Below are 113,025 nucleotides of genomic sequence, written 5' to 3'. Positions count from 1 at the left end.
TCACAGCAGACGAGCGATTCTCACGGTCTTTCGGTCTGTCGGCGGAGCGTTGCAAAGCAGGGATACCGATCGCCGAAGCGTTTTCGTCTATTCATCCTGAGGATGTTGATCGTGTAGCCGAAGACATCAGAGAGGCGATGACTCGTGGTGGGCCTTATCGGTGCGAATACCGGGTTCGCCAGGACGATGGAGCCTACAGGTGGGTTGAGGCAAACGGGCGGGCCGAGCTGGACGCTAATGGTGAGGCCATTCGCTTTCCCGGCGTACTCATGGATATCGAGTCCCGCCGGGCTGCTGAAGCGGAGCGGGACAGAATGTCTGCGCTGCTACGAACGTTTACTGCCGCCGTGCCCGGGGTGGTTTATGCCAAGGATTTGGACGGCAGGATGTTGGTAGCCAACCATGGCACGACGAAGCTGATTGGAAAGCCGCCAGAGTTTTATCTAGGAAAAACGGATTTAGAGTTCCTGGAAGACAAGGATCAAGCGCGTCGAGTGATGGAGACTGATCGCAGCGTCATGCGCAGCGGCACCGCTGTGCAGATCGAGGAGCAGGTCGATATGCCCGATGGTTCGGCAACCATGTGGCTGTCGGCAAAGGCTCCATTGCTCAACGAAGTGGACGAGGTCATTGGTCTGATTGGTTCTTCAATAGATGTTACTGCGCGCAAGCAAGCTGAAACGGCGCTTCTGGAGCTCAATCGCACGTTAGAAATTCGCATCAGTGAAGCAGTGGCTGAACGTGAGATTGCCCAGGCAGCACTCCGACAATCACAGAAGATGGATGCGATTGGGCAGCTCACTGGAGGCATCGCTCATGATTTCAATAACCTGCTTGCCGGTATCACAGGCAGCCTGGATCTGATCAAAATGCGGCTCAATCAAGGCCGCATCGCAGATGTAGAGCGCTACGTCGCAGTGGCCTACGGTGCAGCACTCAGGGCTGCAGCCTTGACTCACCGATTGCTCGCATTTTCACGTCGGCAGACGCTCCTCCCCGAACATACCGATGTCCATGTGCTTATCGCCGAGATGGAGGAACTCATTCGTCGAACGGTGGGGCCGTCTATAGATTTGAACGTCGATCTGGCAGCGGCATCAAGCACATGTCTCGTCGATCCTGCGCAGGTGGAAAACTCTCTGCTCAACCTGTGCATCAACTCCCGCGACGCGTTGGTGGAGGGAGGAAAAATTTCGATCAAGACCTACAACCAGATACTTGAGCAAGGGCCTGAGCTCGACGCGGAACTGGCTCCCGGAGCATATCTGACCATCTGCGTTGGCGATGACGGCGCGGGAATGAGTCCAGAAATCCTCTCCAAGGTATTCGAACCCTTTTTCACCACCAAGCCGCTAGGTGCAGGAACAGGACTGGGCTTGTCTATGGTCTACGGCTTTGCAAAACAATCTGGCGGGCAGATCAAGATTGACTCAGAAAAGGGCAGCGGAACTCGCGTCTATCTGCAGTTACCCCTTCATACCGATCAGATTGATGCTGTCGTTCAGACTGAGGTAAAAATTGAAGCAGATTTGATCCCGTCGGGCGAGACGGTGCTTGTTGTCGATGACGAGCCGTCAGTCCGGATGTTTGTCAGTGAGACACTCGGTGCCCTCGGCTATAGGGTCATCGAAGCCGCCGATGGGCTGGCGGGGCTTGCGCTTCTCCAATCAGATACCCCCATTGACCTGCTCGTCACCGACATAGGCCTTCCTGGCGGAATAGATGGGCGTCGTATGGCTAATGCCGCGCGTAAGTGCAGGCCACGCTTGCCCGTGTTGTTTATGACCGGGTATGCCGAGCCGGCGATCGTGGGAACTCAACTGCTGGACTCTGCGACTGCGATTATCACTAAACCCTTTGCACTGGATGTGTTGGCTTCGAATGTGAGCGCGCTGCTGGGCAAGGCTTAAACGAGACCTGAGCGCAATCTTCCCATCACTCTCTGCATTTGAAGCGTCGCCTCGCCCACCTTCAGCGTGCGGTTTAGCCGACCCTTTGCCGCATTCACCGCTTTGTACGCAGTCGTGGGCGCCCCTCAGAGGATGATCAGTCCTCAGCATTGGACCGTAGGGCGATAGGTTCGGTAAGCGCCGCCCCTGGTTGGGCACATTCCCAATGCCTTTCCCTATCGGGTACCAGTCAAAGTCTTCAGTCGGTCGGCCTTACAAAACTGCACGGCCATTGTTCATGCATGTCAGTGTCGCTTTGCTCCGATGACACTCACCATGGGCAAGTCGTTCCAGACGACCCCTTTATCAGCGACTGAGGAGTCATGCATGTCAGGTAAATTCAGCAATCAGGTTGCCGTCGTGACCGGCGGGTCCACGGGGATCGGATTTTCCATCGCGCAAGCCTTGATCGCCGAGGGCGCCCAACGCGTGTACATCACGGGGCGTTCAGCGCACACGTTGGAGGCGGCAGTTGCCCGGCTTGGTGGTAAGGCCGTTGCGGTGGTTTCCGATGTCTCGCGCCAGACGGATCTGGACGCTCTCAAGGCGACAATCGAGATGCGGGACGACCGGCTGGACGCCATGTTCGCGAATGCCGGGATCTGTGAGAACAATCCAGTCGGGGAGACTAGTGAGGCCGCTTACTACTCAATGTTCGACGTGAACGTCAAAGGCGTTTTTTTCAGTGTTCAAACGCTTCTGCCCTTGATGAAAGACGCTTCGTCTATCGTGTTGACGGCTTCGATCTGTTCCAGCAACGGCATGGAAGGGCTGAGCCTGTACAACGCCTCCAAGGCGGCGGTGCGATCTTTCGCACGCACGTGGGCCAATGAGCTCAAAGGCCGAAAAATTCGCGCGAACGTTTTGAGCCCTGGCTTCACCCGCACGCCGCTGATGGATAACGGACTGAAAATGAGCGAGAGCGACATCGCCGCACTGCGCCAATACGTCGAGCAAGTCACGCCACTGGGCTACATGGCACAACCTGAAGAAATCGCCAGTGCAGCGCTGTTTTTGGCCTCCGACGACGCCAGGTATGTGAACGGCGTGGAGTTGATGGTCGACGGTGGTTTATCGCAAATCTGAAGTGTCATCGGATTCTGCGCGAACCCACTCTGAGACTGCTCGGGCTTGGACTGGCGGCAAATTAACCATTGCGGGCATTGAGTCGTTTTCGGCGTTCCAGCCCCCAGCCGCCGAGGGTTAAACGCAGCATGTTGGATATGAAGAGCCGCTGCGCGCAAGTACCTTGTACATACTGGCCGAGTCCTGCCTGTCGCTACCGGCATCACAAGTGGCTTTCAGTCCGAAGCCGGAATTCGACCGTCGCGCCCAAAGCTTCAAGTTGGTCCTTCAACGGCCGAAGTTGCAGTTTCATACCGCTTCCTGCTTCGAATTGAGGCATTGCGGCGAGCGCCAGTGTCTCCTTCAGCGGCAATCCGCGACATGTACTGATGATCTGAACAACTTTGAGCTTATGAGGGCCTGGGTCAATTACGATCAGGCTGCCTGTTTCATAGTCGGTCAAATCGTAGTCAACGATATCAGACGGCGGCTGCTCCGACATTGCGGCATTCTGACGTTCGTCGAGAACCTCGCGCCAGTATTCGTTCTCAGGATCGGTCTCGGCAATGATCAAACATTTAAATTGGGAAATATCCTCCTTCACCTCTGCCAATGCTTCTAACAGGCGGCCCAAAGCCGCTAGGCCAGGTGCTATCTGTATCGCGTCCCATCGTCCGGCGCCATGGGCTGCGGTATAGACTGGATAACCGTCTTCGGCCTCGCCTGCGGCAATAAAAATGGGGTCATCCAGCCCCGTCATTGCGATGACATACCATTCGCAATGCCAACCGCCGTCAGTGTCCGAAATCAGGTTTTCGCCGGTGTGACCATGCGTGCGGAAGCCAACCTGAAAATCATCGAGGCGATCGAATTTGGCATAGTGCGTGGGCAAAAGAGGATCACCCACGACAATACCTTTGTTCAGGAAATCTCGAATGGCTTCGTGGAACGACTGCATATGCCGATGGATTCTCACATAGGGTCTCTAAGATCCCCGTAGAGATTGCAGTGCCCATCCCGCAATGTCCAATCCTGACCGGAAGTTGCCGATCGCTTGATCGCCAGGCCGGGATGTAGGCGGGGGGCCACGTATACGCTGCCATGGGCCAGATCGATCCGCAGCGTTTCTTCTATCACGAGAAATGTTTCATCGGTTTCCAGGTGTGAGTGCCAAATAAACTCCCCTCAGCCGCTGTATAGCGTGCGATAGATACCAGGGGCACCCGCTGCGGCTCGAAAGCGGTGCGGCAGCGGTGCCCTTGACTCTCGCAGGCTCTATGACTCGGGACGACGTCTGATCTGAACGGATTTCAAAGCTTGAATCGGCCGACCATTTGATTCAGCTCGACAGCCAGGCGTGACAGCTCATGGCTGGCAGAGTTGGTCTGGTCAGCCCCTTGCGAAGATTGCAGCGACAGATCCCGGATGTTAACCAGATTACGATCAACTTCCCGTGATACTTGCGCTTGCTCTTCAGCCGCGCTGGCGATGACCAGGTTTCGATCGGATATCAGATTAACGCTCTGAGTGATCTCCTCCAACGCATCACCGGCACTTCTGGCTGCATCCAATGTGGCCTGGGCGCGGACACTGCTGTTTTGCATGGACGCCACGGCCTGACTGCTGCCTTGCTGAATGCCAGTCACCATCGCTTCAATCTCTTGGGTTGATTGCTGAGTGCGGTGGGCGAGGGCGCGGACTTCGTCGGCAACCACGGCGAAGCCTCGTCCGGCTTCCCCCGCTCGTGCAGCCTCAATAGCTGCGTTCAGGGCCAGCAGATTGGTTTGCTCGGCAATCGCACGGATCACATCCAGCACCTTGCCGATATCACGGGTTTGTTCTGCCAGGCGACGAATCTGCTCAGCCGTGCTCCCAACGTCTTGATTCATCTGCTCAATTGCAGTGACTGTTTCCTGCACGCGCTGGCGGCCATGCATGGCTGAGGTACTGGATTGTTGTGAGGCGGTCGACGTGCTGACGGCATTGCTGGCCACTTCCTCGACTGCAGCGGTCATCTCGTTAACGGCAGTGGCGGCTTGCTCGATTTCATTATTTTGTTGCTGAAGTGACCGTGACCCTTCCTCGGTCACAGCGTTGAGCTCTTCCGCGGCAGAAGCAACTTGCGTCGCAGACCCTGAGATTTGCTGCAGCGTATCGCGCAGATTGATTTGCATCTTCTGCAAGGCTTTTTGCAAGCGCGATACTTCATCACGGCCTTGTGGTTCAACGGTCTGGGTCAGGTCACCACTGGCCACAGTTTCCGCAGCCTGCACTGCTTCATCCAGAGGACGAACAATGCTGCGCGTTAGAATCACTGCGAGCAGGAATGTTATGATCGCCGTGAGCACCAGCACCGCGATGATGATATTGCGTGCAGATACGTATTCGCTGGAGGAGTCTGAAACAGCGGTATCGGAGTCCTTGCGATTAACGTCCAGAAGCCATTGAAGCAATGGCGCCATCTGATCCGAGTAACGCTTGAGGTCGCCATTGATCAGGCCAAGAAGCTCTGTATCCCGTTTCGCGAGCGATGCCTGGCGCAGCTTGTCCTGGGCACCGACGTAATTAGCCAGTGCTTCTTTGAACTGTCGAAACTTTTCAGCCTCTTCCGCACTGCCGACGAGGGGAGCATATTCCGCTACGCTCGCGTTGACTTTTTTGGTCAGTACCTCAAGGCGTGCTTCGCCCTTTTCTATATCCGCCTGCGTGCGACCCACGGTGATGACATACGAGACGGTACGCAACCGCGTCGTCGTGTCCGCTAACTCTCCCAGTATGCGCGTTGATGCCAGGCTGTCCTCGGCAATGTTCATGGTCGCACTATGAAGCCCCTCCATTTTCTTGAGGCTCATGAGTCCCAGGAACAGTACGAGTAGCGCCATGATGCCGAAGCAGACTGACGCGCGGAGGGCTATACCGAGGTTACGTAAATTCATCAGCGCTGATCTCGACGATTGATATTGAAATGCTATCGGCGGCGTGCCGATTCATTTGAGAATTGAGTGAATCGATTCAGCGATGCGTCGACTGGCTGTGCTTCATCTCCAGCAGCGGCTGGCTAAAGGTGTGTGCCTTAAGCCTGTAAGGCGCAGGTCGCGAACAGGCCCGCAACAGGTCAGGTGCGCGCCGACCTGGTTGTATTCTTGTGTTGAGTGGCGACAATGAGTTTCCAAAGTACGTCGAGTAAGACAATTAACAGATAGGCTCCGGTGTTGTAACGGGAGGCGCCCCATGTTCCATGAGCAGCGAGCAGTGTTACTTTTCAGAGTCACCCCTTGTGGCCAAATGACTGCGAGCGATCGGTATATCCGCGCTCCTACACCCGAGAGGCTTTCATGACGCTGTTCTTGCCGTTTTCCGGTGCCAAGATCGCCTTGCTTCAAGACGGTCATGTGCTGATCTATCAGCGTGATGACAAGCCCGGTATTCCATGGCCCGGACTGTGGGATCTGCCTGGGGGAGGGCGTGAGGATGACGAAACACCTCTGGCCTGTGCCGTGCGCGAGAGCCAGGAAGAATTTGGCATAACGCCGCAAGCCGCCTGGGTCGTCTGGGAAAAAGTGTATCCGGGGCAGGCAAGCAATGGCCTCGATACCTGGTTCTTTGTCGCCGAAGTGCCCGCCGGGACCTTTGAGCAAGTGGTGTTCGGCGATGAGGGTCAACGCTGGGAAATATCCACTGTCACCGCGTTCCTGGCCCGCAAGGATGCCATCGGACACCTGCAGAGACGTCTGCAGGAATATCTGGATCATAAAAAGCAATAACCCGTGCAGTGGCGTTATTCAGGCTTGGGCCGTCCTACGAGTCGTTGCGACTGAACTCATTTCGCATCGCTTGTGGCGGCTTTCCAAATGCCCGCAAGAACGCCTGGCGCATGCGTTCTCTGTCGCCGAACCCCGTTTCTTTTGCGACAACTTCGACAGGATGTCGGCCTGACTCCATCATCAGTCGTGCCGCTTCCAGGCGCAGGCTCTCAATCGCTTTTGCAGGCGTTTTACCGGTCTCCTCGCGAAAGACTCGGCTGAACTGGCGCGGACTAAGCCTGGCAACAGCAGCAAGCGCCTCCACAGACAAATCTTCACGCAGATTCTCTCTGGCATAGCCAAGCGCCAGCTGAATGCGGTCAGACTTGGGATCCAGCTCCAGAAGAGCGGACAGTTGCGAATGTTCACTGCCTCGACGCTCTGACATCACCAGCTTGCGTGCCACCCGGCGTGCCAGGTCTCTGCCAAAGTCCTCCTCAACCATTGCCAGCGCCAGATCGATACCGGCGTTCATCCCAGCGCCTGTCCAGATCTGGCCGTCAACGACGAAGAGTTTGTCTTCCTCCAAGGCTATATCGGGATAGCGTTTTCTGAATGCGGGTGCATGCAACCAATGTGTCGTTACGCGTCTTTTTTCCAACAAGCCTGCTTCAGCCAGGACAAAAATGCCCATGCACAGTGACGCTAAACGTCTGGACTGAGCAGAAGCTGCTTTCACCAGATCCTGAAGGCTGCTCTCTGGCAGACGAAAATCCAGATAGCCGCTGATGATCAGTGTGTCGTAGCCCTCTGCGCGAATGGGCGTGGTGTGCACTGAAAACCCCAGAGACGATGGCACTGGCCCTCCGCTCTCTGAGACGAGATGAAACTCGTACAGCGCTTCTCCCTGCAACAGGTTGGCACATTCAAACACTGAGCCGAGGGACAGACTCAGCGACTGAAATTGAGGATATGCAACCAAAGCAATGCTGTGCATGGACTCTACCGCAGGCGAAGGGGGCGTTGATTGTTAGCGCAGTTGCGCAAAACGGCAACGAGGAAATCGTTTTTGAGGTGAATGTCCGGAATCCTTGCACATTCGTCATTGTCAGTCTGCCAAGACCTCAATAACATCCACCACAACAGCTAGACGACTGGTCTATTCGGTGGTGAATGTAATGGAAAAAGTCAAAAGCGGATTTGCCAGGCAACACATCCTTGATACGGCGCAAAAGATTATTGGCGACAAAGGTTTTTCCGCTGTGGGATTGAATGAGCTGCTCAAGGCGGCGGATGTGCCGAAGGGCTCGTTCTATCACTACTTCAGCTCGAAAGAGGCGTTCGGCGAGGCGCTGCTGGAGAATTACTTCCGAAGTTATCTGACTGAGATGCAGAAGATATTCAACGGCGATGCCTTGGAAAGTCGCAACTTGTTCAGGTATCTGGATCGTTGGGTGGATAACCAGACCGCGCCGGTCGATGCCACCAAATGCCTGGCGGTAAAGCTCGGCGCTGAAGTTGCCGATCTGTCGGAGCCCATGCGGCAAAAGCTGCTGCAGGGCACCGCGCAAATCATTGAATGCTTGAACGCAGCACTGGCACGAGGGCAGAAACAGGGGTCGATGAAGCTGGATGAGACACCTGAACAACTGGCAGCGCAATTGTATGCGTTGTGGTTGGGAGCCAGTGTCATGGCGAAGATTACCCATACCACCGAGCCATTTGAGCAAGCCTTATTGATGACCCGGCGTGCGGTGGGGAACGAGGAAAAGTTGCAACGACATACGTAATGATCGAGCTACGAAGTGCCTGCAAACCTTGAGTAAAGCAGCGCTGACGATTCACCTTTTACCTTAATTAAATCGCTCGGTAGATCAGCAATCAGACAGCGTTTTTGTCTGATCGAAGGATCTCTGCGCGCAAAAATTGTGTAATACCAGGAGTATCAAATCATGGCCGCAGTGATTGACAGTACAACTTCAAGCCGTCTCTTCGATGGTCCTTACTTTCTCAGCATCGCCGGTAAACTGGTGCAGACCCAGGCGTCGTTTGATGTCATGAATCCTGCCACTGGTCAGGTCCTCGCCAAGGCCCCGGCAGGCAGCGCGGAACAACTGGATGAGGCGGTCGCCGCAGCCAAGTCTGCTTTTAAAACGTGGTCCAAGCTCAGCTACGACGAGCGTGAGCAGTATCTGCTGGCTTACGCCGATGCGCTGCAAACCCATCGCGACGAACTTGCTTTGCTACTGACCCTTGAGCAAGGCAAGCCCCTGAAAACCATGGCCGAGCCGGAAGTCGATCAGTCGATTTCATGGATCCGGCAGATCGCCGCACGACGTATTCCTGTGGAAATAGTCGAGGAAAACGACAGCCATATCGTTGAACTGCACCATACGCCGCTGGGCGTGGTGGGGGCGATCACCCCCTGGAATTTCCCGGTGCTGTTGGCGCTCTGGAAAGTCGCCCCGGCATTGATGACCGGCAACACCATGGTCATCAAGCCTTCGCCTTTCACACCCCTGACTACTTTGCGTTTCGGCCAGATCGCGCAGTCGGTATTTCCTGCCGGCGTACTGTCGGTGGTGTCTGGCGGCAATGAGTTGGGGCCGCAAATGACGGCTCATCCGGACATCGCCAAGATCAGCTTCACGGGCTCTACGGAAACCGGTAAACACGTGATTCGTTCCGCTGCCGGCACGGTCAAGCGCCTGACCCTGGAAATGGGTGGCAACGACGCGGCCATTGTCCTGCCGGATGCCGACTGGAAATCGATCATCCCGCAGTTGTTCTGGGGGGCGATTGGCAACTCGGGTCAATGGTGTGTGGGTATCAAGCGCCTGTACATCCATCGCTCGTTCCATCAGCCGTTCGTTTCGGCGTTCGTGGAATACGCCCGGCAGCAGAAGCTCGGTGATGGTCTTGATCCCGAAGTCACCGTGGGCCCGGTGCAAAACAAGATGCAGTTCGACAAGGTCCGCGAGTTTCTCGACGACATCAAGGCTAATGGCCAAAAAGTGGTGTTGGGCGGTGAGGTCGACGAAAGCCGTGCCGGTTACTTCATTCCTGTCACGGTCGTGGATAACCCGCCGGAAAACGCCCGGATCGTCCAGCAAGAACAATTCGGGCCGATCGTTCCGATCATTGTGTACGACGAGGTCGACGACGTGGTGGAACGTGCCAATGACAGCCCGTTCGGTTTGGGCGGCTCCGTCTGGGGGCGCGATACCAAGGCGGCCGTGGCGGTCGCCAATCGCCTTGAAACCGGCATGGTCTGGGTCAATGAAATGCATACCCAGGGCGTGGACATCCCGTTTGGCGGTCACAAGCAATCCGGCGTCGGGACTGAGGGCGGGCATGAAGGCCGCTTGTTGTTCACCAACCCGAAAACCGTACTGATCAAGAAGTAAGTCAGGCGCGGCCCCTTGGTTTTTCAGGAGCAGGGGCCCGCATGCCTTGCAACCGATACACGACGTCTTTGCCGAAACAATCGAATGCCTCGGCCGCGTGCCACGGCCGTGGTCTTTCTACTGAATTATCCGGAGTTAAACCCATGCAACATGAATCCCTGTTTACACCCGTACAACTGGGCGGTCGCACCCTGAAAAATCGCATCGTATTTCCGCCATTGACCCGGCAAAGAAGTGCGCAGCCCGGTGATACCGCTTCGGACTTGATGGCCGAGTATTATCGTCAGCGCGCTTCGGCCGGGTTCATGGTCAGTGAAGGTACACAGATCGAACCACGGGGCCAGGGATACGCCTGGACGCCGGGTATTTACACCCCCGCGCAGGTTGACGGCTGGCGCAAAGTCACCGATGCCGTACATGCCGATGGCGGTGTGATTTTCGCCCAGCTCTGGCACGTTGGCCGCGTCTCCCATCATGCGTTGCAGCCTGATGGCAGCGCGCCGATTGCGCCTTCCGCAATCCAGGCGACCAGTGCCAAGGCTTTCATCGAGACTGGCACAGGCACCGGCGAACTGGTGCTGCCATCGATGCCCCGGGCTCTAAGCGTTGCTGAAATCAAGGATCTGGTCGGGCTTTACGCAACAGCGGCGAGTAATGCCATTGCTGCCGGGTTTGATGGTGTCGAGATTCACGCGGCCAATGGCTACCTGGTCAATCAGTTCATCTCCGAACATTCAAATCAGCGCGATGACCAATACGGCGGCTCGCTGGAAAACCGTTTGCGCTTTCTGCGCGAAATCGTCCAAGCGGTTGCCAAGACCATTGGTCCTGACCGCCTGGGTGTACGTTTCACGCCACTGTTCACCACCACCGATCAGGATCGGGTGTATATCGGTATGGTCGAGAAGGACCCGGATCAGACCTACATCGAGGCGATCAAGGTGCTGGAAGAGGCCGGCGTCGCCTATGTGTCCATCGCCGAGGCCGACTGGGACAATGCGCCCGATCTGCCGGAGCAATTCCGCCGTAATGTGCGCGCTGCCTTCAGCGGCCGGATCATTTACGCTGGTCGTTATACGGCAGAGCGGGGCGCGCGTCTGGTCGAGGCGGGGCTGGCTGATCTGATCGCCTTTGGTCGTCCTTTCATCGCCAACCCGGACCTGCCTGCGCGGATCAGCAATGGCTGGCCCCTCAATTCCGTCAATCCCGCCACACTCTATGGCGGCACAGCCGCAGGCTTCACCGATTACCCTGCGTACGTTGCCTGATCGCTGACCTTGCGGCCGGGCAAACGTCAGTGAGCCCGGCGGACTTTTGAAGGCATAATCGACGCATGGTCTCATCGGCGACGATGGGAGTCGGTCAGTGAAACTTCGAACAGGGGACATTTATGGCAACGAGACCGTCAGTAGAGCAGCGGCGGGAGTTCGGAAAGTTCCTCTCCAGCCGCCGCGCCCGTCTTGATCCAAAGGATTTCGGCCTGCCTGAGGGCAACCGACGCACGCCAGGCTTGCGTCGCGAGGAAGTGGCGGTGCTGGCCGGGGTCAGCGTCAGTTGGTACACCTGGCTCGAACAGGGACGCGACATCCAACCTTCTCCCGATGCGCTGCAACGCATATCCAAAGTTCTTAAACTTGACCGCGTGGAATCAACGCATCTGTATGCGTTGTCTGCGCTTGAGGCACCGAGCGCCGTGACCGGTGGCGCCGTCACCGCAGGGCTCGAAATGCTGGTGCGGGCCATCAACCCCATTCCTGCCTATGTGCGTAACACTCGCCTCGACATCCTGGCCTGGAATGACGCTATCGCGGACTTGTTCGTCGATTACGGTTCGTTGAAGCCTCACGAGCGCAATACGTTGCGCCTGCTGTTTCTCTACGTGCCTTATCGAACCGTGATCCTGGATTGGGAGCAGATGGCGCGCGGCATGATCAGCGCGTTTCGTGCTTCTCGTGCGCTGGCGCAGGACAAGGCGCCCTTCGACAGTCTGGTAGAGGAACTGTCAGCGCTGAGTCCCGAGTTTCGCGAGTGGTGGCAAGACACCGAAGTCAAAGGCTTCGAAGAGGGGCGCAAGCGCATGTTGCATCCCATCAACGGTTATGTCGATTTCACCTATGTAGCGCTGACACCCGAGGGGCGGCCGGACCTGTCCCTGGTCACCTACATCCCTCGACACACTGCCTATGACCCACAGTCATAGGATAACAAGACGCCTTACTGGCCTGCCCGGGCTTACCTAAAGTGACGGTCATCGCAGCGCAAAACGCTGCAACAACCGTCAACGAGGTAATACCGATGTCCAGCCTGAGCACAAACCCGAGCACCCCTGCAGTCGCGACTTCACGCAACCCCGCCACCGGTGAATTGATCGCCACCTACCCGTACCAGACCCAGAGCGAAGTTGAATGCCTGCTGGATATGAACGCCGCAGCGTTTCGTCTATGGCGTGGCACACCGATGCGTGAACGGGTGACGGCCTATCGTCGCCTGGCGGCCATCATGCGTGAGCGTTCGGAGCTTTTTGCCGGGCTGATCACCGCTGAAATGGGCAAGACGCTGATTGCCGCTCGCGCTGAAGTAGAAAAATGCGCAGCCACCCTCGAATGGATTGCCGAGAACGGTCCGGCGATCCTCGCTGACGAACCGGTCAATGTGCAGGGTGAGGATCAGGTTCACGTATCCTTCCTGCCTATCGGCACCATTCTGGCGGTCATGCCCTGGAACTTCCCGCTGTGGCAGGTGATTCGCGCATCCGGGCCGATCATGCTGTCCGGCAACGGCTTCATGCTCAAGCACGCGCCGAATGTCATGGGCTCGGCCTATGCGTTGCAAGACGCCTATGAGGCCGCCGGCTTTCCAAAAGGGCTGTTCGTCAATCTGGTCGCCGACAACGACACCGTCGCCCGCACCATCGAAGATCCACGCATCGCGGCAGTGACCCTGACCGGCAGCATGCGTGCAGGTTCTGCCGTAGCGGCTACCGCAGGCAGGGCGCTGAAGAAGAGCCTGCTGGAACTGGGTGGCGCCGACGCTTTCATTGTGCTGGCCGACGCCAATATCGACCTGGCGGTCAAGGCGGCTGTTGAAGCGCGGTTTCAGAACTCCGGTCAGGTCTGCCTGGCGGCCAAGCGTTTCATCATCGAGCAACCGATTGCCGAGGAATTTACCCGCAAGTTTGTCGCGGCGGTCAAACAACTGAAGGTCGGTAACCCGCTGGACAGCGGCAACAACCTTGGCCCCATGGCGCGCGGCGATTTGCGCGATGAGTTGCATGGTCAGGTTCAGCGGACCCTTGCCGCAGGCGCGAAATTGCTGCTTGGCGGCAACAAAATCGACGGCCCGGGCAGTTTCTACGAGCCGACTGTACTGGCTGATGTCGCACCAGGCATGGCCGCGTTTGACGAGGAAACGTTCGGGCCAGTGGCGGCCATCACCGTCGCCGACAGTGCCGAACATGCCATCGTTCTGGCCAACACCAGTGACTACGGCCTGGGCGGCAGCCTGTGGACTCAGGATATCGAACGCGCGCAACGCATCGCCCGTCGCCTGGAAACCGGCGGAGTATTTATCAACGGTTTCCCTGCCACCAATGCCCGCATTCCGGTGGGCGGCGTGAAGAAGAGTGGCTACGGCCGTGAACTGTCGCATTTCGGGCTGCGTGAATTCACCAATGCGCAGGCCGTCTGGGCCAAAAGCATTGACTGAGACGCCGCGAAAACACTTCCTGAATTGCCGAGAGAAAAAATCATGAACGATCGATTCGCAAGCCCTGTCCTGCAACCTGTCACCCTGGGTGGGCTGCTATTGAAGAACCGTATTGTCATGGCACCGATGACGCGCAGCCGCGCCGACGATGCCGGTGTTCAACCCGACTATGCCGCCGCGTATTACGCGCAACGTGCCAGTGCAGGACTGATCGTCACCGAAGCCACCAACATCTCCGCCCAGGCACGCGGTTACACCCGCACACCGGGGATCTGGACCGAGGCGCAGATCATCGCGTGGAAGCGGGTAACCGATGCCGTGCACCGTGAAGACGGCAAAATCTTTCTGCAACTCTGGCATACCGGGCGCATGTCTCACCCCGACATGCACAACGGGGCACTGCCCGTCGCGCCGTCAGCGATCAAGCCGGCAGGTCAGATCCGCGTGCACGAAGGCATGAAAGATTTTGTCACCCCGCGCGCGCTGGACACCGGCGAGATTGCCGCGATCATCGAAGATTATCGACGTGCTGCCGAGAACGCTAAAATCGCCGGGTTCGATGGTGTGGAGGTGCATTCGGCCAATAACTACCTGCTGGAGCAGTTCGTTCGTGACAGCACCAATATCAGAACGGACCAGTATGGCGGCACCCTGGAAAATCGCTTGCGATTCCCCCTTGAAGTGGTCAGGACTGTTGTCGATGTCTGGGGCGCCGAGCGGGTTGGCATTCGAATTTCACCGGTGACCACCACACCCGGTGAAACGCCGCTCGACAGCAATACCATGCAAACCTTCGGTGCCTATGTGGATGCGCTGTCGCAGCTGGGACTGCTGTATATCCATGAGATCCAGGGCGTCACCCAGCAAAACCGCGATGAGGTCGATGGCATCAGTTTCGCTGCATTGCGCCAGCGTTTCAGCGGCGCCTATATTGCCAACAACCAGTTAACCCTGGACCTGGCGGAGCAGACGCTCGCAGCGGGCGATGCTGACTTGTTCAGTATCGGACGACCCTTCATTGCCAACCCGGACCTGATCTATCGCATGGCCAGCGGAGCGCCGTTGGCCGAAGCGCCGAAGGCGTATTGGTACGGTGGCGACGGAACAGGTTATTCAGACTGGCCGACCATGGACTGACAGGCCTGCTCAATACCTGAACGCGTTTTAGCCAAGGCCGTCGCCACTGCGACGGCTTTTTCATCTGCGCGATCTTTACCTGGGCGGTAAACAACGTGGCCGGAATCCTTGCGGATTTGTCATTGTGGCTCACCGGCATGACTCCTAGTATTCGATCCCGAACAAACGCACCTCTTATTATCGAATACAGACTTACGTAATTATTGATGTGTAGAGATTCGGCTAACAATCAGGACCATCTTCACGGCAAAACAGACTTGAACCCTCCCGTTCGCTTGACCTATGTTCCAGGCAAACTTGCCCCATGGAAGCTTGAAAAAGCCAAGGCGTTCATGACCCAGCGCATGGCTCGAAAATGTCTTATAGAAGACGTCGCCAAAGCGTGTTCCATGTCCAGAAACCACTTTTCCCGCGCCTTCAAAAACGCAACGGGGCTCACGCCTCAAGACTGGCTTCGCGACGCCAGGCTGCGAAAGGCAGAGCAGATGCTTGAGAACACCAGTATCACTATCTGCCAGGTGGCACACGAATGCGGCTTTGACGACCATTCCTACTTTTCGCGTGTATTCAAGGCCGTGAATGGCGTCAGCCCCAAAGCCTGGCGATTAAAAAGCGCTACGACGGCTTAGTTCACCTGCCGTGTATTCCAGGTTAACGCTCTGTCTCCACTGACCTCGCAGAACGAAAAAGCCCGACATTGAGTCGGGCTGAGGGCGGATGGATTCAGTTCATTACCAGTTCATGGGTTGATCTCCGTAAGAAAGAAAGTGGGGGAGAGGTGTAACACCTGCGTGCCAGCCTCAATTCAAGCCTGCTGTTTCTTCAGTTCATTAATCAGGACTTTCGCTGCCGTAGCGCCGAACAGGCCCGGTTGATGTGGGTGTACTTTAAAACGGAATAGACCAGTCGTCTACAATTATTTTAAGATTTATTTACTGTGGGGTCCGGCCGGTGAGGCGCGGTGTCATCGCGGCCCATTCGCTGATGCCATGCAGTCATGTACATCGCAGAGAAAATAATTTCATAAATCTGATGAGGTAAACGACGGGCTGGCACGTGTAGTAAGGATGAAACGCATTCTCGTTTATACATCCCCTACGGAGTCACGCTTGTGGTCAAGCTGCTAAATCGGACAAATGCATCAGTCCTTCTGTGTTCTGCTATCCCTTGCCTGGCGATGGCCGCGCAGACGGTTACCGAGTTGCCTGCCAGTGTCATCCAGTCCACCAGCGAAGCGGGCGATGCCTCTGATAGCTACACGCTTGCCCACGGTACGACCGCCAGCAAGAGTTCCACTCAGAACCGCGATGAAGCGCAAACCGTGAACGCCGTCGCGGCTCAGACCCTGGACGACTACCAGGTCAAGGACCTCAACGATGCGATGCGCTTCGTCAGTGGTATCACCCAGACCAACACCCTGGGTGGCACCAAGGACGCGTTGATCAAGCGTGGTTTTGGCAGCAACGATGACAACTCGATTCTGCGAGACGGAATCCGCTCGGCCATTGGCCGTAACCTGGGAGCCACCACGGATCATGTGGAAGTGCTCAAGGGGCCTGCTTCGTTGATGTATGGCGCGCTGGAGCCGGGCGGGGTGATCAACGTGGTCAGCAAACAGCCACAATTCACCCGCAGCACGACGCTGACCGGGTCCGGCTTCAGTGAGGGGGGCGGTTCGTTCGGCCTGGACACCACCGGGCCTCTGGGGGATACCAATCTGGCTTACCGCCTGGTCGCCGAGCGCAGTCATGAAGACTACTGGCGTAACTATGGGGTCGACGAACACACCCTTATTGCGCCTTCGATTGCCTGGGTGGGTGAGCGCGCCAGCTTCTCGCTCGCCTATACCTACAACGACTACGCGAGCCCGTTTGACCGTGGCACCTTATTCGTCAATGGTCATCCGGCCGACATCAGCTACCGCGACCGTCTGGATGAGCGTTGGGCCAAAACCGTGGGTATCAGCCAGAGCACCACTGCCAAGTTCGAGTATCAGCTCAACGATGCGTGGCGCAGCCGCCTGACCTACGGCTGGACAGAGGATCGCTACAGCCTGGCGATTGCCCAGCCGAGCACGCTGAACGGCAATACCCTGCGACGCATCGCCAACGGCGGGCACTACGACTATGAAAGTCGCTATACGGCTCTGGACCTGATGGGTGACCAGCAGTTGTTCGGTCAGCGACATGAGATTGTGGTGGGCGTCGATAATGAGTCGCTGGATAAATACCGCGGTAAAACCTACCGCAACGCCAGTAGCAGCGCCGGGAACCTGAACATCCAGAACCCGATCTACGGCAATCTGGCAGAGCCTGCGACCGTCAGCGCTGCCCAGAGCAATGCCGAAAACAACCAGGTCACCACCTCGGTGTATTTCAAGGATAACTGGCACCTCAATGATCGCTGGATCCTGGTGTTCGGCGGTCGTCAGGAGCACTGGGACCAATATAGCGATCAGGGCCTGGGCAGCTCCTATGCTCCGGGCGCCGACTCCAACGGGGATAAATTCATACCTTTTGGCGGGATCGTTTATCAGCCAACGGACACTGTGGCGCTGTACGCCAACTACAGTCGCTCGTTCGTGCCCAATGATGCCGATGATGCGGGTAACAGCTTCAAGCCTACCGAAGGCCGTAGTTACGAAGCCGGTATCAAATACACCCCCGTCCAGGCCCTCAATGTGAATCTGGCGGTGTATGACATCGTCAAGAAAAACCTGGTCAACAGTGTGTTGCAAAGCAATGGCGAGAGCATCGACGAAGCCGTTGGCAAGGCACGTTCACGTGGGGTCGAACTGGACGTGACCGGTGAGATCGCTCGCAACTGGAGTGTTATCGGCACTTATGCCTATGACCATACCGAGGTGCTGAAAAACGACGAGTCGCCCGCGCAGGAAGGCAATCGTCTGCCCAATGCACCGATGCACACGGCCAGTCTCTACGTGACCCATCACCTCACGCTGCCCGCCGAAACCGGCCAGTGGCATGTCGGCGCAGGTGCACGCTACGTGGGCCAGCGGCCGGGTGATGATGCCAACAGCTTCTGGCTCGACAGCTACACCCTGGCCGATGCATTTGTACGTTGGGATCTGCCGACCCACGACTACAAGACCAGCCTGCAACTGAACATCGACAACCTGTTCAACAAGCAATACTACCCGTCTACCACCGGTAGCAGCACGCTTCAGGTTGAAGAAGGAACGCTTAGAACCGCGCGGCTGACGGCCAGCGTGAAGTTCTGATGGATCAGGCTGGCACCCTGGAGTCGGGTGCTGGCCATTCCAGATGTCATGGGGTTCAGTGCAGGGGCGAGCAGGGTTCTGGAATGCATATCATCGTCGTCGCCCTGGCAATTTGCTCAGGTGCGCCCTTTGGCGGCCACAGGCCATTTGCATAATGACGCGCCCGTAACTCAGCACGCTCTTGCAGACTGGAAAACCCCCAGATATGGGTGATGCGCGGCGGCCCATCGAGGGCATACATATTGAGCACCAGATGGGAGGTGTATTCACTTGCTGGCCCAATCGCATCCTTCCAGGCAGCCAGCGTCGGTGCAAGGCCGCCGGGCTTGAGAAAGTAGGTCCTGAATTCATAAAAATGCCCGAACGTGGAGGATGATATATCCGCAAGGAACGCGAAGCGTTGGTAGCTTTCCGTTTGCCACACCATGGTCGGGTCAGTAATACCGAAGGGCGTTCGCGCCATCAGCGCTCGGCGACGCTCATCCTCGAGAGCCGCCATACTGTCAAAGCTGCGCAGGAGTTTGACCTGGAACAGATCGCCGATCTCGGAGCGCCAGACGCCCCGTAACTGGCCAGGTCCTTGCGCCATCCATTCACAGGCAGCGGTCGCGACGATACCTTCGGTGAGTGGGGGACAGCTGAGTGTGGTGAGTTCGTAAAGCATGGGATATCTCGACTATACAAAGCAGCAAATCCCGGCTTATGACTCATCCGGTTCGAGAGTGAAGATAATTGCGTCTGGGTTATCGATAAATGGCTGCGCATGAGTTTGTTAAACAATGAGTGGTTGTGAATACCCGGTTGAGTGGGGGCACGATTTCTTCGTTTGACGTCGCGCCACGCGCTGACCCTCTATATTGACCTGCACTGAAATCGATAAAGCCGAGGCGAGGGTTTACATGCAAAAGCAATCCGCAGCGCATCAGGACATTACCCGGCTGTTGGCCGCCATCGACCTGTGCTTGCCCCAGCAGGTTTTGACGACACTGCGACCTGCGGCGAGCACAGAGTCGGTTTCGCTGATAGAACAGTTGCTTGGGGTTCCTCTGCCTGACGGCGTGAGACAGCTGTTGGCGTGGCATGACGGTCAGGAGTGGAATGCTGCACTTCGTGACAGTGATAACCGACGCTTGCTTAGCGCCGGTGAAATCATCGAAGCGCTTAAGTTTTTTCACGATCCCGAGGAGGAATTTCTCGAACCCTGGGGGCGTTATTGGCTGCCATTTCTGACCAATGATTCGGGGGATTATGTGGTCGTCGATGCTTCGCCTGCCGGTAGCGGTGAGCTGATTGCCTACTGGCATGATTGGGATGACCGCAGCGTTGAGCATAAATCCATGGCGGCATGGGCGCAGGGTTTGATCAAGGAGTTGGATAGGCTTTAGTGCTCTTTTTTGGGGGGGACAAAAAACCGGCCGGAGCCGGTTTTTTATTGCTGCAACCGCAGAACCAGTCGCTGCAACTCGCCAGAAAATCAAGCGTTGAACGCCTCCCGATGCAGGGTCACGAATTCCTGCACGGTCATCGGCGCTTCGCCGGTGACTTGACGAATGATCGAGTCTTCCCCGGCGAACACGCCGTGCTGATAGTCCTGCGCCACTTCGTTCAAGTGCTGAATGAGGAACGGTGGTAACCCGGCGTCAGCCAGCTCCTGGCGATACTGCTCCAAAGTGATAGGCACGTATTTGATCGGCCTGCCGAGGACTTCGCCCACCGCATCCGCCACGCCTTGCTGGGAGAGTTCGATCGGGCCATGCAACGGATAAGTCTTGCCCCGGTGCGGGCTTGGGTTTTGCAGGATTTCGGCGATCAGTCGCGCCTGGTCCTCAGCGGCAATCGGGGCATGGCGACCATCGCCGAACGGCAGGCGAATCTCGCCTTTTTCCACGATGTGTTTGCGCCAGTGCGGATAAATCAGCCACTGCGAGAAATAGGTCGGGCGCAGGTGGGTCATGGCCAGGCCTGACCAGTCGAATACCCGTTCAGCGGTGTAGTGATCCAACGCCGCATTGCTCAAGGCCACACGGCGTGCAGAGATCTGCGACATATTCACTACAGATTTGACCCCGGCTTCCGTCGCAGCCAGTGCGAAACGGGCGGTGGCGTCGATCAGGCCTGGCGCGATGGGGTAGACAAAGTAGGCCGTTTGAATGCCTTCCAGTGCCGCACGGGTAGCGTTGAGATCGAGCAGGTCGCTAACGACCACCTCTGCACCCAGCGCTCGCAACTCCGCTGCGCGATCATCTTCCTTGCGCACCAGTGCGCGCACCGCGATGTCTTTGGCACGCAGGATTTCCACGGTTTTCTTGCCGGTGAAGCCGGTAGCGCCGGACACCAGAATGGATGCTTTGCTCATGAGTCGTTCCTCGGGAAGTGCCGTTTTCGCGGCAGAAATGTTTATATGTTGGTTGACATATTAATAGATGGTGATCACCATCTAAGTCAATCTTTTTTATTCGGAGCATCTGATGCGCAAGAGCCGAGAGGAAACCGCGACAACGCGGCGCAGGATCATCGAATCCTCGGCCAGGGAGTTGCGCCGACTGGGCATCGATGGCAGTGGTCTGACGGGGCTCATGGCCGCGGCGGGGCTGTCCCAGGGCGGGTTTTACAAGCACTTCACCTCCAAGGCTCAGTTGGTCGCCGAGTCAGTGGAGGTCGGGGTGGAGGGCCTGATCGGTGGTCTTCAAAGGCTGTTGGCCGATTCTGACAAGGGCAGGGGATTCGCAACCCTGGTCAGTGGATACCTGTCCCAGGCGCACCGTGACGGCGACGCCGGCTGTCCTTATGCCGGGTTAGGCAGCGAATTGGCGCGGGCCGATGAGCCGGTACGCGGTGCTGCCATAGAAGGGTTCGAGCGCATGGTGGGGCTGCTTGCTGAGCAGCTTGATGAGCAGGGCGATAAGGGCGCCCGTGAACAGGCCCTGTTCGCCATGTGCGCAATGATGGGCGCAGTGACTGTCTCGCGAATGGCTGAAGGCCGGACGCTTGCCGATGAAGTACTGGACGTTGTGGGCAGTCGGTTGCGGGGCGACTGATCGCCAATCCTCGACTGACGGCTACGGAATAAGCCCTGCCGCCCGGTAGGCCTCAATGGTGCGGTCGAACACGCTGATATCGGCCCGGCCCCGGGATACCAACTGGGCGCCTTCCACTGCCGCGTAGATGGCGAGGGCCTGTTGCTGTCGCGCTTCAAGGCTTTGCGTTGGCCGACAGACTGACAGCACCTCCGTCAGCCAGCGCACGTTCGCTTCGGTGAAGCCGTCGACTTGCGCACGCACCTCTTGCGGAAGGTCGTCGTATTCGGCCGACATGATGCCGCACAGGCACATGCGGTTATCGTCGACCAGAGCCATACGAAACACGTCCGTGTAGCCCTTGATCCATACCTCCAGATCGTCGGATTTTTCCCGCAAGTCAGTGAGGTATTTGACGCCGTCCTCCGTATAACGCTTCGCAAGTGCCGCTCCCAGATCACCCTTGGTGGGGAAGTGATAATGAATACTCGCGCTCTTGATACCGACCTCCTTGGCCAGCTCGCGGAAGCTCAGGCCGTTGTAGCCACGGGTCTGCACCATTTTCCGGGCGGTCACCATGATGGTTTCTCGGGTATCTGTTGTCATGATTTACCATTCTACCGATAGATAGGCATTGACGAGTTCAAATTTCCAATTCATTGTATATCTATCACTAGGTAGATAGCTATGGAGCTCGCAATGAAAGTGTTTGATATTCCCGGTTTCCCCAACCCGCTGCGCATTCGCATTGTCCTGGCAGAAAAAGGCCTGGCCTCCCAAGTCGAGTTCATCAAGATCGACTTGCCAGCCGCTGAGCACAAGCAGCCGGCATTTCTTGACATAAACCCGTTGGGCACTGTGCCGGTGTTGCAACTCGATGATGGCACCAACATTTCCGAGTGCACCGCGATTACCGAATACCTCGACAATCTGGAGGGCAGTCCCACCCTGACCGGTTCGACGCCGAAGGAAAAAGCCATCATCCACATGATGCAGAAACGCGCCGAGTCAGAGTTGGCCGATCCGGTGGGCTTTTACTTTCACCATGCCACGCCGGGTCTGGGCGCCGCTTTGCAGGCCTATAAGAGCCCGGAGTGGGAAGGACGCGTGGACTGGGGTAACCGCCAGCGCGAAAAAGCCGTTGCCGGGATGAAGTACTTCGACAAGGTGTTGCGCAATCAGTCCTACATCGCCGGTGAGCAGTTCTCCATGGCCGACATCACGGTGTATGCGGGGCTGATCTTTGCCGGTTTCGCCAGCATTGCCATTCCGGATGAATGCACGGCGCTGGTCGCCTGGCAAGGCCTGGTCCAGCAGCGTCCAAGCGTGAAAAACCCGGCCTGATCCGAATCTGCTCCGGCCGCGTCTGGCCGGGGCATACCACTTCGCCCCCCCATTTCCAGGTACACCTACATGATCGTTTTCAACACCGCACGCGCTCTGCGCCATACTTTTGCTATCGCCATATTGGCCGCTGCCTGCGGGACACTGACCGCCCAGGCCAGCACCGCGCCTGCAACCTCCAATGTTGCTCATAGCTACACCCATCAGACGGCGCCGACCCGGTTTGTCGAGGTCGATGGCGCGCGCCTGGCCTATCGCCGGTTCGGCAAGCCCAGTGGCGTGCCTTTGGTGTTCCTGCAGCACTTCGTCGGCAACCTCGACAGCTGGGACCCGCAAGTCATCGACGGTTTCGCTCATGATCGCGAAGTCATCCTCTTCGATAACGCCGGCGTCGCCAGCTCCAGCGGTGAAGTGCCGAACAATATCGAAGACATGGCCCAATACGCTGCCGGTCTGCTCAAGGCGTTGAATGTGAAGAAAGCCGATCTGCTCGGCTTTTCCATGGGCAGCCTGATCGCCCAACAAGTGACCCTGGATCACCCCGATCTGGTGCGTCGTTTGATCCTGGTCGGTTCGTCACCTCGCGGCGGCGTCGGCATGGCTGCGCTGACCCCGGAATTCCAGGGCTATCTGGCCAAAAAGCGCGAGGTGCCGGATGAGCTGCTGCTGGATGTGTTCTTTACCCAGACGCCGGAAAGCCAGGCCTCGGGCCATGAATTCCTCAACCGCCTGCGCGCGCGCAAGGTCGATCGCGATGTCGACGTCAACGGCAAGACCGCGCCCGCCCAGGCTGCAGCGATTGCCGGGTGGGGCGCCTCCGCCGAGCATGCCAACGACTATCTGAAAGCCATCAAGCAACCGACCCTGGTCGTAGCCGGTAGCAACGATATTGTCTTCTACACCGCCAACGACGTGACCCTGCAACAGAACCTGCCAAATGCCCAGTTGGTGATCTACCCGGACTCCAACCACGGCGCGATCTATCAATACCCGGACCTGTTCGTCAAACACGCGACGCTGTTCCTCAACGCCGTGAAATAAACCAGAAGCATCGCTGTTGATTCGAACATACATCGTTTTTGCAGCTATTAAATTATGGTTGAAATGTTACGATTGTCCGGCATTTCAGCCATATCGATCCACGTCGTCTATTCGAGGAAGCGCGCCATGGGGCTTCATAGGATCACCATCAGGGCAGTGTGCATGACGCTGGTCGCACTGATGCTCGGCTGGGCGGGTCTGGCGATGGCCGATACCCGCTATCGGTATGCGACCGTCGACGGCAGAAAACTGTTTTATCGGGAGGCGGGTGATGCCAGCAAGCCGACCATTTTGCTCCTTCACGGATTCCCTTCTTCCTCGCATATGTTCCGTGATCTGATCCCGGAGCTTGAAGCGGATTTTCATGTGCTCGCCCCGGACTATCCGGGCATGGGCAACAGTGAGGCCCCACCAGAAGGAGGGGCGGCGCTGACCTTTGATGCGGTGGCCCGATCGATAGAGCAGTTTGTTCAACAACTCGGGGTCAACCGCGCGGTGATCTATATGCAGGACTTCGGCGGGCCGGTGGGGATGCGCCTGGCTGTTCTGCATCCTCAATGGGTACGCGGGCTGGTCATTCAAAATACGCCAATCTCTGTGGACGGATGGGAACCGTCGCGACTGCTGGCTGTTCAGGCATCAGTTGGCCCGGCAACAGCAGAAAAGCGCAAGGCAGCCGAGGCGCGCGTCGTTGTGGCAACGGATCTGTTTCTGTATCGGCACGGCGCCCGCGCCCCGGACAAGCTGAATCCGGATGCCTGGACCAATGATGCGTTCGCCCTTGGCGATCCCGATAAACGCCGCGTCATGACCGATCTGCAACTGGACATCGCTTGCAACCTTGCCCTCTACCCGCAGTGGCAGGCCTACCTGCAAAAAAACCATCCCCCGACGCTGGTCGTGTGGGGCGACGGTGATCCGATTTTCGTACCGCGCGGTGCAGACGCCATCAAGGTGTTCTTGCCCACGGCGCAGATCCAGCATTACGCCACCGGGCATTTCGCGCTGGAAGAAGAACACGGCGATATTGCTCGACGCATCGTTCAGGCCTTTGCCCGGCGGTAAGGCATCAGGAGATTGATATGTCCGACTCAAGCAGCAAAGCAGGCCGTTTCGCTTTCCCGCTCTTGGCCGTGGTGCTGTTCGCGTTTTTCTTTGCGGCCAGTACCCCTTCACCCCTGTTCGTGGTGTTTCAACAGCATTGGGGGTTTTCCTCCGGGATGCTGACCCTCGCGTTTTCGGCCTACGCCATCATGCTGCTGGTTGCGCTGCTCAGCGCGGGGGCGCTGTCGGATCACATAGGTCGACGCCCGGTGATCATTGGCGCCTTGATCCTGCAGACGTTGGCGATGGTGATGTTTGCCTGGGCCGCAGACATCAACCAATTGATTGTGGCGCGCTGTCTCCAAGGCCTGGCCACCGGCATTGCCAGCGGTGCCTTGTCGGCGGCAGTGGTCGAGGCGGCGCCAGCCACCCGTAAAAAGGCCGGGGCCTTGTTCAGCAGCATTGCGCCGTTGTCCGGGCTGGCTACCGGCTCGTTGATCACCGGGCTCTCGGTGTATTGGATTGCGCAGCCCGAGGTGATGGTGTTCGCCATTCTGGCCTTTATCTTCCCCCTGGCAGCGCTGGGCGTTGTGGCCGTACCGGAAACGGCCACCCGGCGCCGGGGTGCCTGGGGTTCGTTGAAACCGCGAGTTTCGGTGAGTGCGAAAGCCCGAAGCCCTTACTTTCGCGCCGTGCCGTTGCTGTTGGCGATATGGGCGTTATGCGGGCTGTACATGGCGCTGGCGCCGTCCATTCTTACCTCGGTATTCAAAGTCGAGAGCGCCGGGCTCAATGGCCTGACGGTCGCTGCGCTCTGCGGTCCCGCAGCCATTGCTGCAGCGTTCATGGCCCGGGCACTTTCAGCGCCAGCGTGCGCGGTGCTGGGAGGCGTCGCCATTGCGGCAGGCCTGGTTATCTTGCTGATCGCTCTGAGTTCAGGAGGCGTCGTGTTGTTCTTTATCGGCACTTTGATCGCCGGTATCGGTTCGGGTGCCGGATTCTCTGCCGTGCTGCAAACCCTGGCGCCGCTGGCCGACGAGCATGAGCGCGCCGAGCTGTTTGCGGCCATATTCGTTGCCTGTTATCTGTCGTTGAGCCTGCCGCCGATCATGGCCGGTTTTGCCGTGGGGCATTTCGGCCTGCTCGACACCAGCCGGGTCTATCTCAGTGCACTATTGTTGGTGGCACTGGTCACAAGTTGGGTGCATTGGCGGGCCTGGGGTGAACGCCAACTGGCCGTACCGGGCGCTTGTTCATGAATATTTCTGTGATACGAGGGAGACTGACGTGACTCAATCAGTAACGAACCAGACCGCAAAGATGGTTACCTTCAAACGCCCGGACGGTAAGGACCTCAGTGGTTACCTGGCCACGCCCGCCAAGCGCGAAGGCGCGCCGGGGATTGTGGTCATTCAGGAATGGTGGGGGCTGAACGAACAGATTCGCGGCGTTGCTGATCGCCTGGCTGCCTCGGGCTATGTGGTGCTGGTTCCGGACCTGTATCGCGGCTCGATGACCGTAGAAGAAGAGGAAGCCCATCACCTGATGGAACAGCTCGACTTTGCCGATGCGGCCGGTCAGGACATTCGCGGTGCCGTGCAATACCTCAAGGGCCACACGCAAAAGGTCGGCGTCACCGGTTTCTGCATGGGCGGGGCGCTGACGCTGTTGGCGTTGAATGCCATTCCCGAGCTGGCGGCGGGCGTGGTGTTCTATGGCATGCCGCCACTGGAGTATCTTGATCCGCGGGCCATCAAGGTGCCCGTACAGGCACACTGGGCGACACAGGACGAGTTCTTTCCGGCAGAAGGTGTCGACAAACTGGAGGAAAAGCTCGCCAGCGCAGGCGTTGATTTCGAGTTTCACCGCTACCTGGCCCATCATGCGTTCGCCAATGAAACGGCGGTCGGCAGCGGGCGTATACCCGGTACTCAATATGATCCGGTCTGGGCGCAATTGGCCTGGGATCGTGCCCTGACCTTTTTCGGGCGAACCCTGTGGAGCTGAAAAGGACACGGTCCCGCATCTGCTCCCTATCGCCATACCCTGAACGGAGATTGAGCCGTTCGGGGAACAGACAACGCAATTCTCAACCATTGAAATAGCGGGCAAGCAGCGCCAGTCCGCTGGCCAGTACCAGCCAGGTCACCAGCCGCACAAAGGTTTCGCGAGACAGCTTCAGGGTCAGGCTTCGGCCGATCCACAGTCCGGCGAACATCATGGGCAGCAGACACACGGCAAGCACCAGCAGGGACGTATCGGCATAAACCCCTGCGAGCAGAAACAACCCGAGGCGAACCACCGTGCTGCAACTGATCAGCGCACTCTGGGTGGCCCGGGCCTGTTCCTTGGAGGTCAGCCGGGCGTTGAGGTAGAGCGCGTAGAGAAAACCGCCGCTGCCGAACAACGCACCAAACAAGCCTCCGACCATACCGGCAGGCAACGCCCATAGCTTGTTCAGGCGCGCGGGCCGGACCTTCACCGCCAGGCTATACAGCGCATAAGCGCTGATGAACAGGCCCATCAGCAGCATCAGCAAGTCGGACTTGAGCTGCAGGAGAAACAAGACTCCCAGGCTGCAACCCACGGCCATGCACGGCAGCAGCCGCAGCAGTTCCTCCCGTACTACGGCCTTGCGTGTCGGCAGCCAGTTGCCGAATGCAGCGACAAAATCCAGCAGCACCAGCAGCGGGATGATCTGCGACAGGGGCATGAAACGGATCAGTATGGGGCCCGCCACCAGTGCTGTACCGAAACCGGCGATGCCGAACACGATGTAGGCCGCGCCGATACTCGCCAATATGATCAACCAATCCAATGAGGTGAACGGCACAAGTGCGAAGAGGGAACTGAGCATGACGGGTCCTTGCCGCGAGAGATAAGGTGAAGTTAGCCACGACCAAGCTATGCCGACTAATATGTAATTTTGCCATTAGCCATCTCATTACGGCATATCAAGCATGACCTCTATTCGCCAACTGCGTTATTTCGTGGAAATCGCCGAGCAAGGCAGTTTCAGCAGCGCCGCCGAGCGCCTGTTCGTTGCGCAATCGGCCCTCAGTCGGCAAATCAAGGAGCTTGAGCAGCAATTGGGTACGCTGCTGTTCGAGCGGACCGCCCGCCAGCCGCGGCTGACCGGCGCAGGGCGGGTTTTCCTGGGGCGCGCGCGACAACTGTTGGCCGACCTGGACAAGGCCGAACGCCTGGCCCGGGAAGTCGGCGAAGGCTTGCTCGGCAGCCTGCAATTGAATCACTCAAGCACCGTGCCCTTGAGCGGGCTTTTACTGGAGCGCCTTGGCGTCTATTTGCAGGGCAATCCGGGGGTCTCCATCGAGATCGCCCAACAATCGTCGGAGGCCCAGTTGGCTGATATTGCTGAAGGGCATCTGGATATCGGTCTGCTACGCCTTCCCGTCTTGCGCCAGCACGAAGCTGTGGAGATTCACACGCTGTTCAGCGAACCCCTGTTGTTGGCAGTCGCTGCGCAACACCCGCTGGCTGAGGAAGCCCGTGTGACGCTGGCGCAGTTGCGCGAGGAGCACTTTATCTCCGTGCCTCACCGTCAGCGCGGCGGGCTGAGTTATCTGTGTGCGTCGTTGTGCATGGAGGCCGGTTTCTTTCCTCGCGCCGCCCAGGTGGTGTCGCGCAAGACCACTCAGTTGCAGTTGATCCAGGCCAACTTCGGCGTGGCGCTGTTGCCCGAGTGCATGCGCGCCATTGCCCCGCCATCGATACGCTTCGTGCCGTTGGCGGAGCCAGGCTGTGTCAGCACGGTCTCATTGGCGTGTCGGCGTGATGCCGGGGAGATGGTGAGGCAATTCGTCGAGGTGATACGCGGGTAGGGCACCAATAAATCCCAGTACATACCGTAGGACCGGCTTTAGCCGGGTGAGCGCCCTTGCAGCTAAAGCTGTTCCTACGGAAAAACCGCGTCAACGCTTACTGGCGCGACTCTGCCACCATGCCCTGCGGCATTGTCGAGTCATCGACCGTTTGCACATCCGGCTCCGACTGCGTCCGGTAATAGGCCTTGGGCACTGCCCAGAGAATCAACGCCACGGCCAGCAGGCTGACGATGCTCAGCAGATAAAGCGCCGAGGTGGTGGCGCCGGTGAGGTCGCGCACACGGCCGATCATGAATGGCGCAATGACGCCGCCGAGCTGACCCAGGGAGTTGATCAGAGCGATGCCTGCCGCTGCTGCGACGCCACTGAGGAAGCGTGGCGGTATGGTCCAGAAAATCGGCATCCAGGCGATGATCCCCGCCATGATCATGCTCATGCCGATCATCAACGGCAACAACTGGCCCGCAGTCATGGCGCAGACCAGATAGCCGGCGGCCGTCAACAGCGCGCAACCCGCCATATGCCAACGTCGTTCACCGCGGCGGTCGGAGCTGTAGCCGACGCTCAGGTTGAATACCACTGCGACCAGGTAAGGCACCATGGTCAGCCAGCCGATATGCAGGGTATCGCTGACGCCTGCGCTGCGGATCAGTTGCGGCATCCAGAACAGCAGACCGGTCAGGGCCATGACCAGGCACAGGTAAATCGCCGCCATCACATAGGTGGTGGGCTGGCGCCACAGGCCGGCCAGGGATGACTTGCCGCTGGGTTTGTAGTCCTGGGCCATGCGCAGGGTCAGCAAGCGTTTTTCATCAGCGGTGAGCCAGGGCGTGTCTTCGATGCGGTCGGACACCAACCAGAACACCACGCCGCCAAGAATGATCGAGGGGATGGCCTCAAGCAGAAACAGCCATTTCCACCCGGCCATGCCCAGGGCGCCATCGAGCTGCCCAAGAATCAGCCCGGCCAGTGGCCCGCCGACGATGCCGCACAGGCAGATGGAGCTTTTGAAGTAACTGTTGACCTGCGCCCGGCGGTTACTTGGATACCACTGGGTGAAGTAGTAAAGAACGCCGGGAACAAAACCGGCCTCCATCACGCCGATCAGGAAACGCAGGGTGTAGAACCAAAACTCACTCTGCACGAACATCATGCAGGCCGAGGTGATACCCCACGAAACCATGATCCGGGCAATCCACAAGCGCGCGCCGATCTTGTGCAGCAGGACGTTGCTCGGCACCTCAAACAGGAAATAACCGACAAAGAACAGGCTGGCGCCCAAACCATAGATGGTATCGCTGAAGCCCAGGTCGTTCTGCATCTCCAGCTTGGCAAAGCTGATATTGACCCGGTCCAGATAGGCGAAGAGAAAGCACAGGATAAACAGCGGGACGATCCGCCAGTTGACCTTGCGGTACAGCGCATCTTCAAGAGATTGCGCATCAGCTGCGGATGACGCAGGAGCAGGTATGGCCATGGAACACCTCTTATTATTGTTGGTGCCGACAGGTAGCCCGCATCGGCACGCGGGTACGTGGCGAAAGATCAGGCTGGCCATATAGTAATACTATTTTACGGGTTAGCTAGGCTAGAGTGACGTCAGTCGTCAGACTTTTAGGTGCTTTTTCTTGCTATTGCACAGTTTATGGTGGGGTTTTAGCGGCATTGAGCGAATCCCGACCGGTCGAGAGAGAGCGGGCTACACGTTAAAAGATTGACTAATTGGCGGGGCTACAGACTAAAATATTTATCCCAGAACCTGTTGCGAAAGCGCTTGCCGGGTCGACCCTGGACTTGAGGGCAAGAAGCTCTTGTGCTCGGGGATAGGCCTGGGCGAACTGTTACCGGGTCGCATGCAAATGATAGGGCAGGTAGTAAGTGCCACCGAGTGACAGGACCAGATCGATAAGCGCCCTGGCCCTGGCGGGTGACCGCATGCCGCCGACAATCCCGATCATGCCCGTCTGCAATAGTTCGCGGCAGGTGTAGTGATGGTTGGCGGGGCTCGGGGGGAGGGCTTTGCCGTCACTGGCGGTCATGGGAGCGAGATCCGAGGGGAAATGGTTCGGGGGAGTCCTGAGGTGTCAGAGCCGAGGCAGCAGGTCGAAGGCCATTTTTACCAGAGGTACGACCACGCAGATAAAGATGGCGCCGAGTTGCCAGCGCATCACCTTCATTTCTGAACGCAGTTCAGTGATCGAGGCTGTGAGCCGGGTCTCTACTTGTTGAAGGTCCGTCTTGGTTGCGAGCTTTTCCACATCGATCTACCAGGCATCCACTACTGCTTTGGCCTTGTCGTTGGGCACATTAATGGCTGTCAGTGCGTCGTACAGCGTAATTGATATCCTCATGATATCTCCAAATTTTTGCGAGGTGATACTGGCTGGTGGACGGACGCTTACAGATGCCAGCGGGTTTGATGGAAGCTGTCAGCACAGCAAGCAAGACGGGATTTTCGGCAGTTTTCAAGCTGGCGTCTGTCAGACAATTCCCAAATTCCCTGCGCCCATCGCCCCGGGGGGTATGCAGTCCTCGCCGCGATCACGCCAACCCCTTGCGCACCCGCCCCGGCGACTCGCCATACACTTCCTTGAACTTCTTGCTGAACGCCGCCTGGGATTGATAGCCGACCTGCAAGGCGATATCGCTCAGGCCAAAATGCGAATGGGTCAGCAGGCTGAAAGCCAGTTCCATGCGGATCCGGGTCAGCAGCACCCAGGGCGAAACGCCGGCGACCTTGGTGAATGCGCGCATGAAGGTGGCCCGGGACATGCTCGCGGTGTCGGCCAGGGCTTCGATGGTCCAGTCATGGGCCGGGTCGGTGAGGATTGCCTGCCAGGCCTGGCTCAGGCGTTTGTCCGTGAGCAATGCCAGGGTGCCGCTGGCCTGGGTGTTTGTCGTCAGGTACGCACGCAGGATCAGGGTGAACAGGGCCTGGGACAGTGCGTCGAGCAGGAACCGCGCGCCTGCCTGTTCGCCGTCCGCATCGTCGCGCAGAATGTTGACCAGTGCTGACAGCGAGCCAGTGGCGGGCAGGGTCTCCCTGGAAATCAGCAGATACTCGGGCAACGCCGCAAACAGCAGCGAAGCGCGGTTGTAGTGAAAGCGCCCGCAGAGCATGTCCAGATCGGCACTGGCCGAGCCAATGCGATGTACCGGCAAACCGCTGCCTTTTATCACTCGGGGTTCGCTCGACGCGACGCTCTTGCCCGGGCTGCGGATGACGTGTGCGCTGCCGACCGGCAACAGCAGAATATCGCCAGCGCCCATGGACAGGCGTTGACCGCTGGGCAGTTCCACCCGGCATTCCCCGCTCAGCACCACATGATAGGGCGCCATGCCCAGCGCTTCCTGTTGATGTTCCAGCGCCCAGTCACCCTGAAACTGACAACGCAGATCCAGGCTGCCGCGCACATTGGCCAGCGCGATGAGTTTATCGATTGAATTCATAGGGCGAGTCGCCGGACCGATCGAGCCATTCAAGCGGCCAAGACTAAGGGATTTCACCCGCGCCGTTAAGGCGGCTCAATCAATCTCGGTGCCCATCGCCTGCTCCCGGTAGTGCTCAAGCTCGGCCAGACGCTGGCTGAGGGCTGCGTGGACCCGCTCATAGGCGCCACGGCCCAACAGCAGGCGTCTCGGCGCGACTTGCACCTGGGCGATGTCCAGCATGGCCCTGGCCATTTTCTGTGGATCGCCGGTCAGGGGAAACGCACCGCTGGCAATCGCCCGGCGTACATCACCTGCCGGGGTATTGTCGTACTCGGGCATCACCGGCGGGCTGACCAAAGCCGCGCCGAAGTTGGTGCGGGTCGGCCCCGGTTCCACCAGGGTGATCTGGATACCAAACGGTGCGACTTCCAGGGCCACCGACTCAACGAAGCCCTCAATGGCCCATTTGCTGGTGTGATAGAGGCTGAAGTTGGGATAGGCGAGCTGCCCGCCTTCAGAGGAGACCTGCAGAATCCGCCCGCCGCCCTGGGCGCGCAGACGCGGCAGACAGGCACGGATCACCTGGATCGAGCCCAACAGATTGGTTTGCAGTTGCAGCTCGATCTGTTCATCGCTGACTTCCTCGGCGGCGCCAAACAAGGCGTAACCGGCATTGCTGACTACTACATCGATACGGCCCAGTTCGCTGAACGCGCGCTCGATGACCCGGCGAATGGCCGCTGTGTCGTTGACATCCAGTGCCGCTGTCCACAGGCGCTCGCCATAGCGGGCCTGCAAATCCTTCAATACCTCGGGCTTGCGCAAGGTCGCCGCCACGCGGTCGCCCCGTTCCAACAGATGTTCGACCAGCGCCAGGCCAATGCCGGACGAGCTGCCAGTGATCAGCCAGGTTGTGCTCATGTGTGAATCCTCCAGGTGACAAGCCGATTGGCTATGGATGACCGACACTACGCACCCTTGACTGCTGCTACTATCGGGCAGATTCCGCATGAGTTGATGAAAAATAGCCATGAATCAATTGCCGCTGTCACTGGCCGATCTGCGTGCGTTGACCCTGATCGTGTCCCATCGCAGCTTTCGTAAAGCAGCTGATGAGCTGGGTCTGTCAGCCTCGACCCTCAGCCATATGATGAAGGCGCTTGAGGCCGGCCTTGGGGTGCGCCTGCTCAATCGCACCACCCGCAGCGTTTCGCCTACGGCTGCCGGAGAGCGTCTGCTGATGCGGTTGGGACCGGTGCTGCGCGAGGTCGAACTGGCGTTGGAAGAGGTCAATGAGTTCCGCGATCTGCCCAGTGGCACCCTGCGTATCAATGCCAGCGAGCAGGCGGCGCGGATTCTGATGCAGGCCGCATTGCCGAGGTTTCTCGCGGCTTATCCGCAGATGTCTGTTGATATGGTCACCGAGGGCCGTCTGGTGGATATCGTCGCCGAGGGTTTCGACGCGGGTATTCGCCTGGGTGAGTCGATCCCCCAGGACATGATCGCCGTGCCCATAGGTCCCGATACCCGGTTTGTCACCGTCGCGTCGCCCGGCTACTGCAGCAGCCATTCGGCTCCGCGGACGCCGGATGATCTGTTCGGGCACCAATGCATCTGCATCAGGATGCCCAGCGGTAAGCCTTATCGTTGGGAGTTTGAAAAACACGGGCAATCCCTGGTCATCGACCCCAAGGGGCAACTGACCCTGGATAACCCGCAAATCATGGTCGACGCCGCTGTTTCCGGGCTGGGTATCGCCTACGTTGCCGAACATATGGTGGCCCAGGCCCTGACGGACAAGCGGCTGGTAACGGTGCTGGAGGACTGGTGCCCGCGGATTGCCGGGCTGTTCCTGTATTACCCTGGGCACCGTCATGTGCCGTCGGGGTTACAGGCGCTTATCGAGGTATTGCGCGAGATTGTGCCCACACATTGATCCTGCGAAATCGCATTCCAGATCCGCAGATATCTAAAACCAGATCGGCACAACAGAAGCCACCAGCAACCCCCCCAACGCCATGTTCAGCATCCGCCACTGTCGCTCGCTCTTCAGCGCCCTCGCCAGCATCAACCCAGCGATACACCAGGTCGTCAGCGACAGCGCGCAGCTCAGGGCAAACACCGAACCCAGCAACAAAGCCAGTGCTGTAGGGCTTTGGGCTAATGCAGCAAAGGACGCGGCAGCGCTCAGGGTCATGGCCCAGGCCTTGGGGTTTTGCCAGAGCAGCCAGACGCCAGTGACAAAACTTGCCGGTTTTTCCTTGGTGCCAGCGACGCCCGGAGCACCACGGCGGGCGATCTGCCAGGCAAGCCAGAGCAGATAAATCGAGCCCACCAGCTTCATCGCCAATTGCAGGGACGGTATCGCCAGGATCAAGCCGCCGAGCCCGGCCGCTGCCGCAGCAGCCACGCTCGCCAGGCCAAAGGATATGCCCGCCAGCAGCGGTAATGAGCGCCGCCAACCGAAGTTCGCGCCGGAGGCCGTGGCCAGGGTGGTGGCGCCACCGGGGCTGAAGGTAGAGATGAGTACGAACAGCAGGAGCGGGAGTAATGATTCGAGCATGGGCCGGTTTCCATAAATGATCTCGACTAGATACCGGCTTGCCGATTAGTATGGAAACTAATGTTTGTTATCTTATGAATTAAGATCCCTAATAGATTGCCTATGCGTACTCTCGACCTGCTCCTGCTGCGCACCTTTGTCGTGGTTGCCGAACAACGCAGCATGACTGCGGCTGCCCGATTTCTGCATCTGACCCAAGGGGCGATCAGCCAGCAGATCAAGCGGCTGGAAGAGGTCATGGGTGCGCCCTTGCTCGTGCGGGACCGACGCGGCATGCGCCTGGCGCCCCTGGGCGAGCGGTTGTTTACCAAGGCGCGGCAGATGCTGGCGCTCAACGAGCAGATCTGGGCGGACGTCAAGGGCGACGCGATGCAGGGCCGTGTTCGCCTGGGTGTGCCCTACGATCTGGCCGGGGCCTGGATTGCACCGACCCTCAAGGCCTATATCGAGGCCAATCCTCAGGTAGAGCTGTCGCTCAAATGTGGTTCGTCCAGTGAGCTCTCTGCTGAAATAGCCAACGGTTCCCTGGATCTTGCCATTGTCGAAGAAGTCGCTACGGCGGCCTCGGGGGAATGCCTGTCCATCGAGCGTCTGGTATGGGCCGGGGCCAAGGGCGGCACGGCCTTTCTGAAGACGCCGCTCCCGGTATCACTGGTGGCGGACACCTGCGCCTTTCGTGCGCCGGTGATCACCGCGCTGGAGAGTCAGGACCGACCCTGGAAGACCCTGTTCGAGAGCGGCAATCTCGAAGCGACCGTGGCCATGGTCAGCAACGATCTGGCGGTGTCGGTATGGCTGCAATCGACACTGCCGGCTGGCCTCGAGATTCTTTCCCCTGATGCACAGTTGCCGGAGCTTGCGCCGTTCGCCATCTCGCTGCATCGCGCCAAAGGGACTGCAAGTGCCGCCGCCGATGAACTGGCCCGGCATATTCGCCAGCAACTGGGCCGCGCCTGATTCAGTCGGTCAGTCCGGTTCACCCAGATAGCGAGCCTGAATACGGCTGATCGTGCCGTCGGCGCGCAGGGCGTCCATGGCCTGACGCAACGCCATTGCCATGGTGGCGTCACAGCGTTTCGAGCAGACGAGATACATATCAGTGCTGGCCAGTTCCGGGCTCATGAGCAGCGGTTTGTTATTGCTGCGTCCCCAGTCGTACTTGCCTTCCGGCACCACGGTGAACCAGGCGTCGATACGGTTCAGCTCCAGCAGTTTTATCGGCGTATCACCGAGTTTCAGCGGGTAGATCTGGCTGGGGCTGAAGCCTTGGCGCAGCAGGATTTCTTCCTGGGCGGTGCCAGTGCCGACGCCGATGCGCTTGTAACGTTTGCGTGCCTGTTCGAAGTCCTGCACCGGCTCGGTATAGCTGAAAAAGGCTCGGGGCAGGGGCATCACCGACGCGACCCAGGTGTAATGATCCTCCCGGTCGGGGGTTCGGGAAAAGGGCGTGAACAGCAGGTTTTCCTCTTCGCGCAAGCGTGATGTCGCGCGCAGTACGGGATCGGACTTGATCGTCACCCGGTACCCGGCCCGGTCCAGGGCCTCCAGGGCGATATCGCCGAACAGGCCATGCCTGGCTGAATTGGACGAAGTCGCCAACGGCATGGCCTCGGGCAGGTAGATCACGGCACCGGGCTGATCAGCCCATGCAGTCACGCTGAACAGTCCCAACAACAGATGGACGATACACAACCGCATCATTGAACTCCGAGAGAAGCGGGCCGCACACTGATAGCGCGTGGTATCAGTGTAGCGGGCTTGCCCTGGCACCGGAGACTGCCTATGTCCCCGAACTGAAAGCCTTGACCAGGCTGTAGGGTGCATCGTCACCAAACAGCAGTTCATAGAGTTGATCGCCATCGATGGCCGCATCAGTGCTGCGGGTGAACATGGCCAACTCGTACTCGGCCAGAGCGGCTTCGAGGTCGTCTGGATACCGGGTAACCGCCAGGCCAAGTTCGGCGCCGTCGAGCATGGCCAGATTGGCCCCTTCACCGTTGGGCGCCGAAAGGTGGGCAGCATCGCCGACCAGCGTGACCCCGGCTACCCGTTCCCAGCACTGGCCCACTGGCAGGGCGTAGAGCGGGCGAAATACCGGGGGCGTATCGGACGCGGTGATCAAGGCGGTGAGCGCTGGAGCCCAGCCAGGGAATTGCTGGGCGATGCGGGTCTTGGCCGCCTCGGCATCGGTGAGGTCCATGTCAGCAAACCAGGCCTCAGGCATGCTCAGCGCCACATAGGTGTGCAGGGTGCCGGCCTTTTCCCGGTGGGCCTGAATGCCCTTGCCTGGCGCCAGCGCAAACAGCGATCCCTGGCCGACCGCTTGTGCCGTGGCCGGGTGCTGTTTGTCGCTGTCCAACAGATACGTCTCGATAAGCGCTCTGCCCGTGTACGCGGGGGTGGCATCGCACAGCAGCGGGCGCACCTTGGACCAGGCGCCGTCTGCGCCGACCAACAGGCTTGTGACAACAGAGGCGCCGTTGCTGAAGGTGACCTCGTGGCGAGCCTCGTCCAGGGCGCGTACTTCACTGACCTTATGGCCCCACTTGACGCAATCGGCAGGCAGCGAATCAAGCAACAACTGACGTAGTTCGCCGCGCATGACCTCGGGGCGTCCGCCCTTGCCGTCATCGTGTTTTTCAAACAAGACATTGGCATCCCGATCAAGAATCCGGATCGCCTCGCGACCCTCAAGGATCAGGCCGCGAAAGCTTTCCAGCAGACCGGCCGTCTGCAATGCCACCTGGCCGTTGTAGTCATGGATATCAAGCATGCCGCCTTGGGCGCGTGCATCGGCAGAGGCATCGGCCTCGTAGACCGTAACCTCAATATTGTGAACATGCAGGACCCGGGCGAGGGTCAGGCCGCCGAGGCCTGCGCCGATGATAGTGACAGAAATGCTCATGGCGCTGCCTTCAGGATCAGGGATGGAGTGCCAAGCATACGGACGATGACCTGATGCTCGCAAATGCCTGGGATCTTCAGTGGGCGTGGTGTTGTCGGCGAAGTAGACTCCCGGCCGTGGAGCGCTGTGAGTGGTTGGCCAGTCGCTATGTCATCTTCGTCAATCAGCTTTTGGAAGCCTTGCTGCATGACCAACGAACAAAAAAAGCCAGCCAAACCGCCTGCTGAACGAGTGGCCAGGGTCAAGCCCGTTCATCCGGTCACCGGCGACGACGGGCTGGTCCGGCCGCCCTGGGCAGCGACTGATCTGTTGCTCAAGCACTACTACGACACCGAGTGGGGCATGCCCATTCATGACGAGCGCGGGTTGTTCGAGCGTTTGAGCCTGGAAGCCTTCCAATCGGGCCTGTCCTGGCTGACCATCCTGCGCAAGCGCGAAGCTTTTCGGGCGGCGTTTGCACAGTTCGATCCGGATAAGGTCGCCGCCTTCGATCAGGACGATATCGCCCGGCTCATGGACGATGCCGACATCATCCGCAACCGCGCCAAGATCCTCGCCACCATTAATAACGCCCAGGCCACTATCAGGCTACGAGCGGATGGCGGCCTGGCCGATTTCATCTGGTCATTCAAACCCCCGATCACCCCGATGCCCCGGACCATGGAGGAAGTACCGACAACATCAGCCGAGTCCCTGGCCATGAGCAAGGCGCTGCGCAAGCGCGGTTTCAGCTTTGTCGGGCCGACCACGATGTTTGCCTTGATGGAGGCGATTGGCATGGTGGATACGCACTTGCTGGAGAGTCATCGACGGGGGAGTTCGGGGATTTGGGCGGGCTGTGGATTAGATCTTTCATAGGACCGGTAATCGCAAACCTACTGATCACCAACATTCTGTGGAGCGATTGTGGGAGCGAATTCATTCGCGAAAGCAATGTTTCCGCCGCTGAAAATGCAGCGATTGTAAAGTGCCTCTTCGCGAATCAACTCGCTCCCACTGCACCATCACTTGAAATCGCGGCTGCGCACATCCAGCCCGGTCAGCAATGGCGTTAGATCAAACAAGCGCTGGGCGATTACATGGCGCACGCCGTTCTGAAACTCGAACTTGCCGAACACCTGCAGCAGTTGCGAGCCGACCAGGACCTTGCGCTGGCGCTCGGCCAGGTCGCGCCAGACCACGACGTTGATGGTGCCGTGTTCGTCTTCCAGGGTGACGAAGGTCACGCCGCTGGCGGTGCCGGGGCGTTGGCGTCCGACCACCAGGCCAGCGACGCTGAAGTTGCGGCCGTGTTCTTCATCGAGCAGATCCTTGGCGCTGCGAAAGCGCTTGGCCGCAAGGCTATTGCGCAGCAGGGCCAGGGGATGGGGGCCGAGGGTGGTGCCGAGAGTGTCGTAGTCGGCCTTGAGGTCCTGGGCGACGCTGGGCAAGGGCAGAACGACCTGCGCTTCGGCGCCGAAGCAGTCATCGCCGAACAATGGCCGTTGCACTTCGACTCCGGCAATTTCCCAGCGGGCACGATGGCGATGGCCGACCAGCCCGCGCAGGGCGCCTGAGTCTGCAAGCAGGGCCCGGGCGCGGTTGTCCAGGTCGGCGCGTACGCACAGGTCGGTGACGTCGCGGAACTCAAGCTGTTGGCGCACCCGTTCGATGCGGCGGCCATCTTCTTCAGGCAGGCCACGAATCATGCGCAGGCCCATGCGGATCGCCAGGTTCTGGGTGTATTCGCGATTTTCCAGGGGTTCCAGTGAGCAGTCCCAATCGCTGTAGCGCACGTCCACCGGGCGCACTTCGATATGGTGGCGACGAGCATCCTGCAAAAGCTGGTCGGGGGTATAGAAACCCATGGGCCAGCTATTGATCAGGGCGCAGGTGAAAGCGGCCGGTTCATGGCATTTAAGCCAGCAACTGGCGTACGTCAGCAGGGCGAAACTGGCGGCATGGGATTCGGGGAAGCCGTAGCTGCCGAAGCCTTTGATCTGTTCGAAGATGCGGTGGATGAAGTCGTCTGGATAACCTTTTTTTTGCATCCGCTCGGTGAGCCGATCCCGATGCTTCTCAAGACCCCCATGACGCTTCCAGGCGGCCATGGAGCGGCGCAGCTGATCAGCTTCGCCAGCCGTATATTCAGCAGCGACAATCGCCAGTTGCATGACCTGTTCCTGAAACAGCGGTACACCCAGCGTGCGCTCGAAGACCACTTTGAGTTCTTCTGAAGGGTAGGTGACCTCTTCTTCACCATTTCGCCTGCGCAGATACGGATGCACCATGTCGCCCTGAATCGGGCCGGGTCGAACGATGGCAACCTCGATCACCAGATCGTAAAATTTCTGTGGCTTGAGCCGCGGCAGCATCGACATCTGCGCCCGTGACTCGATCTGGAATACGCCGACGGTGTCGGCGCGGCTGATCATGTCGTAAGTGGGTTTGTCTGCGTCTGGAATCTTCGCGATGGTCAGGTCATAACCTCGATAACGGGTCACCAGATCGAATGTCCTGCGCAACGCGCTCAGCATACCCAGAGCCAAAATATCCACCTTGAGCAGGCCGACCAGATCAAGGTCGTCCTTGTCCCACTGAATGATGGTGCGCTCGGCCATAGCGGCGTTCTCCACCGGCACCAGGGTTTCCAAAGGATACTCAGAGATTACGAAGCCGCCGGGGTGTTGCGAAAGATGGCGAGGAAAACCGATCAATTCGCCGGTCAATGCCAGGACTCGACGCAATATCGGACTGTCCGGTTCAAAGCCGCTCTCGCGCAGGCGTTCTGCTGGCGGGATGTTGTCATTCCAGCGTCCGCAACAGTCGGCCAGAGCATTGATTTGGTCGGACGGCAGGCCCAGCACCCGAGCGACATCACGAATCGCTCCGGCGCCGTGATAGGTACTGGCCACCGCCGTAAGAGCAGCTCGGCCTCGGCCATATCGGCGAAATACGTATTGCAGGACTTCTTCGCGACGTTCGTGCTCGAAGTCCACATCGATATCTGGCGGCTCGTCACGCTCTTCGGAAATAAAACGTTCAAACAGCAGATTGATCTTGGCTGGATCCAGCTCGGTAATGCCCAGTGCGAAACAAACCGTTGAGTTGGCCGCCGAGCCACGACCCTGACAGAGAATGCTCTGATTACGAGCAAAATTGACGATGTCATGCACCGTCAAAAAATAGCTCTCGTATTTCTTTACCGAGATAATTCTCAGCTCTTTTTCGATAGCTTCCCGTGCAACCGCTGGCACACCCTCCGGCCAACGCTTGCGCGCACCTTCCTCGGTCAGATGCCTGAGCCAACTGGCCGGAGTCTGCTCGGCGGGCACCAGTTCACGGGGATATTCGTACTTCAACTCATCAAGGCTGAACGTACAGCGCCGAGCAATATTCAGGGTTTCATCGAGCAGGTGTGCCGGATAGATCTCGCCCAATGCTGCGGGTGCACGCAGGTGCCGTTCACCATTGGCAAACAGGCGATGCCCGGCTTCGGCCACGGTGGTGTGATGGCGGATCGCGGTCATGGTGTCCTGCAAGGCGCGCCGACCCCGGGCATGCATGTGCACGTCGCCACTGGCCACTGCCGGGATGGCCAGGGATCGTGCCAGGGCGAGCAGAGTGCTCAGGCGCTGGCGATCATCCGGCCCGCAATGCAGTTCGACGCTCAGCCACAGATTCTGCGGAAAAGTCCCACGCAGCCATTCACCTTGTTCCTGACGTGTATCGGCATCCTGCTCGAGGTCCGGCACCCACAAGGCCAATAGCCCGGCAAGCGGTCCCTGGAAATCCTCGCGCAGCAGCCGGTATTCGCCTTTCTTGCTGCGGCGCCGGCCTTGGGTGATCAGACGGCAGAGCGCCTGATAACCGGTCAGGTTTTCCACCAGCAACACCACCTTCGGACCGAACTCGATGGTGATTTCGCTGCCGATTATCAGTGGCAGTTCACAGCCCATTGCCGCCTGCCAGGCGCGCACGATCCCGGCCAGGGTGCATTCATCGGTGATCGCCAGGGCCTGATAACCATGCAGTTTGGCCCGTTCGAACAACTCCTTGGCGCTGGATGCACCACGCTGAAAGCTGAAGTTGGACAGGCAATGCAGCTCGGCGTAATCAGCGCTCATGCGAACCAGCCATGCAGCAACAGGTCGCTGTCATCGCCGACCCGGCGATAAGCCCAGCCACGCTGACCGCTGCGGGTTTCGACGAGAAAGTAGTCGCGGCGCATATCACCGCCGTCCCACCAGCCGGACTCGATCCGTTCGGGCCCGGCCAGCACCCGCACGCTGGCTTGGGCCAGGGGCTCAGGCTCGGGCAGCAGCCAGCCAGGGCGCGGCACCGAACTGATGACGGTCGCGGGCTTGTTCGTCGAGCAGCTTTGCCAGGCGCATTCCGGACGGTGATCGGCCTGGAAACTCAAACCGCTGACAGCCTCGTCGCCCAGTTTCGCCCGCAGCCTCTCGCGCAGTTGCTCCCAGGGCATATTCTGCTGCGGCCGGTCATCGAACAGCTCGCGATGGGACGGCACGAAGGCGGGCAGGTCCTTGGCTTGCAGGCGCAGGGCGCGCACCGGAGATGGCACTACGACCTGTTCCAGACGGCCGCGAGCCAGTTCGAACAGCATAGTTGCTTCACGTTCAGCACTGAGCAGGCCGACCGGGATCAGGGTGTCCGGCGCCACGCTGCCGACACTGGGAACATGCTCCAAGTGAATGACGAAACGCTGCACGCCACTGTCGCGCCCGCCGAGGAACACGGCCAGATCGGCAATCATGCGTTTGAGCGGAAACAGCAGGGCCTGATGGGATTCGACGTCGAAATTCAGTTCCAGGCGCGTGTCGAAATGGTCCGGCGGCACATAGCATTGCAGCGCCACGGGCCGACGCCCAAGCAGGGTGTCCAGATGTTGCAGTACCTGGGCTGGAAAGCGCCGGGCCAGAGTGTCACGGGGCAGGGCCAGGACCTGACGCAGGCGATGCAAACCCATGCGCGCGAACGCGGTGGCGACGTCCTGGGGCAGGCCGATACGGTTGACCGGCATCTGCTCCAGCAGTTCTTGCAGCTCTGCAGTGCAGGTAACGGCCAGGCGATCATGGACATTGGCCAGCATCCGCGCCGCCACCGGATTGGGCGCTACGACGATCCGATGGCTGAAACCCAGCGCCGTCAACTCTTCGCGCAACCGTGCTTCAAACACTGGCCAGGGACCGAACAGACCGAGGCTCGACTCAACTTCCATCAACAGCACCCGCGGGTATTTCAGGCTGACCTGGGAGCTGAAGCGATAGGCCCAGGCGGCGAGCAGGCGGTGCCAGTGATCGGTCTGTGCCGGGTCGTATTCAACGGTGGCGAACTCACGGGTCATGGCGTGGGCGGCGTTCAATGACTGGCCGGGGCGCAGCCCCAGCTCCCTGGCGGCGGCATTGACCGTCTGCAGGACCCGGCGCTGGGCCGTGCCGCTGATCAAGGCCAGTGGTTCTTCGGGGTTGGCACGACGACGCATGACGCCGTCCAGCGCCAGTTGTGGCAGCAGGACACAGGCCCAGAGCATAGCGACCTCAGGCGTCGGTGGTGAAGGGGATCGGTGAGGAGGGGGGCAGACCGCCGCGACACTTGAGCACCCGCAACTGGCTGGGGCGCGCATCGATGGCAATGCGCAGGGCCGCCGGCGATGGGTTGGCCGCCGCCTGTTGGCCGCGACAGGCGAAGGCCAGGGTCTCGCCGGTTTCCGCTGCTACTTGCAGGCGGCGCAGGGCCCGGTCATCGACCTTGCGCGGCCAGCACAACACGGCGCCGCAACTGCCGGAGCGCAGGCATTGCTCCACGGCCCACAGGGCATCGCGCTCATCGGCGGATATCACCGACAACTGGCGCAGATCCACCCCGGCAGCCTGCCAGGCCTGGGCATAAGGTACATAAGGCGGCGCGACCAGAACGATACGCTCGCCGCTGTCGGCCAGCCGTGCCAGGGTCGGCCATAACAAGCGCAGTTCGCCACTGCCGTCAGCGGCCAGGAGGATTTCCGAGAGCGCCGCCGGAGGCCAGCCGCCCATGGGCAGAGCGGCGTCGAGCAAGGCATGGCCGGTCGGTTGCGCGGCGACCGGCTGGACCTGCTGGCGACCTTTCCAGACCCGACGCTCGTCCAGCAGCGCGTCGAGGCTGACGACCGCGCCCATCTTTCCCGGCGCACCAGGCCGCAGAACACGCCTTCGATGGCAAAGTCCTGATCAGGCCGCACGACAATCGGCTGATAGGCTGGGTTGCGCGGTAGCAAACGCAGGCCGTCACGACCGCGTTCCAGACGCTTGATGGTGACTTCGCCATCCAGCCGCGCGACAACGATCTGCCCGTCCCGGGCCTCGGCGCTTTGCTGAATGCCGACCAGATCGCCATCAAAAATGCCGTCGTCGATCATGGAGTCGCCCTTGACCCGCAACAGGTAGTCGGGGAGGCGCAGGAAGGTGCGGCTGTCGAGGGTGAAGGTGTCGTGGATATCGATATCCGGGCCAATCGGTGCACCGGCTGCGACCCGGCCCAGTATCGGGACTTGCAGCAGTTCGGCGCGCGGGCCGCTGGCTATCAGGCGAATGCCCCGGGCCTGATTCGCCGTTACCTCGATAAAACCGGCTTCGGTCAGCGCCACCACATGCTTGCGCGCCACACTGCGCGAGGCAAAGCCGAAGGCCTCGCAGATTTCCGCGAGGCTGGGGGGCTGGCCGTTTTGCGCAATGCGATCGCGGATGAAGGTCAGGATCGCAGCACGTTTGGGAGGTAAAGTTGTCATGGAGTACATTTGTACTCTTTTCGTTTAAAGATGGCTAGGGCCTCTGGTCGATTGCCGGGGGGGGGGCTGGGATTTTGTGGGAGCGAGGCTTGCCCGCGAAGAACGATAACGCGGTGTGTCTGACATACCGAGTCGTGTGATTCGCGGGCAAGCCTCGCTCCAACGAATCTGGAATGCATCAGGAAACCTCCGTATTCATTGAGCGACAGCGCTGTCTCATGACATCTGCCAAACAGAGGCGTAGTGTCTAGGCCATGCTTCTCGGCAAAAGACTCATGAAGGAGGTCAACGCAATGAACCCGGATAGTCGACTCGCAACACTGTTTCCCACCCTTGAACAGATTCCTGAACAGTACCGTCCCGGCGCCGCCATCGAGCAGCGTGAGTATCTGGTCGATGGCGCCTTGCAACTGTGGGCCGGGCCGTTGGCGCCGGTGCGCAGTCCGGTGTATCTGCGAGGCTCGCAAGGGCATGAATCGGTGATTCTGGGCAGTACGCCGCTGATGGATGGGCAAACCGCCATGACCGCTCTGGACGCCGCCGTCCGTGCTTATGACCGGGGCCAGGGTGCCTGGCCGACCATGCGCGTAGTCGAGCGTATTCAGCATGTCGAGGCGTTTCTCAAGCGCATGCGCGAGCAGCGCGAGGCGGTGGTCAAGCTGCTGATGTGGGAGATCGGCAAGAACCTCAAGGACTCGGAAAAAGAGTTCGACCGCACCTGCGACTATATCGTCGACACCATCAATGCCCTCAAGGAACTGGACCGTCGCTCCAGTCGTTTCGAGCTGGAACAGGACACCCTCGGCCAGATCCGCCGGGTGCCGCTGGGTGTAACCCTGTGCATGGGGCCGTATAACTATCCGCTGAACGAAACCTTCACCACCCTGATCCCGGCCCTGATCATGGGCAATACCGTGGTGTTCAAGCCGGCCAAATTCGGTGTGCTGTTGATCCGCCCGTTGCTCGAAGCCTTCCGCGACAGCTTCCCGGCCGGGGTTATCAACGTTATCTACGGCAGCGGCCGCGAGACCGTCAGCCCGTTGATGGCAAGTGGCAAGATCGATGTCTTTGCCTTTATCGGCACCAACAAGGCCGCCAGCGACCTGAAAAAGCTCCATCCCAAGCCGCACCGGTTGCGTGCCGCATTGGGCCTGGACGCAAAGAACCCGGGGATCGTGCTGCCCGACGCTGACCTGGACAACGCGGTCAGCGAGTCCATCACCGGTTCGCTGTCGTTCAATGGCCAGCGCTGCACGGCGCTGAAAATCCTCTTTGTCCATGAGGATGTGGTGGACAGCTTCCTGGCCAAGTTTGAACAGAAACTGGCGCAACTGAAACCCGGCATGCCCTGGGAACCGGGCGTTTCCCTGACGCCGCTGCCGGAGCCTAGCAAGCCTGATTATCTGCAAGGCCTGGTGGCCGATGCGGTGGAGAAGGGCGCCCGCGTAGTGAATGCCGGTGGTGGTGAGGTCAATGAGTCGTTCTTCTTCCCGGCGGTGCTGTACCCGGTGACTGCGGACATGCGCGTCTATCACGAAGAGCAGTTCGGTCCGGTAGTGCCGGTGGTGGCCTACAAGAATGTCGAGGATGTCATCGAGTACGTGCTCGATTCCGACTTCGGTCAGCAACTGAGTCTGTTCGGCAAGGACCCGGCCCAAGTCGGTCGTCTGGTGGATGCGTTCGCCAATCAGGTCGGACGGATCAACATCAATGCACAATGCCAGCGCGGCCCTGATCAATTCCCGTTCAATGGCCGCAAGAATTCGGCCGAAGGCACGCTCTCGGTGCACGACGCCTTGCGCGTGTTCTCGATCCGTACCCTGGTGGCGACCAAGTTCCAGGAGAGCAACAAGGCGCTGGTCAGCGATATCATCCGCAATCGCGATTCCAGCTTCCTGACCACGGATTACATCTTCTGAGGCCGTTTCAACGGTAATAACGGGGGAACTTCGGCTCCCTCGTTCAGTTATGTCTTACACTGTTTTCGTCTTGCCGCTGAACTGATGCTTCTTGCCGACACTCGAAGTCCACACTCCGTTTGAGTACCTCTGATCTTGCTCGAAGAATCTCTCCCCAGGCCGTCCGTGTCTCCCGTCTTGAAGGATCTGCGCGAGGCCACCGGCGATAGCCATCGCGCTCTGGAAGCGCGTATGCCGTTTATGTCTGCGGATCTGGACGGTGCCTTGTACCGACGCCTGATCCAGGCCTATTACGGTTTTTATCAGCCTCTGGAGCAGCGTTTGCAAGCTGCGGGTGCCCTGGAAGCAGAGCGGCGCAAGGTGCCTGCGTTGTTGCAGGACTTGCAGGCATTAGGCATCGATAGCCACAGTCTTGAACGCTGCCACGATCTGCCGGACGTTGATGATCACTGGCAGTTGCTCGGCGTCATGTATGTCATTGAAGGTGCGACATTGGGCGGGCAGGTGCTGCGTCGGGTGATCGGTGAGCGTCTGGGTATCGGTGCCGACAGCGGTGGGGCGTTTCTGGATGTCTATGGCCCGGCCACCGGTACGCTGTGGAAGGCTTTTCTCAAGCGTCTGTGGGACGCCGAGACAGATGCTCAGCGCCAGCAAGTAGTGGCAGGCGCCCACAGCACTTTTTTGTGTTTCCAGCGCTGGCTGGAGCAGGCTGGGGTGCTGGCTGGCCTGGCTGAAACGGCCGAAGCGTGAAAAAAACAGCTGAATGGATCCAGCTTTGTTTGGAGATGTGTCGACCGGTCCGATATTCTCTGAGTATTCCATCATTCATTGGCATTCACCCGCTTGATCGATTGAGTGCTGCAGTTTTTCCCGGCAAGGACACCTAATGAGCACCCCCAGTACGCCGCTATCCGGCGTCAATCAGCCACTCAAGGGCATTGCGCTCCTGGTCCTGGCGACCTTCCTGTTTTCCAGTCACGACACGCTGTCCAAATACCTGTCCGGGTTTTATCCAATCTTCATGGTGGTCTGGGTGCGCTATGTGGTGCACACAGTGTTGATGGCCTGCATCTTCATGCCGTCGGCGGGCCTGCGTGTATTGCGTACCAAGCGCCCCGGCCTGCAGGCTTTGCGCGCCGGCTGCCTGTTGGGCACCAGCCTGTTTTTCACCACCGGCCTGATGTACATCCCCATGGCCGAAGCCACGGCCATCAACTTTCTCGCGCCATTGCTGATCACTGCGCTGTCGGTGCCGCTGCTGGGCGAGACGGTCACGCGCAAGCAATGGGCCGCCGTGCTCGTCGGCTTCTCCGGTGTGCTGATCATCGTCCATCCCGGCGGCGAACTGTTCACCCCGGCCAGCCTGCTGCCATTGTGCTCGGCGTTGTGCTTTGCCTTCTATCAATTGCTGACGCGCATGCTCAGCACCTATGACAGCCCGACCACCAGCAACTTTTTTGCCGGTTTGTTCAACAGCCTGGTGATGAGTGCCCTGGTGCCGTTCTTCTGGCAGACCCCGCAACTGAAGCATTTACCGTTCATGCTGGCCCTGGGCACCTTTGGTATGGTCGCGCACCTGTTGCTGACTCAGGCCTTTCGCTTCGCCGCTCCGGCCATGCTGGCGCCGTTCAGTTATTGCCAGATCGTCTTTGCCGGTCTGCTGGGCTATATCGTTTTTGATCATGCGCCGTCGTTGCTGGCGCAATTGGGCATTACCGTGATCTGTCTGAGCGGGTTGGCTGCAGCCTGGCAGCAGCGGATCAAGAGTTGAGTGCACGGCAGTGGTTATTGAATGTCAGGCGACATGAAATATTTACCCTGCCTCCTTGAAAGCTGCAATGAATCACCCAATATGGGCATATACCACTAATTTCCCGGCTGCTACTGAGCTTCCATTTCCGGTCCGCCAAGGGCCTCTGGAGAATCGCTATGTATCCTGATGTTCAGCTGTTCATTGATGGTCAATGGCGCGCCAGCCGTGACGGTCGCACTATCGACGTGGTCAACCCGGCCACCGGCGAGACCCTCGGCACCGTTGCCCACGCCGGTATTGCGGACCTCGATGACGCCCTGGCTGCGGCCGAGCGCGGTTTCGCCACCTGGCGCGCGACACCGGCGTACGAGCGCTACAAGATCATGCAGAAGGCCGCCAATCTGCTGCGCGAGCGTATCGACACCGTTGCGAAGATCATGACCCAGGAGCAGGGCAAGCCCCTGGCCGAAGCCCGCACCGAAGTGATGTCGGCTGCCGATATCATTGACTGGCTGGCCGAAGAAGGCCGCCGCAGCTATGGCCGCCTGGTGCCGTCGCGCAATCCGCTGGTCGAGCAGAAGGTGATCAAGGAGCCGGTCGGTCCGGTCGCGGCCTTTACGCCGTGGAACTTCCCGATCAATCAGGTGGTGCGCAAGCTGTCCTCGGCCCTGGCCGCCGGTTGCTCGATCATCATCAAGGCTCCGGAAGAAACCCCGGCATCGCCTGCCGAACTGATCCGCGCCTTTGCCGATGCCGGTGTACCGGCTGGCGTGATCGCCCTGGTGTATGGCTCGCCTGCTGAAATTTCCAGCTACCTGATCCCGCATCCGGTGATCCGCAAAATCACCTTCACCGGCTCGACCCCGGTGGGCAAGCAACTGGCCGCGCTGGCGGGCCAGCACATGAAGCGCGCGACCATGGAACTGGGCGGCCATGCCCCGGCCCTGGTGTTCGACGACGCCGATATCGATCTGGCAGCCCGTACCCTGGCCGCTTCCAAGTTCCGTAACGCCGGTCAAGTCTGTGTCTCGCCGACGCGGATTCTGGTGCAGCGCGGCGTGTTCGATGCCTTCGTCGAGAAGTTCGTCGGCCTGACCCGGGAAGTGAAGGTCGGCAACGGCCTGGAATCCACCACCACCATGGGGCCGGTAGCCAATGCCCGGCGCATTCCGGCGCTTACTGCGCTGGTCAAGAATGCGGTTGATGCTGGCGCCACGCTGCATACCGGTGGCCAGGCCATCGACGGCCCCGGCTACTTCTTCGCCCCGACCGTGCTCAGCGGCTTGACCACCGAAATGCACATCATGAGCGACGAGCCTTTCGGCCCTGTAGCGCTGCTGGTGCCGTTCGACACCGTTGAAGAAGCGGTCAAGGAATCCAACCGTGTGCCATTCGGCCTGGCTTCCTACGCTTTCACCACCTCGATGAAGACTGCGCAGATCCTCAGCAACGGCATCGAAGCCGGCATGCTGTCGATCAACCACTTGGGCATCGGCCTGCCGGAAGTGCCGTTTGGCGGGGTCAAGGATTCGGGTTACGGCTCTGAGGGTGGCACTGAGGCCATCGAAGCGTATCTGAATACCAAATTGGTGACCCAGATGAATCTGTAACTGTTACGGCTGCCGCTCTTGCTTATGTGGGAGCGGATTCTGTGGGAGCGAATTCGCTCCCACAGTTCGCTCCAGCCAAGGCAGAGAAAGCTCCTGAAAAGCCCGCCAATATTGCATTGGCGGGCTTTTTTATGGGCGCTGGATCAAGTGCGGAAACGCTTGACCAAGCTATCCAGCTCATGGGACAGCTCAGCCAGGCTGCGTGAGTCGCCCCGTGCCGAGTCGGCCAGTTCGGCGACCAGTTGGGCGTCGCCGTGGATCTGGCTGATATGGCGGTTGATGTCTTCGGCCACCTGATGCTGCTCTTCGGCGGCAGTGGCGATCTGGGTGTTCATGTCGCGGATCACGTCCACCGATTCGCGGATCTGGCCGAAGCTGGTGCGGGCCAGGCCGATCTTGCTCACCGAGTCCTGGGACACTTCCAGGCTGGCGCGCATCTGCTGGGTCACCGAGGCGGTACGCCGGGCCAGGTTGCCCAGCAGGCCGTCGATTTCTGCGGTGGAGTCGGCGGTACGCTTGGCCAGGGCACGGACTTCGTCGGCCACCACAGCAAAACCACGACCCTGTTCACCGGCCCGGGCGGCTTCGATGGCGGCGTTGAGGGCCAGCAGGTTGGTCTGCTCGGCAATGGAACGGATGGTGCCGAGAATCGACTGGATATCGTTGCTGTCCTGCTCCAGTTGTTGCATGGCCTGGGCCGATTGCTCGATCTCACTGCTTAGCTGGTCGACGCTGCTGACCGCCGCATCAATCTGGCGCTGGCCTTCACGGGCCTGGCGCTGGCCGCTGTCCGCCGAATCGGCGGCCTGGCTGCAGGAGCGGGCGACTTCGTTGGACGTGGCGACCATCTCGTGGAAGGCCGTTGAGACCATGTCCACGGCTTCGCGCTGGCGGCCTGCGGCTTCGGCCATGTCGTGGGAGACCCGGGTCGAGCGCGACGAAGTGTCGAGAATCCGGTTCGCCGCCAGGCCAATGTGCTGGATCAGGCTGCGGATCGCGGTGAGGAACTGGTTGAACCAGTTGGCCAGTTGCGCGGTTTCATCGCTGCCGCGCACGCTGAGGTTCTGGGTCAGGTCGCCTTCGCCCTGGGCGATGCCTTCCAGGCCGCTGGCGACGCTGCGGATCGGCCGCACGATGACACTGGCGAAGCTGGCGCCGACGATGGCGAAGACCAAGGCCAGCACAGCGGCGATCACTGCAATCAGCCAGGTCAGGCGGGTGGTGCTGCTCATCACCTCGTCCTGTTTGATCAGGCCAATGAAACTCCAGCCCAACTGGTCGGAGGGGTAGACGTTGGCCATGAAGCTTTCGCCATTGAGGGTCACGCGCTGCAGGCCGCTGCCAGCCTTGGCCAGCTGCGCATAGCCGTCACCGAGGTCGCCCAGCTTCTTGAAGTTATGTTCCGGTTGCTTGGGGTCGACCAGCACGGTGCCAGTGTTCTCGACCAGCATCAGGTAACCGCTGTCACCCAGCTTGATCTGCTTGACCATGGTGGTCAGCTGCTTGAGGGAGACATCGATATTGACCACACCACCGGTGGCGCCGAGTTTGTTGGATACCGCGCGGATGGTGCTGACCAGCACGGCATCGTCGCCAGCCCAATAGTAGGCAGCGCTGCGTACGGTTTTGCCCGGGTTGTCCAGGGCGGTCTTGTACCAGGGACGTACACGCGGGTCGTAGTTGGCCATCTTCGGATCGCCCGGCCAGTAGGCATAGCTGCCGTTGGCCAGGCCGTAGGAAATGTAGGAGTAGGCCGGATGACTCTTGGCGATGCTGTCGAAAAACTCGAAGAACTGCTTGTCCTGCTCGTTCAACGGAATGTCTGCGGCGTTGGCGCTGCTGTAATTCTTCACGTTGCCGTCGGTGTTTTTTACCAACGGACTGTTGGCGAGGTAATCGACGTTCTGGCTGATGCCCTCGAAGAACAGCTGCATGGCGCTGGCTACCTGACGGATTTCCCGGCCGCTGCTGTCGACGAATGAGCTTTCGGCCTCGCTACGCAGGTTCAGGATCACGATCCCGGCGACCACGATAATGGGCAGACTGGCAATGATGGCAAAGGCCCAGGTCAGTTTCTGTTTGATATTCATTGCGGCTCCAACTGCAAGTGACGCGCTCGGGGGGACACGCACAAATCACCAAAGGCGTTTGCGCTATTGTTGTATTATGGTATACCAGAGTTATCGACGCATCTTGCTTCTTTGGCAGATCTGTCTGATATCGACAGAGTTGATGGACCACACCGAATTATTAACCCTCTTGCTGGCTGTCGGCTGTTACCTACAAAGATTGAGGAAACGTCATGAAATTCTCATTATTCATTCACATGGAGCGCTACGACGAAGGCCAGACCCATCGTGAAGTCTTCGACGACCTGGTCGAATTGACGCTGATGGCCGAGGCTGGCGGCTTCAGCACCGTGTGGGTGGGCGAGCATCACGCCATGGAATACACCATCTCCCCGAGCCCGATGCCGATCCTGTCGTACCTTGCGGCTAAGACCAGCACTATTCGCCTCGGTGCCGGGACCATCATCGCGCCGTTCTGGCACCCGATCCGGGTGGCCGGGGAGTGCGCCTTGCTCGACGTGATCAGCAACGGCCGCATGGAGGTGGGCCTGGCTCGTGGCGCCTATCAGTTCGAATTCGACCGCATGGCGGGCGGCATGCCAGCATCCAGCGGCGGCCAGGCCCTCCGTGAGATGGTCCCGGTGATCAAGCAGCTGTGGCAGGGCGACTATGCCCATCAGGGCGAGCTGTGGAATTTCCCCACCTCCACCAGCGTACCCAAACCTGTACAGAAGGCCGGTCCGCCCATGTGGATCGCCGCCCGTGACCCGGACTCGCATAACTTTGCAGTAAAGAACGGCTGCAATGTCATGGTCACGCCGCTGATGAAGGGCGATGAAGAGGTGGTCGATCTGGTCAACAAGTTCGAGACCGCCCTGAGCAACAACCCCGAAGTACCGCGCCCGCAATTGATGGTGCTGCGCCATACCTTCGTCCACGAGCCCGACGGCAACTGGCAGAAGGGCGCCGAGGCGATCTCGCGCTTCTACCGTACCTTTGAAGGCTGGTTCTTCAACAAACAGGTTCCGGTGAATGGCTTCGTCGAGCCGACACCGCTGGAAGCAGTCAAGGAGCGCCCGGAATACGCCCTGGATAACATCCACAAGAATGTGATGATCGGCACCCCGGAAGAAATCATTACGCGGATTCGCGAGTACGAGCGCCTGGGGGTTGATGAATTCAGCTTCTGGAACGACAACAGCATGAGCCATGCCGAGAAGAAGGCGTCGTTGCAGTTGTTTATCGACAAGGTTATTCCGGCATTTGTGTAGCAGCATTTTGTGGATACAAGGTTACGAATCTGTGGGAGCGAATTCATTCGCGAATAGGCTTGTACATACGACGTATAGGTATCGTTTGTAAGCCCGTCGTCGCGAATGAATTCGCTCCCACAGTTTTCGGCCCTGCCGGGCCTTCGTCAGCCCTCGAAGGCAATGGTCTCCACCACTTCCAGGTCATACCCCATCAGCCCCGCATACTTGAGCGGCGGGCCGAGGTGGCGCAGTTTGCCCAGGCCCAGATCCTGCAGAATCTGCGCCCCGGTCCCCACATCCGAATAAATCTTCGATTGCGAGCGGCTGAACTGGCGGCGTTCCTGGGTCAGTTGCGGCACCCGCTCCAGCAGGGCCTGGGACGATTCGCTGTTGGCCAGTACGACGACCACGCCATGGCCCTCGGCGGCGACACGTTCCAGGGCGGCCCACAGGCTCCAGTTCTTCGGCCCGGTGTACTCAGCGCCAACCAGATCGCGCAGCGGATCGATCACATGGACCCGCACCAGGGTCGGCACTTCGCGCTGCATCTGGCCCATGACCATGGCCATATGCACGCCACCATCAATGCGATCCTCGAAAGTAATCAGGCGGAAGGTGCCATGCACCGTCGGCAGCTCGCGTTCGCCGATGCGCTTGACCGTATGCTCGGTGCTCAGGCGGTAGTGGATCAGGTCGGCGATGCTGCCGATCTTGATGCCGTGCAGGGCGGCAAAGACTTCCAGCTCAGGGCGACGGGCCATGCTGCCGTCGTCGTTCATCACTTCGACGATCACCGCCGCCGGGGAGAAGCCGGCCAGGCGCGCCAGATCGCAACCTGCTTCGGTGTGCCCGGCACGGTTGAGCACGCCGCCATCCTTGGCCCGCAGCGGGAAGATATGCCCCGGCTGCACCAGATCGCTGGCCTTGGCATCAGCTGCCACGGCCGCCTGCACGGTGCGGGCACGGTCGGCGGCGGAGATGCCGGTGGTGACGCCTTCAGCGGCTTCGATGGAGACGGTAAACGCCGTGGAAAATAAGCTGCCATTGCTCGGCACCATCTGTTCCAATCCAAGGCGCTGGCAGTGCTCGTCAGTCAGGGTCAGGCAGATCAGGCCACGGGCTTCGTTGGCCATGAAACTGATGATCGCCGGGGTCACGGCTTCGGCGGCGATCAGCAGGTCGCCTTCGTTTTCCCGGTCCTCGTCGTCAACCAGCAGGACCATCTTGCCCTGGCGAAAGTCTTCGATGATTTCGGCGGTGGTATGAAAAGGCATCGTCGTCGGCTCTTGTTGGCGGATGAAATGAACTCAGTAATTATGGTATACCATAATACAAATTAACCAGAAGGAAAGCGTAGATGAAGGCGTACTGGATTGCTCATGTCGACGTCAGCAACCTCGACCAATACGGCGGTTACATGGCCCTGGCTCCGGCGGCGTTTGCCCTGTACGGCGGCCGCTATCTGGCGCGGGGTGGGCGTACCACATGGTTGGAGGGTGCCCCGACGCACCCGCGTAACGTCGTCATCGAGTTCGACTCCTATGATCAGGCACTGGCCTGTTACCACTCGCCTGAATACCAGGCAGCAGCGGCCCACCGCCAGGGTGCGGCCGTGGCGCAGATCGTGATTGTCGAAGGGATGCCGCTGTAGGCGTCTTGAAGGCTAGCGAATGAAGTGCACGCGACCGGTGTCGTCGTTGCCCATGTACAGGCCATAGCTGCCCGACCGGCACTCCTCGATATAGCGTTCGAGGATCTGCCGGATCGCCGGGTAGTAGATCTGTTCCCAGGGAATGTCTTCGGGGGCGAAGAAGCGGCAGTCGAGGGTTTCTTCACCGTATTCGCCGGTGATCTCCAGGGCCTGCGCGCGGAAGATGATGTACACCTCGCTGATCCGCGGCACGCTGAAGATCGAATAGGGCGAGAGGATTTCGCCGCGCACGCCACTTTCTTCCCAGGTTTCGCGCAAGGCCGCCTGCTCGGTGGTCTCGCCGTTTTCCATGAAGCCGGCGGGCAGGGTCCAGGTGCCGGGGCGCGGCGGGTTGGCGCGCTGGCACAGCAGGTACTTGCCGTCCTGCTCGATGATGCAGCCGGCAATGATCTTCGGGTTCTGGTACTGGATATGCCCGCAGGCGCTGCAAGTCAGGCGGATATGGGTATCGCCGGGCGGCACCTGACGGATCAGTTGGTCGGCACCGCAGCAGGGACAGAAGCGCAGGTCGGGCATGGCGTCACCGGGCGATACGCGGCTCGGCGAGAACGATGGGGGTGGCCATCTCGCGCAACGGGCTGCCGTTTTCATCGTATTTGGCGCGCAGGTAATCCAGCGCCACCTTGGCTGCGGCGCGGACATGGTCCACCGACGCCTGGTGCGCAGCCGCCGGGTCGCCACTCTTGATGGCTTCGACGATGCGCTGCATTTCTTCGTTACTGCTGCCGCGACGGTTGGTCTGGGACACAGAGGTGGCGCGCAGGTAGCTGATACGCGCCTGCAACTGACGCAGCTGGGCGGCGGCGATCTGGTTGCCCGAGCCTTCGAACAGCACGTCATAGAAGCCCTGCACCGAGTCGAGTACCTGTTGCAGTTCGCCTTCTGCCAGGGTCTTGCGGTTCACCTCAAGGGCTTTTTCCAGGGCACGAATGTCCTTGGCCTTGGCATTGAGGGTGAACAGTTGCACGATCAGGCCTTCCAGCACACAGCGCAGCTCGTAGATGTCACGGGCGTCTTCCAGGGTAATGATGGCGACGCGCGGGCCCTTGGCATCGGCGAATTCCACCAGTCCTTCAGACTCCAGGTGGCGCAGCGCCTCACGCACCGAAGTACGGCTGACGCCGAGGCGGTCGCACAGATCGCGCTCGACCAGGCGGTCGCCGGGCAGCAGCTGGAAATTCATAATGGCGCTGCGCAATTTTTCGAGGACGATTTCGCGCAGGGTGATGGGATTGCGGTTGACCTTGAAGCTGTCGTCCATTGGCAGGCGTTTCATGTGTTTGACTCTGAAATAGGTTTGTCCGTGACCGGGTGCCCCAGGGGCAGCCGATGACCTGAAAAAGCAATGCGCCGATCATAGGGGCTTGGCGCGCTTCGCAACACCAGTAATTGATCGGCTGCGCAGAAATTGCCGCCAAACAGCGTTCTTCAGGTACGGGCGTGGCCGGTTTCAGGCCATTGCCGCCAGTGCACCCATTTTGCCCTTGCAATAGACCATGGGCGTGACGCTGTCGTCGGCAACGATCAGGTTCTTGATTTCCCCGACCAGAATCGCATGGTCACCGCCTTCGTATTCGCGCCACAGCTCGCATTCGATGATAGCGGTGGCCTTGCTCAGCAGCGGGTTGCCCAGTTCGCTCAGGGTCCAGTCGATGCCCTGGGCCTTGTCCTTGCCTTTGCGGGCGAAGGCATAGGCTTCGACCTGTTGCTCGGCGCTGAGCAGGTGGATGGCAAAGCGCTTGCTGGCACACAGCACCGGGTAGGAGTCCGACGCATAGTTGGGGCACACCAGCACCAGCGGCGGGTCCAGGGACAGCGGGCTGAACGCGCTGGCGGTGATGCCGACAATGGCGCCGTCGTCGTCGAGGGTGGTGACGATGGTCACGCCGGACGGGAACGAGCCCATGACTTTCTTATAGAGTGCTGCGTCGATCATGTTGGATTACCTCGTCGGGCCTGCAATGGGGGTGAATGCCATTCCATGGCGGTGCGCGTCGCTTCAGCGCATCACAAAGGGGTCGGGCATCGGCGCGCTGGACAGGTTGATCCACACCGTTTTCAGCTCGGTGTAGGCGAGTACCGAGTCCAGCCCGCTTTCACGGCCGTAGCCGCTGTTCTTGAAGCCGCCGATGGGCGCCATGGCCGACACCGCGCGGTAGGTATTGACCCAGATGATCCCCGAGCGCACGGCCTTGGCCATACGATGGGCGCGGCCCAAGTCACGGGTCCAGATCCCGGCCGCGAGGCCGAATTGCGAGTCGTTGGCCATGGCCAGGGCGTCGGCTTCGTCCTTGAACGGGATAATCGCCGCCACCGGGCCGAACACCTCTTCCTGCATGATCTTCATGCTGTTGCTGTTGCACTCGAACAGGGTCGGCTCGTAGAACCAGCCTTGTTCGTCCAGCTGCGGGCGCTTGCCACCCATGCGCAGGGTCGCGCCCTCGGCCAGGGCGTCGGCCACCAAGCCCTCGACCACGGCCAGTTGCTGCGCGGTGGCCATGGGGCCCATTTCGCTGTCGTCGTGCTGCGGGTTGCCGATCTTGATGCGTTGGGCGCGCGCGATCAGGCGCTGGATGAACTCTTCGTAGATCTCTGCCTGCACCAGTAGCCGCGAACCGGCCACGCAGCTTTGCCCGGAGGCGGCGTAGATCCCGGCGATGGCGCCATTGACCGCGCTGTCCAGATCGGCGTCGGCAAAGATGATATTTGGCGACTTGCCGCCCAGTTCCAGGGACAGCTTGGCGAAGTTCTCGGCGCTGCTGCGCACCACATGCCGGGCCGTGGCCGCTCCACCGGTAAAGGCGATCTTGCGCACCAGCGGATGGCGGGTGAGGGCGGCGCCGGCACTGGGGCCGAAACCAGTCACCACGTTGATCACGCCGGGCGGAATGCCGGCTTCGTGGGCCAGGCGTGTCAGCTCCAGCACGGTGGCCGAGGCATGTTCCGACGGCTTGAGCACGATGGTATTGCCAGCGGCCAGGGCCGGTGCCAGCTTGATTGCGGTCAGGTACAGCGGGCTGTTCCAGGGAATGATCGCCGCCACTACGCCCAGCGGTTCATGGGTGGTGTAGGCAAACAGGTCGGGCTTGTCCAGAGGCAGGGTCGCGCCTTCGAGCTTGTCGGCCAGGCCTGCGGTGTAATGGAAAAACTCCGGCAGATAACCGACCTGACCACGGGTTTCGCGGATCAGCTTGCCGTTGTCGCGGCTTTCCAGCTGGGCCAGGCTTTCCTTGTTCTCGGTAATCAGGTCACCGAGGCGGCGCAGCAGCTTGCCCCGTGCCGTGGCGGTCAAACCGCGCCAGGCCGGGCCTTCGAACGCTTTCTGCGCAGCCTGCACGGCCAGTTCGACGTCACGCTCATCGGCATCCGGCAGTTCGGCCCAGGCTTGGGCGCGGGCCGGGTCGAGGCTCTCGAAGGTCTTGCCGGACACGGCGTCGAGCCACTGCCCATCGATGCACATATGAAAGCGTTCAAGACTCATAAACGGTTTTCCTTCTGCGAAACGGGCGCCGCCAGGGCGCGGTCGAGAAATTCCAGCAGCATCCGGTTGACCAGACGCGGCGATTCCATCGGCATCATATGTCGTTGCTGCTCCAGCACCACGACTTCGGCATCGGGAATCTTCTGCGCCAGTTGTCGGGCCATCTGCGCCGTGGAGCCAGGGTCGAGTTCGCCAGTGGCGATCAGGGTCGGCATGGTCAAGCTGCCCAGATCTTCGGCGCGATACATGTCCTGGGTGGCGAACAGCGAATAGGTGGTCAGGTAGCCCTGGGGGTCGTTCTCGGCGAGGGTCTGGCGCAGGGCCTTGATCTGCGCCGGGTTGGCACCCTGATACTCAAGGCTGAACCAGCGCGACAGGGCGGCCTCGGCATTGGCATCCGGACCATGTTCGGCCGCCTGGGCCGTGCGCTCGATGACCCCGGCACGCTGCTGCTCGCTGCGGTTGAACACACTGTTGAGCACCACCAGTGCTTCGAGGCGTTGCGGGAAGTGCAGGGCAAAAGCCCGGGCGATCAGGCCGCCCATGGAAAAGCCGATCACCGTGACCTTTTCCAGGTGCAGGTGATCAAGCAGCTCCAGGAGCTGTTCGGCATAGCCCTTCAGATCAATGTTGGCCGGCGGACGGGGACTGGCGCCGTGGCCGAGCATGTCGTAGACGATGACCTGATACGTGTCCGCCAGGCCGACGACCTGGCCGCCCCACATTTCCTTGTTCAGGCCCACACCGTGGATCAATACCACGGGCTGGCCCTGGCCCACGACCTGATAACAGGTCCCGGCCGCCGTGAATTCAGCGCTGCCCCCGATCATGCTTGGCTCCCGTTCACTGCGCCTTTTCCGCGGCCAGTTCCTGCAGATCGCTGTAGCGATTGCCGATCCGTGGATGCACCCGGCCACCATCGGCGGCGCCCAACACCACCACCAGCTCATCGGCGCGCGGGGCGTCTTCGATCTTCATTTCCAGGGTGATGTAGTGGGAGCGGAAGCCCTCGTCATCCTTGTGCATCATCGGCACCTGGATCGACGTGCCCGGCGCGCCGCGCTTGTTGGTGAAGCTCAGGTAGCTCTTGGCCTTGACCGCCTCACGGTAGTGATTGCCAAAACGCAGGGTATGGATCACCGCTGAAGCATGCTCGATCTCGCCATCGGCACCGACCACGGCTGCTTTACCGTAGGCCTCGATCTTGTCGGCACCGCCAATGGCCGCAGTCAGCTTGGCGACGATCAGCGCGCCCAGCTCCGAGCAGTTGGCCATGATTTCCGGCTTCAGGTCGTCGACGAAACCACGCCCGGCCCAAGGATTCTTGATCACCGCCGCCACGCCAATCATGGTCACCGGCTTGTCCGCCGCCTTGCCGCCTTCGATCAGGGTCTCTTCGATATAGGTGACGATCTTGCGAATCTCGAAACTCATGTGTGCACTCCAAGAGCTGGTATTTGGTCTGTTGTATGATGGTATACCAGATTATGGGGCGTGCAAGTGTTTTGTTATGAATGGTGTGAGGGGCGTGGGAAGACGGCGAGACAGGCACCGATTTGTGGGAGCCGCCTTGCTAGCGATGGCGACAGGTCGCTAGAAGGGTTTGAGGTTGGGGCTAGATGGGTAAGGCAGCTTTGCGGTGGACGTTATGAGCCTTTAAAAAAGGTTTTGTTATAGGAGTCTTCCTCTTGCTTGTGTGAGATATTTCTTTGTTTGTTGAGTGAGGTTTCTGAGATGTTTTCGGCCCCTTGCGCCTGTCGATTTCGGCTACTAAGGTGCCGCGGTCGCCACCTATCGGTGACTGGGTTTAGTAGCCCAAAAAATTCGTATAGTCGTCCACGCTCAGGTGTTCATTAACGCTCAGACTCTATGGCGGCTGTACGTAGGGCACCTTTGGGTGCGCCGGTTTTTACGAATTTCCGGTCTACTAACCTGTGTACAGCTGCCACCCATCGATTAGTCGCGATATCCGGCAGTTTCCATTGATCAAATTGGATTGACCGTATGACCTATCGCACTAACTTTTGCGCTTCGGTAACTGCTTATGAAAGCGGTGATCGCCATAAGGGTGAAGATCGGGATCTGGCGTTTTCCTCGAAGTATCTGATTGATCATGCCAGGGCGGTCATTGATGAGTCGTTGAGTGGGCTAGACGCTCGCTAGATCAATGCAGGTCTGGAGCGAGGCTTGCCCGCGAAGACGGTATTTATCACGCAGAAAATGTGTCGGATGTACCGGCCTCTTCGCGGGCAAGCCTCGCTCCCACAGTGATTGGTGGGTGCTATCCGATCACGGGGAAGATCATTTTGATTTGTCACCTTGGCGCCGCAACCATTCGTCCACTACATCGCCCAGTGTTTTCGCCACCTCATTGCGAATCCAGGCCATGAAGTCCCGGTCGAATATGAAGGTCGCCCCGCAGTGTTCCATCATGAACCGGCGAACGTTCTGGGTATTTTTATAGGTGCTGTTGACCGGCGTATTTCGTGTCAACGGGTCGCTGTGCCAGTTGAAACTCATGGGTGCAGACTCCATTCGAAATGATCTGACTCGTCCGTTCGCTCAGGCATCAATTTGCGTTTGCCGGATGCAGCATAACGTCGCTCCGAAAGTCGGAGCAACGTCAGCGATGATTGCCCCCGATGGCTATGGCGTGTCTAACCTACCAATCGATGGCAGAAATATACCACCAGCACGCCCGCCAACAACGTCACATAAGGCAGCATCCCCGCCCGCTTGATGCCGCCATCAGCCTGCAGATGCAGGTCACTGAGCATTGCGGCCGGGAAGTGGCCTTTGTCCTGAACGTAGTGGCGATAGAGAAAGACCGGAATGATCAGCAGCGCCAGCAGCACGCCGGTGAACAGGGTGCCGGTGCCCCAGATATCCGCGCCCAGACCCATGCAGGCGAGATTGACGAAGCTCAGCAGGGCACCCAGGGCCAGCAGCACTTTGGGGGCTTTGTAGGGGCGGGCCCAGTCCGGGCGGTCGAGGCGGTGGATCCAGCCGGCGTTGAGGTTGAGGAAGTTGAAGATGATGTAGCTGACGTTGGACGCGGCAAGCACGAAGACGTAGTCCGACATCAGCAACAGCAGCAGGTTGAACGACAGGTCGGTCCACATGGCTGCGGTCGGTGCGCCGTGCTCATTGGTACGGCCCAGGTATTTGGGCAACCAGCCGTCCACCGAGGCTTGGTATAGGGTGCGGGATGAGCCGGACATCGAGGTCATGATTGCCAGCAGAGTCGCCAGTACCAGCATGATCAGGACGATATTGCCCACCACTTTGCCGCCGCCAATACTCGCCGCCATGGCCTGGCCGACGCCCATGCCGCTGTAGATTGCCGGGTCGAGCAGGCCGCTGTACACCGCGGGCGTAGTGATTACGCCATTGGCATCGACCACTGCCGGGGTGACCAGTTGGCCGAGGCCGAGGCTGGCCTGGAAGGCCATGGGCACCAGGGTGAAAACCACGATGCACAGCAGGCCAGCGAAGAAGATCGCCTTGAAGGTGTCACGTTTCGGGTCCTTGAATTCCCGGGTGTAGCACACCGCCGTTTCAAAGCCGTAGGTCGACCACGCGGCGATAAACAACCCGCCCGCCATCAGCGACCAACCGGAAATATCCCAACTGCCGTCGATCACTGCGCCTTGCGCGTCGTGAGCCAGGGGCGCCAGGGGAAAGAAGTTGGCCTGGGTGGCGTCGCCGGTCAGCAGCGGCACCACGCCCACCAGTAGCAGCGGGATCAGCGAAGTGACGCCGAGGATCAGGGTCAGCCGCGCCGAACGCAGGATACCGCCATGCTGTACGGCGAATACCCCCAGCAGAATCAGCACGCCGAGCACGAAGGTGGCGTTGAGGCGCAGGGACAGGCCGCTCTTGATCCAGCCCAGGTCCAGCAGGGTGAGTTGCCAGGTGTTGATCAGGGCATCAGCGGGAAACAGCGCGGTCAGTACATAGCCCGCCGCCAGCCCTGAACCGATGGACAACACCGGCGACCAGGCCAGCCAGTTGCACCATACCGACACCGGGGCGATCAGCTTGCTGTAGCGCACCCAGGCGATGGCGCCATACACCGAGGCGCCGCCGGATTTATGCGGAAACAGCCCGGCGATTTCGGCGTAGGTAAAGGCCTGGATAAAGCCGAACAGGATCGACACGATCCAGACGATCCAGGCCGGTTTGCCCACCGTGGCGGCAATGGCGCCGATGGAAAACAGCACCAGCGCAGGCACGCCGCTGGCCACCCAGAACGCACCCCGCCAATCAATCTTGCGATGCAGGCCCTCGGTTGCCGGGCTTGCTGGCGATACGCTGTCGAACGAAGTCGCTTCCATTTCGGTAGTCCCATGGTTGAGTGAGAGGTAATGCGGTGTGACATGGGCAGATGAAGAACAATTGGTGGGAGCTGATTCTGTGGGAGCGAATTCATTCGCGAAGAGGCCGGTAAATTCGACGATTATTTGTCGTTTGAAATACCGCTTTCGCGAATGAATTCGCTCCCACAAATCAATTCATATAGTTTTTGTTCGATCAGCTCCTTACACGGCTCTTGTCCGGGTCATAGAAGATCGGCGCCGTGACCACGGCATCGATGCGTTTTTGCAGACCGTCGACTTTGCCGACCTGGACCTGGGTGCCGATTTCGCTCTGGCTGGTGTCGATCCGGCACAGGGCGATGTTGCTGGCCAGCAGGGGCGAGCGGCAGGCGCTGGTGATCACGCCGACCTGCGCGCGGCCCTGGTAGACGCCGTCGCCGTGATGGGCGCCTTCGTTGCCTTGCAGCTTGAGGCCCACGAGTTTGTGTTGCGGATGGGCGCTGCGGCGTAGCAAGGCATCGCGGCCGATGAAGTCGTCGGTCTTGCTCTTGAGCGGCACGCTGAAGCCGATCCCGGCTTCAAACGGGTCGGTCTGGTCGCTGAACTCGTAACCGGCAAAGATCAGCCCGGCTTCGATGCGCAGCATGTCCAGGGCTTCCAGGCCCAAGGGCACGATGCCCAGCGGCTCGCCAAGCTGCCAGATGCGGTCCCAGACCTGTTCGGCGTCCCGTGGATGGCACCAGACTTCATAACCCAGCTCGCCGGTGTAGCCGGTGCGTGAAATCATCAGCGGGCAGCCGTCGTAGTCGCCCAGGCGGCCGACCAGAAAGCGGAACCAGCCGAGGCTCTCCACGCCCGGCTGGGTGGCCGGCGTCCACACCAGTTGCTTGAGCAGATCGCGGCTGAGCGGGCCTTGCACCGATAGGTTGTGAATTTGCTCATTGGCGGATTTGACCCAGACCTTCATACCCAGCTTCTCGGCCTGTTCGCGCAACCAGACCCCGGCGTAGTCCTCGCCGCAGATCCAGCGGAAATTGTCCTGGCCAAGCCGGAGCAAGGTGCCGTCGTCGAGCATGCCGCCGTGTTCATGGCACATGGCCGAGTACACCACCTGGCCGATGGCCAGACGTCGCACGTCACGGGTCAGGCAGTACTGCAGCAGGGCTTCGGCGTCGGGGCCGATAACTTCGAATTTGCGCAGGGCGGTCAGATCCATCACCGCGACGCGCTCGCGGCAGCCGTAGTATTCGTCGATGGCGCCAAAACCGTCGTAGCGCAGCGGCAGCCACCAGTTGCGGTAGTCGCTGAAGCTGCCGGTCAGGGCGCGGGTGCGGGAGTGGAAGCCCGACTCGCGGGTCAGGGTCGGATCGGCGTCGGCGGTAGGTCGGCTGGCCATGGCGATGGAGAAGCGCTCCTTGTCGGAATACACACGGATATGAATGTCGGTGGGGTTCCAGCCGTTGGCCGGGTCGATGTCGTCGGGGCAGGAGCTGCTGGCGCAGACCAGTTCAGTCATGGCCCGCAGCAGCACGTAGTCGCCGGGGCGCGACCAGGGCTCGTCGAGGGTCATCTGCTGATGGGCGTCGATGCCGGTATTGAAAAAGAAATTGATTGCCGGCCAGCCTGCGCGCGCCTGTACGCCATAGCCCTGCAAGGCGGCGCTGATGTTGTCGCTGCAATTGTCATGGCCGAAGTAGCCGTGGCTTTCGTAGTAACGAGCGGCGCAGGCGAGGGCGAAAGAGTCGTGGCGGCCGACGGTGTCCTGCACCACTTCGAGCATGGGCTGGAACTGGCGATCGAAGAACTTGCTGAACAGCCCCGGCGCCGGGTAGGCGTTGCCGTTCAGGGTGCGGGTGACGGTCTGGTCCAGGTCGAGTTCCTGGCCCAGGTCCAATGCGCGGCGGTTCAGGGCGACGAAGTCCGAGCACTGGCGCCCGGCGACATCGAGCACCTGAATGTACTGGCCCTTGCCGACGCTGTAGCTATGGGCGGTGCCCGCGCGAATGGTGAACTCGTCGATGGGCTCGGCCAGTGGCTCGGGCAGCTTGGGCAGCAGCAGGGGCGATGGATTGGCTCGCTGTACCTCTACTCGCAGTTCGCTGGCGGTGGCCTGACGGTCAACGGTCGCCGGGGTGTCCGGCGCGGCAATCAGCACTAACAACTGCGCCGATGCGACGAAGCGGCGGCTGAAACCAGCGGGAGAACCGGCATCCCACAGCGATGCCGCGCCCTTGCCTTGGGCAAAGTCGACGCCGCGTTTATTCAGCGCCTGCTGGATGCGTCGGGCCTGCTGGCCGGGGCGTGCCAGGTAGTGCGCAATAAAGCGGCAGCCGCCGTCCAGGGTCAGGCCGAGCAGCGCCAGGGCATCCCGGCCCTGGCTTTCGAAGGCCATCAGCTCGCAGGGCTGCAAGCCTTCGACGTCGATGATGTGCAGGCTGTCGCCGCTGTCCAGGCTGATCAGGGTCAGGCCGCCACCCGCGACCCGGTAACGCTCCTGGGCCGGGCTGCGGGCGAACAGCCCCGGTTCCCAGGGCCGGGAAATGCTCGGTGCGTTCATGGCCTCAGGCCCGCCGCTGGCTGGCGGGGTCGCCGAGGTAGGCGGCCATGGAGTCGTCCAGCGCTTCGAGCCACGGTGTGTGATGGGGCGGCGACTGGGTACCGGTCATCAGCGAGCGATAGGACTTGTCGCGGTAGCCCATGATGTTTTCCGCCTTGTCGTGCTTCCAGTGCAGGAAGGTGTCGTTGACGGCGGCGATGTCGAAGTTGGGGTAGTCGGTGGCGTCCACCAGTTGTTGGATATAGGCGCCCTGATACTCGAACATCTGCTGGTTGGTTTCCAGGGTCTGCTCGCGCTCATGCCATTGCTGGCTATCGGCGACCATGGCGGCGTGGTCGGGCAGGGCGATACGGCCGAGGATCACGTCCCGGGCATACCAGGCCTGGGCATCGAACATATTGAAGGAGTACCACTGGTCCTGCATGCCCAGGTAAATCAGCTGTGGGTTGGCTTCCCAGAAAACGCCTTTGTAGAGGTTCATCGGCCACAGGCGATTGTCGGTTTTCAGACGCAGCTCGTCGGGCAGGAACGGGAAGTGGTGCTGGTAGCCGGTGCAGAGGATCACCGCGTCGATGTGCTTGTGGCTGCCGTCGACGAAGTAGGCGCGGTTCTTTTCCAGGCGTTGCAGCAGCGGTTTTTCTTCCCAGTTCTGCGGCCAACTGTAGCCCATGGGCGCGGTGCGGTAGCAACTGGTGATGCTGCGGGCACCGTATTTGTAGCATTGCGAGCCGATGTCTTCGGCCGAGTAGCTGCTGCCGATCAGCAGCAGGTCCTTGCCCTTGAATTCCAGGGCGTCGCGGAAGTCATGGGCATGCAGGATGCGCCCGCCAAAATGCTCGAAGCCCTTGAAGTACGGCATGTTCGGCGTGGAGAAATGGCCGCAGGCGTTGATCACGTAGTCGAAGGTTTCGCAGGTTTCGACGCCGCTGTCGTAGTCATGGGCGACCACGCTGAACTGGCGGCTCTGCTCGTCGAAACTGACCTGGCGCACGGCGTTGTTGAAGCGGATGTAATCGCGCACTCCGGCCTTTTCGACACGGCCCTTGATGTAGTCCCACAGCACTTCCCGTGGCGGATAGGAGGCGATGGGGCGACCGAAATGTTCTTCGAAGGTGTAGTCAGCGAATTCCAGGCATTCCTTTGGGCCGTTGGACCACAGGTAGCGGTACATGCTGCCGTGGACCGGCTCGCCGTTTTCATCCAGACCGGTGCGCCAGGTGTAGTTCCACATGCCGCCCCAGTCTTTCTGCTTTTCATAGCAGACCAGTTCCGGGATGTCCGCGCCCTTGTCCCGCGCCGACTGGAAGGCCCGCAGTTGCGCCATGCCACAGGGACCGGCGCCGATGATTGCTACACGTAGGGTCATGGGGGTGTGCCTCTCTTCTCAAAACACATAATTAGTTGAGTGACTGCATATGTGTGGGAGCGAGGCTTGCCCGCGAAGGCGGTGTGGCGGCATCGAATAATGCGTCGAATGTATCGACCTCTTCGCGGGCAAGCCTCGCTCCCACAGTTCAGGTTCCACAGCCAATACGCTGCGGCCCCTAGCGAAAAATCACGGTCTTGTCCTGGTTGATGAACACCCGGTGTTCCAGGTGGTATTTCAGAGCTTTGGAGAGGGCGACGGTTTCGGTGTCGCGGCCGATGGCGACCAGGGCGTCGGGAGCGATGGTGTGGTCCACGCGCTGGACTTCCTGCTCGATGATCGGCCCTTCGTCCAGATCGCTGGTGACGTAGTGGGCGGTGGCGCCGATCAGTTTCACGCCGCGCTCGTAAGCCTGGTGGTAGGGCTTGGCGCCCTTGAAGCCGGGGAGGAACGAGTGGTGGATATTGATCGCGCGGCCCGAGAGCTGGCGGCACAGGTCATCGGAGAGGATCTGCATGTAGCGCGCAAGCACCACCAGGTCGGTCTCGGTTTCTTCGACGATGCGCAGCAGTTCGGCTTCCTGGCGCGCCTTGGTTTCCTTGGTCACCGGCAGGTAGACGAAGCGGATGCCCTCGCGCTCGGCCATGGGCCGCAGGTCCAGGTGGTTGGAGACGATGGCAGTGATCTGCATGTCCATCTCGCCTTTGCGGTGGCGATACAGCAGGTCGGTGAGGCAGTGGTCGAACTTGCTGACCATCAGCAGCACCCGTGCCGGTTTCGCCGAGCTGAACAGTTGCCATTGCATGTCAAAACCACCGGCCAGGGCGGCAATACTCTTTTCCACGGTTGCCAGGTCGCCGCTCACGCCCTGGTTGAAACGAAACACTGCGCGCATGAAGAAACGCCCGGTGAATTCATCGTCGAACTGCGACAGTTCGCTGATGTAGCAGGCCTGCTCGGCCAGTGACGAGGTCACGGCGGCGACGATGCCTGAAGTGGCGGGGCAACTGATCTTGAGAATGTAGTGCTGGTGTGGCGTGTCCATCGAGGTCTCCCGGAATGTTGGCGGCGTGGCTCAGCCCTTGGCGGTGCGCTTGGTTTTTTGTGGGTCGTCGAAGGGCAGGGCGTGGCTGGCGGCGCTGGCTTCCAGGCTGCCGCGAACCTGCAGGGCGACACCGGGAGCGGCGCAGTCGACGCTGACCCGGGCGATGGCCATGGAGCGTTTGCTCAGGCGCGAGTACATCGCGCAGGTGATCACCCCGACCTGCTTGCCGTCGTGCCACAGGCTGTCGCCAGCATCGGCGCTGCGCGCGGCGTCGATCAGGATGCCGGCGATCTTGAAGCGCTCCTTGCCCTGCAGGCGGGCGTGCTCCAGTGCGCCACGGAATTCCTGTTTGCCCGGCGAGACGGTGAAGTCCAGGCCCAGTTCCCACAGGGTGTCGCCGGCCTTTTCGTTGGCGAACGGGTACATCTGCGAGTTGTCGTAGGGGAAGAACATCAGCGCACTTTCCACCCGCAGCCAGTCCAGGGCGGTAAAGGCGCAAGGGATGATGCCCATGCCCGCGCCCTGTTCGAGGATCTGCTCCCAGATCGCCGGCGCGTCGGCGGCCTTGCAGAAAATTTCGTAGCCGCGCTCGCCGGTGTAGCCGGTGCGGGAGATCATCACCGGGCGGCCGAACAGCTGGGTCTGCATATGGTGGAAGTACGGCAGCTGGCGAATGCCCGGCACATGCTCGGCGAGAAAGTCCACGGCCAGGGGGCCTTGCAGCGACAGGTCGTGGAGGTCGTCGTCGAACAGCACCGCGACCTGACGGCCCTGGGCCGAGCGCACCAGCATGTCGTAGCCGGTGCCGGCGCCGTGCACCACCATGAACGCGTTGGGGCCGGTGCGGTAGACGATGCAGTCGTCGATGAACTTGCCGTCGTCATCGAGCATTGAGGCGTACACCGACTTGCCGGGGTACAGCTTGGCGATGTCGCGAGTCGTCGCCCATTGCAGCAGGCTTTCGGCGTGGGGGCCGACGTAGTGGACCTTCTTCAGGCCCGAGACGTCCATCAACCCGGCCTTGGTACGGATCGCCTGATGGTGATCGGCCAGGTCGCTGGCGTAGGTCCAGGCGGTGCCCATGCCGTTCCAGTCTTCCAGGTTCGAGCCCAGGGCACGGTGACGTTCGGCCAGTGCGGAGATGCGCCAGGAGTGAGCCATGTGATGATTCCTTGTGGTGGGAAAGGGGGAGGTTTCAGGCCTGTTCGTCGAACCGGCTGAGCCACTGCACCAGGGTCTGGCGGTAGCGGGTCATGCCCTTGTAGTCGGCGATGGGGTCCGGCAGGTCGCGCAGCACCCGGTGCAGGCGCTGGCCCCAGCCGGGGTGGCTGACCAGTTCGTTCATGCTGATCAGGTAGGTGCGGATGCTGAACATCAGGCCGTTGCTGCGCGGCAGGCGGACCATGAATTGCAGCTCGACGCGCAGGTGCACGGCGCTGCCGACGTTGTCCGGGGTGATCTGGCCGCGATCGGCGCCCCATTCGTGGAAGGTCTCGGGGGACGAATCCAGACGCGGATTGATGGTCAGGGTCCAGTTCAGGCGGCGCACCGGCTGGTTGACCTGGATCGCCAGCAGGTACTTGAGGGCGCGGTCGAACACGCCCATCTGGTTGGCCATGGGCACCGGCGAGTGCCATTGCTTGAAGCTCATGCCGGCGTCGAAGGCCAGGGACCAGTCGGCGGGCGAGGTGACCATGCCGGCGTCCATGAACAGGTCGTTGTCGCGCTGATCGAGCAGGGCGATATCACCCTGGACTTGGCGGGTAATGAACTCCAGAGGCTCGCAGGGCAGGGTGCTGGCATCGCCAAAGGTAAAGCGCTGGTCGATGCCCAGGGCCTTGTTGCGCCAGTGCCAGTGATTGCCGTCGCAGTCCAGTTCAAACCACTGCGGATAGTCGGCCGACAGGTGTTCCATGAACATCTGCAACGCATCCCAGGAGGCTTCCTGCATGTGCGGCATGACCAGGCAACGGCGCGGATCCTTGTCCAGCACCAGGGCGCGCTCGGCCATTTCAGACCGGTAATGCTCGTCGATATCGAACCAGTGCTGATACACCGAGCCGGGTGCGCGAGGCGTGGCCGGCTCGATATTTACCGAGTACATGTAGCTGTCTTCGGCAAAGGGGAACGGAAAGCGGGCAATGGCCTTGGGGCTGTTACGGAAAGTGAAATCATCCCGGTAGCTTTGTGGCGCAGTGAATTGCACGGACATGGGTGGGTTCCTCTTTTCAAACGACGCATAACCATTTGAATGGGTGAAATGTTGTGGGAGCGAATTCATTCGCGAAGCGGTGTTGCTCATACGGGCGCCATTCGCGAATGAATTCGCTCCTACAGGTTTACAGATCGAGAATCAGCGCCGTGCCGCAGCCCCGTGACACACAGGGCATCAGGTACTGCTGCTGTTCTTCGGCGCTCAGGCAGTGGTCGCGGTGCTCGATGTCGCCTTGCAGATGACGGGTCGCGCATTGACCGCAGGCGCCACCGCGACACAGGTTGGGAATGGCGACCCCGGCTTCTTCCAGGGCTTCGAGCAGGCTTTGCTCGGCCTCGACCTGCAGGTTCAGGCCGCTGCGCGTCAGCTCGACGCTAAATGGCACACCTGGTTGCGCACTGCTGAAGGCTTCCCAGTGCACCCGGGCGTCGGGCCAGCCAAGGGCCTTGGCTTGCTCGCGTACGCCGTCGAGCAGGCGCTGTGGGCCGCAGGTGTAGACATGGCTGCCCATGGGCCGGGCGCCGAGGATGGCATTGAGGTCCATGACCTGAGCGGCGCTGCCGTCGTAGCGGTGCAGGCGGCTGCCAAGGCGCTCCTGCAAGTCGTCGATAAAGGCGTCGGTCAGGCCGCCGCGATAGGCGTAATGCAGCTCGAAGGCGGCGCCGCTGCGTTCCAGGCTGTCGAGGTAGGCCATGAACGGAGTGATGCCGATACCACCGGCAATGAGAATGTGCTGGCGGGCGGTCAGGTCCGGGGCAAACAGATTGGCTGGGGGCGACAGGGTCAGGGTGTCGCCGACCCGCACCTGGTGATGCAGATAGTGCGAGCCGCCACGGGAGGGCTCCTGCAAGCGCACGGCAATCTGATAGTGGCGGGTGTCAGCCGGGTCGCTGATCAGCGAGTAGGCGTTGCGCGCTGTACGTTGTGTCAAGGGCAGGTGCACCTGCACATGGCTGCCCGAGGAGAAGCCGGGCAGATCGCCATCGAGGGCGGTAAAGGTGAACTCGCGAATCACCGGGGTCAGTTGGCGGATGGCGCTGACGCGAACCTGCATCATGGCTGCACCTCGCCCTGTTGTACCTGGTCGTAGGCCTGGTCGGGGTTTTCGCAGACGCCCATGTAGGCGCCCAGACGCTTGGAGAAATGCTCGCGAACCCCCAATTGCACTCGGCACCCGGCGCAGTTCAGTTGCGCGACGGCGGGGGTGTTCTGAGTCAGGCCGCAATGCACACAAAACACCCGGCGCTGTGCCGAGCCGCAGTTGATCAGGTCGATTTCCTCGCTGAGCATGCCCGCGCCCTGAGCCGTCACATGCACCTGCCACACAAAGGCTTCATCGCCGAGCACATACAGATGACTGCCGATTGGCGCGGCGTAGAGCAGGGTATTCAGATGTTTGCCGAAGCCTTCGCTGCGAGCGCTGAGCAGGATCGGCCGGGGCAGGTCGCGGACAAAAGCCTGGAGGGATTCGGGCAACTCATCGACTGCGTTTTGCAGTACCAACAGATGGTGCAGCGCGCACGCTTTCGGGGCGGCTTGGCGGTATTGCGGCACGCTGAAGGGGCGGTAAGTGTCGCTGTTTTGGGCGCTGCTCATGAAACCCTCCGGTTCGTGGGTTTGTTTCCTGTTGGGGAAGATACTTTCTTAAAAGGAATTACCGCTCAATCCGGAAAAAGAGGTATCTCCTTGGGGGTAGGCCGTCGAAACGGGGTGTCGGAGGCATGGAAGTTGCTCGCCTTTGTGCAGATTCCGGCGAAGGACAGGTGGATGTCAGTGACAGCGCAAGTGAGGCCGACGGCGTGGCGACGATGGTTGCTGCGCACGCGCCCGGACAAGGCCGGTGACATCCGTCGCCTGTTGGCCGAGTTACCGCTGCGGCAGATGCACGCGGACGATGCCTTGTCGCAGTTCATGGACCATTTCGAGGCACTGCTAAACGCTTGCCGCCTTGGCCTGGCTGTGCCCGGCGAGGATTACGGCCCGGCGCGGCGCGCATTGCTCAGCGCCTGCGAGGACGAAGCTGATTGCCTGTGGCGCAGCGGTACCCTCGGCGAACTGGCCCGGGCCTGTAGTGCCTGCCATAGGCGCGGCCAATGCCGGGTGTTGTGTGCAGTCACTAACGAGCCAAGCCTGGCTGGCGCTGTGCTGTTGCTCGACAGCCCGTATCCCGCCAGCCGCGCCCTGCGCCAGTTGCTTGAAGACAGCGCCAGGGTGGTCGGTGTCAGTGTGCAATTGCTGCGCTACAAGCGTGAGCAACAGCGCAAGGAAGCCACCTCGCAGCACGGTGCCTTGGCTAGGGAGCTGCACGATTCGGTGGCGCAGCAGCTCGGCTATCTGTCATTCCAGACCAGCCTGATTCAAGGCCGACTCAATCAACCGGAGCAACTGACGCCTTTGCTGGCGGAACTGCGTGGCGGTCTGAGCCAGTTGCAGCGTCAGGTGCGCGAGCTGATCACCAGCGCGCGCCTGACCATGGACGGCCGCTCCCTGCGTCAGGCCCTGGCCGACTCGGTGGCCGAGTTCTCGCGGCGCTGCATCATCGTCTTTGAACTGGACAATCGCCTGGCCGACGACGCCCTGTCGCCGGAAGTGGAATTGCAGTTGTTGCAGATCATCCGCGAGGCCCTGGCCAACGTGGTACGGCATTCTCACGCGCGACATGTGCGCCTGGAATTGCGCCAGAGCCTGCAGGGCGAACTGACCGTCAGCGTCGAGGACGACGGCATCGGCCTGAGCCCGGCCTCCCTGGACGACAACCATTACGGCCTGGCGATCATTCGCGAGCGGGCGGCGAGCATCGGTGCGCAGTTGAGCATCGAAACCGTGCTTCCCCATGGCACTCGCGTGCAGCTGAACCTTACCCCTCCTTCCACCGAAGACTCGCCGAGGCGCCTCGATGAACAGTACGAGCTTATTGCTGATCGATGATCATCCCTTGTTCCGCCGGGGGCTGGCGCAGCTGTTCGACGCCAGCGACGACTTCGATGTGATCGGCCAGGCCGCCAGCGGCCGCGAAGGCATCAACCTGGCGGTGAACCTGGCGCCGCGACTGGTCCTGCTGGATTTACATATGCCGGGCCTGAGCGGCTTGCAGGTGCTCGATGAAATCAAACAGCTGGGCCTGGATTGCCAGATCGTCGTACTCACCGCCTCCATGGATCGCGGCGAACTGCTCACGGCCCTGCGCCTGGGGGCCAGTGGCTATGTGCTCAAGGAAACCGAACCGGAGGCACTGCTGACCTACATGCGCAATTGCAGTAAGGGCGCGATCGTTCTGGATGACGCCCTGGTCTCGCTGCTGGCCGAGCCTCAGACGCTGCCTGCGAAGATCGATGACAGCACCCTGACTGACCGCGAAAGCCAGACCCTGGCGCTGATCGCCTCGGGCATGAGCAACAAGCAGATCGGCCGCGAGCTGGGGATCAGCGACGGCACGGTGAAGATCTACGTGAAGAACCTGTTGCAAAAGCTCAACCTGCGTTCGCGCCTGGAATTGGCGGCGTGGGTGCACAAGGTGGCGTCGTTGCGCAAAGAGGAGCGGCATTGATGATGGACAATCGTGCAGCCGCTCTGGAACCGTTGGCCAATCCGCCACTGGATGCCTTCCCCATTGCGCTGCTGGAGTTGCGCGACAACGGTGAAATCGCTCGTTTCAATAGCACCTGGGTCGAACTGATGGAGCGGCCCCAGGGCACGCGCCTGCTCATCGACTACGTGCATCAGGAAGATCGTTCGCTGTGGCGTCAGGCCTTGTACGAACTGCGCCTGCGCCCGGCCATTGCCTTCAATCAGCGCTTGCGCTTCGTGCACCCGGCCGGCGAGTTGCGCTGGTTCGAGGTCAGCTTGAAGCGTCGCGAGCTGCATTTCTATCTGGTGGTCAATGATGTCACCGCCCACAAGCGTCGCGAGATTGCCCTGCAAGCCAGCCAGCGCAGCGCCAGCAGCCTGCTCGACGGCATGCCGGGGTTGATTTATCGCGGGCGCAATAACCGCGACTGGACCATGGAATTCGTCAGTGCCGGTTGCCAGCAACTGACCGGCTACCCGGCCGAGCGGCTGATGGACAACCACGACTGCACCTACAGCAGCCTGATTCACCCGGACGATGCCGATTATGTCTGGCGCGAAGTGCAATACGCGCTGTCGCGGCAGCAGCCTTACGAGCTGAAATACCGCATCCGCTGTGCCGACGGCACAATCAAGGTGGTCTGGGAGAAGGGTGTCGGCATCTATTCCGATAGCCGCGAGGTGCTGGGGATTGAAGGCGCGATTTTTGAAATGAGCCCGATGCCCTAGCTCCAGGTTCGGATCCTCTTCTGGGGCAGCATTTTGGCGGCGAATTGTGGGAGCGAATTCATTCGCGAAAAGGGCTGCACAGTCGACAAAGCTCTATCGCCTGAAATGCTCCATTCGCGAATGAATTGGCTCCCACATTACTTGCTTCTGGAGTCAGTACCGCGATCAGTCGTTGTTACACCGCCACAGTGGTCTTGTTCAGATCACTTTCATTCCACTCGCTATAGACACAGGCATCCGCCGCCGCCCAGCGCACCCGCACCTCACTGCCGGCAGGCAGTAGCGGTTGGCCATTGGTAAGGGCCTTGATGCTCAGGGTGCAGCCTTGGGCGGTCTTGACGCTGTAGGTCTGGCTTTCACCGAGGAATACCACTTCCTCGACCTGGGCGCTGACTTCGTTCCAGCCGTTTTCCAAGGGCTGTATGGCGGCCATTTCAGAGGTCAGGACCTGGGCTTTTTCCGGGCGAATCATCAGCAGCAGGTCGGTACCGGGGCTGACGCCTGGCATCGGGCGCATGGCTACGTCGCGGCCTTCGAAACGTGCCACCGCGTGCCCGCCCGCGGTGACCCGCAGGAAGTTGGAGTTGCCCAGGAACGAGGCGACGAAGGCATTGGGCGGGTTCTGGTACAGGTCATAGCCGCTGCCCAGGCCGACGATCTTGCCGTGGCTGAAGATGGCGATGCGCTGGGACAGGCGCATGGCCTCTTCCTGATCGTGGGTGACATAGACGATGGTGATGCCCAGGCGGCGATGCAACTGGCGCAGTTCGTCCTGCAAGTCTTCGCGCAGCTTTTTATCGAGGGCGCCCAGGGGCTCGTCCATCAACAGGATGCGGGGCTCGTAGACCAGCGCCCGGGCAATCGCCACACGCTGTTGCTGGCCGCCGGAGAGCTGGCTGGGACGGCGCTCGGCGAAGGCTTCCAGTTGCACCAGCTTGAGCATCTCGTCGACACGCTTGTTGCGTTCGGCGGCATCGCGTTTACGGATCGACAGGGGAAAGCCGATGTTGTCGCGCACCGACAGATGGGGGAACAGCGAGTAGCGCTGGAACACCATGCCGATATTGCGTTTGTGCGGCGGCACCTGGACCAGCGAGCGGCCTTCGACCTGGATCTCCCCGGCGCTTGGGGTTTCGAAGCCGGCGAGCATCATCAGGGTGGTGGTCTTGCCCGAGCCGCTGGAGCCGAGGAAAGTCAGGAACTCGCCTTCCTGAATGTCCAGAGCCAGATCGTCCACGGCCTTGAAACTGCCGTAATGCTTGCTCAGATGGCGCAGGCTGACCAGGGGTTTGGCGGTATCGGACGACAAAACGGATTGAGCGGATTTCATGGATGAGTCTCCTGCGCGCTCAGGCGCGTATCTCGTTACGGCGCTTGATCAGCGCGGCGATCAGCATCACGGCCAGGGACAGGCCGATCAGCAGGGTCGAAGCCACGGCAATCACCGGGGTCAGGTCTTGACGCAGGGTGGTCCACATCTTCACCGGCAGGGTTTGCAGGGTGGGGCTGGCCATCATCACGCTGAGGACCACTTCATCCCACGACACGAGGAAAGCGAACAGGCCACCGGCAATCAGCCCTGGGCGAATGGCCGGGAAAGTCACTTTGATCACCGCCTGCAGGCGCGAGGCGCCGCAGATCACCGCCGCGTCTTCGATCGAGCGATCGAACAGCTTGAGGGAGTTGATGATGGAGATAACGGTAAAGGGCAGGGCGACGATGACATGGCTGACCACGAAGGCGAACAGCGTGCCGGTGTAGCCCAGCTTGAGGAACAGCGCGTACACCGCCACGGCAATGATCACCAGCGGCACGATCATCGGCAGGGTGAACAACCCGTACAGAAAGTCACGCCCGGCAAAGCGCCCGCGCACCAGGGCGAAAGCCGTGGGCAGGCCCAGCAGCAGGGCGAACACCGTGGTCAGCAGGGCGACCTTGAGGCTGGCCATGGCGGCGTCCATCCACTGCGGATTGGCGAAGAACTGCACATACCATTTCAGCGTCCAGCCCGGTGGCGGGAAGACCAGCCATTGCGAAGAGCCGAACGACAGCAGGACGATGAACACGATCGGCAGCAAGAGAAAGGCGGCAATCAGCGCGGTGCTCAGGAACAGCCCGCGACGCAGACCTTTGCCCATGGCATTGGCGGTCAATAACATCGGGATTACCTCGCGTTGCCGACCGGGGATTCCGGTTGCAGCTTCAGGTAGAAGTAGAACAGCACCAGGGTGATGACGATCAACAAGGCAGCTGCGGCGCTGGCCAGTCCCCAATTCAGGAAGGATTGCACCTGCTGGATAATGAACTCGGGCAGCATCATATTCTGCGCGCCACCGAGCAGCGACGGGGTGACGTAGTAGCCCAGGGACATGACGAAGACCATCAACCCGCCGGAAAACAGTCCCGGCCGACACAGGGGCAGGAATACTCGGTAGAAGTTGGTCCACTGGCTGGCCCCGCAAATGGAACCTGCCTGCAACACCATGGGGTCGATGGCGGCCATGGTCGCCTGCAACGGCAGGACCACGAACGGGATCATGATGTAGCTCATGCCAATCACCACGCCACTGAGGTTATGCACCATTTCCAGCGGTTGATCGATGATGCCCATGGCCATCAGCGCCTTGTTGATCACCCCGGAAGACTGCAACAGCACCAGCCAGGAATAGCTGCGCGCCAGCAGACTGGTCCACATCGACAGCAGGACGATATTCAGCAGCCAGCGACCCCAGCCACGGGGCACCAGGGTGATCGCCCAGGCCAGGGGGAAACCCAGCAGCAGGCTGATCAGTGTGACCAGCCCGGCCACTGAAAAGGTGTTGACCAGTACCCGTACATAGGCCGAATTGGCGAACAACTGGGCGTAGTTGCCAAAGCCGGGCGTTGGCTCCAGCACACCGCGCAACAGCAGGGCGACCAGAGGCAACAGGAAAAAGATCGAGAGGAAAGCCAGGGCCGGCAGCAGGTTGCTGAAACCCCGCCAGCGCAGGCTTCTTTCGTTGGCTGGCGGTGCAGCGGTGACGCTTGACGCGTCACCCTGCCGGGAGCCAATAACCGATGAACTCACTTGACCAGCCATTCATTCCACCGTGTGGCGATTTCGGAACCGTGATCTGCCCAGTAAGCGAAGTTCAGGGTGACCTGATCCGCGACATGCGCGGTGGGCAGGTTGGACGCCAGCGATGAATCCAGGCGCTTGACGCTGTCAACGTTGACCGGCGCATAGGCGGTGAGGTTGGAGAAGTCAGCCTGGCCTTTGTCGCTGCTGGAGTTGGCGAGGAACTTCATGGCTGCGGCTTTGTTCTTGCTGCCTTTGGGCACGACCAACATATCGGCCATGACCAGATTCTGTTTCCAACTTACCCCGACTGGCGCGGCGTCCTGTTGCAATGCATAGATCCGGCCATTCCAGAACATCCCCAGAGATGCTTCACCGGAAGCGAGCAATTGTTGCGACTGCGCACCGCCGCCCCACCAGACAATGTCTTTCTTGATGGTGTCGAGCTTCTTGAAGGCGCGGTCCAGATCCAGGGGGTAGAGCTTGTCAGGCGTTACGCCATCAGCGAGCAGGGCCAGTTCCAGTACGCCGGGGCTGGCCCATTTGTACAGGGCGCGTTTGCCGGGGTAGGTCTTGGTGTCGAAGAGGGTGCTCCAGGTTTCAGGTTCCTGACCTTTGAGCTTGTCCTTGTTGTAGCCCAGGACAAAAGAGAAGAAGAAGGAGCCGACGCCATGGTCGGAGACAAATCGAGGGTCGATTTTGGTGCGGTCGATGGTGTTGAAGTCCAGCGGTTCCAGCAACCCTTCCTTGGCGGCACGCAGGGCGAAGTCGGCTTCGACATCGACCACGTCCCATTGCACGTTGCCGCTTTCGACCATGGCCTTGAGTTTGCCGTAGTCGGTCGGGCCATCCTGTACCACAGTGATGCCGCTGCTTTTGCTGAACACATTGGCCCAGGCTTCTTTTTGCGCGTCCTGGGTACTGCCGCCCCAGCTGACAAAGTTGATGCTGTCAGCGGCCATTGTCGCGCCACTGCTCAAGGTGAAAACCAAACCTGCCAACGCTGCTGTTATACCTTTGCCAATTGCCATACTGTTGCCCTCGGTGAAAATCCTGGGATGTCCGAATGCGCCTCTTTGCGGGCACACCCGGCTAGAGCAGTAAAACGAAATCTGGCTGTTGCGGGTTTAGCCTCCGCACGTCTCTTGTCTGCTCAAGGGGCTGGACGTTGTCGGTAAAAACATGGCTGAACCGTTGGAATGTCATATTATGGTATTCCAACATTTGTGCAAGCGTTTTGCGGTGCAGAAGGCCGGAATCCCGCGCATTCAAACGAAAAAACCGCCACGAGGGCGGTCTATTTTACCGGTGAAATACTTGATTCAGAGCGCTTAGCTGATCAGGTCTCCACGGGCCATACCGGTGGCGGCAATGACGATAATCACCATCAGCGCAGCCTCGGCGTGACTGATCCGGGCAAAGCGCCGGGATCGGCTGGTGTCGATGGGCATCTGATTCTTGAATGCGATGCGCCATTTGATCAGGGCGAACATGGGCACCACTTCGATGGCCACGATCAGAATGAAGGCGAGAATCTTCAGGTGGAAGAGCGGTTGATGCAGGTAGTAGTACGAACCCTTTTCAATGCCGCCAAAGGCCCGAAAGGCCCCGGTAATCAGCAGCAGGGCAGCGGAAAGTCCCCAGATATTGTCGACCACGAACACATCCCGAAAGGAGCGTGCATCGTCGGCTCTTAGTCTGCGTAGTGCCCGACCTCTGGCCAGTACCGCCGCCAGAGCAAAACCAAAGGCCAATAGATGTACCGCGGCCAGCAGCCATTTGACGAGCATGGTCCTGAACTCCCATAGGACGCCCCGAACAGTGCGGGCGATGTCACAGGTTTAGCTCATAAAGGACTGATTTGCCCATCTAATTTGCAGGACGTGTCGCTGATGAATATGGCGTGGCGTCATCGGGTGGCTGCAGGCGCTGCTTTAGCCGGGAGGATGCTCACCCGGCTAAAGCGGAGCGCCGCCCTACCGATCCTACTCTTTGACTTGCAGGCCGCTCTGCTTCATCACCAGGTTCTTCTCTTTCTTGTACTGCAGGGCGACTTCCGGCGCCGCGCCGCTCTTGCCGGTTTCGAGCCATAGGCGCAGACGGCTGGCGTCGGCGAAGTGGGTGTATTTGCCGAAGGCGTCAAGAATGACCACCGAGACCGGGCGATTGGCCATGGTGGTCAGCAGGACCAGGCAATGGCCGGCCTGATTGGTGAAGCCGGTCTTGGTCAGCTTGATGTCCCAATTGGACTTGCGCACCAGGTGGTCAGTGTTGCTGAAGCCCAGGCTGTAGGTGGGCTTGCGGAAGGTGACGGTCTTTTCCTGGGTGGTGCTCAGCTCGCTGAGCATCGGGTATTTGCGTGCCGCGATGACCAGTTTGGTCAGGTCGCGAGCGGTCGAGACGTTGTAGATCGACAGGCCGGTAGGCTCGACATACACCGTGTGAGCCATGCCCAAAGCCTTGGCCTTGGCGTTCATAGCCAGAATAAAGGCCTGATAGCCGCCCGGATAACTGTGGGCCAGGGTGGCGGCCGCGCGGTTTTCCGAAGACATCAGGGCAATCAGCAGCATGTCGTGGCGACTCAGTTCGCTACCGAGCTTGACCCGGGAGAACACGCCTTTCATTTCGGCGGTCTTGGAAATATCCACCGGGATGAACTCGTCCATCGGCAACTTGGCGTCCAGCGTCACCATGGCGGTCATCAGTTTGGTGACCGAAGCAATGGGCACGATGACATCAGGGTTGCTGGAGTACAGCACTTTGTCGGTTTGCAGATCGATAACCATCGCGCTGCCCGAAGCCAGGTGCAGTTGCGAAGGATCACGGTTGAAGGGAGCAGCATCGTTGGCGCTGGCAACAGAGGTGAAGAGCGGGCCGCTAAGTGCAAATAATAGGCCCAGGACAGGAAGACGAATGTTCAAGAGTGGCTCACTAAAAGAAGGAATATAGAAAAAACGCTGCATTTTATGCCGAATTGGCTGGATGTCGATGGGTGTTGTAGGAGGTTTCATCTGCATACATCGGAGCATGATCATTGTGGGAGCGAGGTTCGCTCGCGAAGAGGCCGGTAACTTCACACCATTTTGTTAATCTGAAACATCGCTTTCGCGGGCAAGCCTCGCTCCAACGAGTCGCCTATTGCCGTCATTTTATGTTCGCCATGAAACGTGCCATCCATTCGTGAATGAGCTTGAATATTCATGGTGTCAAACGCTTGCACCGATTAGCATCGCTGCCCATGCCTCAACAGATTTAAGGAATCATGCAATGCCCAAGGGTTTTATCAGCAAGGATTACGTCGTTCTGGTGATCGTCGCAGTGGCGTTGGCTGCACTTCTGCTGGGCATGGGGTCCTTCTCCAGGCCATCGGAATGGGCCAACTGGGTTCAGGCCACGGGGCTGGTAATCGGGATGATGATGGCCGTGCTGATCCCTGCGATTCAGAAAAAGCAGGACGCGGCAGCCCAGCACAAGCAGATGCGTGACCGGGAAGTCGGTTATGCGCGGCGCATGCAGTACCTGTGTGGTGAGTTGAGCGAGGCCCTGGCCCGGATCAGTCTTAACCTCAGTCACCTGCGCGCCACTGACCGCCATCGTTTGCAGAATGTGCTGCAGGATTACTTGCATCGCCTGTTCGAATCGCACAAGCGCGATCTCAATGACGACCGCATCGTGATTGCCTACGAATTGCGCCAGGTTGCCGGTGATCTGGTGGATGAGCTGGAAAGCGGCCGCGTTGATCGCGTGGTGTTCATCGCCCTGGAAAAGCGCCTGCAGAAGCTGACCCATCGTTGCCAGGTCAATGCGGCGATGGCGGAGCGTCTGTAAGCCCGTTCCCGTCTTAGGAGCGGCTTCGGTCGCGAGGGCGTTCTCGCGGCTAAAGTCGCTTCTACGGTCATGTTGGCGTTTGCGGCGCAAAAAAAAGTCCGCACTCAGGGGAGGATGCGGGCAAGGGGGTGTGCGGAGCAACGCACGATTTTCGCTGAAGCGTGAAGCTTGAAACGGGCAATCAACTGTTCAGATGGCGGGCATCCAGTTCGGCTGATGAGGCCTGGGCGTCGGGCAGTGATACAAAGGGGCCGCTGACCGGCTCGCCGTTGTGCATCAGGTACCAGCAGGCCAGCAGACCGCGTTCGCGCAACTGGGCCGGTACTGCGCTGCCGACGACCGACATGATTTGAACCTTATTCATTTAAGTGTCTCCACCAATCTATGGCGCTACTTTACGGCGCCATCGTTACGGGCAGAAATCACCGCTCTCGATAGTGGACATTGATGAATTGATGGCGGGAATGATTTGCAGCGAATAACGGCGAGGGGTGACGCGGGGAGTGAGTCTCAGGCGGTCAATCGACCACCTGATCCAGCATCGAAACGATTTCCTGATCCGACAGCAAACCCTTTTCCACCAGGTTCTGTGCCAGCAGGGAGAGAAACTTGGCGGTGCGGTGACCTTCCAGGCTCTTGAGTTCGGTGAGGGCGCTATAGACTTTGTTCGAGGTGCACAGACCATTGGCGTGATGGGGGTTCTGTGTCGGCATGGCATGGTCCTTATCGTTATAGATAAATCAATACAGCCACATGATGACCTATTTTTCCTTGGTCATTGTTCTGGTTACGACCTTTGTACTAAAAATTTAATATCCCCAAACAACAACCCCGCCAAAAGGGCGGGGTTGTCGGTGCGGCGATTACCAGCGGCCACCGCCGTAGTAACCATGGGGGCGACCGTAGTAGCCCGGTGGTGGGCCGTAGTACTGCGGACGGTAGTAAACCGGTGGCGGTGCTACAACTACAGGCTGCTGGTAGTAAACCGGTGGTGGTGCGGCATAGACCGGCTGCTGTACGTATACCGGAGCGGCTTGCTGGACGTAGACGGGTCTCGGGCCCGAAGCAACTGCGGCGCCAACCACCCCGCCAACAATCGCACCCACGACAGCGGGACCAGCCCAATTGCCGCCGCCGCCATGGGCTTCGGCTTGACCTGCAAGGGCTAGGGCACCTAGTAACAAGGCAACCTTGGGAATTTGACGAATCATGACTGTTCCTCGGCTTTCAACCCCGTTGTCGCTAGCCTGACTTCATCTCAAGCAATGCCACGGGATAACTCTATGACAGCGACTTTTGGCAAATCTTCGAAGCCGCTGAGTAAATTTTGTGTAAGGTAGCCGCCGATAGAGCCGGGCAGGGCGTTTCAATACCTTAACAGCGCCGATGATACGCCTGCCGGGCCCTCTTTATCTAATACCGTTGGAGAAAAACATGCCCGTGACTGCGAACAAAGACACTCTTCTCTGTATGTCTATGGCCGCCAGGCCCGGTAACTTCGGCGTGCGCTTTCATAACCATCTGTATGAACAGCTGGGTCTGAATTTCTACTACAAGGCGTTTGCCCCGACTGACCTGCCTGCCGCCGTTGCCGGCATCCGCTCACTGGGTATTCGCGGTTGCGGCGTGTCCATGCCGTTCAAGGAAGCTTGCATTGCCCTGGTCGACGAGCTGGATGCGTCCGCCACAGCGATTCAGTCGATCAATACCATCGTCAACACAGACGGCCATCTCAAGGCCTACAACACCGATTACATTGCCGTAGCCCAACTGCTAGACCGCTATAAGGTGCCGCGCACCCGTTTTGCCCTGCGCGGCAGCGGTGGCATGGCCAAGGCGGTGGTCAGCGCCATGCGCGATGCCGGCTTCACCGATGGCCTGATTATCGCCCGCAACGAGCAGGCCGGTCGTGCCCTGGCACAGTCCTGTGGCTTGCAGTGGCAGGCGCAGCTGGGTGACGAGCGCCCGGCGTTGCTGGTCAATGTCACGCCGCTGGGCATGGCGGGGGCGCAGGCCGACGAGCTGGCGTTCGATGAAACGGCCATTGCCGCAGCCGAGACGGTGTTCGATGTGGTCGCCACGCCGGCGGACACCCCGCTGATCAAGACCGCCCGCCGCTTGGGTAAGCGCGTGATCAGCGGTGATGAAGTGGCGGCGATCCAGGCGCTTGAGCAATTCGTGCTGTACACCGGCGTACGACCTGCCGATGAGCAGTATCAACAGGCCGCAGCATTCGCTAGGGGTTAATGTTCCAGTCGTGCCAGACGCTCTTCCAGCGCAGCAATTCGCGCTTCCAGCTCATCGATACGCTCGCTGGAAGCCGAGCCGCCCGAACTGCGCTCAGGCGCGCTCTGCCGGGCGGCGAGGAGTTCTTCCAGATCGGCCGGATCGCCCAGGCTGTGCATATAGCGGTCTTCACGCTGGCCGGACTGGCGCGGCAGCAGGGTCGCCAGGCCGCGGGCAATCAGGCGCTCCAGCTGGTGCACCACCTGATCGACGTCTTCGAAGTCGTGCATGCGGTTGCTGCGGGTCAGCAATTCGTTGACCGTCTGCGGCCCGCGCAGGAACAGCAGCCCGATCAGGGTGACCTGGGCCGGGACTAGTTCCAGGCCCTTATCCACGCGATGCTCATAGCGATCGGCGCGGCTGCCCATCACCAGTCGGGCCAGGCCATTGCCTTCAAGGGCGCGCAGGCTCAGGCCGACCTGGCCCTGGGTCAGGTTCATGACCGGATCGCGGCTGGTTTTCTGGTTGCAGGCGATGATCAGCGCATTGAGGGTCAGCGGGTAGGTCTCGGGGCTGGTGGCCTGTTTTTCGATCAGGCAGCCGAGGATACGTACTTCCGTGCTGTTGAGTTGCAGGGCGTTGTCCGGAGTTTCGGCGGTGGACATGGTGCATTCCCTATGAATGAAAAGGTCATCAGCCTAGCAGAGAAGACGGCGGAAAAAGACAGGGTTTCTTAAAGCTAATTCATGTCTATAATCCCCGACCTTCAACCAAGGAACTGCCATGACTATCTCCCTGTATTCCGCTTCCGTTCCGGTTTTCCAGCATTCGCTCAAAGCCTTGAGCGCCATCCTGAGCAAGGCCGAAGCCCACGCTACCGAGAAAAAGATCCAGCCTGAAGCGCTGTTGCAGTCGCGTCTGTTCCCGGACATGTTGTCGTTTACCCGTCAGGTACAGATCGCTGTCGACTTCGCCAAAGGTGCTTCGGCGCGCCTGGCCAAGATCGAGCCGCCAAAGTACGAAGACACCGAAGTCACCTTTGCTGACCTGCAAGCGCTGATCGCCAAGGCTCTGGCCTTCATCGGCAGCATCACCCCTGAGCAGATCGACGGCAACGAAGAGATCGAAGTCGTGCTGCGCCCTGGTACCGAAAAGGAAAAGCGCTTCACTGGCCAGTCCTACCTGCTGACCTACAGCCTGCCGCAGTTCTTCTTCCACGTGACCACGGCCTATGGCCTGCTGCGTCACAATGGTATCGAGATCGGCAAACGCGACTACATGGGCGCGCTGTAATCCTGGCTTGATCCTGCTGTAACCGGTCGCCGCCCTGGTTTCGAGGCGGCGATTCACTTTCTGCAACATCCCCGCCGTAGCGTTGTCCCTGCCTGTGTGCTTGTCAGATCCCTGCCTTGATCTGCCGTGTTTTTCCTGGAGTTTTTGATGTTGTTGCCCATTTTACTGTTGTCGGCTGCCGGTTTTACCGTGCTGACCACAGAGTTCGTCATTGTCGGTCTGTTGCCAGCCCTGGCCCGGGACCTAGCGGTGACGATCCCTCAGGCCGGTCTGTTGGTGACCCTGTTCGCTTTTACCGTTGCCACGTTCGGTCCTTTTCTTACCGCCTATTGCGCGCGTTTCCCACGCAAGCGGTTGTTTATCGGCATCCTGATTCTGTTCGGCCTGTCCAACGCCCTGGCGGCGCTGGCGCCTAATATCGTGGTAATGGCCATCGCCCGTTTGATTCCTGCCCTTGGCCTGCCGGTGTTCTGGGCCCTGGCCAGTGAGACTGCGGTGGATATCGTTGGTCCGGACTTCGCCGGCCGGGCCATTGCCAAGATTGGCTTCGGGATTGTCTGCGCCACGGTCTTCGGTATCCCAGTTGGCACCTTGATCAGCGATGCGTTCGGCTGGCGCAGTGCCTTTGCTCTGCTGTCCGGGGTGGCTTTCGCCAAGGCCCTGTTGCTGGCGATCTACCTGCCGCCGACGCCACAAAAGCCCCAGGCTTCGCTGCTGGGTCAGTTCAAGATCTTGCGTGATCCGCTGATGCAGGGTCATGTGCTGCTTTCGGTGTTGGTCTTCAGCGGCATGTTCACCGCCTACACCTATCTGGCCGATATGCTCGAACGCCTGGCCGGGCTGAACGGTACGGTGGTGGGCTGGTGCCTGATGGGTTTCGGCGCCGTGGGCCTGCTGGGCAACTCCCTGGGCGGACGCATGGTCGACCGTCACCCGTTGATTGCCAGCCTGGTGTTCTGCACTTTTATGGTGGCGGGCCTCGTCGCCGTGGTGCCGGGCATGCAGTCGACGCCGTTGCTGGCCCTGGCCCTGGCGATCTGGGGGATTACCCAGTCGGCGCTGTTCCTGGTCAGTCATGTGCGTCTGATCAAGGCCGCGCCACAGGCTCCGGCTTTTGCCGCCTCATTGAATATCGCCGGGGCCAATCTGGGCATTGGCCTGGGGGCGATCATCGGTGGCCGGGTCATCGACCACCTGGGCCTGGGCAATCTGGGCTTTGCTGCGGCGGTGATCATCCTGCTGTCGATCGTGCTGGCGCTGCTGTTGATGCGGCTCAAACCGCAACTCGCCGAGGCTTAATCGCCTGGGGTAAACAAGCTGTGCCGCGCCGCCTCAGTAATCGCCACGATGCCGGGGTGGCTGACCTTGCGTTCCACGGAAATGGCGTAGAACGACTCGATAATCGCATCGGTCTGGCCGATCCATTCGACGCCGTATTGCGCCTGCACTTCATCGCTGATCACGCTGGGCGCGATGAAAATGCCACTGCCGGACTTGCCGAAAGCCTTCATCAAGGCGCTGTCATCGAATTCTCCGACTATACGCGGGCGAATGTCCTGCTGGGCGAACCAGCGCATCAGGCGGCTGCGCACGACAGTTTCCTGGCTGGGAATCAGCAGCGGGGCGCCGTGCATGCTGCGGGGAAAGTCCTGACCATAGCGTTCGGCCAGTTCGCGGGTGGCAAAAAAACTCACCGGGCATTCGCCCAGTTTCTGGCTATAGCCCTTGATATCCAGATGCGAGGGCATCGGGCTGTCGGAAATCACCAGGTCCAGGCGCTGAATCGCCAGATCCGCCAGTAGCCGCTCCAGCTTGTCTTCACGGCAAGTGATACGTATCGGCTCTTTGAGTTCCATGGTCGGCGAAATCAGTCGGTAGACGATGGATTTGGGCACCACATCGGCCACGCCGACACGCAGGACAATCTGCTGCTCATCCGGATTGGAACGCAGCATGGATTCCAGTTCGTCACCCAACTGAAACATTTGCTCGGCGTAGGGCAGGGTCAGACGACCTACTTCGGTCAGTTCCAGTTGCCGTCCGACGCGGCGAAACAAATCCACGCCGAAAGTCTGCTCCAGCAAGCTAATCTGACCACTGATGGTTTGTGGCGTGAGGTTGAGTTGCTCGCAGGCACGCACGATGCTGCCGGTCTTGGCCACTACCCAGAAGTAATGCAGTTGACGGTAATTGAGCATATCTGGAAACACTTCGTAAAAATTGAAGTATATCGCTTATAAATACGAATTTTCCTGAAGTGTTTCGCTCTCTAGAATGCTTGCCTATCGGGCCGCTGCAGTCGCTGCCCCGAACCCAATAAAGGAGCACGCGATGGAATATCTTTTGGAACTGGTTTCAAGCCCCGCCGCCTGGGTTGCCCTGGCGACGCTGGTGGTCATGGAAGTGGTTTTGGGTATCGATAACCTGATCTTCATTTCGATCCTGACCAATAAGCTCCCCGAGCATCAGCGGCCCAAGGCGCGGCGCCTGGGTATCAGCATGGCGTTGATCCTGCGTCTGGCGTTGCTCAGTACCGTGGCCTTTATCGTCAAGCTGACGGCGCCGGTCATTGAAGTGATGGGGCAGGCGTTTTCCTGGAAGGACATGATCCTGATCGCCGGCGGCCTGTTCCTGGTCTGGAAAGCCACCACGGAAATCCATCACAGTTTTGATCACAAGGAAGAAGAGGGCGGGAAAAACCTGGGTTCTACCGTCAGCCTGAACATGGCAGCGGCCATTGGGCAGATCCTGATGCTGGATATCGTGTTCTCCATCGACAGCATCATTACTGCGGTGGGTATGACCGAGCACTTGCCGATCATGGTTATCGCCGTAGTGGCTGCGGTGGTGGTGATGCTGGTCGCGGCTGAACCTCTGGCCAGGTTCATCAACGATAACCCGACCATCGTCATGCTGGCCCTGGGTTTCCTGATCATGATCGGCATGACCCTGATCGCCGAAGGCTTCGGCGCCCATGTGCCGAAAGGTTATGTGTATACCGCGATGGCGTTCTCGGCCGGTATCGAGGCCTTGAACATGATGTCCCGTCGCTCCCGGCAGAAGCGCGCTGCCGCACAGGCCGCGAAAGGGTAAGGAAGGTTGCGGATCGATCCGGCTATCCGGGTCGATCCGCCAAGTCAAAAAGCGTATCAATGGGCCGTCGCGTGACGGCCTTTTTGCGTTTTGTCACCAGCAGGCTCGACGGCCTGGTTGCGCTCCACAGGATGGTGATGACGGCGAGAAATTCGCATCACACCCCAGAACATGGCGCTGGCAACGGCCAGCCATGCGGCGATCAGCATCACGATAGTCATTTCCAGGCTCATACGACCTCCGGTTCCTGCAATGGATGCAGTCTTACTAATCGACAGTTTAGTACCGGGCATGTTTCTGTAAGTTGACCAACGGCTCCCGGGCAGGATCATTTTGATCTATTCAAGGCATCGGACTGCCTATCGAGGCTATACCGACACCGTGCAGGGCTCTATGATCGTGCTCCGAGTCAGGTCGCGGGTTACCTGACACCTGTTTAAGTGAGCCAACATGCTGCCGGTATTTCCTCGTTTCTCTTCTGTCGGGCTCAAATGCGCGGGCCTGGCGCTGGGCCTGATGCTGGCTCTGGCGGGTTGCGCCGGGTCGGTGACGCCTGAAATCAAACGCTTGCCGGACCGGGTGGAGATTCCCGGCATACCTTTCTTCCGCGGTAACGATTACCAAAGTGCGCCCCACGCCATGGCCGCCATGCTGGCCAACCTGCAGGTGCAGATCACCCCCGGCTTGCTGGGCAAGTCGATGAAACTGCCGGGTGCTGAGGCTCGCATGGAGCAGAGCATGCAGGAACAGGCGCGCGCCTACGGCTTCGTGGTCTATCCACTGGAGCGCACGTTCGATGCCTTGCTGACCCAAGTTGCGGCGGGCTATCCGGTCCTGGTGCGCTTCGGTGACGGCATGGTCCTCAAGTCGCCGCGCTACGGCATCCTGGTCGGCTACAACCGCATCAAACAGACCGTGGTGCTGCAGGCGGGCAATGACCGTCACGACGTGATGAGCTTTTCCAGTTTTACCTCGGCCTGGGAGGGCACCGGCAGTTGGGCGGTGTTGGTCCAGGGGCCGCGGCAACTGCCCGCCAATGTTGATCGCGAGCGCTGGCTGAAAGCGGCTAATGAGCTGGGCCAGGCCGGGCAGGAACAGGCGGCGGGCGAGGCGGTCAAGACGTTGAACGCCAAGCGTTGAAACCTGTGGGAGCGAGGCTTGACCGCGAATTGAACGACGCGGTTAATCAGGTGTTTTGCGTCAAGGCTTTCGCGGGCAAGCCTCGCTCCTACAGATTGGGTGCAATCAGCTCAATAGCTTAAAATCCCAACTGATCCCGCAGGCTGTAATACCAGGCGCCCAGTGCCGTCAACGGCGTGCGCAACAGCGTGCCACCGGGGAACGGATAGTGCGGCAGCCCGGCAAAGGCATCGAAACGCTCGGCCTGCCCGCGCAGCGCTTCGGCCAGCACCTTGCCGGCGACATGGGTGTAGGTCACGCCGTGGCCGCTGCAGCCCTGGGAGTAATAAATGTTATCCCCCAGCCGACCGACCTGAGGCAGGCGCGACAGGGTCAGCAGGAAATTGCCCGTCCATGCGTAGTCGATCTTCACATTGGCCAGTTGCGGGAAGGCTTTAAGCATCTTCGGCCGAATGATCGCTTCGATATTCGCCGGATCCCGGGCGCCGTAGACCACACCACCGCCGAAGATCAGGCGCTTGTCGGCGGACAACCGATAGTAATCCAGCAAGTAGTTACAGTCCTCGACACAGTAGTCTTGAGGCAGCAGGCTTTTGGCCAGCTCGTCGCTCAACGGCTCGGTGGTTATCACCTGGGTGCCGCAAGGCATGGACTTGGCGGCCAGTTCCGGAATCAGATTGCCCAGGTAAGCGTTACCGGCAACGATGATGAACTTTGCCCGCACCTTGCCTTCAGCCGTATGCACCACGGGGTTGGCGCCACGCTCGATACGGATGGCCGCTGACTGCTCATGGATCACCCCGCCAAGGGATTCCACCGCAGCCGCTTCGCCCAGGGCCAGGTTCAGCGGATGAATATGCCCGCCGCTCATGTCGAGCATGCCGCCGATATATTGATCACAGGCCACGACTTCGCGGATACGGCTTTTGTCCATCAGCTCCAGTTGCGTATGGCCATAGCGTTCCCACAGACGCTTCTGCGACTCCAGGTGACCCATCTGCTTGCCGGTCAGGGCGGCAAATACACCACCTTCCTTGAGGTCGCACTGAATCTGGTACTTGTTGACCCGGTCGCGAATGATCGCGCCACCTTCAAAGGCCATCTGCCCGAGCAACTGCGCCTGCTTCGGTCCGACCGTGCGCTCAATCACGTCGATATCGCGGCTATAACTGTTGACGATCTGCCCGCCATTGCGCCCCGACGCGCCGAAACCAACCTTGGCCGCTTCCAATACCACCACGCGAAAACCATGCTCAAGCAGGAACAACGCGCTGGAAAGCCCGGTATAACCGGCGCCGATCACGCAGACATCCGTCTCCACTTCGCCTTGCAGGGCCGGGCGATCAGGGGCGGGATTGGCCGACGCGGCGTAATAGGACTGCGGATAAGGAGTGTTCGTCATCCTGTAAACCCCGTTTTATATTTTTTACGAAGGTTCAGATCCTATCCGAGATGACGGAGCGCCGCCAGTGAGCAAGGATGGCGGAGAGGGTGGCGCCCAGAATAAAAAGGTCATTAATTCAGAGGGTTAACGAAAATACTCGTTGACAGGTATCTCAATATCCGTAGAATGCGCCCCACAGCAGGCACGTAGCTCAGTTGGTTAGAGCACCACCTTGACATGGTGGGGGTCGTTGGTTCGAGTCCAATCGCGCCTACCAAACAAAATCCGCTCTGCTGGGCGGTAAGAAAAGGGTCAGCCGAGAGGTTGGCCCTTTTTTGTCGCTGGAGTGTAAAGAAACTGATCAGGGAGGTGTACAGAGCTATTGCTAATGTCATTTAGCGTTTTCGGGAGGCGTGATGGTTAAGTAACTTTTCGCTGTTATATAACCCTGGACGCATAAGGATATATTTTTATGCTCGTATCTGCACGAGCGTTCATGGTGGTAGTCCGCTTTCGATTGTCTAGGCTTTGTTTTTTTTGCGTCTGCCAGCCAATGATATTAGTGCTTCAAAAGCCGGGCTCGTCCGGTTCCTCTGGATTGTAACTCGAGGTTGAAACTCGGTCCAACGGGACTTCAATCTGTTTGGTTGAGTCATTTGGATTTTCAAGCGTAAGTAGATTCTTTGCATAATCAATGAATTTTAATTTCCCTTTTCGTAATGTCCCTGATGACGCTCCGTCGAAAGCGCCAACTAGAACAAGATCTGTGCCTGGAGGGGTTCGATAGAGTGATGGTTCAAACTCCATTTCCGGTTGGCAGCCTGGCGGGATACGCCACACTTCCCCGGTCCAGCCAGTGGTCGGCGGTGATGGCTTCGCGAAATCATCAATGAGAGGCGCATCCTCAGGCATATCGATAGGATTGCCCGAAGAGTCCTGAGCTTCGATACTGGTCACATAAATCAGGTTTACCTCCTCCATTGTTTCGTAAGCGGAATTGTACAGCTGAGCTGTATCATTGTTCATGTTAACGGTCTTGAGGATTCCCTGATATAAGGTTCCACTCAGGCTGCCCGCGCTACTCCAAAGTCTCACAAAGGATCCACGGGGTGTTCTTGCGAGTATTTCTGTATTTTTGTGCATAGCGATAGTACCGAGAGTGTTCAATTTTTATGTTAGCATGAGGTTCTTAGTAGTCAATATAAGTGACTTATAATAACTATACCGTTTCGCGATTGACTGTCGGATATTAAGTACGGTTAGAGGTTTATTTATTCCGGTGGTCTATAAGGATTGCCACCTTTTATTTCGATGAGTCGCACAATGGTTTGTTTTTTCTCTACCTCTTCTCGGCAGCTAACGCAGGTGAAAAGACGACTCCTACGGACACGCCATTTTAGTACGGTACTGAGCAGGGCCGTTTGCTGGCTGACAGCACACTCGGTAGATCAGCATGCGTTAGCCGTTCGATGTATAAATCTGAAAACTCTATGCATGGTGATTGAGCAGACGTGGGCCATGACCGCAGGTGGGCAGGGCAGGGCCGTCTACTAAAAGGGCACTAAAAAATCCGCATATTCATGGGCTTACTGCGAAAAAAGCCGTTGACACATCTTTCAATATCCGTAGAATGCGCTCCCACAGCAGGCACGTAGCTCAGTTGGTTAGAGCACCACCTTGACATGGTGGGGGTCGTTGGTTCGAGTCCAATCGCGCCTACCAAACAAAATCCGCTCTGCTGGGCGGTCTAGAAGGGCAATCCGAGAGGGTTGCCCTTTTTTGTGCTCAATGGAAACGTTCAAAACCAAAGCCTTCGTTTGCACATGCGCTGGGCTTTTCTATCTATGTGATGAGGGGGATCCGGCTTTGGAATTTACAGCAGCAACGCTTTCGGCTGAGCTCAAGCGGCAGATCAACAGCAAGTTACCCGTAAAGTCCCTTGCAGGCGCAGCAAAACACCTGGTTGTCAGCGCTGGCGTAAAGTCTGCGGTCAGTTCGACGCTCTATTTCGAAGCCATCGGCATTCTGCTGCAGCAGCTTGCCGACGAGCATCCGGACTGGGAGATTGAGTTCGCCGGGGATCTGGATGATTTGACGATTACTTTCTCGAAGTAATCTGCATTGCCGCTGGTCGCTTGCAACGCACAACGGCAACCGTACTCACCTCAAATCTGTACGGCCCAGAGCTGCTGGACCTCAGAAGCGAGGCGCATATGTCTACCGATTCGACTTTCCAATATGAAGCCCCGGGCCAGGCGCCACTGCCTGGCACGGACGAACCGTCTTTAGATCCGGAAAATCCCGATAATCTCGACCCCATGAGGCGCGGCCCCGGGGAGGAGCGGCCTGAAGACCGGGATCCGCCCGTTGAAGGCGTACCCGCTGCGGACGACGAGACGCCGCTTTCGGACGATCTGCGTTAGGCTGTCAAGCCCGGCCCTGGCGCCGGGCTTTTTATTGAGTCGTAGCCCGAAAACACAAAGCCCCGGCGATTCGTGGTCGCCAGGGCTTTTCATTCCTCAAGCATCTCAACAGGCGGAATGTGAATTAAAGATAGCATGCTATCTAATAGCGTGCTTGCAATATTCGCCAGTTCTAGACGGCAAATGACTTCACAATCGACCGTGTTGCCTCACTGGTCTTGAGGTCATCGACATCCTTGATCTTGAGCCATTTGCACTCGGCAATCTCGTTCTTCGGCAGTGGTCTGCCCGAGGCGGGGATCAGCGCCATGAACACGAAGTGCACGACCTGAGACTGTTCATACTCAGCCAGGTAGATCAGCCCCAGATTGCTCAGGCCGGTTTCTTCACGCAGTTCCCGGGCGGCGGCCTGCTGAGGGGTTTCGCCGGCTTCGATCTTGCCGCCGGGCAGGGCCCATTTGGATTTGGGCTTGCGCACGTAGAGGATCTGGCCGTCGCGCTTGCAGATAACTGTTGCTCGTTCTTTCATCGGTGTACCCACCCGTTAGCCGGTTGCGGCGCTGCGCCTGGTCAATATGAAGCTGGCGACGAAACGAGGTGCTGTCACAAAACCTTCACATATAGTTCATATGCATAAATGATGCCGCAATGCCATCTCTGATGCAGGCCGAGAGTATGAGTTCAATATAGAGCTGAGCCCGACAGGACGCCGGGCTCGGAGGGAAGGTCATTCGTGATGAGTGAAAAAGTCAGGGATGGCGACCTGTTGCTGCAACTGACGGTAGGTCGGTTCATCGGCCTGTGTCAGTAACTTGCGACCATCCTTGAGGGTGATCCAGAAGGTCGTCGGTGTGCCGTCAGGTCCGGTGGCGTTGGCGTTCAGCCCGAGCAACAGGCTGTCTGTCAGGCCAAGAGGGCGCAGCGTGTCCAATTGATGAGTGGCGATTTCCGGGACCGGAGTGACCGAGCGGATTTCGTCTGCGTTGATTCTGGCGCCGGGCCAGGGAAACAGGGCGGTTTCGACAATAATGGCACCACAGTTGTATTCACCTTCGCCCTGAAGAAAATCCCCCGCCAGGATATGCATCTTGGCCATGGGTTGTCCTCCTTCGTTAAGTGAGCAGCTGTCCATTGCGCGCCCCAAAACGGGGCGTGTCAATGAGCTGCGGACGAAGGGGCGGGCAGTACGTCCGATCAAGGTGAGCCGCCCACTGCGAAGCCTTTACATCGGCGGAGTAACGCCGTTTTCCCCGGCGGAAATGGCTTGCGCCGTCAGGCTGCCATCGGCGGCTTTCTGGGCAAACAGCACTACTTTGACACCGGGTTTGAGCAGGCTGCGGTCGGCAGGCACCAGATTGACGATGGGGACGTCGTCCGGGATGACGATGGTTTTCTGGCCGCCCTTGTAGTTGACCGTGATGCTGCGGCCGTTGGTTGTTACCAGATCACCCACCGAACCGTTGGTCATACTGCTACCGGGCGCCAGGTCGAAGGCTCGGTGACCGTCACCGGTCCCGGCCATTTGCGGTGGGAAGACGTGAACTTCCAGGGCCTTGAGGGTGCCATCGGCCTGGGGTACGGCGGCCGAGCCGATATAACTGCCCGGCTTGATGTCGGCGACATTGGCCAGGGTCACGCCGCGTACGGCGGTGTCCTTCTGCAATTGGATGGTCAGGTCTTCGCCGCGATTGGTGTGTACTTTCAGGGTTTCGCCGTCCAGCGCCGTGATTGCGCCGCGTACGCCGATGCGCTGTGCGGGGGCATCTTCGGCATGGGCCGGAGCGATCAAGGCCAGCGAGGCCGCCAGCACGGAGGTGTTGAGCAGTTTGCCAAGGATGGAGTGCATGGTGTCTTCCTGTTGTTGTGACTTCGATGTCTGGCAGGGTCGATCATCCGCTTAGCGGGTGTGTCTGCCGGTACATAATGTACGCATCAGCCGGTCGGCGCTTCAGGTCTGTCACCGGCAGCCGATGGCATGGGTTGTGTATGAACTTTGTAGGGGCGGCTTTATGTGTCTGTTGTTAAATCGAATATCTTGCTTGCCAGCGCCCGTTCGCCCCACGGAAGATAGGCGCAGTCAGTTTTTGGCCCTGGAGTTTTCATGAATGTCCCTCCCTCGATGGACGCAACGTTACACGCGATGGATAGCGCTGATCATCGAGCGGTCGGGTCATTGGACATCAGCCCTGAACTGCCGCCGGCACAGATTGAGGACGAGTCGCTTCAGGCCTTGCTGAACAACGCCCGCAATGAACTGCGCAGCCCGGACTGGGTGGTTTACGGCGCGGCCGACCAGATGCATTTGCTGGCTCAGGGTAATCCATTGGCTAACTGGCCTGCGGATATTCCCCATGAAGAATTTGAAAGCTTCTGCCTCGGGCAGGGCCTGCATCGCTGGCACACCGGACGGGGCGAGGGCGCGCTGGGTTGGTTGCTGGCACCGGCAAGCACGGCCAGTGATCCGGCGTTCGCGCAACTCGCATTGCGTCTGGGCTATCGGATGCAGGCTGATGCCTTGGCCCGGGCGCAGACCACTCAACGCGTGTTGTACGAAATCACCTACCTGGCCAGCTCCACCCGTGATCGCGGCGCGTTCATGGAAGGCGTGCACCATCAGTTGGCCAATCTGATCGATGTCGAAAACTTTTATCTGGCTCTGTACGACAGTCGCAGCGGCAAGATCACTTACCCGTATTACGTCGATAGCACGGACGTTGATGCCCTGGCCGCCGAGGCCTACGAATTCGTTGATCATGCGCGGATGTCCCTGACGGGGTACGTGCTGACCACGGAGCAGCCGATGTTTGTCGACGCGGCAGGCATCCGCCTGGCTCATGAGGAGCAGCGTTTCTACTGCGTCGGACATGTGCCTGAATACTGGATGGGCGTGCCGCTGAAAAATGCCTCTGACGAGGTGTTTGGCATGCTGGCGATGCAGGTTTACGACGCCGCGCGAATCTACAGCATCGAGGCGCGGGCATTGTTCCAGGTGGTGGCGGGGCACGTTGCCATGGCTCTGGACCGTATCCTGCACCGTGCCGACCTGGAAGAAACCGTGCTGTTGCGTACCCAGGAGCTGTCGGCGCTCAATACTGCGCTGCGCCAGGAGGTCGCCGAGCGCGAGCGCGCCGAGCATTTGCAGACCGCGCTGTTCCAGATTGCCGAACTGTCGAGCCAGCCGGGGGATATGTCCGAGTTGTTCGGCAGCCTGCATGGCATCGTCGGCGAGTTGCTGTTTGCCCTCAACTTCTATATCGCGTTGTTCGATAACTCCACCGGCGAAGTGACCTTTCCGTATTACGCCGATGAACGCATGGTCGACCGCCCGCCACCACGCCGTGGCCAGCGCGGCCTGACCGAATACGTGATTCGCCAGCGACGGCCATGCCTGATTGATATGAATGAAGCGGCGCGCCTTGAAGACACTGGCGAAGTCGACACCATCAGGACCCAGGCGCGCAGCTATTCATGGCTGGGCATCCCGTTGTTCGAAGGCGATGACGTGCGCGGTGTACTGGCAGTGCAAAGCTATTCGCCCCATGTGTTCTATACCCTGCGCGATCAGGAGTTGCTGACCTTCGTGTCCCGGCATATCGACACGGCGTTGTCCCGACGCAGCGCCACCGAAGCCATCCACACTGCCAACCTGCGTCTGGAAGCCAGGGTGCAGGACCGCACGCGGGAGCTGGACCACGCCAATGCCAAGTTGCAGCATGAAAACTCCCATGACTCCCTGACCGGGCTGCCCAACCGCAGCCATCTGCAGCAGCGTCTGCACACCGGCTGGGTGGATTTCCGCAACCATGGCAAACCCCTGGTGGTGATGTTCATCGACCTGGACCGCTTCAAGATGGTCAACGACAGCCTGGGCCATCACTTTGGTGACCTGTTGCTGACCCAGGCCGCCGATCGCCTGCGCAGCTGCATGCGCGGCGGCGACCTGCTGGCGCGGCTGGGCGGGGATGAGTTCGCGGTACTGGCGTTCGGGACGCCAATCGATGGCGCGGTGGTGATTGCCGAGCGCATCCTCGAAGCTTTCGACCTGCCGTTCTTCGTCGACGGCCATGCAGTGTTCTCGTCCTGTAGCATCGGCCTGGTCAGTGCCGACAAGCAGTTTCATAACGACCCCACCGACCTGCTGCGCGACGCCGATACGGCGATGTATCGGGTCAAGAATGCCGGTCGTGACAGTTTCGCCGTGTTCAACCAGGAGCTGCGCCGCGAGGTGTCGGACCAGATGGAGCAGGAGGGCGCGCTGCGCAATGCCCTCAAGCGCGATGATGAGTTGATCCCGTATTTCCAGCCGATCGTCTGTGTCGAGAGTGGCCGCTTGTTGGCCATGGAGGCGCTGATTCGCTGGCATCAACCGGACGGTCGGGTCGTGGCGCCGGGGCATTTTCTGCCGGCCCTGGAAGGCCTGCGCCTGATCGGTCGCCTGGACCTGTACATGTTGCAGCGAGTGGTCGCCATTCTGGCCTTGCCCGAAAACGCCCACTGGCCGACGGTGCACGTCAATTGCTCCAGCTACAGCATTACCCGGCCCGAATTCGCCGGGGAAGTCCTGTCGTTGCTGGAGCGTTTTGCCGTGCAGCCATCGCGGATCTGTCTGGAACTGACCGAGGGTGCTCTGGTGGCCGAACCCGAGCAGGCCCGACAGTCGATGAAAACCCTGGCCGATCACGGCATGTCGGTGGTGCTTGATGACTTCGGCGCGGGTTTCTCTTCGTTGAGTTATGTGCACCAGTACCATTTCAGCGGCCTGAAGATCGACAAGTCGTTCATCCTCGAACTCAGTACCAGCTCGCGCAGCCGGGCCATTGTCCGGGCTATCGTGCGTATGGCCGAGTCCCTGGACCTGACGGTGGTGGCCGAGGGCGTGGAGGATCAGGCCACCTGGGACCTGTTGAAAGAGATCGGCGCCGGACAGGCCCAGGGTTATTTCTTCTCGGTGCCATTGCCTATCGAGCGCTTGCCCAAGTGGCAGTGAAGCACTGATCAACTAGGCTCAACCCAGTTCCACAGCGCAACGCTCGGCGACATGGCAGTTGGCTTTCATGGGATTTTCTCGGCGGCTCGTGGCTTTACGGCGACGCCGCAGCCTGTCCATCGATAGCGCTCAGGCGTCGCTCACCCACACCAAGAGGTGAGCTCCATGGTCCTGACCTATCGTTGGCAATTCTGGCTGGTGGCCTTGCTGCTGCTGTTTCCCGATGCCACACAGTCGGCGTTTGCGGCAGAGCAGCAATACGCTCAGGCTGATTCACTCAAGGTCGAGGGCGGCCAGTTGAAGAAGTGCCGCGTGGGCTATCGCGCCTACGGCACCCTGGCGGCCGATCATTCCAATGTGGTGCTGTTTCCGACCTGGGCCAGTGCCAATACGGTGGATGTCGAAGATTGGATCGGCCCTGGCCTGCTGGTCGATTCACGCAAGTGGTACGTGATTGCCATCGATGCCATCGGCAACAGTGTGTCCTGTTCGCCTTCCAACAGTCCGTCGACGCCTTATATGGCGTTCCCGAGCTATTCGATTCGCGACATGGTCAGAGTCCAGCATCAAGTCCTGAGCCTGAACCTGGGCATCGATCACCTGCACGCGATTATCGGCCTGGGCATGGGTGGGATGCAGGCCCTACAGTGGGCCGTCACCTATCCGGACTACGCTGACAACCTGATATTGCTCGGTACCAGCCCGCAACCGACCGAGGCGGATCATCAGCGCTGGGATGCCCAGTTGCGCAGTATGGAGTCGGGTGGACGGCCGTTGTCCACAGCCCTGGACAGCTACCGGCAACTGCAAGCCATACGCAATTTCGATTTGGTCGGCAACGGCGACATGAAGACGCTGGCCAAGAAGATCAAGGCGCGCATGCTGATCATGGCTTCGACAAGGGATACATGGGTGGCTCCGGAGCCAGCCCGGCAACTGGCGGCCATCGCCCGAAAATCGCGTTATCTGGTACTCGAAGATCTGTGCACTGGCCAGGCATCGGGTTGCGAGCGGCGCGAGGCATCGGCAGCGGTGGCGAAATTCCTCGAGCAAAAGCCCTGACTGGCCGCAACCGGCAAAGTACTGCCGCTGTTGACGCGTTGCTGGCGGTTATTTATCGCTGCCAAATCGGCTGTAGTCCTTCCCAGGCAGGGCTTTCACCGGAAATCTAAGATGCTGGCACCGCTTTTGCTCCGGATTCGGGGCACCCTAACCTTACAGGAGGTGTTCGATGAATATCGCCGGTAACACCGCGTTGCACCAACTGGTTGCCCAGGCAGTTCGCAAACTGCCGGTGGAAGCCAATACCGACGCGTTCAGCAACATCAGTAACACCGCGGCAAATGCTTCGACCCTGACCTCCGGCATTGCGCCGGTGACATCGTCGAGCAGCGACAGCAGCCAGCAGGATTCGACGTATGACGAATCTTTCGCCAAGTTGCTGGTGCAGTTGAAATCCGGGGCTGCGGCCTTTGAATCCAGTGCGGACTCCAACCTGGCGCTTGCTCAGGGTGCAGCCGATAACGCCAGCACCACAACCAGTACTGGCACTGTCGCCAGCACCGGTGATGATGCTGTAGCGGCGGCTTCGGGTACTTCGCAAAGCACGACGCTGAAAGACTTTCTGGCCTACATGAGCGAATCGGCGGCTGAAAAGCTGCGCGACAAGACGACTGGGGTCAGCAAGAGCGAGTACGACAGCATGACGCCTGATCAACAGGCGGCTATCGACAAGAAAGTCCAGGATTCGCTGAAGCAGCAGCAGGAAACTGCCACTGCTGACGTAAACGCCAAGATCCTGGCGGCCAGACTGGCGCTGGTGTAAATCGGCACAGGTGCCAGGGGAGGTGAATCTCACATCCCCTGGTGCGCTTTAAGAGAGGACCGGAGTAATCAGGGTCTTGTTATCGACAAAACTGGTCAGGTTGGCGAATACCAGATCGGCCATGGCCTGACGGGTTTCGTGGGTTCCACTGCCGATATGGGGCAGCAGCACCACATTGTCGAGCTTGAACAGTTCTTCCGGGACATTGGGTTCGTCAGCGAACACATCCAGCCCGGCACCGGCAATTTCCCCTTCCAGCAAGGCCGCCACCAGGGCCGGCTCATCCACCACGCTGCCACGGGCAACATTGATCAGGAACGACTTGGACCCCAGGGCCTGGAGCACGTCACGGTTGATCATGCGCTCGGTATCCGGGGTGCCCGGTACGATCACCACCAGAAAGTCTGCGGCCCTGGCCAATTCGATCAGGTTGTCGTAGTGCTTGTAGGCGATGCCTTCATAGGCCTGGCCGCGTCGGTAGTAGGCGATATTCATGTCGAAGGCGGCGGCACGCTTGGCGATGGTCTTGCCGATCTTGCCCAGACCGACGATGCCGCAGGTCTTGCCGGTCATGTCGTAGCCCAGGGGGAACTTGCCTTTGAGCCATAAACCGGCGCGCACGAAGCGTTCGGCTTCACTGATGCGTCGGGACACGTCGAGCATCAGGGCCAAAGCGGTTTCAGCCACGGCATTGTTCAGCACGTCGGGGGTGTTGCTCAGTTTGATACCGCGTTTTTTCAGGTACTCGACATCGGTGCCGTCGTAACCGACGCCGAAGCTGGTGACCACTTCCAGGTTGGGCAGGCGCTCGAGAAGGGCGTTGTCCGTGCCATAGACGCCACTGGTGACCACTGCACGAATGCTTGCACCGTGCTCATCGAGCCAACCGTTCAGGTCTGGAATTTCCCAGCGATTGTGGGCGGTGAAGTCGCGGTTGAGTTCCTGCATCAGCGAGGGATGCATCTGACCCCAGATCAGGACGTTACCTTTATTGACGCTCATATTGTCTCCTTGTCAGCGCCAGGCGGCGTGTCGCTCAGCAGGCTGCATTGCAGGCTGAACAGGCACGAGCCCGGGCAGGGGTGTTGTTATTGAGGCTGCCTTGCCTGTAGTTATACGTTGTCATACAACGTCAATTCAAGTCACTTTTGCTAATCCACCCTTGCCAGCAGTTGCTCGGCCAGCAGTGGCAGGACCTCCTCGCAGCTGGCTTCGATCTTCAGGCTTAACAGGTCGTCCGCGCGGGTCTTGCCCAGATTGATGGCAATCACCGGCTTGCCTTGATCGACCATCCGGCGGCACAAACGAAAAGCCGAGAAGGCCATCAGCGAAGACCCCACCACCAACAACCCTGCGGCTTGTTCCACCGCAGCCATGGCTTTGGCGGCGGTCTCGGCGGCAACGTTTTCGCCGAAAAACACCACGTCCGGTTTCAAGCGTTCGCCGTTGCAGTGGGGGCAATGGGGCACCCGGAAGCGCGCTTCGAAGGAGGCGTCGAGAAGGGTGTCGCCGTCCGGTGCCTGGATCGCGTCTACCCCGGCCAGATAAGGGTTCTGCGCTTGCATCAGTTCCTGGATCAGTTGGCGATCGCTGCGTTGGCGGCAATCCAGGCAGAGCACCCGATGCAGGCTGCCGTGGAGTTCGATCACGTCGTGGCTGCCGGCCTGATCGTGCAGGGCGTCGACGTTCTGGGTGATGACTGCGCTGATCTGTTTCTGGCTTTGCAGATGGGCCAGGGTCTGATGGGCGATATTCGAACGCGCCTGGCGAATGCGCGGCCAGCCGAGCATGGCCCGGGCCCAGTAGCGCCGGCGTGAGTCGGCTTCAGCGATGAACTCCTGATACATCATCGGTGCCTTGCCCCGGCGCACGCCCTCGCTGTCGCGATAATCCGGGATGCCCGAGGGGGTGCTGATGCCTGCGCCGGTGAGAGTCACGAAGGGGCCGGCGGCCATCCAGTGAGCAAGGGTTTCGATGTCGTTCATAAGGATCCCCGATGATTGCGTCATCGGGGGATCATGTTGGGAAACGGCGGGATGGGCAAGTGTCGATCACGGCATGCGCGGCAACTCATTCGGTCGCAGGTCGAACACCAGTACCTCGGCATCGATACCGCCGCTCAAGTGGATGACCTGTTCTTCACGCACCCGCACGCCATCGCCTTCTTCCAGGCGCTGACCATTGAGCTCCACCGAGCCGCAGGCCACATGAACATAGGCGTAGCGCTGCTGACCAAGGGTCAGGGTGGCCTCTTCGTCGCCGTCGAACAGCCCGGCATAGACGCGCGCGTCCTGCCGTACGCTCAGCGAGCCGTTGGCGCCTTCGGGCGAGATGATCAGTTGCAGGCGCCCGCGTTTTTGCTCCTTGGTAAAGTGTTCCTGCTGATAGCGCGGCTTGGCGCCGCGCTCGTCAGGCACGATCCAGATTTGCAGGAAATGCACTGGCGCCGTTTTCGAATGGTTGAATTCGCTATGGGCCACACCGCTGCCTGCGCTCATCAGTTGCACATCGCCAGGGCGGATGACCGAACCGGTGCCCAGGGTGTCCTTGTGTTCCAGTGCACCTTCAAGCACGTAGGAAAAAATCTCCATGTCGCGATGGGGGTGCTGACCGAAGCCCATACCGGCACTGACGCGGTCGTCATTGATCACCAGTAGGTCGGAAAAGCCCTGTTCCCGCGGGTTGTGATACTGGGCGAAGGAAAAGGTATGAAAGGACTTCAGCCAGCCATGGTTGGCGATGCCACGTTGCGATGCCTTGCGAATAGTCAGCATGATCTTCTCCGGTAGAAGCGAGCAGGGTGGTGCGCTCGCCTGACGCGTCTGGCGTCGATGTGGAGAAGGTTAATGTCCATGGGTAAGTGCAAAAAGTAGCTGAAAAGCTAATAACTGTCCCATTTTAGTTGACAGTAGTGGCGCGATTGAACATCTCGCGGGTCCTTGTCCCGGCTAAAACTGGCCCTGCAGAAACTGTGTAGGTCCAGGCATATAAAAAGCACAGGGAGACCAACGCGCCGCCGCAATGGGACGCACACTGCTAACCAAGGATGCGACACGGACGGCAAGCTAGCGCATCTTCTGCGGATGCCTGCGCCCAGTGGGCAACCTTCCTTGCCATGACTGCGTGAAGATGCGTTTATGGTCCTGGTCTGCATCGTCGATGACGACACCTCTGTGCGAAAAAGCCTTGGCAACCTGCTCAGGTCCGCAGGCTACCGCTCGCTGGGTTTTGCCTGCGGGGAGGATTTTCTTGCCTCGGCGGCGGTGGATCAGGCGGTGTGTGTGCTGCTTGATCTGCGCATGCATGGCATGCAGGGCCTTGAGGTGCAGCAGCATCTCAAGGATGCGGGCAAGGCCATCGCGGTCATTTGCATGTCCGCGCATAATGATCAGGAGGCCATTGACCAGGCCCTGCGTGGCGGGGCGCAATGCTTTTTAGCCAAGCCTTTTTCCGCAGACGTTTTATTATCCGCGATCTCCCAAGCCGTTCTGCACAGGTAGCCCGATGAGCCAACTCCCTTCATTTCAGTCGCTAGCGGCAATGACCGGCAGAAGGGAGGTCGCTGACTACAACCAGCACTGGTTGCAGCAACTGGACTGGCTGTTGCTGCTGGTCGACGGCGAGATTGCCCGTTATCGAGTCCGCTCGCCCCAGGCCAGCCGTGAATGGCTGGTGATCAGGCCGGCGGCGACGGCCACGGAGAATGTCTTTCGCCGTATTCAGCACGAATACGCCATGCGCGAATGCCTCGACCCGGCCTGGGCCGTGGTGCCTGCCGCCTTGTTGTCGTCGGCCGATGGGCCGTTGTTGATCCTGGACGAATCCGGTGGTCGTTCGCTGCACGAAAGCGCCAGCGAAACCCTGTCCATCTCGGTGTTCCTGCGCCAGGCCATCGGTGCCACCCAGGCTTTGCGGCGCGCCCACGCGAGCGGCCTGCTGCATCACGATATAAAACCGTGCAATTTCATCGAAGGCGAAGATGGTGTGATTCGCCTGACGGCGTTTGCGCTCAGCAGCCACCCGGATATTGCCGGCCCCCGCACCGTCGATGCTATCAGCGGCAGCCTGGCTTACATGTCCCCCGAACAGGCCGGGCGGGTCAATAACCAGATCGATGAGCGCAGCGACCTGTACGCCCTGGGCGTGACGTTCTATGAAATGCTCACCCATCGCCTGCCGTTCGAGGGCGATGATCCGGTCGAATGGTTGCATCAGCACCTGGCCCGGCAGCCGAGCCCGCCCGAGCAGCATCGCGATGACATTCCCGGTCCCTTGAGCGCGGTGATTCTCAAGCTGTTGGCCAAGAGCCCGGCCGAGCGTTATGCCTGCGCCCAGGATCTGGAGGACGATTTGCGCCTGTGCCTGGTGCAATGGAGCGAATTCCAGCATATCCGTGCTTTCGAGCCGGGCAAGGACGGGCGCGTCGGCACGCGTCTGTTTCCCTCGGGCCTGATTGCCAGGGAGGCGCAACTGGCCGAGCTGCACCGTTGCATTGCTCGGGTCAGCACTACCGGCACAGGGGAGATCATGCTGATCTGCGGCCAGACCGGCACCGGCAAGAGCGCCTTGGTAAGGCGGCTGCACCGTGATCTGGGTGGCAGTCATGTGATGCTGGCGACCGGCAAGTTCGATCAGTCCCGTACTACCACGCCCTATGCAGCCTTGTCCCTGGCGTTGCGCGCGTTGCTCCTGCGGGTGCTGGGGGAGTCGCCACGGACGCTCGACATGTGGCGCCAACGTCTGTTGCGCGGGCTGGCAGGCAACGGTCGCCTGCTGCTGCCGCTGATTCCGGAACTGGAGCTGATGACCGGGCCCTTGCCCGGCATCCCGCAGATCAGCAAGCACGACGCCGCCAACCGCTTTAACGACGCCCTGTGCGAATACATCCTGGCCTTCGCCCGGCCTCAGGCGCCTTTGGTGATCTTTTTCGACGACCTGCAATGGCTGGACGACGATACCCTTGGTTTCTTCAGCTACATGGCCGCGCAGCAGCCGCGCCATATCCTGTTTATCGGCGCCTACCGGGAATGGTCCTGCGAGCATTCTGATGCCTTCCGCCAATTACTCAGCGACCTGCGTGAGCGGCCCAGCCCCGTCACCGAGTTGAATCTTGCCTGCCTGGAACCCTCGGCGACCGGGGCGATGCTGGCCGGCCTGCTGGGCTGGCACGATCCGTCCCTGGCTCCTCTAAGCGATATCGTTCACCTCAAGAGCGGCGGCAATCCGTTCTTTATCAACCAGCTGGTCCGCACGCTGCTCGAAGAGGGGCTGATCAGTACCACAGGCGCAAGCACCGGCTGGCAGTGGGACCTCGATGCCATTCGCCGCTTCCCGGTAGCGCCCAACGTGGTGGAGCTGATGGTCGCACGGATCGGTCGTCTGTCCGAAGCAACCCGCGCTCTATTGGGGCTGATGGCGTTGCTCGGCAGCCGCGCGGACTACGCCGACATTGCCAGCGTCAGCGAGCAGCGCATCGGTAGCGTGCGCAAGCAACTGGTCGCGGCCATGGAAGCCGGGCTGTTGATCGAGGACAAGGCCGGCCTGCTGTTCAGTCATGATCGCGTGCGCGAGGCCGCTTATCTGCTGATCCCCTGTGAGCAGCGGGCCAGGGAACATACCCGGATTGCCCGCCTGTTGATTCGCGGTATCAGCCAGCAGGAGCCCCAGGCGGTGCTGTTTCGCATTGCCCTGCATATTCGCCAGGCCGCCCACGACACCCTGAGCGAAAGCGATACCAGCGAATTCATCAGCATCCTGCTCAAGGCCGCCCATCGCGCCCGGGACGCCGCCGCGCTGCCGTTTGCCTTGCAGTACCTGCGCCAGGCTCGCGCTCTGGGCAGCGAGTCGCGCTGGCACAGCCACTACACGCAAAGTCATGCCGTGGAGCTGCTGTATATACAGTGTCTGATTCGCCGCAGCGAATACACAGAAGCGGACGTCTGTATCGGCCAACTGCTTGAGCGCGCCCGCTCGCAGGGGGAAATATCGGCGCTGTATGGCCTGAAAGTCGAATCCCTGTCGCTGTCCGGTCAATATGTCGCGGCCGTGGAGGCGGCATTGCTCGGGCTGAGCATGTTCGATATCCGGCTGTCCGGCGAGGCGGATACTTTCGACGCCCGACAGGCGTTTGCCCGGATCGAGCAGCGCATGGGCGGGCGCAGCATTGCCTCGTTGCTGGAGCTGCCGCCGCTGCAAGATCCGCGAATCGAAGCGATCATGGGGCTGCTCGCCGGGATGGTCATGGCCGCGTCCTTCACTGACGACGACAGGCTGTTTCAGGTGCTGTGCACCATGGTCGAAATCACCCTGGATCACGGTCGCTGTCCGGCGTCTTCCCTGGGCATTGCCTGGTTCGGTGTCAGCCTGGCCGAGCGCCTGGGCCTGTATGACCAGGGCATGCGTTACGCCGAACTGGCCGGGCGCATGGTCAATCGTCTGGGCTATCGGTTGTTCGAAGGGGCGGTGCTGATGGCGCTGGGGCAGGTCAGCGTCTGGATCCGTCCTCTGGCGTTCTCGCAGGAATGCGCGGAAAAGGCTTTGCTGTTCAGCCAGGCGGAAGGCAAGACGTCTCTGGCCTGTTATGTCACGCACCAACGGATTTCCGGGATGCTGGTCATGGGCATGCCCCTGGCGCAGGCGCAGCAATGCCTGGAAGAGGGGCAGGCACTGGCCGAGGTGCTGGATGCCGGGGATTGCCGCAATATTTTGAAGAACCAGGCACTGTTCGTCCAAGCGCTGGCTGATGGTCAACGGGACCTGCTGACATCGCCAGCAGCGCAGCAGCTGGGCGAGCAGATAATGGCCGGAGAGATGGTCCCGGCACAGTTCTGGTGGTGGTTTTTCCAGGGCGTGGCGGCGTTCTACGAGGCTCGCCATGAAGATTCCCGGCAGGCGCTGGAGCACGCGGCTACCCTGGCCTGGAGTACTCCAGCGCATATCCACCTGCTGGAATTGCAGATGTATAGCGCACTGAATCTGACGGCGCTATGCGATATCAACGATATCGGCGCTACCCTGGCGCGATTGCAGCCGCATCTGGCGCAGTTGCGCCTGTGGGCTGACCTCAACCCCTTGAGTTTTCTCGACAAGCTGCTGCTCGTCGAAGCTGAAGTCGCGCGCATCCAGGGCCAGCCGCTGATCGCCATGCGTCTGTTCGAATCGGCGATTGGCCAGGCTACCACGGGCGGTTTCGTGCATATCAAGGCCCTTGCCCACGAGCTGGCGGGACGCTGCCATGAGCAATTGGGCTTGCCGACGACGGCCCGCAGCCACCGCCGCACCGCCCGGGAGGACTACCAGCGCTGGGGCGCCATGGGCAAGGTGCGCAGTCTTGAGGCCGAGCATCTGTATCTGCGTGACCAGCCGACTACCTCGCGCTCGTCCATCGACTTGCGCGAAGGCCAGCAATATCTGGATCTGGTCTCGGTGATCAAGGCCTCCCAGACCCTGTCACGGGAAATCGTCCTCGACCGGCTGGTTGAATTGTTGGTGGCCAACACCCTGGTACACGCCGGCGCCAGTCGCGGCCTGTTGATCCTGATCGACAAGGGTGTACCGATGATCGTCGCCACCGGGCAGGCGCGGGAATCGGGAGTCATTGTCGAGCTGGCCAACAGCAGCCTGGACGACGCCCGGCTGCCGCTGTCGATCATCTATACGGTGATCCGCACGCGCACGTCGGTGGCGCTGGATCAGGTCATCGAAGATGAGCGTTTTGGCGGCGACAAGTTCTTCAGCACGGCAGCGGGCGGTGCGGTGCTCTGCCTGCCGTTGCTCAAGCAGGGCGAGGTCACCGGGGTGTTGTACCTGGAGAACTCACTGGCCTGCGGCATCTTCACCCAGTCGCGCATCGCGGTGATCGAACTGCTGGCGGCCCAGGCGGCGATTTCTCTGGAAACCTCGCGCCTGTACGCACAAGTGCTGGAGGAAAACCAGCGGCGCCGGGACTCCGAGACGGAGCTGCGGAACATTCAGGCGCTGTTGGCTATCGGCCAGAAAATCATTCATTCGGGGGCATTTCGATGGGATACCACCACCGACCAGATGCTCTGGTCCGATGAAATGTTTGCCATCTGGGGCATTGATAAATCCGACAATCCACCGAGCAGCCCGGCTTTGTTGGAGCGGGTGCACCCGGACGACCGACCGCGCCTCAAGACCCGGCTCGAGCGAATCCGTCGTACGCGCCAGTCCTACCGCCATGGCTTCCGTGCGGTAATGCCCGATCAGTCGATCAAATACCTGGAAACGCTGGGTGAGCCAGCGGAAGGGGCGGTTTTCGTCGGCGTTACCTCGGACGTGACCGACCGCAAGTTGACCGAGACTGCACTGAGCAACGCCCGGCGTGAGCTGGCCCAGGTCAGCCACTCCACCATCATGGGCGAACTGGCCGCTTCCATTGCCCATGAAATCAATCAGCCGCTGGCGTCCATTGTTTCCAACGCCAGCGCCAGTGTGCGCTGGCTGCGACGCGAGGTGCCCGAGGTCCAGGAGGCACTCGAAGGGCTCAACGATATTGCCAAGGACGGCAAGCGCGCCGCCGATATCGTCCATGCCTTGCAGGCCCTGGCCAAACAGAAGGTGTCGAGCCGCAGCCCGTTGTTGATCGATGAAGTGATTGGCCGGGTGTTGTTGCTCACGGCCGGGGAGATCGAGCAGAAACTGGTGTCGGTGCACACGCTGCTCGAGTCATCACCGATGCAGGTGCATGCCGACGGCGTACAGATGCAGCAGGTCATCTACAACCTGGTGATGAATGCCGTTGATGCCATGCTGTCAGTTGATCCGCCGCACCGGGTCTTGACCCTCACGTCCAGCGTCCAGGCCGGACGACAGGTGGTGGTGACGGTCGAAGATACCGGGCCGGGTATCAGTGCGGGCCATGCCGACGACATTTTCAATGCGTTCTTCACCACTAAAACCACCGGCATGGGCATGGGCCTGGCCATCTGCAAGTCGATCATGAGTGCCCAGGAAGGCACGCTGCATATGCTTCAGGGGCGCGCCGGGCAGACGATTTTTGTCTTCACCTTGCCGGGTATCGGCCAGAGCGCGTGACCTGAGCCGGTAGTTGGCCGAATGGTGCACCTCGATGGCCGTCCTTGTCCCCATCCAGCCGACACGACGCAGGCCGGACCTGCGACCATAAACAGGGTCAAATCCGCGACAAGGAAGGGAGGACGGGCATGTCCGATAATTCTGTGATCAACGAGATCGCCGCCGCCATGAGCGAAAGTGTCTGCCCAGGTGATCGCCTGGCCAGTTGGGCCTTTCGCTGGTCATTGCTGCGCGGGCAACTGATTTGTAGCCAATGCCAGGCCTCGCAGTCGGCCAGTCAGGCCTGTGAAGCCTTCACTCACCGCCCGGCCTGCAGCGCCGGGCGCGACGACCCGTTTCCGTGGCGGGAACTGGCCGGTTTGTTGGGGCGGGTAGGTTTGCCGTTGAGGTTGTAGAGCGTGCGCGTTCGCCAGATCATGATTCGGGATCAGATGTACAGATATCATGCAGGACGACTCATCACCGCCAGGCGCAATGCCAATAGCGCCAATACACTGGCCAGCACGCGCGGTTGCAGCCGGGAGAAGCGCCCGTTACCGCTCAGCAAGCGCTGAAACACTCCGCCAAACGCCCCCAGCAGCGCATGAAACATCCAGGCCAGCAGGGTCAGTACTGCGCCGAGAAGCATGATCTGCTCGGCAATATGGCCTTTTTCCGGCACAACGAACTGCGGCAGGAACACCAGGAAAAACAGCAGCGCCTTGGGATTGAGCAAGCTATTGAACAGGGCCCGGGTAAACACCGTCGTCAGGGCCAGGGGTTCGCCTGCGGTGGCCTGGCCAGGGCTGCGGCTGCCCAGGGCCTTCCACGCCATCCAAAGCAGATAGAGCGCGCCGCTGTAGCGAATGATATCGAAGGACGGCGGCCATGCCGCCACCAGGCCGGTGACGCCGGTCGCCGTCAGCACGGTCAATATCAGATCCGCCACGGCAATCGCGCATGCCGCCGCCATACCGCCGCGCCAGCCGCAACTGAAACCATGGCTGAGCACGAACGCCATGCTCGGTCCGGGGGAAATCAACAGCAGCATCACGGCGCCGGTAAACAGCAGCAGGGTCTGGAGATCGAGCATGACAGTCTCCTCAAAGGGCAGGCGTCGACAGTAGCGCATCGCCGGGACAACCCGGCATTACAGTCAGGCGCTAAAGTTGCGCAACACTTGGTTGAGAGCTGCAAGTCGCAAGCCTCAAGCGGCAAGTTAGAAGCTTGTGGCTTGTAGCTCAATGCTGGAAGCTTGCCGCTTTACTTTCAGCACAGGCCAACTTCATGCGTCAGCTTCCCTTCAAACAGGTCGATGTGTTCAGCGATCAGCCTCTGCTCGGTAATCCTCTGGCCGTGGTGCTTGCAGCAGATGAACTGGATGACGCGCGCATGGCCGCTTTTGCTCGCTGGACTAACCTCAGCGAAACCACTTTCCTGCTTGAACCCACTGACCCGCGCGCCGATTACCGCGTGCGGATCTTTACCACCCTGACTGAATTACCCTTCGCCGGGCATCCGACCCTGGGCAGTTGCCATGCCTGGCTGGAACACGGCGGCGTGCCAAAAGGCAAAGAGATCATTCAGCAATGCGGTATCGGTCTGGTACGCATTCGCCGCGACGGCACGCAGCTGGCCTTTACCGCGCCGCCACTGCTGCGTTTCGAGGCGGTCGAGGCTCAACTGCTTGGGCAAATCCTGCCCGGTCTGGGTCTGATGCCCGACGCGCTGATGGACGCGCGTTGGGTAGACAATGGCGCCGGCTGGCTGGCCCTCAGGCTGAGAGACCGCGCGGCAGTGCTGGCCTTGCAGCCTGACTATTCGGCATTGCCGCAAGGTTTGGCGATTGGCGTATTCGCGCCCTGGGACGCACAACGTGATGGCCCTGATGCGCAGTTCGAAGTTCGCGCCTTTATCCCCGGCGACGGCATGCCCGAGGATCCGGTGACCGGCAGTCTGAACGCGGGCATTGCCCAGTGGCTGCTGAGTGAAGGTCTGGCGCCGGACAGTTTCGTCGTCAGTCAGGGGGCTGCCATGGGGCGTCAGGGCCGTGTGCATATTCAGCGTTCGGCTCAGGATATCTGGGTGGGCGGGGCGGTGGTCACCTGTGTCGACGGTAGCCTGACATTCTAGAATATCTCGCCGTATCCCTGACGCTGCAGTGTCGCGCAGCCAGCGCGTGGTAGAGAAGTTGGAGCAAGTCCTTGTGGGAGCGAATTCATTCGCGAAAGCACTATTTCAGGCGATAGAAATACGCCGGATGCACTGGCCGTTTCGCGAATGAATTCCACAGATCGCTCCCACAGGGCTATGAACGGATCAACGCTTCACGGCTGGCAGCGCCATCGACCAGGCGTGAGATACCCAGCGGGTTGGCGTCCTTCAGCGCGTCGGGCAGAAGCGAGTCCGGATAATTCTGGAAGCATATCGGCCGCATGAAACGGTTGATCGCCAGAGTGCCTACCGAGGTGCCTCGGGCGTCGGAAGTGGCCGGATATGGGCCGCCGTGGACCATGGCATCGCAGACTTCGACGCCCGTCGGGTAGCTGTTGACCAACAGGCGCCCGGCCTTGTGTTCCAGCAGTGGCACCAGATGGGCAAAGGCTTGCAAGTCAGCGGGCTCGGCGATCAGCGAAGCAGTCAACTGGCCTTGCAGGCTTTGTACAGCGGCCTGCAGTTGGCTGCTGTCGGCCACAGTGACGACGACCAGCATCGGGCCGAAAACTTCATGTTGCAGCAGTTCGTCGCCATTGAGCAGCAGCTCGACATCGGCTTCGTACACCTGGGCAAAGGCCTGGCCGCCTTGCTGGGATTGTCCGCCGCGATGATGCAGGCCGGGGTGATCGGCCAGGCGTTTGAGACCGTCGGCGAAGTTGCACAGGCCGCCCGCGTTGAGCAGGGTGTGAGGGGCATGGTTGTCGATCAGGCTGGCCAGTTTGTCGAGAAAGTGACTGAACTCTGGCGAACGAATGCCCAGCACCAGGCCCGGCTTGGTGCAGAACTGGCCGCCGCCGAGTACCACCGAAGCCGCCAGTTCGGCGGCGATTTTTTCGCCCCGCACCTTGAGCGCCTCGGGCAGCATCAGCATGGGGTTGATGCTCGACATTTCAGCAAAGACCGGGATAGGTTCCGGACGTGCGGCGGCCATGTCGCACAGGGCGCGACCGCCGCGCAATGAGCCGGTAAAGCCCACGGCCTTGATCGCCGGGTGCTGCACCAGCCAGGCGCCTACGCTGCCGCCGTAGATCATGTTGAAGACCCCGGCCGGCATGCCCGTGCGTTCGGCGGCGCGGATAATCGCCAGTGCCGCCCATTCGGCGGTCGCCATATGCCCTGGATGCGCCTTGAACACCACCGGGCAGCCAGCCGCCAGCGCCGCTGCGGTGTCCCCGCCTGCCGTGGAGAACGCCAGGGGAAAGTTACTGGCGCCAAACACGGCTACCGGGCCGAGGCCAATGTGGTATTGACGCATGTCCAGGCGCGGCAGTGGCTGGCGGTCGGGCAAGGCGCGATCGATACGCGCACCGTAGAAGTCACCGCGGCGCATGACGCTGGCAAACAAGCGCATCTGCCCGCTGGTGCGAGCTCGTTCGGCCTGGATCCGCGGAGCGGGCAGGGCAGTTTCGCGACAGACCATGGCAATGAACTCGTCGCCCAGAGCGTCCAGTTCATCGGCGATTGCGTCGAGAAACAGCGCCCGTTGCGCGGCACTGGTCAGGCGATAGGCAGGGTAGGCATTGCCTGCGGCCACGGCGGCGGCGTCCACCTCGTCGCGGGTCGCTTCCATAAAGGATAGCGGCAGCGCCTCACCGGTGGTGGCATCCAGGCTTTGCAGGCTGACGCCGCCGTGGGCGCTGCGCCCACCGTTGATGAAGTTGTGTCCGAGAAGAGCGGTCATGGAATCTCCAGTGCGGGTGGGATGATGGCTTAGGAAGGTAGACCATTTACGCGCAGCCATGAACTTTTTCGAGATTTTCCGCAGGCGATAATAAATAGCTATCAACTAAGTCCTGGCTAATTGAGTTGAATTCATATGTTCTGCGCAAGCGAGGTCGGTGGTGAGGCAGCGGGGTTGGCCAATCGCCTCGCGGACATATTTACTCATGATGACTCAAAGTGGCCGAAGGCCATGATTCAGCTTTAAACCGGTGCTTTCCAGCCACAAGGCTATTTTTATACCTTCGTACAATTACCGCCGAACGACGCTTCGGGTCTACTGGTCCTACAGTTGGAAAGTTGCTTTTGGTATTGGCCCTATACTTGCCGTACCTCTGATAAAGCGCCTGTCATGGACGCCTCACTCTGGTGCGTTAGTTAGCAGTTGAAGTTATTTAATAAACTTTGAATCCGTTCAATCAATTGCCATGGTCTCTGGTTGCAAGTTGCTCTGGATGACTTAATGACATGCGTTCTTGGAGTACGATCATGAAATACAAGGCTTTTTCCAGAATTGCCCTCGCCCTTGCCGTGCTGCATGGCACCGTATTGACGACCACCAGCGCCGTGGCCGACGAGCCTGCCAATGTCGCTGCGAACACCAAGGCGGCGCGCACCGCGGTTGCTTCGGATGGATCGGATCATACCAATGCAGCAAAAGTCGCTGCGGATGGCACAGATCACGTCGGTGCAGCGAAAGTAGCAGCAGACGGCGCGGATCGTGTTGGTGCAGCGAAAGTAGCGTCTGACGGTGCAGATCGCGTAGGCGCTGCGAAAGTGGCGTCTGACGGCGCGGATCGCGTAGGCGCTGCGAAAGTGGCGGCCGATGGTGCGGATCGTGTGGGCGCGGCCAAAGTAGCGTCTGATGGCGCGGATCGGGTAGGTGCGGCGAAAGTAGCGTCCGACGGCGCGGATCGCGTAGGCGCTGCGAAAGTGGCGGCCGATGGTGCGGATCGTGTGGGCGCGGCCAAAGTAGCGTCTGATGGCGCGGATCGGGT

At 59.9% G+C, this 113,025-nt stretch carries 103 protein-coding genes, 2 tRNA genes and 2 pseudogenes (1 of these 107 only partly in view); 47 read left to right on the top strand and 60 right to left on the bottom strand.

The genetic code is table 11. The features are described from left to right. Both M2401_RS18940 and M2401_RS18935 read left to right on the top strand, forming a co-directional pair. Positions 1 to 1,910, top strand: partial view of a PAS domain-containing sensor histidine kinase gene (locus M2401_RS18940; protein WP_259105084.1) — the 3' portion only. It extends 160 nt beyond the left edge of the window; 1,910 of the gene's 2,070 nt are visible here — the last part of the coding sequence; its start codon lies off the left edge, out of view; its stop codon occupies positions 1,908 to 1,910. Positions 1,911 to 2,276: 366 nt separating this feature from the next. Then, positions 2,277 to 3,035 (top strand): SDR family NAD(P)-dependent oxidoreductase, encoded by a 759-nt coding sequence (locus M2401_RS18935; protein WP_259105082.1) that lies wholly within the window; start codon positions 2,277 to 2,279, stop codon positions 3,033 to 3,035. Positions 3,036 to 3,237: 202 nt separating this feature from the next. On the opposite strand, the gene M2401_RS18930 is transcribed toward M2401_RS18935, so the two are convergent. The 3 genes and pseudogenes from M2401_RS18930 to M2401_RS18920 form a co-directional block, all read right to left on the bottom strand. Then, the gene (locus M2401_RS18930) at positions 3,238 to 3,972 is read right to left on the bottom strand and encodes a hypothetical protein (RefSeq protein ID WP_259105081.1); all 735 of its coding nucleotides are present in this window, start codon (positions 3,970 to 3,972) and stop codon (positions 3,238 to 3,240) included. Positions 3,973 to 4,094: 122 nt separating this feature from the next. After that, positions 4,095 to 4,190: pseudogene (locus tag M2401_RS18925) on the bottom strand (cupin domain-containing protein); the annotation flags it as partial. 134 nt (positions 4,191 to 4,324) lie between these two features. Beyond that, positions 4,325 to 5,950, bottom strand: coding sequence for a methyl-accepting chemotaxis protein (locus M2401_RS18920; RefSeq protein ID WP_259105079.1), 1,626 nt, complete (start codon positions 5,948 to 5,950; stop codon positions 4,325 to 4,327). Between the two features lie 399 nt (positions 5,951 to 6,349). On the opposite strand from M2401_RS18920, the gene M2401_RS18915 reads away from it, so the two are divergent. Beyond that, the gene (locus M2401_RS18915) at positions 6,350 to 6,778 is read left to right on the top strand and encodes an NUDIX hydrolase (protein WP_259105077.1); all 429 of its coding nucleotides are present in this window, start codon (positions 6,350 to 6,352) and stop codon (positions 6,776 to 6,778) included. A gap of 34 nt (positions 6,779 to 6,812) precedes the next feature. Here M2401_RS18915 and M2401_RS18910 read toward each other — a convergent pair whose 3' ends face one another. Then, positions 6,813 to 7,754, bottom strand: a complete 942-nt coding sequence (locus M2401_RS18910; RefSeq protein WP_259105075.1) for a GlxA family transcriptional regulator — start codon at positions 7,752 to 7,754, stop codon at positions 6,813 to 6,815. 181 nt (positions 7,755 to 7,935) lie between these two features. On the opposite strand from M2401_RS18910, the gene M2401_RS18905 reads away from it, so the two are divergent. The 8 genes from M2401_RS18905 (at position 7,936) to M2401_RS18870 (ending at position 18,247) form a co-directional block, all read left to right on the top strand. Next, positions 7,936 to 8,547, top strand: coding sequence for a TetR/AcrR family transcriptional regulator (locus M2401_RS18905; RefSeq protein WP_259105073.1), 612 nt, complete (start codon positions 7,936 to 7,938; stop codon positions 8,545 to 8,547). Positions 8,548 to 8,709: 162 nt separating this feature from the next. Beyond that, complete coding sequence (locus M2401_RS18900; protein ID WP_259105071.1) at positions 8,710 to 10,164, top strand: aldehyde dehydrogenase family protein; 1,455 nt, start codon at positions 8,710 to 8,712, stop codon at positions 10,162 to 10,164. A 143-nt stretch (positions 10,165 to 10,307) separates the two neighbouring features. Continuing rightward, on the top strand, positions 10,308 to 11,432 hold the full coding sequence (locus tag M2401_RS18895) for an alkene reductase (protein WP_259105069.1): 1,125 nt from the start codon (positions 10,308 to 10,310) through the stop codon (positions 11,430 to 11,432). Positions 11,433 to 11,554: 122 nt separating this feature from the next. Next, complete coding sequence (locus tag M2401_RS18890) at positions 11,555 to 12,364, top strand: helix-turn-helix transcriptional regulator (RefSeq protein ID WP_259105068.1); 810 nt, start codon at positions 11,555 to 11,557, stop codon at positions 12,362 to 12,364. 95 nt (positions 12,365 to 12,459) lie between these two features. Beyond that, the gene (locus M2401_RS18885; protein ID WP_259105067.1) at positions 12,460 to 13,869 is read left to right on the top strand and encodes an NAD-dependent succinate-semialdehyde dehydrogenase; all 1,410 of its coding nucleotides are present in this window, start codon (positions 12,460 to 12,462) and stop codon (positions 13,867 to 13,869) included. Between the two features lie 42 nt (positions 13,870 to 13,911). Continuing rightward, positions 13,912 to 15,006 carry an alkene reductase gene (locus M2401_RS18880; RefSeq protein WP_259105066.1) on the top strand — a complete coding sequence of 365 codons (1,095 nt, stop codon included), beginning with the start codon at positions 13,912 to 13,914 and terminating at the stop codon, positions 15,004 to 15,006. Between the two features lie 257 nt (positions 15,007 to 15,263). Further along, positions 15,264 to 15,635: an AraC family transcriptional regulator gene (locus M2401_RS18875; RefSeq protein WP_259105065.1), complete on the top strand. Its 372-nt coding sequence runs from the start codon at positions 15,264 to 15,266 to the stop codon at positions 15,633 to 15,635. Positions 15,636 to 16,183: 548 nt separating this feature from the next. Beyond that, complete coding sequence (locus M2401_RS18870) at positions 16,184 to 18,247, top strand: TonB-dependent siderophore receptor (RefSeq protein ID WP_259105064.1); 2,064 nt, start codon at positions 16,184 to 16,186, stop codon at positions 18,245 to 18,247. A 55-nt stretch (positions 18,248 to 18,302) separates the two neighbouring features. On the opposite strand, the gene M2401_RS18865 is transcribed toward M2401_RS18870, so the two are convergent. Further along, complete coding sequence (locus tag M2401_RS18865; RefSeq protein ID WP_259105063.1) at positions 18,303 to 18,911, bottom strand: NIPSNAP family protein; 609 nt, start codon at positions 18,909 to 18,911, stop codon at positions 18,303 to 18,305. A gap of 235 nt (positions 18,912 to 19,146) precedes the next feature. On the opposite strand from M2401_RS18865, the gene M2401_RS18860 reads away from it, so the two are divergent. Continuing rightward, positions 19,147 to 19,632, top strand: a complete 486-nt coding sequence (locus tag M2401_RS18860) for an SMI1/KNR4 family protein (RefSeq protein WP_259105062.1) — start codon at positions 19,147 to 19,149, stop codon at positions 19,630 to 19,632. An 89-nt stretch (positions 19,633 to 19,721) separates the two neighbouring features. Here M2401_RS18860 and M2401_RS18855 read toward each other — a convergent pair whose 3' ends face one another. Further along, positions 19,722 to 20,603 carry an NmrA family NAD(P)-binding protein gene (locus M2401_RS18855; protein WP_259105061.1) on the bottom strand — a complete coding sequence of 294 codons (882 nt, stop codon included), beginning with the start codon at positions 20,601 to 20,603 and terminating at the stop codon, positions 19,722 to 19,724. Between the two features lie 112 nt (positions 20,604 to 20,715). Here M2401_RS18855 and M2401_RS18850 point away from each other — a divergent pair, with 112 nt between their 5' ends. Then, positions 20,716 to 21,285, top strand: coding sequence for a TetR/AcrR family transcriptional regulator (locus M2401_RS18850; protein WP_259105059.1), 570 nt, complete (start codon positions 20,716 to 20,718; stop codon positions 21,283 to 21,285). A 21-nt stretch (positions 21,286 to 21,306) separates the two neighbouring features. On the opposite strand, the gene M2401_RS18845 is transcribed toward M2401_RS18850, so the two are convergent. Then, positions 21,307 to 21,870, bottom strand: coding sequence for a TetR/AcrR family transcriptional regulator (locus M2401_RS18845; RefSeq protein WP_259105058.1), 564 nt, complete (start codon positions 21,868 to 21,870; stop codon positions 21,307 to 21,309). Between the two features lie 93 nt (positions 21,871 to 21,963). On the opposite strand from M2401_RS18845, the gene M2401_RS18840 reads away from it, so the two are divergent. The 5 genes from M2401_RS18840 (at position 21,964) to M2401_RS18820 (ending at position 26,700) form a co-directional block, all read left to right on the top strand. Beyond that, complete coding sequence (locus tag M2401_RS18840; RefSeq protein ID WP_259105056.1) at positions 21,964 to 22,608, top strand: glutathione S-transferase; 645 nt, start codon at positions 21,964 to 21,966, stop codon at positions 22,606 to 22,608. A 69-nt stretch (positions 22,609 to 22,677) separates the two neighbouring features. Further along, a complete protein-coding gene (locus tag M2401_RS18835) occupies positions 22,678 to 23,649 on the top strand; it encodes an alpha/beta fold hydrolase (RefSeq protein ID WP_259105054.1) in 972 nt (323 codons plus the stop codon). A 162-nt stretch (positions 23,650 to 23,811) separates the two neighbouring features. Then, positions 23,812 to 24,714, top strand: coding sequence for an alpha/beta fold hydrolase (locus tag M2401_RS18830; RefSeq protein WP_259105053.1), 903 nt, complete (start codon positions 23,812 to 23,814; stop codon positions 24,712 to 24,714). A 17-nt stretch (positions 24,715 to 24,731) separates the two neighbouring features. Next, positions 24,732 to 25,952, top strand: a complete 1,221-nt coding sequence (locus M2401_RS18825) for an MFS transporter (protein ID WP_259105051.1) — start codon at positions 24,732 to 24,734, stop codon at positions 25,950 to 25,952. Between the two features lie 61 nt (positions 25,953 to 26,013). Further along, the gene (locus M2401_RS18820; RefSeq protein ID WP_259105320.1) at positions 26,014 to 26,700 is read left to right on the top strand and encodes a dienelactone hydrolase family protein; all 687 of its coding nucleotides are present in this window, start codon (positions 26,014 to 26,016) and stop codon (positions 26,698 to 26,700) included. A gap of 82 nt (positions 26,701 to 26,782) precedes the next feature. Here M2401_RS18820 and M2401_RS18815 read toward each other — a convergent pair whose 3' ends face one another. After that, a complete protein-coding gene (locus M2401_RS18815) occupies positions 26,783 to 27,550 on the bottom strand; it encodes a sulfite exporter TauE/SafE family protein (protein WP_259105050.1) in 768 nt (255 codons plus the stop codon). 103 nt (positions 27,551 to 27,653) lie between these two features. Here M2401_RS18815 and M2401_RS18810 point away from each other — a divergent pair, with 103 nt between their 5' ends. Further along, complete coding sequence (locus M2401_RS18810; protein ID WP_259105049.1) at positions 27,654 to 28,535, top strand: LysR family transcriptional regulator; 882 nt, start codon at positions 27,654 to 27,656, stop codon at positions 28,533 to 28,535. Between the two features lie 97 nt (positions 28,536 to 28,632). On the opposite strand, the gene M2401_RS18805 is transcribed toward M2401_RS18810, so the two are convergent. The 5 genes from M2401_RS18805 to M2401_RS18785 all read right to left on the bottom strand — a co-directional run bounded on the left by M2401_RS18805 (position 28,633) and on the right by M2401_RS18785 (position 32,891). Then, entirely contained in the window at positions 28,633 to 30,015 is a 1,383-nt protein-coding gene (locus M2401_RS18805) for an MFS transporter (RefSeq protein ID WP_259105048.1), read from the bottom strand. A 364-nt stretch (positions 30,016 to 30,379) separates the two neighbouring features. Then, positions 30,380 to 30,577, bottom strand: a complete 198-nt coding sequence (locus M2401_RS18800; protein WP_259105047.1) for a hypothetical protein — start codon at positions 30,575 to 30,577, stop codon at positions 30,380 to 30,382. Between the two features lie 45 nt (positions 30,578 to 30,622). Continuing rightward, positions 30,623 to 30,796 (bottom strand): hypothetical protein, encoded by a 174-nt coding sequence (locus M2401_RS18795; RefSeq protein WP_259105046.1) that lies wholly within the window; start codon positions 30,794 to 30,796, stop codon positions 30,623 to 30,625. Between the two features lie 283 nt (positions 30,797 to 31,079). Next, complete coding sequence (locus M2401_RS18790) at positions 31,080 to 31,988, bottom strand: AraC family transcriptional regulator (protein WP_259105045.1); 909 nt, start codon at positions 31,986 to 31,988, stop codon at positions 31,080 to 31,082. 75 nt (positions 31,989 to 32,063) lie between these two features. Next, complete coding sequence (locus M2401_RS18785; protein ID WP_259105044.1) at positions 32,064 to 32,891, bottom strand: SDR family oxidoreductase; 828 nt, start codon at positions 32,889 to 32,891, stop codon at positions 32,064 to 32,066. A 109-nt stretch (positions 32,892 to 33,000) separates the two neighbouring features. On the opposite strand from M2401_RS18785, the gene M2401_RS18780 reads away from it, so the two are divergent. Beyond that, positions 33,001 to 33,906, top strand: coding sequence for a LysR family transcriptional regulator (locus tag M2401_RS18780; RefSeq protein WP_259105043.1), 906 nt, complete (start codon positions 33,001 to 33,003; stop codon positions 33,904 to 33,906). Between the two features lie 33 nt (positions 33,907 to 33,939). On the opposite strand, the gene M2401_RS18775 is transcribed toward M2401_RS18780, so the two are convergent. Then, positions 33,940 to 34,533, bottom strand: coding sequence for a LysE family translocator (locus M2401_RS18775; protein WP_259105042.1), 594 nt, complete (start codon positions 34,531 to 34,533; stop codon positions 33,940 to 33,942). A gap of 102 nt (positions 34,534 to 34,635) precedes the next feature. On the opposite strand from M2401_RS18775, the gene M2401_RS18770 reads away from it, so the two are divergent. Then, on the top strand, positions 34,636 to 35,490 hold the full coding sequence (locus tag M2401_RS18770; protein WP_259105041.1) for a LysR family transcriptional regulator: 855 nt from the start codon (positions 34,636 to 34,638) through the stop codon (positions 35,488 to 35,490). 9 nt (positions 35,491 to 35,499) lie between these two features. Here M2401_RS18770 and M2401_RS18765 read toward each other — a convergent pair whose 3' ends face one another. Together M2401_RS18765 and M2401_RS18760 are read right to left on the bottom strand one after the other, a co-directional pair. Next, entirely contained in the window at positions 35,500 to 36,234 is a 735-nt protein-coding gene (locus M2401_RS18765; RefSeq protein ID WP_259105040.1) for an ABC transporter substrate-binding protein, read from the bottom strand. Positions 36,235 to 36,313: 79 nt separating this feature from the next. Next, the gene (locus M2401_RS18760; RefSeq protein ID WP_259105039.1) at positions 36,314 to 37,438 is read right to left on the bottom strand and encodes an NAD(P)/FAD-dependent oxidoreductase; all 1,125 of its coding nucleotides are present in this window, start codon (positions 37,436 to 37,438) and stop codon (positions 36,314 to 36,316) included. 186 nt (positions 37,439 to 37,624) lie between these two features. Between M2401_RS18760 and M2401_RS18755 the strand changes: the two genes are divergently transcribed. Beyond that, positions 37,625 to 38,296: a DNA-3-methyladenine glycosylase I gene (locus M2401_RS18755; RefSeq protein ID WP_259105038.1), complete on the top strand. Its 672-nt coding sequence runs from the start codon at positions 37,625 to 37,627 to the stop codon at positions 38,294 to 38,296. A gap of 146 nt (positions 38,297 to 38,442) precedes the next feature. Here M2401_RS18755 and M2401_RS18750 read toward each other — a convergent pair whose 3' ends face one another. The 4 genes and pseudogenes from M2401_RS18750 to lexA all read right to left on the bottom strand — a co-directional run. Then, a complete protein-coding gene (locus M2401_RS18750; RefSeq protein WP_259105037.1) occupies positions 38,443 to 41,544 on the bottom strand; it encodes an error-prone DNA polymerase in 3,102 nt (1,033 codons plus the stop codon). Next, positions 41,541 to 42,971 carry a DNA polymerase Y family protein gene (locus M2401_RS18745; protein WP_259105036.1) on the bottom strand — a complete coding sequence of 477 codons (1,431 nt, stop codon included), beginning with the start codon at positions 42,969 to 42,971 and terminating at the stop codon, positions 41,541 to 41,543. Before M2401_RS18745 ends, M2401_RS18750 begins: the two co-directional genes overlap by 4 nt. A 7-nt stretch (positions 42,972 to 42,978) precedes the next feature. Further along, on the bottom strand, positions 42,979 to 43,596 hold the full coding sequence (gene imuA, locus M2401_RS18740; RefSeq protein ID WP_259105035.1) for a translesion DNA synthesis-associated protein ImuA: 618 nt from the start codon (positions 43,594 to 43,596) through the stop codon (positions 42,979 to 42,981). Positions 43,597 to 43,601: 5 nt separating this feature from the next. Continuing rightward, positions 43,602 to 44,213 (bottom strand): annotated as a pseudogene (gene lexA, locus M2401_RS18735) (transcriptional repressor LexA); the annotation flags it as partial. A gap of 284 nt (positions 44,214 to 44,497) precedes the next feature. Here lexA and M2401_RS18730 point away from each other — a divergent pair. The 4 genes from M2401_RS18730 (at position 44,498) to M2401_RS18715 (ending at position 49,486) form a co-directional block, all read left to right on the top strand. Further along, positions 44,498 to 46,123 (top strand): NADP-dependent glyceraldehyde-3-phosphate dehydrogenase, encoded by a 1,626-nt coding sequence (locus M2401_RS18730; protein WP_259105034.1) that lies wholly within the window; start codon positions 44,498 to 44,500, stop codon positions 46,121 to 46,123. A gap of 165 nt (positions 46,124 to 46,288) precedes the next feature. Continuing rightward, complete coding sequence (locus M2401_RS18725; protein ID WP_259105033.1) at positions 46,289 to 46,873, top strand: biliverdin-producing heme oxygenase; 585 nt, start codon at positions 46,289 to 46,291, stop codon at positions 46,871 to 46,873. A gap of 136 nt (positions 46,874 to 47,009) precedes the next feature. Further along, positions 47,010 to 47,894, top strand: coding sequence for a DMT family transporter (locus M2401_RS18720; RefSeq protein WP_259105032.1), 885 nt, complete (start codon positions 47,010 to 47,012; stop codon positions 47,892 to 47,894). A gap of 158 nt (positions 47,895 to 48,052) precedes the next feature. After that, positions 48,053 to 49,486: an NAD-dependent succinate-semialdehyde dehydrogenase gene (locus M2401_RS18715; RefSeq protein WP_259105031.1), complete on the top strand. Its 1,434-nt coding sequence runs from the start codon at positions 48,053 to 48,055 to the stop codon at positions 49,484 to 49,486. A 143-nt stretch (positions 49,487 to 49,629) separates the two neighbouring features. Here M2401_RS18715 and M2401_RS18710 read toward each other — a convergent pair whose 3' ends face one another. Then, positions 49,630 to 51,576 (bottom strand): methyl-accepting chemotaxis protein, encoded by a 1,947-nt coding sequence (locus M2401_RS18710; protein WP_259105030.1) that lies wholly within the window; start codon positions 51,574 to 51,576, stop codon positions 49,630 to 49,632. A gap of 212 nt (positions 51,577 to 51,788) precedes the next feature. Here M2401_RS18710 and M2401_RS18705 point away from each other — a divergent pair, with 212 nt between their 5' ends. Then, positions 51,789 to 52,826, top strand: a complete 1,038-nt coding sequence (locus M2401_RS18705; RefSeq protein WP_259105029.1) for an LLM class flavin-dependent oxidoreductase — start codon at positions 51,789 to 51,791, stop codon at positions 52,824 to 52,826. A gap of 146 nt (positions 52,827 to 52,972) precedes the next feature. Here M2401_RS18705 and ribBA read toward each other — a convergent pair whose 3' ends face one another. Further along, positions 52,973 to 54,082 carry a bifunctional 3,4-dihydroxy-2-butanone-4-phosphate synthase/GTP cyclohydrolase II gene (gene ribBA, locus M2401_RS18700; RefSeq protein WP_259105028.1) on the bottom strand — a complete coding sequence of 370 codons (1,110 nt, stop codon included), beginning with the start codon at positions 54,080 to 54,082 and terminating at the stop codon, positions 52,973 to 52,975. 83 nt (positions 54,083 to 54,165) lie between these two features. Here ribBA and M2401_RS18695 point away from each other — a divergent pair, with 83 nt between their 5' ends. Then, on the top strand, positions 54,166 to 54,459 hold the full coding sequence (locus M2401_RS18695) for a DUF1330 domain-containing protein (protein WP_259105027.1): 294 nt from the start codon (positions 54,166 to 54,168) through the stop codon (positions 54,457 to 54,459). 12 nt (positions 54,460 to 54,471) lie between these two features. On the opposite strand, the gene M2401_RS18690 is transcribed toward M2401_RS18695, so the two are convergent. The 15 genes from M2401_RS18690 to M2401_RS18620 all read right to left on the bottom strand — a co-directional run bounded on the left by M2401_RS18690 (position 54,472) and on the right by M2401_RS18620 (position 71,098). Further along, positions 54,472 to 55,035, bottom strand: coding sequence for an NUDIX hydrolase (locus M2401_RS18690; protein WP_259105026.1), 564 nt, complete (start codon positions 55,033 to 55,035; stop codon positions 54,472 to 54,474). A gap of 4 nt (positions 55,036 to 55,039) precedes the next feature. After that, entirely contained in the window at positions 55,040 to 55,795 is a 756-nt protein-coding gene (locus tag M2401_RS18685) for a GntR family transcriptional regulator (protein WP_259105025.1), read from the bottom strand. A gap of 174 nt (positions 55,796 to 55,969) precedes the next feature. Then, complete coding sequence (locus tag M2401_RS18680) at positions 55,970 to 56,455, bottom strand: flavin reductase family protein (RefSeq protein ID WP_259105024.1); 486 nt, start codon at positions 56,453 to 56,455, stop codon at positions 55,970 to 55,972. 63 nt (positions 56,456 to 56,518) lie between these two features. Continuing rightward, positions 56,519 to 58,000, bottom strand: a complete 1,482-nt coding sequence (locus M2401_RS18675) for an aldehyde dehydrogenase (RefSeq protein WP_259105022.1) — start codon at positions 57,998 to 58,000, stop codon at positions 56,519 to 56,521. After that, positions 57,997 to 58,830, bottom strand: a complete 834-nt coding sequence (locus tag M2401_RS18670) for an alpha/beta fold hydrolase (RefSeq protein ID WP_259105021.1) — start codon at positions 58,828 to 58,830, stop codon at positions 57,997 to 57,999. Before M2401_RS18670 ends, M2401_RS18675 begins: the two co-directional genes overlap by 4 nt. 13 nt (positions 58,831 to 58,843) lie before the next feature. Next, positions 58,844 to 59,434 (bottom strand): amino acid synthesis family protein, encoded by a 591-nt coding sequence (locus tag M2401_RS18665; protein ID WP_259105019.1) that lies wholly within the window; start codon positions 59,432 to 59,434, stop codon positions 58,844 to 58,846. Positions 59,435 to 60,301: 867 nt separating this feature from the next. Beyond that, the gene (locus M2401_RS18660; RefSeq protein ID WP_259105018.1) at positions 60,302 to 60,520 is read right to left on the bottom strand and encodes a DUF6434 domain-containing protein; all 219 of its coding nucleotides are present in this window, start codon (positions 60,518 to 60,520) and stop codon (positions 60,302 to 60,304) included. A 137-nt stretch (positions 60,521 to 60,657) separates the two neighbouring features. Next, positions 60,658 to 62,337: an APC family permease gene (locus M2401_RS18655; RefSeq protein ID WP_259105016.1), complete on the bottom strand. Its 1,680-nt coding sequence runs from the start codon at positions 62,335 to 62,337 to the stop codon at positions 60,658 to 60,660. 196 nt (positions 62,338 to 62,533) lie between these two features. After that, entirely contained in the window at positions 62,534 to 64,876 is a 2,343-nt protein-coding gene (locus tag M2401_RS18650) for a DUF1989 domain-containing protein (protein WP_259105015.1), read from the bottom strand. Between the two features lie 4 nt (positions 64,877 to 64,880). After that, a complete protein-coding gene (locus M2401_RS18645) occupies positions 64,881 to 66,242 on the bottom strand; it encodes an NAD(P)-binding domain-containing protein (protein WP_259105014.1) in 1,362 nt (453 codons plus the stop codon). A 178-nt stretch (positions 66,243 to 66,420) separates the two neighbouring features. After that, positions 66,421 to 67,287 (bottom strand): formyltetrahydrofolate deformylase, encoded by an 867-nt coding sequence (gene purU, locus M2401_RS18640; RefSeq protein ID WP_259105013.1) that lies wholly within the window; start codon positions 67,285 to 67,287, stop codon positions 66,421 to 66,423. 30 nt (positions 67,288 to 67,317) lie between these two features. Next, the gene (locus tag M2401_RS18635; RefSeq protein ID WP_259105012.1) at positions 67,318 to 68,448 is read right to left on the bottom strand and encodes an aminomethyltransferase family protein; all 1,131 of its coding nucleotides are present in this window, start codon (positions 68,446 to 68,448) and stop codon (positions 67,318 to 67,320) included. Between the two features lie 34 nt (positions 68,449 to 68,482). Beyond that, positions 68,483 to 69,499 carry a DUF3445 domain-containing protein gene (locus M2401_RS18630; RefSeq protein ID WP_259105011.1) on the bottom strand — a complete coding sequence of 339 codons (1,017 nt, stop codon included), beginning with the start codon at positions 69,497 to 69,499 and terminating at the stop codon, positions 68,483 to 68,485. Between the two features lie 127 nt (positions 69,500 to 69,626). Further along, on the bottom strand, positions 69,627 to 70,559 hold the full coding sequence (locus tag M2401_RS18625; protein WP_259105010.1) for a PDR/VanB family oxidoreductase: 933 nt from the start codon (positions 70,557 to 70,559) through the stop codon (positions 69,627 to 69,629). After that, on the bottom strand, positions 70,556 to 71,098 hold the full coding sequence (locus M2401_RS18620; protein WP_259105009.1) for a dimethylamine monooxygenase subunit DmmA family protein: 543 nt from the start codon (positions 71,096 to 71,098) through the stop codon (positions 70,556 to 70,558). The genes M2401_RS18625 and M2401_RS18620 overlap by 4 nt, the downstream gene beginning before the upstream one ends. Before the next feature lie 171 nt (positions 71,099 to 71,269). Here M2401_RS18620 and M2401_RS18615 point away from each other — a divergent pair, with 171 nt between their 5' ends. Genes M2401_RS18615 through M2401_RS18605 form a run of 3 tightly spaced genes read left to right on the top strand, consistent with a single transcriptional unit; the run spans position 71,270 to position 73,798 of the window. After that, complete coding sequence (locus tag M2401_RS18615) at positions 71,270 to 72,430, top strand: sensor histidine kinase (RefSeq protein WP_259105008.1); 1,161 nt, start codon at positions 71,270 to 71,272, stop codon at positions 72,428 to 72,430. Beyond that, complete coding sequence (locus tag M2401_RS18610) at positions 72,399 to 73,049, top strand: response regulator (RefSeq protein WP_259105007.1); 651 nt, start codon at positions 72,399 to 72,401, stop codon at positions 73,047 to 73,049. The genes M2401_RS18615 and M2401_RS18610 overlap by 32 nt, the downstream gene beginning before the upstream one ends. Further along, positions 73,049 to 73,798: a PAS domain-containing protein gene (locus tag M2401_RS18605; protein ID WP_259105006.1), complete on the top strand. Its 750-nt coding sequence runs from the start codon at positions 73,049 to 73,051 to the stop codon at positions 73,796 to 73,798. Before M2401_RS18610 ends, M2401_RS18605 begins: the two co-directional genes overlap by 1 nt. A gap of 175 nt (positions 73,799 to 73,973) precedes the next feature. Here the strand turns inward: M2401_RS18605 and M2401_RS18600 are convergent, their stop codons facing one another. From M2401_RS18600 to pbpG, 6 genes are all read right to left on the bottom strand, one after another. After that, positions 73,974 to 75,128, bottom strand: a complete 1,155-nt coding sequence (locus M2401_RS18600; protein WP_259105004.1) for an ABC transporter ATP-binding protein — start codon at positions 75,126 to 75,128, stop codon at positions 73,974 to 73,976. Positions 75,129 to 75,147: 19 nt separating this feature from the next. Next, positions 75,148 to 75,957, bottom strand: coding sequence for an ABC transporter permease (locus M2401_RS18595; RefSeq protein ID WP_259105003.1), 810 nt, complete (start codon positions 75,955 to 75,957; stop codon positions 75,148 to 75,150). Between the two features lie 5 nt (positions 75,958 to 75,962). Beyond that, positions 75,963 to 76,877 (bottom strand): ABC transporter permease, encoded by a 915-nt coding sequence (locus M2401_RS18590; RefSeq protein WP_259105001.1) that lies wholly within the window; start codon positions 76,875 to 76,877, stop codon positions 75,963 to 75,965. Next, positions 76,862 to 77,887, bottom strand: a complete 1,026-nt coding sequence (locus tag M2401_RS18585) for an ABC transporter substrate-binding protein (protein WP_259105000.1) — start codon at positions 77,885 to 77,887, stop codon at positions 76,862 to 76,864. Before M2401_RS18585 ends, M2401_RS18590 begins: the two co-directional genes overlap by 16 nt. A gap of 300 nt (positions 77,888 to 78,187) precedes the next feature. Next, a complete protein-coding gene (locus M2401_RS18580; RefSeq protein WP_259104999.1) occupies positions 78,188 to 78,646 on the bottom strand; it encodes a DUF2214 family protein in 459 nt (152 codons plus the stop codon). Positions 78,647 to 78,841: 195 nt separating this feature from the next. Next, the gene (gene pbpG / locus M2401_RS18575) at positions 78,842 to 79,777 is read right to left on the bottom strand and encodes a D-alanyl-D-alanine endopeptidase (protein ID WP_259104998.1); all 936 of its coding nucleotides are present in this window, start codon (positions 79,775 to 79,777) and stop codon (positions 78,842 to 78,844) included. Between the two features lie 346 nt (positions 79,778 to 80,123). On the opposite strand from pbpG, the gene M2401_RS18570 reads away from it, so the two are divergent. Continuing rightward, positions 80,124 to 80,684 carry a hypothetical protein gene (locus M2401_RS18570; protein ID WP_259104997.1) on the top strand — a complete coding sequence of 187 codons (561 nt, stop codon included), beginning with the start codon at positions 80,124 to 80,126 and terminating at the stop codon, positions 80,682 to 80,684. A 181-nt stretch (positions 80,685 to 80,865) separates the two neighbouring features. Here M2401_RS18570 and M2401_RS18565 read toward each other — a convergent pair whose 3' ends face one another. The 3 genes from M2401_RS18565 to M2401_RS18555 form a co-directional block, all read right to left on the bottom strand. Continuing rightward, entirely contained in the window at positions 80,866 to 81,048 is a 183-nt protein-coding gene (locus M2401_RS18565) for a hypothetical protein (RefSeq protein WP_259104996.1), read from the bottom strand. Between the two features lie 154 nt (positions 81,049 to 81,202). Continuing rightward, a complete protein-coding gene (locus M2401_RS18560; RefSeq protein WP_259104995.1) occupies positions 81,203 to 81,397 on the bottom strand; it encodes a hypothetical protein in 195 nt (64 codons plus the stop codon). Between the two features lie 150 nt (positions 81,398 to 81,547). Then, a complete protein-coding gene (locus M2401_RS18555; RefSeq protein ID WP_259104994.1) occupies positions 81,548 to 81,895 on the bottom strand; it encodes a hypothetical protein in 348 nt (115 codons plus the stop codon). A 223-nt stretch (positions 81,896 to 82,118) separates the two neighbouring features. Between M2401_RS18555 and M2401_RS18550 the strand changes: the two genes are divergently transcribed. After that, complete coding sequence (locus M2401_RS18550; RefSeq protein WP_259104993.1) at positions 82,119 to 82,931, top strand: shikimate 5-dehydrogenase; 813 nt, start codon at positions 82,119 to 82,121, stop codon at positions 82,929 to 82,931. Here M2401_RS18550 and M2401_RS18545 read toward each other — a convergent pair. Beyond that, the gene (locus tag M2401_RS18545; RefSeq protein WP_259104992.1) at positions 82,928 to 83,575 is read right to left on the bottom strand and encodes a YceH family protein; all 648 of its coding nucleotides are present in this window, start codon (positions 83,573 to 83,575) and stop codon (positions 82,928 to 82,930) included. The two genes, M2401_RS18550 and M2401_RS18545, sit on opposite strands and share 4 nt — an antisense overlap. A gap of 118 nt (positions 83,576 to 83,693) precedes the next feature. Here M2401_RS18545 and M2401_RS18540 point away from each other — a divergent pair, with 118 nt between their 5' ends. Together M2401_RS18540 and M2401_RS18535 are read left to right on the top strand one after the other, a co-directional pair. Then, complete coding sequence (locus M2401_RS18540; protein ID WP_259104990.1) at positions 83,694 to 84,203, top strand: DUF1993 family protein; 510 nt, start codon at positions 83,694 to 83,696, stop codon at positions 84,201 to 84,203. Positions 84,204 to 84,350: 147 nt separating this feature from the next. Then, the gene (locus tag M2401_RS18535; protein WP_259104988.1) at positions 84,351 to 85,502 is read left to right on the top strand and encodes an MFS transporter; all 1,152 of its coding nucleotides are present in this window, start codon (positions 84,351 to 84,353) and stop codon (positions 85,500 to 85,502) included. Here M2401_RS18535 and nhaR read toward each other — a convergent pair. Next, positions 85,499 to 86,401: a transcriptional activator NhaR gene (gene nhaR / locus M2401_RS18530; RefSeq protein WP_259104987.1), complete on the bottom strand. Its 903-nt coding sequence runs from the start codon at positions 86,399 to 86,401 to the stop codon at positions 85,499 to 85,501. The two genes, M2401_RS18535 and nhaR, sit on opposite strands and share 4 nt — an antisense overlap. A 133-nt stretch (positions 86,402 to 86,534) precedes the next feature. Here nhaR and M2401_RS18525 point away from each other — a divergent pair, with 133 nt between their 5' ends. Beyond that, positions 86,535 to 87,296 (top strand): TerC family protein, encoded by a 762-nt coding sequence (locus M2401_RS18525; protein WP_259104985.1) that lies wholly within the window; start codon positions 86,535 to 86,537, stop codon positions 87,294 to 87,296. A 56-nt stretch (positions 87,297 to 87,352) separates the two neighbouring features. Here the strand turns inward: M2401_RS18525 and M2401_RS18520 are convergent, their stop codons facing one another. Next, positions 87,353 to 87,529: a hypothetical protein gene (locus M2401_RS18520; protein ID WP_259104983.1), complete on the bottom strand. Its 177-nt coding sequence runs from the start codon at positions 87,527 to 87,529 to the stop codon at positions 87,353 to 87,355. Positions 87,530 to 87,746: 217 nt separating this feature from the next. On the opposite strand from M2401_RS18520, the gene M2401_RS18515 reads away from it, so the two are divergent. Next, positions 87,747 to 88,436, top strand: a complete 690-nt coding sequence (locus M2401_RS18515) for a peptidase C39 family protein (RefSeq protein ID WP_259104981.1) — start codon at positions 87,747 to 87,749, stop codon at positions 88,434 to 88,436. A gap of 118 nt (positions 88,437 to 88,554) precedes the next feature. On the opposite strand, the gene M2401_RS18510 is transcribed toward M2401_RS18515, so the two are convergent. Further along, positions 88,555 to 89,838 carry an FAD-binding oxidoreductase gene (locus M2401_RS18510; protein WP_259104979.1) on the bottom strand — a complete coding sequence of 428 codons (1,284 nt, stop codon included), beginning with the start codon at positions 89,836 to 89,838 and terminating at the stop codon, positions 88,555 to 88,557. A 182-nt stretch (positions 89,839 to 90,020) separates the two neighbouring features. On the opposite strand from M2401_RS18510, the gene M2401_RS18505 reads away from it, so the two are divergent. Then, a tRNA-Val gene (locus M2401_RS18505) sits at positions 90,021 to 90,097 on the top strand. Positions 90,098 to 90,387: 290 nt separating this feature from the next. Here M2401_RS18505 and M2401_RS18500 read toward each other — a convergent pair. Next, positions 90,388 to 90,846, bottom strand: coding sequence for a hypothetical protein (locus tag M2401_RS18500; RefSeq protein ID WP_259104977.1), 459 nt, complete (start codon positions 90,844 to 90,846; stop codon positions 90,388 to 90,390). A 619-nt stretch (positions 90,847 to 91,465) separates the two neighbouring features. Between M2401_RS18500 and M2401_RS18495 the strand changes: the two genes are divergently transcribed. Continuing rightward, positions 91,466 to 91,542: transfer RNA gene (locus tag M2401_RS18495), tRNA-Val, on the top strand. A 66-nt stretch (positions 91,543 to 91,608) separates the two neighbouring features. Then, positions 91,609 to 91,935 (top strand): hypothetical protein, encoded by a 327-nt coding sequence (locus tag M2401_RS18490; protein ID WP_259104975.1) that lies wholly within the window; start codon positions 91,609 to 91,611, stop codon positions 91,933 to 91,935. A 480-nt stretch (positions 91,936 to 92,415) separates the two neighbouring features. On the opposite strand, the gene M2401_RS18485 is transcribed toward M2401_RS18490, so the two are convergent. The 3 genes from M2401_RS18485 to M2401_RS18475 all read right to left on the bottom strand — a co-directional run bounded on the left by M2401_RS18485 (position 92,416) and on the right by M2401_RS18475 (position 94,089). Next, positions 92,416 to 92,772, bottom strand: a complete 357-nt coding sequence (locus tag M2401_RS18485; RefSeq protein WP_259104974.1) for an NUDIX hydrolase — start codon at positions 92,770 to 92,772, stop codon at positions 92,416 to 92,418. Positions 92,773 to 92,970: 198 nt separating this feature from the next. Continuing rightward, the gene (locus tag M2401_RS18480; protein ID WP_259104972.1) at positions 92,971 to 93,339 is read right to left on the bottom strand and encodes a hypothetical protein; all 369 of its coding nucleotides are present in this window, start codon (positions 93,337 to 93,339) and stop codon (positions 92,971 to 92,973) included. Positions 93,340 to 93,465: 126 nt separating this feature from the next. Continuing rightward, complete coding sequence (locus M2401_RS18475; RefSeq protein ID WP_259104971.1) at positions 93,466 to 94,089, bottom strand: DUF5666 domain-containing protein; 624 nt, start codon at positions 94,087 to 94,089, stop codon at positions 93,466 to 93,468. Positions 94,090 to 94,344: 255 nt separating this feature from the next. Here M2401_RS18475 and M2401_RS18470 point away from each other — a divergent pair, with 255 nt between their 5' ends. From M2401_RS18470 to M2401_RS18460, 3 genes are all read left to right on the top strand, one after another. Further along, positions 94,345 to 97,230 carry an EAL domain-containing protein gene (locus tag M2401_RS18470; RefSeq protein WP_259104968.1) on the top strand — a complete coding sequence of 962 codons (2,886 nt, stop codon included), beginning with the start codon at positions 94,345 to 94,347 and terminating at the stop codon, positions 97,228 to 97,230. Between the two features lie 165 nt (positions 97,231 to 97,395). Then, entirely contained in the window at positions 97,396 to 98,292 is an 897-nt protein-coding gene (locus M2401_RS18465; protein ID WP_259104967.1) for an alpha/beta fold hydrolase, read from the top strand. Between the two features lie 169 nt (positions 98,293 to 98,461). Then, positions 98,462 to 99,055 carry a hypothetical protein gene (locus M2401_RS18460; protein ID WP_259104965.1) on the top strand — a complete coding sequence of 198 codons (594 nt, stop codon included), beginning with the start codon at positions 98,462 to 98,464 and terminating at the stop codon, positions 99,053 to 99,055. Between the two features lie 48 nt (positions 99,056 to 99,103). Here M2401_RS18460 and M2401_RS18455 read toward each other — a convergent pair whose 3' ends face one another. From M2401_RS18455 to M2401_RS18445, 3 genes are all read right to left on the bottom strand, one after another. After that, complete coding sequence (locus tag M2401_RS18455) at positions 99,104 to 100,057, bottom strand: 2-hydroxyacid dehydrogenase (protein ID WP_259104964.1); 954 nt, start codon at positions 100,055 to 100,057, stop codon at positions 99,104 to 99,106. Positions 100,058 to 100,206: 149 nt separating this feature from the next. Next, positions 100,207 to 101,040: an NAD-dependent protein deacetylase gene (locus M2401_RS18450; protein ID WP_259104962.1), complete on the bottom strand. Its 834-nt coding sequence runs from the start codon at positions 101,038 to 101,040 to the stop codon at positions 100,207 to 100,209. Positions 101,041 to 101,106: 66 nt separating this feature from the next. Then, positions 101,107 to 101,829, bottom strand: coding sequence for a pirin family protein (locus tag M2401_RS18445; RefSeq protein ID WP_259104960.1), 723 nt, complete (start codon positions 101,827 to 101,829; stop codon positions 101,107 to 101,109). Positions 101,830 to 102,192: 363 nt separating this feature from the next. Between M2401_RS18445 and M2401_RS18440 the strand changes: the two genes are divergently transcribed. The 3 genes from M2401_RS18440 (at position 102,193) to M2401_RS18430 (ending at position 108,507) form a co-directional block, all read left to right on the top strand. Further along, complete coding sequence (locus M2401_RS18440; RefSeq protein WP_259104959.1) at positions 102,193 to 102,555, top strand: response regulator transcription factor; 363 nt, start codon at positions 102,193 to 102,195, stop codon at positions 102,553 to 102,555. Between the two features lie 4 nt (positions 102,556 to 102,559). Then, positions 102,560 to 108,112, top strand: a complete 5,553-nt coding sequence (locus M2401_RS18435; RefSeq protein WP_259104958.1) for an AAA family ATPase — start codon at positions 102,560 to 102,562, stop codon at positions 108,110 to 108,112. Between the two features lie 128 nt (positions 108,113 to 108,240). Continuing rightward, positions 108,241 to 108,507, top strand: coding sequence for a hypothetical protein (locus M2401_RS18430; protein WP_259104957.1), 267 nt, complete (start codon positions 108,241 to 108,243; stop codon positions 108,505 to 108,507). Positions 108,508 to 108,554: 47 nt separating this feature from the next. On the opposite strand, the gene M2401_RS18425 is transcribed toward M2401_RS18430, so the two are convergent. Then, positions 108,555 to 109,184, bottom strand: a complete 630-nt coding sequence (locus M2401_RS18425; RefSeq protein ID WP_259104955.1) for a LysE family translocator — start codon at positions 109,182 to 109,184, stop codon at positions 108,555 to 108,557. A 194-nt stretch (positions 109,185 to 109,378) separates the two neighbouring features. On the opposite strand from M2401_RS18425, the gene M2401_RS18420 reads away from it, so the two are divergent. Continuing rightward, positions 109,379 to 110,224 carry a PhzF family phenazine biosynthesis protein gene (locus tag M2401_RS18420; RefSeq protein ID WP_259104954.1) on the top strand — a complete coding sequence of 282 codons (846 nt, stop codon included), beginning with the start codon at positions 109,379 to 109,381 and terminating at the stop codon, positions 110,222 to 110,224. A 175-nt stretch (positions 110,225 to 110,399) separates the two neighbouring features. Here the strand turns inward: M2401_RS18420 and M2401_RS18415 are convergent, their stop codons facing one another. Both M2401_RS18415 and M2401_RS18410 read right to left on the bottom strand, forming a co-directional pair. Continuing rightward, positions 110,400 to 111,989: an aldehyde dehydrogenase (NADP(+)) gene (locus tag M2401_RS18415; RefSeq protein ID WP_259104952.1), complete on the bottom strand. Its 1,590-nt coding sequence runs from the start codon at positions 111,987 to 111,989 to the stop codon at positions 110,400 to 110,402. Positions 111,990 to 112,405: 416 nt separating this feature from the next. Continuing rightward, on the bottom strand, positions 112,406 to 113,025 hold a 620-nt coding region (locus M2401_RS18410; RefSeq protein WP_259104951.1), incomplete at its 5' end, for a hypothetical protein.

The organism is Pseudomonas sp. JUb42 (genome assembly GCF_024807945.1).
GTDB lineage: Bacteria > Pseudomonadota > Gammaproteobacteria > Pseudomonadales > Pseudomonadaceae > Aquipseudomonas.
This window is presented reverse-complemented; position numbering and strand designations above follow the sequence as displayed.

Bases quoted from the DNA above. Each gene is read 5' to 3' on its own strand.
- M2401_RS18935 (WP_259105082.1), top strand. From the start codon at position 2,277: ATGTCAGGTAAATTCAGCAATCAGGTTGCCGTCGTGACCGGCGGGTCC.
- M2401_RS18930 (WP_259105081.1), bottom strand. From the start codon at position 3,972: ATGCAGTCGTTCCACGAAGCCATTCGAGATTTCCTGAACAAAGGTATT.
- M2401_RS18920 (WP_259105079.1), bottom strand. From the start codon at position 5,950: ATGAATTTACGTAACCTCGGTATAGCCCTCCGCGCGTCAGTCTGCTTC.
- M2401_RS18915 (WP_259105077.1), top strand. From the start codon at position 6,350: ATGACGCTGTTCTTGCCGTTTTCCGGTGCCAAGATCGCCTTGCTTCAA.
- M2401_RS18910 (WP_259105075.1), bottom strand. From the start codon at position 7,754: ATGCACAGCATTGCTTTGGTTGCATATCCTCAATTTCAGTCGCTGAGT.
- M2401_RS18905 (WP_259105073.1), top strand. From the start codon at position 7,936: ATGGAAAAAGTCAAAAGCGGATTTGCCAGGCAACACATCCTTGATACG.
- M2401_RS18900 (WP_259105071.1), top strand. From the start codon at position 8,710: ATGGCCGCAGTGATTGACAGTACAACTTCAAGCCGTCTCTTCGATGGT.
- M2401_RS18895 (WP_259105069.1), top strand. From the start codon at position 10,308: ATGCAACATGAATCCCTGTTTACACCCGTACAACTGGGCGGTCGCACC.
- M2401_RS18890 (WP_259105068.1), top strand. From the start codon at position 11,555: ATGGCAACGAGACCGTCAGTAGAGCAGCGGCGGGAGTTCGGAAAGTTC.
- M2401_RS18885 (WP_259105067.1), top strand. From the start codon at position 12,460: ATGTCCAGCCTGAGCACAAACCCGAGCACCCCTGCAGTCGCGACTTCA.
- M2401_RS18880 (WP_259105066.1), top strand. From the start codon at position 13,912: ATGAACGATCGATTCGCAAGCCCTGTCCTGCAACCTGTCACCCTGGGT.
- M2401_RS18870 (WP_259105064.1), top strand. From the start codon at position 16,184: ATGGCCGCGCAGACGGTTACCGAGTTGCCTGCCAGTGTCATCCAGTCC.
- M2401_RS18865 (WP_259105063.1), bottom strand. From the start codon at position 18,911: ATGCTTTACGAACTCACCACACTCAGCTGTCCCCCACTCACCGAAGGT.
- M2401_RS18860 (WP_259105062.1), top strand. From the start codon at position 19,147: ATGCAAAAGCAATCCGCAGCGCATCAGGACATTACCCGGCTGTTGGCC.
- M2401_RS18855 (WP_259105061.1), bottom strand. From the start codon at position 20,603: ATGAGCAAAGCATCCATTCTGGTGTCCGGCGCTACCGGCTTCACCGGC.
- M2401_RS18850 (WP_259105059.1), top strand. From the start codon at position 20,716: ATGCGCAAGAGCCGAGAGGAAACCGCGACAACGCGGCGCAGGATCATC.
- M2401_RS18845 (WP_259105058.1), bottom strand. From the start codon at position 21,870: ATGACAACAGATACCCGAGAAACCATCATGGTGACCGCCCGGAAAATG.
- M2401_RS18840 (WP_259105056.1), top strand. From the start codon at position 21,964: ATGAAAGTGTTTGATATTCCCGGTTTCCCCAACCCGCTGCGCATTCGC.
- M2401_RS18835 (WP_259105054.1), top strand. From the start codon at position 22,678: ATGATCGTTTTCAACACCGCACGCGCTCTGCGCCATACTTTTGCTATC.
- M2401_RS18830 (WP_259105053.1), top strand. From the start codon at position 23,812: ATGACGCTGGTCGCACTGATGCTCGGCTGGGCGGGTCTGGCGATGGCC.
- M2401_RS18825 (WP_259105051.1), top strand. From the start codon at position 24,732: ATGTCCGACTCAAGCAGCAAAGCAGGCCGTTTCGCTTTCCCGCTCTTG.
- M2401_RS18820 (WP_259105320.1), top strand. From the start codon at position 26,014: ATGGTTACCTTCAAACGCCCGGACGGTAAGGACCTCAGTGGTTACCTG.
- M2401_RS18815 (WP_259105050.1), bottom strand. From the start codon at position 27,550: ATGCTCAGTTCCCTCTTCGCACTTGTGCCGTTCACCTCATTGGATTGG.
- M2401_RS18810 (WP_259105049.1), top strand. From the start codon at position 27,654: ATGACCTCTATTCGCCAACTGCGTTATTTCGTGGAAATCGCCGAGCAA.
- M2401_RS18805 (WP_259105048.1), bottom strand. From the start codon at position 30,015: ATGGCCATACCTGCTCCTGCGTCATCCGCAGCTGATGCGCAATCTCTT.
- M2401_RS18800 (WP_259105047.1), bottom strand. From the start codon at position 30,577: ATGACCGCCAGTGACGGCAAAGCCCTCCCCCCGAGCCCCGCCAACCAT.
- M2401_RS18790 (WP_259105045.1), bottom strand. From the start codon at position 31,988: ATGAATTCAATCGATAAACTCATCGCGCTGGCCAATGTGCGCGGCAGC.
- M2401_RS18785 (WP_259105044.1), bottom strand. From the start codon at position 32,891: ATGAGCACAACCTGGCTGATCACTGGCAGCTCGTCCGGCATTGGCCTG.
- M2401_RS18780 (WP_259105043.1), top strand. From the start codon at position 33,001: ATGAATCAATTGCCGCTGTCACTGGCCGATCTGCGTGCGTTGACCCTG.
- M2401_RS18775 (WP_259105042.1), bottom strand. From the start codon at position 34,533: ATGCTCGAATCATTACTCCCGCTCCTGCTGTTCGTACTCATCTCTACC.
- M2401_RS18770 (WP_259105041.1), top strand. From the start codon at position 34,636: ATGCGTACTCTCGACCTGCTCCTGCTGCGCACCTTTGTCGTGGTTGCC.
- M2401_RS18765 (WP_259105040.1), bottom strand. From the start codon at position 36,234: ATGATGCGGTTGTGTATCGTCCATCTGTTGTTGGGACTGTTCAGCGTG.
- M2401_RS18760 (WP_259105039.1), bottom strand. From the start codon at position 37,438: ATGAGCATTTCTGTCACTATCATCGGCGCAGGCCTCGGCGGCCTGACC.
- M2401_RS18755 (WP_259105038.1), top strand. From the start codon at position 37,625: ATGACCAACGAACAAAAAAAGCCAGCCAAACCGCCTGCTGAACGAGTG.
- M2401_RS18750 (WP_259105037.1), bottom strand. From the start codon at position 41,544: ATGAGCGCTGATTACGCCGAGCTGCATTGCCTGTCCAACTTCAGCTTT.
- M2401_RS18745 (WP_259105036.1), bottom strand. From the start codon at position 42,971: ATGCTCTGGGCCTGTGTCCTGCTGCCACAACTGGCGCTGGACGGCGTC.
- imuA (WP_259105035.1), bottom strand. From the start codon at position 43,596: ATGGGCGCGGTCGTCAGCCTCGACGCGCTGCTGGACGAGCGTCGGGTC.
- M2401_RS18730 (WP_259105034.1), top strand. From the start codon at position 44,498: ATGAACCCGGATAGTCGACTCGCAACACTGTTTCCCACCCTTGAACAG.
- M2401_RS18720 (WP_259105032.1), top strand. From the start codon at position 47,010: ATGAGCACCCCCAGTACGCCGCTATCCGGCGTCAATCAGCCACTCAAG.
- M2401_RS18715 (WP_259105031.1), top strand. From the start codon at position 48,053: ATGTATCCTGATGTTCAGCTGTTCATTGATGGTCAATGGCGCGCCAGC.
- M2401_RS18710 (WP_259105030.1), bottom strand. From the start codon at position 51,576: ATGAATATCAAACAGAAACTGACCTGGGCCTTTGCCATCATTGCCAGT.
- M2401_RS18705 (WP_259105029.1), top strand. From the start codon at position 51,789: ATGAAATTCTCATTATTCATTCACATGGAGCGCTACGACGAAGGCCAG.
- ribBA (WP_259105028.1), bottom strand. From the start codon at position 54,082: ATGCCTTTTCATACCACCGCCGAAATCATCGAAGACTTTCGCCAGGGC.
- M2401_RS18695 (WP_259105027.1), top strand. From the start codon at position 54,166: ATGAAGGCGTACTGGATTGCTCATGTCGACGTCAGCAACCTCGACCAA.
- M2401_RS18690 (WP_259105026.1), bottom strand. From the start codon at position 55,035: ATGCCCGACCTGCGCTTCTGTCCCTGCTGCGGTGCCGACCAACTGATC.
- M2401_RS18685 (WP_259105025.1), bottom strand. From the start codon at position 55,795: ATGAAACGCCTGCCAATGGACGACAGCTTCAAGGTCAACCGCAATCCC.
- M2401_RS18680 (WP_259105024.1), bottom strand. From the start codon at position 56,455: ATGATCGACGCAGCACTCTATAAGAAAGTCATGGGCTCGTTCCCGTCC.
- M2401_RS18675 (WP_259105022.1), bottom strand. From the start codon at position 58,000: ATGAGTCTTGAACGCTTTCATATGTGCATCGATGGGCAGTGGCTCGAC.
- M2401_RS18670 (WP_259105021.1), bottom strand. From the start codon at position 58,830: ATGATCGGGGGCAGCGCTGAATTCACGGCGGCCGGGACCTGTTATCAG.
- M2401_RS18665 (WP_259105019.1), bottom strand. From the start codon at position 59,434: ATGAGTTTCGAGATTCGCAAGATCGTCACCTATATCGAAGAGACCCTG.
- M2401_RS18660 (WP_259105018.1), bottom strand. From the start codon at position 60,520: ATGAGTTTCAACTGGCACAGCGACCCGTTGACACGAAATACGCCGGTC.
- M2401_RS18655 (WP_259105016.1), bottom strand. From the start codon at position 62,337: ATGGAAGCGACTTCGTTCGACAGCGTATCGCCAGCAAGCCCGGCAACC.
- M2401_RS18650 (WP_259105015.1), bottom strand. From the start codon at position 64,876: ATGAACGCACCGAGCATTTCCCGGCCCTGGGAACCGGGGCTGTTCGCC.
- M2401_RS18645 (WP_259105014.1), bottom strand. From the start codon at position 66,242: ATGACCCTACGTGTAGCAATCATCGGCGCCGGTCCCTGTGGCATGGCG.
- purU (WP_259105013.1), bottom strand. From the start codon at position 67,287: ATGGACACGCCACACCAGCACTACATTCTCAAGATCAGTTGCCCCGCC.
- M2401_RS18635 (WP_259105012.1), bottom strand. From the start codon at position 68,448: ATGGCTCACTCCTGGCGCATCTCCGCACTGGCCGAACGTCACCGTGCC.
- M2401_RS18630 (WP_259105011.1), bottom strand. From the start codon at position 69,499: ATGTCCGTGCAATTCACTGCGCCACAAAGCTACCGGGATGATTTCACT.
- M2401_RS18625 (WP_259105010.1), bottom strand. From the start codon at position 70,559: ATGATGCAGGTTCGCGTCAGCGCCATCCGCCAACTGACCCCGGTGATT.
- M2401_RS18620 (WP_259105009.1), bottom strand. From the start codon at position 71,098: ATGAGCAGCGCCCAAAACAGCGACACTTACCGCCCCTTCAGCGTGCCG.
- M2401_RS18615 (WP_259105008.1), top strand. From the start codon at position 71,270: ATGTCAGTGACAGCGCAAGTGAGGCCGACGGCGTGGCGACGATGGTTG.
- M2401_RS18610 (WP_259105007.1), top strand. From the start codon at position 72,399: ATGAACAGTACGAGCTTATTGCTGATCGATGATCATCCCTTGTTCCGC.
- M2401_RS18605 (WP_259105006.1), top strand. From the start codon at position 73,049: ATGATGGACAATCGTGCAGCCGCTCTGGAACCGTTGGCCAATCCGCCA.
- M2401_RS18600 (WP_259105004.1), bottom strand. From the start codon at position 75,128: ATGAAATCCGCTCAATCCGTTTTGTCGTCCGATACCGCCAAACCCCTG.
- M2401_RS18595 (WP_259105003.1), bottom strand. From the start codon at position 75,957: ATGTTATTGACCGCCAATGCCATGGGCAAAGGTCTGCGTCGCGGGCTG.
- M2401_RS18590 (WP_259105001.1), bottom strand. From the start codon at position 76,877: ATGGCTGGTCAAGTGAGTTCATCGGTTATTGGCTCCCGGCAGGGTGAC.
- M2401_RS18585 (WP_259105000.1), bottom strand. From the start codon at position 77,887: ATGGCAATTGGCAAAGGTATAACAGCAGCGTTGGCAGGTTTGGTTTTC.
- M2401_RS18580 (WP_259104999.1), bottom strand. From the start codon at position 78,646: ATGCTCGTCAAATGGCTGCTGGCCGCGGTACATCTATTGGCCTTTGGT.
- M2401_RS18570 (WP_259104997.1), top strand. From the start codon at position 80,124: ATGCCCAAGGGTTTTATCAGCAAGGATTACGTCGTTCTGGTGATCGTC.
- M2401_RS18565 (WP_259104996.1), bottom strand. From the start codon at position 81,048: ATGAATAAGGTTCAAATCATGTCGGTCGTCGGCAGCGCAGTACCGGCC.
- M2401_RS18560 (WP_259104995.1), bottom strand. From the start codon at position 81,397: ATGCCGACACAGAACCCCCATCACGCCAATGGTCTGTGCACCTCGAAC.
- M2401_RS18555 (WP_259104994.1), bottom strand. From the start codon at position 81,895: ATGATTCGTCAAATTCCCAAGGTTGCCTTGTTACTAGGTGCCCTAGCC.
- M2401_RS18550 (WP_259104993.1), top strand. From the start codon at position 82,119: ATGCCCGTGACTGCGAACAAAGACACTCTTCTCTGTATGTCTATGGCC.
- M2401_RS18545 (WP_259104992.1), bottom strand. From the start codon at position 83,575: ATGTCCACCGCCGAAACTCCGGACAACGCCCTGCAACTCAACAGCACG.
- M2401_RS18540 (WP_259104990.1), top strand. From the start codon at position 83,694: ATGACTATCTCCCTGTATTCCGCTTCCGTTCCGGTTTTCCAGCATTCG.
- M2401_RS18535 (WP_259104988.1), top strand. From the start codon at position 84,351: ATGTTGTTGCCCATTTTACTGTTGTCGGCTGCCGGTTTTACCGTGCTG.
- nhaR (WP_259104987.1), bottom strand. From the start codon at position 86,401: ATGCTCAATTACCGTCAACTGCATTACTTCTGGGTAGTGGCCAAGACC.
- M2401_RS18525 (WP_259104985.1), top strand. From the start codon at position 86,535: ATGGAATATCTTTTGGAACTGGTTTCAAGCCCCGCCGCCTGGGTTGCC.
- M2401_RS18520 (WP_259104983.1), bottom strand. From the start codon at position 87,529: ATGAGCCTGGAAATGACTATCGTGATGCTGATCGCCGCATGGCTGGCC.
- M2401_RS18515 (WP_259104981.1), top strand. From the start codon at position 87,747: ATGCTGCCGGTATTTCCTCGTTTCTCTTCTGTCGGGCTCAAATGCGCG.
- M2401_RS18510 (WP_259104979.1), bottom strand. From the start codon at position 89,838: ATGACGAACACTCCTTATCCGCAGTCCTATTACGCCGCGTCGGCCAAT.
- M2401_RS18500 (WP_259104977.1), bottom strand. From the start codon at position 90,846: ATGAACAATGATACAGCTCAGCTGTACAATTCCGCTTACGAAACAATG.
- M2401_RS18490 (WP_259104975.1), top strand. From the start codon at position 91,609: ATGGAAACGTTCAAAACCAAAGCCTTCGTTTGCACATGCGCTGGGCTT.
- M2401_RS18485 (WP_259104974.1), bottom strand. From the start codon at position 92,772: ATGAAAGAACGAGCAACAGTTATCTGCAAGCGCGACGGCCAGATCCTC.
- M2401_RS18480 (WP_259104972.1), bottom strand. From the start codon at position 93,339: ATGGCCAAGATGCATATCCTGGCGGGGGATTTTCTTCAGGGCGAAGGT.
- M2401_RS18475 (WP_259104971.1), bottom strand. From the start codon at position 94,089: ATGCACTCCATCCTTGGCAAACTGCTCAACACCTCCGTGCTGGCGGCC.
- M2401_RS18470 (WP_259104968.1), top strand. From the start codon at position 94,345: ATGAATGTCCCTCCCTCGATGGACGCAACGTTACACGCGATGGATAGC.
- M2401_RS18465 (WP_259104967.1), top strand. From the start codon at position 97,396: ATGGTCCTGACCTATCGTTGGCAATTCTGGCTGGTGGCCTTGCTGCTG.
- M2401_RS18460 (WP_259104965.1), top strand. From the start codon at position 98,462: ATGAATATCGCCGGTAACACCGCGTTGCACCAACTGGTTGCCCAGGCA.
- M2401_RS18455 (WP_259104964.1), bottom strand. From the start codon at position 100,057: ATGAGCGTCAATAAAGGTAACGTCCTGATCTGGGGTCAGATGCATCCC.
- M2401_RS18450 (WP_259104962.1), bottom strand. From the start codon at position 101,040: ATGAACGACATCGAAACCCTTGCTCACTGGATGGCCGCCGGCCCCTTC.
- M2401_RS18445 (WP_259104960.1), bottom strand. From the start codon at position 101,829: ATGCTGACTATTCGCAAGGCATCGCAACGTGGCATCGCCAACCATGGC.
- M2401_RS18440 (WP_259104959.1), top strand. From the start codon at position 102,193: ATGGTCCTGGTCTGCATCGTCGATGACGACACCTCTGTGCGAAAAAGC.
- M2401_RS18435 (WP_259104958.1), top strand. From the start codon at position 102,560: ATGAGCCAACTCCCTTCATTTCAGTCGCTAGCGGCAATGACCGGCAGA.
- M2401_RS18430 (WP_259104957.1), top strand. From the start codon at position 108,241: ATGTCCGATAATTCTGTGATCAACGAGATCGCCGCCGCCATGAGCGAA.
- M2401_RS18425 (WP_259104955.1), bottom strand. From the start codon at position 109,184: ATGCTCGATCTCCAGACCCTGCTGCTGTTTACCGGCGCCGTGATGCTG.
- M2401_RS18420 (WP_259104954.1), top strand. From the start codon at position 109,379: ATGCGTCAGCTTCCCTTCAAACAGGTCGATGTGTTCAGCGATCAGCCT.
- M2401_RS18415 (WP_259104952.1), bottom strand. From the start codon at position 111,989: ATGACCGCTCTTCTCGGACACAACTTCATCAACGGTGGGCGCAGCGCC.